Annotated in this window: 111 protein-coding genes, 6 tRNA genes and 1 pseudogene (2 of these 118 cut by a window edge); 60 read left to right on the forward strand and 58 right to left on the reverse strand. The window is 66.8% G+C overall.

Annotated elements, in window-relative coordinates:
- Together ASD77_RS15465 and ASD77_RS15470 are read right to left on the reverse strand one after the other, a co-directional pair.
- Nucleotides 1-638: the 5' portion of a nitronate monooxygenase gene (locus tag ASD77_RS15465; protein WP_055943979.1), read on the reverse strand. 397 nt of this gene lie to the left of the window's left edge; the window shows 638 of its 1035 coding nt (coding positions 1-638); it begins with the start codon at nucleotides 636-638; its stop codon lies beyond the left edge, outside the window.
- 103 nt (nucleotides 639-741) lie between these two features.
- Nucleotides 742-1005, reverse strand: coding sequence for a hypothetical protein (locus ASD77_RS15470; RefSeq protein ID WP_156383684.1), 264 nt, complete (start codon nucleotides 1003-1005; stop codon nucleotides 742-744).
- Between the two features lie 207 nt (nucleotides 1006-1212).
- Between ASD77_RS15470 and ASD77_RS15475 the strand changes: the two genes are divergently transcribed.
- From ASD77_RS15475 to ASD77_RS15485, 3 genes are all read left to right on the forward strand, one after another.
- On the forward strand, nucleotides 1213-1584 hold the full coding sequence (locus ASD77_RS15475) for a YciI family protein (protein WP_055943985.1): 372 nt from the start codon (nucleotides 1213-1215) through the stop codon (nucleotides 1582-1584).
- 19 nt (nucleotides 1585-1603) lie between these two features.
- The gene (locus ASD77_RS15480; protein ID WP_055943988.1) at nucleotides 1604-2113 is read left to right on the forward strand and encodes an HIT family protein; all 510 of its coding nucleotides are present in this window, start codon (nucleotides 1604-1606) and stop codon (nucleotides 2111-2113) included.
- Nucleotides 2114-2319: 206 nt separating this feature from the next.
- Complete coding sequence (locus ASD77_RS15485) at nucleotides 2320-2667, forward strand: response regulator (RefSeq protein ID WP_055943994.1); 348 nt, start codon at nucleotides 2320-2322, stop codon at nucleotides 2665-2667.
- Nucleotides 2668-2706: 39 nt separating this feature from the next.
- Here the strand turns inward: ASD77_RS15485 and ASD77_RS15490 are convergent, their stop codons facing one another.
- Nucleotides 2707-3651, reverse strand: a complete 945-nt coding sequence (locus ASD77_RS15490; protein ID WP_055944000.1) for a LysR family transcriptional regulator — start codon at nucleotides 3649-3651, stop codon at nucleotides 2707-2709.
- Nucleotides 3652-3789: 138 nt separating this feature from the next.
- On the opposite strand from ASD77_RS15490, the gene ASD77_RS15495 reads away from it, so the two are divergent.
- A complete protein-coding gene (locus ASD77_RS15495; RefSeq protein WP_055944003.1) occupies nucleotides 3790-4182 on the forward strand; it encodes a RidA family protein in 393 nt (130 codons plus the stop codon).
- 10 nt (nucleotides 4183-4192) lie between these two features.
- On the opposite strand, the gene ASD77_RS15500 is transcribed toward ASD77_RS15495, so the two are convergent.
- Nucleotides 4193-4888 (reverse strand): aspartate/glutamate racemase family protein, encoded by a 696-nt coding sequence (locus ASD77_RS15500; protein WP_055944005.1) that lies wholly within the window; start codon nucleotides 4886-4888, stop codon nucleotides 4193-4195.
- A gap of 139 nt (nucleotides 4889-5027) precedes the next feature.
- On the opposite strand from ASD77_RS15500, the gene ASD77_RS15505 reads away from it, so the two are divergent.
- The 7 genes from ASD77_RS15505 (at nucleotide 5028) to ASD77_RS15535 (ending at nucleotide 10432) form a co-directional block, all read left to right on the forward strand.
- Nucleotides 5028-5366 carry a YciI family protein gene (locus tag ASD77_RS15505; protein WP_055944008.1) on the forward strand — a complete coding sequence of 113 codons (339 nt, stop codon included), beginning with the start codon at nucleotides 5028-5030 and terminating at the stop codon, nucleotides 5364-5366.
- Between the two features lie 176 nt (nucleotides 5367-5542).
- Complete coding sequence (locus ASD77_RS15510; protein ID WP_235578562.1) at nucleotides 5543-6832, forward strand: amidohydrolase family protein; 1290 nt, start codon at nucleotides 5543-5545, stop codon at nucleotides 6830-6832.
- A gap of 72 nt (nucleotides 6833-6904) precedes the next feature.
- A complete protein-coding gene (locus tag ASD77_RS15515) occupies nucleotides 6905-7264 on the forward strand; it encodes a hypothetical protein (protein WP_055944012.1) in 360 nt (119 codons plus the stop codon).
- Between the two features lie 589 nt (nucleotides 7265-7853).
- Nucleotides 7854-8348, forward strand: a complete 495-nt coding sequence (locus ASD77_RS15520; protein WP_082563363.1) for a hypothetical protein — start codon at nucleotides 7854-7856, stop codon at nucleotides 8346-8348.
- A 285-nt stretch (nucleotides 8349-8633) separates the two neighbouring features.
- Complete coding sequence (locus tag ASD77_RS15525; RefSeq protein WP_156383685.1) at nucleotides 8634-8963, forward strand: hypothetical protein; 330 nt, start codon at nucleotides 8634-8636, stop codon at nucleotides 8961-8963.
- A 335-nt stretch (nucleotides 8964-9298) separates the two neighbouring features.
- Entirely contained in the window at nucleotides 9299-9850 is a 552-nt protein-coding gene (locus ASD77_RS15530) for a superinfection exclusion B family protein (RefSeq protein ID WP_156383686.1), read from the forward strand.
- A gap of 141 nt (nucleotides 9851-9991) precedes the next feature.
- Nucleotides 9992-10432, forward strand: coding sequence for a hypothetical protein (locus tag ASD77_RS15535; protein ID WP_156383687.1), 441 nt, complete (start codon nucleotides 9992-9994; stop codon nucleotides 10430-10432).
- Between the two features lie 160 nt (nucleotides 10433-10592).
- Here ASD77_RS15535 and ASD77_RS15540 read toward each other — a convergent pair.
- The 14 genes from ASD77_RS15540 to ASD77_RS15605 form a co-directional block, all read right to left on the reverse strand.
- Nucleotides 10593-10678, reverse strand: a tRNA-Leu gene (locus tag ASD77_RS15540).
- Between the two features lie 61 nt (nucleotides 10679-10739).
- On the reverse strand, nucleotides 10740-11327 hold the full coding sequence (locus ASD77_RS15545; protein ID WP_055944024.1) for a cysteine dioxygenase family protein: 588 nt from the start codon (nucleotides 11325-11327) through the stop codon (nucleotides 10740-10742).
- 212 nt (nucleotides 11328-11539) lie between these two features.
- Nucleotides 11540-12667, reverse strand: a complete 1128-nt coding sequence (locus ASD77_RS15550; RefSeq protein WP_055944028.1) for a homoserine O-acetyltransferase — start codon at nucleotides 12665-12667, stop codon at nucleotides 11540-11542.
- Between the two features lie 27 nt (nucleotides 12668-12694).
- Entirely contained in the window at nucleotides 12695-13627 is a 933-nt protein-coding gene (locus tag ASD77_RS15555; protein WP_055944031.1) for an endonuclease/exonuclease/phosphatase family protein, read from the reverse strand.
- A 162-nt stretch (nucleotides 13628-13789) separates the two neighbouring features.
- On the reverse strand, nucleotides 13790-14806 hold the full coding sequence (locus ASD77_RS15560) for a tetratricopeptide repeat protein (protein ID WP_156383688.1): 1017 nt from the start codon (nucleotides 14804-14806) through the stop codon (nucleotides 13790-13792).
- Nucleotides 14806-15231: a cytochrome c-type biogenesis protein gene (locus ASD77_RS15565; RefSeq protein ID WP_055944037.1), complete on the reverse strand. Its 426-nt coding sequence runs from the start codon at nucleotides 15229-15231 to the stop codon at nucleotides 14806-14808. Before ASD77_RS15565 ends, ASD77_RS15560 begins: the two co-directional genes overlap by 1 nt.
- A 95-nt stretch (nucleotides 15232-15326) precedes the next feature.
- A complete protein-coding gene (locus ASD77_RS15570) occupies nucleotides 15327-15923 on the reverse strand; it encodes a DsbE family thiol:disulfide interchange protein (protein ID WP_055944040.1) in 597 nt (198 codons plus the stop codon).
- On the reverse strand, nucleotides 15920-17860 hold the full coding sequence (locus ASD77_RS15575) for a heme lyase CcmF/NrfE family subunit (RefSeq protein ID WP_055944043.1): 1941 nt from the start codon (nucleotides 17858-17860) through the stop codon (nucleotides 15920-15922). The genes ASD77_RS15570 and ASD77_RS15575 overlap by 4 nt, the downstream gene beginning before the upstream one ends.
- Nucleotides 17861-18076: 216 nt before the next feature.
- On the reverse strand, nucleotides 18077-18538 hold the full coding sequence (gene ccmE, locus ASD77_RS15580; RefSeq protein ID WP_055944046.1) for a cytochrome c maturation protein CcmE: 462 nt from the start codon (nucleotides 18536-18538) through the stop codon (nucleotides 18077-18079).
- Between the two features lie 3 nt (nucleotides 18539-18541).
- Nucleotides 18542-18709 (reverse strand): heme exporter protein CcmD, encoded by a 168-nt coding sequence (gene ccmD, locus ASD77_RS15585; protein ID WP_055944050.1) that lies wholly within the window; start codon nucleotides 18707-18709, stop codon nucleotides 18542-18544.
- Complete coding sequence (locus tag ASD77_RS15590; RefSeq protein ID WP_055944053.1) at nucleotides 18706-19464, reverse strand: heme ABC transporter permease; 759 nt, start codon at nucleotides 19462-19464, stop codon at nucleotides 18706-18708. The genes ccmD and ASD77_RS15590 overlap by 4 nt, the downstream gene beginning before the upstream one ends.
- Nucleotides 19465-19477: 13 nt before the next feature.
- Nucleotides 19478-20164, reverse strand: a complete 687-nt coding sequence (gene ccmB / locus ASD77_RS15595; RefSeq protein WP_055944056.1) for a heme exporter protein CcmB — start codon at nucleotides 20162-20164, stop codon at nucleotides 19478-19480.
- Nucleotides 20165-20408: 244 nt separating this feature from the next.
- A complete protein-coding gene (gene ccmA / locus ASD77_RS15600; RefSeq protein WP_055944059.1) occupies nucleotides 20409-21059 on the reverse strand; it encodes a heme ABC exporter ATP-binding protein CcmA in 651 nt (216 codons plus the stop codon).
- A 104-nt stretch (nucleotides 21060-21163) separates the two neighbouring features.
- Complete coding sequence (locus tag ASD77_RS15605) at nucleotides 21164-21670, reverse strand: DUF3293 domain-containing protein (RefSeq protein WP_156383689.1); 507 nt, start codon at nucleotides 21668-21670, stop codon at nucleotides 21164-21166.
- Between the two features lie 69 nt (nucleotides 21671-21739).
- Between ASD77_RS15605 and ASD77_RS15610 the strand changes: the two genes are divergently transcribed.
- Both ASD77_RS15610 and ASD77_RS15615 read left to right on the forward strand, forming a co-directional pair.
- Nucleotides 21740-22891 (forward strand): pyridoxal phosphate-dependent aminotransferase, encoded by a 1152-nt coding sequence (locus tag ASD77_RS15610; protein ID WP_055944065.1) that lies wholly within the window; start codon nucleotides 21740-21742, stop codon nucleotides 22889-22891.
- A 151-nt stretch (nucleotides 22892-23042) separates the two neighbouring features.
- Nucleotides 23043-23840, forward strand: a complete 798-nt coding sequence (locus ASD77_RS15615; RefSeq protein WP_055944068.1) for an amidohydrolase — start codon at nucleotides 23043-23045, stop codon at nucleotides 23838-23840.
- A gap of 1082 nt (nucleotides 23841-24922) precedes the next feature.
- Here ASD77_RS15615 and ASD77_RS15620 read toward each other — a convergent pair.
- The 11 genes from ASD77_RS15620 to ASD77_RS15670 form a co-directional block, all read right to left on the reverse strand.
- Nucleotides 24923-25372, reverse strand: coding sequence for a PaaI family thioesterase (locus tag ASD77_RS15620; protein WP_055944070.1), 450 nt, complete (start codon nucleotides 25370-25372; stop codon nucleotides 24923-24925).
- Entirely contained in the window at nucleotides 25369-25746 is a 378-nt protein-coding gene (locus tag ASD77_RS15625; protein ID WP_235578563.1) for a hypothetical protein, read from the reverse strand. The genes ASD77_RS15620 and ASD77_RS15625 overlap by 4 nt, the downstream gene beginning before the upstream one ends.
- A gap of 13 nt (nucleotides 25747-25759) precedes the next feature.
- Nucleotides 25760-26968: a PQQ-dependent sugar dehydrogenase gene (locus ASD77_RS15630; protein WP_200947415.1), complete on the reverse strand. Its 1209-nt coding sequence runs from the start codon at nucleotides 26966-26968 to the stop codon at nucleotides 25760-25762.
- A gap of 23 nt (nucleotides 26969-26991) precedes the next feature.
- Nucleotides 26992-28866 (reverse strand): ABC transporter ATP-binding protein, encoded by a 1875-nt coding sequence (locus tag ASD77_RS15635; RefSeq protein WP_055944076.1) that lies wholly within the window; start codon nucleotides 28864-28866, stop codon nucleotides 26992-26994.
- 77 nt (nucleotides 28867-28943) lie between these two features.
- A complete protein-coding gene (locus ASD77_RS15640; RefSeq protein WP_055944079.1) occupies nucleotides 28944-30059 on the reverse strand; it encodes an efflux RND transporter periplasmic adaptor subunit in 1116 nt (371 codons plus the stop codon).
- 21 nt (nucleotides 30060-30080) lie between these two features.
- Complete coding sequence (locus ASD77_RS15645; RefSeq protein ID WP_055944081.1) at nucleotides 30081-33173, reverse strand: efflux RND transporter permease subunit; 3093 nt, start codon at nucleotides 33171-33173, stop codon at nucleotides 30081-30083.
- Nucleotides 33174-33417: 244 nt separating this feature from the next.
- Entirely contained in the window at nucleotides 33418-34254 is an 837-nt protein-coding gene (locus tag ASD77_RS15650) for a LytTR family DNA-binding domain-containing protein (protein ID WP_055944084.1), read from the reverse strand.
- 3 nt (nucleotides 34255-34257) lie between these two features.
- On the reverse strand, nucleotides 34258-35343 hold the full coding sequence (locus ASD77_RS15655) for a histidine kinase (protein ID WP_055944087.1): 1086 nt from the start codon (nucleotides 35341-35343) through the stop codon (nucleotides 34258-34260).
- A 126-nt stretch (nucleotides 35344-35469) separates the two neighbouring features.
- The gene (locus tag ASD77_RS15660; RefSeq protein WP_055944090.1) at nucleotides 35470-36114 is read right to left on the reverse strand and encodes a trimeric intracellular cation channel family protein; all 645 of its coding nucleotides are present in this window, start codon (nucleotides 36112-36114) and stop codon (nucleotides 35470-35472) included.
- A 46-nt stretch (nucleotides 36115-36160) separates the two neighbouring features.
- The gene (locus ASD77_RS15665) at nucleotides 36161-36601 is read right to left on the reverse strand and encodes a carboxymuconolactone decarboxylase family protein (RefSeq protein ID WP_055945019.1); all 441 of its coding nucleotides are present in this window, start codon (nucleotides 36599-36601) and stop codon (nucleotides 36161-36163) included.
- A 43-nt stretch (nucleotides 36602-36644) separates the two neighbouring features.
- Nucleotides 36645-37532, reverse strand: a complete 888-nt coding sequence (locus ASD77_RS15670) for an RNA polymerase sigma-70 factor (protein WP_055944093.1) — start codon at nucleotides 37530-37532, stop codon at nucleotides 36645-36647.
- Nucleotides 37533-37645: 113 nt separating this feature from the next.
- Between ASD77_RS15670 and ASD77_RS15675 the strand changes: the two genes are divergently transcribed.
- Nucleotides 37646-39163 (forward strand): fumarate hydratase, encoded by a 1518-nt coding sequence (locus ASD77_RS15675; RefSeq protein ID WP_055944096.1) that lies wholly within the window; start codon nucleotides 37646-37648, stop codon nucleotides 39161-39163.
- 238 nt (nucleotides 39164-39401) lie between these two features.
- A complete protein-coding gene (locus ASD77_RS15680; RefSeq protein WP_055944099.1) occupies nucleotides 39402-40037 on the forward strand; it encodes a glutathione S-transferase family protein in 636 nt (211 codons plus the stop codon).
- A gap of 114 nt (nucleotides 40038-40151) precedes the next feature.
- On the opposite strand, the gene ASD77_RS15685 is transcribed toward ASD77_RS15680, so the two are convergent.
- From ASD77_RS15685 to ASD77_RS15700, 4 genes are all read right to left on the reverse strand, one after another.
- Entirely contained in the window at nucleotides 40152-41261 is a 1110-nt protein-coding gene (locus tag ASD77_RS15685) for a sterol desaturase family protein (RefSeq protein ID WP_055944102.1), read from the reverse strand.
- A gap of 46 nt (nucleotides 41262-41307) precedes the next feature.
- The gene (gene arsC / locus ASD77_RS15690) at nucleotides 41308-41727 is read right to left on the reverse strand and encodes an arsenate reductase (glutaredoxin) (protein WP_055944105.1); all 420 of its coding nucleotides are present in this window, start codon (nucleotides 41725-41727) and stop codon (nucleotides 41308-41310) included.
- The gene (locus ASD77_RS15695) at nucleotides 41727-42911 is read right to left on the reverse strand and encodes a phospholipase A (protein WP_156383723.1); all 1185 of its coding nucleotides are present in this window, start codon (nucleotides 42909-42911) and stop codon (nucleotides 41727-41729) included. Before ASD77_RS15695 ends, arsC begins: the two co-directional genes overlap by 1 nt.
- Before the next feature lie 70 nt (nucleotides 42912-42981).
- On the reverse strand, nucleotides 42982-43467 hold the full coding sequence (locus ASD77_RS15700) for a DUF456 domain-containing protein (RefSeq protein WP_055944111.1): 486 nt from the start codon (nucleotides 43465-43467) through the stop codon (nucleotides 42982-42984).
- 229 nt (nucleotides 43468-43696) lie between these two features.
- Here ASD77_RS15700 and ASD77_RS15705 point away from each other — a divergent pair, with 229 nt between their 5' ends.
- Nucleotides 43697-43906 carry a cold-shock protein gene (locus ASD77_RS15705; protein WP_055944114.1) on the forward strand — a complete coding sequence of 70 codons (210 nt, stop codon included), beginning with the start codon at nucleotides 43697-43699 and terminating at the stop codon, nucleotides 43904-43906.
- 92 nt (nucleotides 43907-43998) lie between these two features.
- Here ASD77_RS15705 and ASD77_RS15710 read toward each other — a convergent pair whose 3' ends face one another.
- Nucleotides 43999-44475 carry a glycine zipper 2TM domain-containing protein gene (locus ASD77_RS15710; RefSeq protein WP_055944117.1) on the reverse strand — a complete coding sequence of 159 codons (477 nt, stop codon included), beginning with the start codon at nucleotides 44473-44475 and terminating at the stop codon, nucleotides 43999-44001.
- 141 nt (nucleotides 44476-44616) lie between these two features.
- Nucleotides 44617-45057 (reverse strand): cytochrome c, encoded by a 441-nt coding sequence (locus tag ASD77_RS15715; protein WP_055944120.1) that lies wholly within the window; start codon nucleotides 45055-45057, stop codon nucleotides 44617-44619.
- Between the two features lie 76 nt (nucleotides 45058-45133).
- Here ASD77_RS15715 and ASD77_RS15720 point away from each other — a divergent pair, with 76 nt between their 5' ends.
- The gene (locus ASD77_RS15720) at nucleotides 45134-45943 is read left to right on the forward strand and encodes a tRNA threonylcarbamoyladenosine dehydratase (RefSeq protein WP_055944123.1); all 810 of its coding nucleotides are present in this window, start codon (nucleotides 45134-45136) and stop codon (nucleotides 45941-45943) included.
- A 133-nt stretch (nucleotides 45944-46076) separates the two neighbouring features.
- A complete protein-coding gene (locus ASD77_RS15725; protein WP_162247643.1) occupies nucleotides 46077-47468 on the forward strand; it encodes a nuclear transport factor 2 family protein in 1392 nt (463 codons plus the stop codon).
- Nucleotides 47469-47471: 3 nt separating this feature from the next.
- Here the strand turns inward: ASD77_RS15725 and ASD77_RS15730 are convergent, their stop codons facing one another.
- Nucleotides 47472-48242, reverse strand: a complete 771-nt coding sequence (locus tag ASD77_RS15730; protein WP_055944129.1) for a TatD family hydrolase — start codon at nucleotides 48240-48242, stop codon at nucleotides 47472-47474.
- 3 nt (nucleotides 48243-48245) lie between these two features.
- Nucleotides 48246-48464, reverse strand: coding sequence for a DUF6116 family protein (locus ASD77_RS15735; RefSeq protein WP_055944132.1), 219 nt, complete (start codon nucleotides 48462-48464; stop codon nucleotides 48246-48248).
- A gap of 174 nt (nucleotides 48465-48638) precedes the next feature.
- Between ASD77_RS15735 and ASD77_RS15740 the strand changes: the two genes are divergently transcribed.
- The 7 genes from ASD77_RS15740 (at nucleotide 48639) to ASD77_RS15770 (ending at nucleotide 55383) form a co-directional block, all read left to right on the forward strand.
- Entirely contained in the window at nucleotides 48639-49454 is an 816-nt protein-coding gene (locus ASD77_RS15740; protein WP_055945022.1) for a glycine zipper 2TM domain-containing protein, read from the forward strand.
- A gap of 145 nt (nucleotides 49455-49599) precedes the next feature.
- A complete protein-coding gene (locus tag ASD77_RS15745) occupies nucleotides 49600-50763 on the forward strand; it encodes an acyl-CoA dehydrogenase family protein (protein ID WP_055944135.1) in 1164 nt (387 codons plus the stop codon).
- A gap of 92 nt (nucleotides 50764-50855) precedes the next feature.
- Nucleotides 50856-51407, forward strand: coding sequence for a GNAT family N-acetyltransferase (locus tag ASD77_RS15750; protein ID WP_055945023.1), 552 nt, complete (start codon nucleotides 50856-50858; stop codon nucleotides 51405-51407).
- Nucleotides 51408-51502: 95 nt separating this feature from the next.
- Nucleotides 51503-51889 carry a hypothetical protein gene (locus ASD77_RS15755; RefSeq protein WP_200947416.1) on the forward strand — a complete coding sequence of 129 codons (387 nt, stop codon included), beginning with the start codon at nucleotides 51503-51505 and terminating at the stop codon, nucleotides 51887-51889.
- The gene (locus tag ASD77_RS15760) at nucleotides 51879-52535 is read left to right on the forward strand and encodes a glutathione S-transferase family protein (RefSeq protein ID WP_055944141.1); all 657 of its coding nucleotides are present in this window, start codon (nucleotides 51879-51881) and stop codon (nucleotides 52533-52535) included. Before ASD77_RS15755 ends, ASD77_RS15760 begins: the two co-directional genes overlap by 11 nt.
- Before the next feature lie 8 nt (nucleotides 52536-52543).
- Entirely contained in the window at nucleotides 52544-54808 is a 2265-nt protein-coding gene (locus ASD77_RS15765) for a thiamine pyrophosphate-dependent enzyme (protein ID WP_055944144.1), read from the forward strand.
- A gap of 29 nt (nucleotides 54809-54837) precedes the next feature.
- A complete protein-coding gene (locus ASD77_RS15770; RefSeq protein WP_055944147.1) occupies nucleotides 54838-55383 on the forward strand; it encodes an NADPH-dependent FMN reductase in 546 nt (181 codons plus the stop codon).
- Nucleotides 55384-55446: 63 nt separating this feature from the next.
- On the opposite strand, the gene ubiM is transcribed toward ASD77_RS15770, so the two are convergent.
- Both ubiM and ASD77_RS15780 read right to left on the reverse strand, forming a co-directional pair.
- Nucleotides 55447-56637 (reverse strand): 5-demethoxyubiquinol-8 5-hydroxylase UbiM, encoded by a 1191-nt coding sequence (gene ubiM / locus ASD77_RS15775; RefSeq protein ID WP_055945026.1) that lies wholly within the window; start codon nucleotides 56635-56637, stop codon nucleotides 55447-55449.
- Nucleotides 56638-56725: 88 nt separating this feature from the next.
- Nucleotides 56726-57589: a folate-binding protein gene (locus tag ASD77_RS15780; protein WP_235578564.1), complete on the reverse strand. Its 864-nt coding sequence runs from the start codon at nucleotides 57587-57589 to the stop codon at nucleotides 56726-56728.
- Nucleotides 57590-57628: 39 nt separating this feature from the next.
- Between ASD77_RS15780 and ASD77_RS17860 the strand changes: the two genes are divergently transcribed.
- The 10 genes from ASD77_RS17860 (at nucleotide 57629) to lolD (ending at nucleotide 64371) form a co-directional block, all read left to right on the forward strand.
- Nucleotides 57629-57814: a DUF1674 domain-containing protein gene (locus ASD77_RS17860; protein ID WP_082563366.1), complete on the forward strand. Its 186-nt coding sequence runs from the start codon at nucleotides 57629-57631 to the stop codon at nucleotides 57812-57814.
- A gap of 58 nt (nucleotides 57815-57872) precedes the next feature.
- On the forward strand, nucleotides 57873-58265 hold the full coding sequence (gene sdhC / locus ASD77_RS15785; RefSeq protein ID WP_055944150.1) for a succinate dehydrogenase, cytochrome b556 subunit: 393 nt from the start codon (nucleotides 57873-57875) through the stop codon (nucleotides 58263-58265).
- The gene (gene sdhD / locus ASD77_RS15790) at nucleotides 58262-58645 is read left to right on the forward strand and encodes a succinate dehydrogenase, hydrophobic membrane anchor protein (protein ID WP_055944153.1); all 384 of its coding nucleotides are present in this window, start codon (nucleotides 58262-58264) and stop codon (nucleotides 58643-58645) included. Before sdhC ends, sdhD begins: the two co-directional genes overlap by 4 nt.
- A gap of 5 nt (nucleotides 58646-58650) precedes the next feature.
- Nucleotides 58651-60441 carry a succinate dehydrogenase flavoprotein subunit gene (gene sdhA / locus ASD77_RS15795; protein ID WP_055944156.1) on the forward strand — a complete coding sequence of 597 codons (1791 nt, stop codon included), beginning with the start codon at nucleotides 58651-58653 and terminating at the stop codon, nucleotides 60439-60441.
- A gap of 108 nt (nucleotides 60442-60549) precedes the next feature.
- Nucleotides 60550-61332: a succinate dehydrogenase iron-sulfur subunit gene (locus ASD77_RS15800; protein ID WP_055944159.1), complete on the forward strand. Its 783-nt coding sequence runs from the start codon at nucleotides 60550-60552 to the stop codon at nucleotides 61330-61332.
- 4 nt (nucleotides 61333-61336) lie between these two features.
- Nucleotides 61337-61768, forward strand: a complete 432-nt coding sequence (locus tag ASD77_RS15805; RefSeq protein ID WP_055944162.1) for an MAPEG family protein — start codon at nucleotides 61337-61339, stop codon at nucleotides 61766-61768.
- Nucleotides 61765-62013 (forward strand): succinate dehydrogenase assembly factor 2, encoded by a 249-nt coding sequence (locus ASD77_RS15810; RefSeq protein ID WP_055944165.1) that lies wholly within the window; start codon nucleotides 61765-61767, stop codon nucleotides 62011-62013. The genes ASD77_RS15805 and ASD77_RS15810 overlap by 4 nt, the downstream gene beginning before the upstream one ends.
- Entirely contained in the window at nucleotides 61964-62419 is a 456-nt protein-coding gene (locus ASD77_RS17865; protein ID WP_082563367.1) for a hypothetical protein, read from the forward strand. The genes ASD77_RS15810 and ASD77_RS17865 overlap by 50 nt, the downstream gene beginning before the upstream one ends.
- 4 nt (nucleotides 62420-62423) lie before the next feature.
- The gene (locus ASD77_RS15815) at nucleotides 62424-63671 is read left to right on the forward strand and encodes a lipoprotein-releasing ABC transporter permease subunit (RefSeq protein WP_055944167.1); all 1248 of its coding nucleotides are present in this window, start codon (nucleotides 62424-62426) and stop codon (nucleotides 63669-63671) included.
- Nucleotides 63664-64371: a lipoprotein-releasing ABC transporter ATP-binding protein LolD gene (gene lolD, locus ASD77_RS15820; RefSeq protein ID WP_055944170.1), complete on the forward strand. Its 708-nt coding sequence runs from the start codon at nucleotides 63664-63666 to the stop codon at nucleotides 64369-64371. The genes ASD77_RS15815 and lolD overlap by 8 nt, the downstream gene beginning before the upstream one ends.
- A gap of 27 nt (nucleotides 64372-64398) precedes the next feature.
- Here the strand turns inward: lolD and ASD77_RS15825 are convergent, their stop codons facing one another.
- The 12 genes from ASD77_RS15825 to ASD77_RS15865 form a co-directional block, all read right to left on the reverse strand.
- Nucleotides 64399-64827 (reverse strand): hypothetical protein, encoded by a 429-nt coding sequence (locus ASD77_RS15825; RefSeq protein ID WP_055945032.1) that lies wholly within the window; start codon nucleotides 64825-64827, stop codon nucleotides 64399-64401.
- Between the two features lie 152 nt (nucleotides 64828-64979).
- The gene (locus ASD77_RS15830) at nucleotides 64980-65456 is read right to left on the reverse strand and encodes a DUF6058 family natural product biosynthesis protein (protein ID WP_055944173.1); all 477 of its coding nucleotides are present in this window, start codon (nucleotides 65454-65456) and stop codon (nucleotides 64980-64982) included.
- A 62-nt stretch (nucleotides 65457-65518) separates the two neighbouring features.
- Nucleotides 65519-65953: a hypothetical protein gene (locus ASD77_RS15835; protein ID WP_055944176.1), complete on the reverse strand. Its 435-nt coding sequence runs from the start codon at nucleotides 65951-65953 to the stop codon at nucleotides 65519-65521.
- Between the two features lie 55 nt (nucleotides 65954-66008).
- Nucleotides 66009-66317, reverse strand: coding sequence for a hypothetical protein (locus tag ASD77_RS18210; protein ID WP_156383691.1), 309 nt, complete (start codon nucleotides 66315-66317; stop codon nucleotides 66009-66011).
- 922 nt (nucleotides 66318-67239) lie between these two features.
- The gene (locus ASD77_RS18215; RefSeq protein WP_156383692.1) at nucleotides 67240-67605 is read right to left on the reverse strand and encodes a hypothetical protein; all 366 of its coding nucleotides are present in this window, start codon (nucleotides 67603-67605) and stop codon (nucleotides 67240-67242) included.
- A 486-nt stretch (nucleotides 67606-68091) separates the two neighbouring features.
- Nucleotides 68092-68502: an ankyrin repeat domain-containing protein gene (locus tag ASD77_RS15840; protein WP_082563368.1), complete on the reverse strand. Its 411-nt coding sequence runs from the start codon at nucleotides 68500-68502 to the stop codon at nucleotides 68092-68094.
- A gap of 82 nt (nucleotides 68503-68584) precedes the next feature.
- Nucleotides 68585-68866: a hypothetical protein gene (locus ASD77_RS18220; RefSeq protein ID WP_156383693.1), complete on the reverse strand. Its 282-nt coding sequence runs from the start codon at nucleotides 68864-68866 to the stop codon at nucleotides 68585-68587.
- Between the two features lie 57 nt (nucleotides 68867-68923).
- Complete coding sequence (locus tag ASD77_RS15845) at nucleotides 68924-69253, reverse strand: hypothetical protein (RefSeq protein ID WP_082563369.1); 330 nt, start codon at nucleotides 69251-69253, stop codon at nucleotides 68924-68926.
- A 922-nt stretch (nucleotides 69254-70175) separates the two neighbouring features.
- The gene (locus ASD77_RS18225) at nucleotides 70176-70856 is read right to left on the reverse strand and encodes a hypothetical protein (RefSeq protein ID WP_156383694.1); all 681 of its coding nucleotides are present in this window, start codon (nucleotides 70854-70856) and stop codon (nucleotides 70176-70178) included.
- A gap of 1484 nt (nucleotides 70857-72340) precedes the next feature.
- Nucleotides 72341-72907, reverse strand: coding sequence for a hypothetical protein (locus ASD77_RS18230; RefSeq protein WP_156383695.1), 567 nt, complete (start codon nucleotides 72905-72907; stop codon nucleotides 72341-72343).
- A gap of 882 nt (nucleotides 72908-73789) precedes the next feature.
- Nucleotides 73790-74080 carry a hypothetical protein gene (locus ASD77_RS15860; protein WP_055944188.1) on the reverse strand — a complete coding sequence of 97 codons (291 nt, stop codon included), beginning with the start codon at nucleotides 74078-74080 and terminating at the stop codon, nucleotides 73790-73792.
- An 88-nt stretch (nucleotides 74081-74168) separates the two neighbouring features.
- Nucleotides 74169-74480: a hypothetical protein gene (locus ASD77_RS15865; RefSeq protein WP_055944189.1), complete on the reverse strand. Its 312-nt coding sequence runs from the start codon at nucleotides 74478-74480 to the stop codon at nucleotides 74169-74171.
- A gap of 530 nt (nucleotides 74481-75010) precedes the next feature.
- Between ASD77_RS15865 and ASD77_RS15870 the strand changes: the two genes are divergently transcribed.
- From ASD77_RS15870 to ASD77_RS15940, 15 genes and pseudogenes are all read left to right on the forward strand, one after another.
- On the forward strand, nucleotides 75011-76018 hold the full coding sequence (locus tag ASD77_RS15870) for an integron integrase (RefSeq protein ID WP_082563411.1): 1008 nt from the start codon (nucleotides 75011-75013) through the stop codon (nucleotides 76016-76018).
- A gap of 70 nt (nucleotides 76019-76088) precedes the next feature.
- A pseudogene (locus ASD77_RS15875) lies at nucleotides 76089-78444 on the forward strand (DNA internalization-related competence protein ComEC/Rec2); the annotation flags it as partial.
- Complete coding sequence (locus tag ASD77_RS15880) at nucleotides 78410-79075, forward strand: MotA/TolQ/ExbB proton channel family protein (protein ID WP_055944198.1); 666 nt, start codon at nucleotides 78410-78412, stop codon at nucleotides 79073-79075. The pseudogene ASD77_RS15875 and the gene ASD77_RS15880, both read left to right, overlap by 35 nt.
- A gap of 9 nt (nucleotides 79076-79084) precedes the next feature.
- Nucleotides 79085-79507 (forward strand): biopolymer transporter ExbD, encoded by a 423-nt coding sequence (locus ASD77_RS15885; RefSeq protein ID WP_055944201.1) that lies wholly within the window; start codon nucleotides 79085-79087, stop codon nucleotides 79505-79507.
- Between the two features lie 5 nt (nucleotides 79508-79512).
- Nucleotides 79513-81258 carry a lipid A export permease/ATP-binding protein MsbA gene (msbA, locus tag ASD77_RS15890; RefSeq protein WP_156383696.1) on the forward strand — a complete coding sequence of 582 codons (1746 nt, stop codon included), beginning with the start codon at nucleotides 79513-79515 and terminating at the stop codon, nucleotides 81256-81258.
- On the forward strand, nucleotides 81255-82271 hold the full coding sequence (lpxK, locus tag ASD77_RS15895; RefSeq protein ID WP_055944204.1) for a tetraacyldisaccharide 4'-kinase: 1017 nt from the start codon (nucleotides 81255-81257) through the stop codon (nucleotides 82269-82271). The genes msbA and lpxK overlap by 4 nt, the downstream gene beginning before the upstream one ends.
- Before the next feature lie 30 nt (nucleotides 82272-82301).
- Nucleotides 82302-83063: a 3-deoxy-manno-octulosonate cytidylyltransferase gene (gene kdsB / locus ASD77_RS15900; RefSeq protein WP_055944207.1), complete on the forward strand. Its 762-nt coding sequence runs from the start codon at nucleotides 82302-82304 to the stop codon at nucleotides 83061-83063.
- Complete coding sequence (locus ASD77_RS15905) at nucleotides 83060-83524, forward strand: low molecular weight protein-tyrosine-phosphatase (RefSeq protein WP_055944210.1); 465 nt, start codon at nucleotides 83060-83062, stop codon at nucleotides 83522-83524. The genes kdsB and ASD77_RS15905 overlap by 4 nt, the downstream gene beginning before the upstream one ends.
- A 31-nt stretch (nucleotides 83525-83555) precedes the next feature.
- On the forward strand, nucleotides 83556-84971 hold the full coding sequence (locus tag ASD77_RS15910) for a redoxin domain-containing protein (protein ID WP_055944213.1): 1416 nt from the start codon (nucleotides 83556-83558) through the stop codon (nucleotides 84969-84971).
- Nucleotides 84968-86815 carry an excinuclease ABC subunit UvrC gene (uvrC, locus tag ASD77_RS15915; protein WP_055944216.1) on the forward strand — a complete coding sequence of 616 codons (1848 nt, stop codon included), beginning with the start codon at nucleotides 84968-84970 and terminating at the stop codon, nucleotides 86813-86815. Before ASD77_RS15910 ends, uvrC begins: the two co-directional genes overlap by 4 nt.
- Before the next feature lie 7 nt (nucleotides 86816-86822).
- Nucleotides 86823-87470 (forward strand): CDP-diacylglycerol--glycerol-3-phosphate 3-phosphatidyltransferase, encoded by a 648-nt coding sequence (gene pgsA / locus ASD77_RS17875; protein ID WP_082563371.1) that lies wholly within the window; start codon nucleotides 86823-86825, stop codon nucleotides 87468-87470.
- Nucleotides 87461-87536 (forward strand) — tRNA-Gly (locus tag ASD77_RS15925). The genes pgsA and ASD77_RS15925 overlap by 10 nt, the downstream gene beginning before the upstream one ends.
- Nucleotides 87537-87674: 138 nt before the next feature.
- Nucleotides 87675-87748: transfer RNA gene (locus tag ASD77_RS15930), tRNA-Cys, on the forward strand.
- A gap of 31 nt (nucleotides 87749-87779) precedes the next feature.
- A tRNA-Gly gene (locus tag ASD77_RS15935) sits at nucleotides 87780-87855 on the forward strand.
- A 114-nt stretch (nucleotides 87856-87969) separates the two neighbouring features.
- Nucleotides 87970-88056 (forward strand) — tRNA-Leu (locus ASD77_RS15940).
- Between the two features lie 16 nt (nucleotides 88057-88072).
- Here ASD77_RS15940 and ASD77_RS18330 read toward each other — a convergent pair.
- Entirely contained in the window at nucleotides 88073-88219 is a 147-nt protein-coding gene (locus tag ASD77_RS18330; protein ID WP_162247644.1) for a DUF3149 domain-containing protein, read from the reverse strand.
- 156 nt (nucleotides 88220-88375) lie between these two features.
- Between ASD77_RS18330 and ASD77_RS15945 the strand changes: the two genes are divergently transcribed.
- From ASD77_RS15945 to pbpC, 5 genes are all read left to right on the forward strand, one after another.
- A complete protein-coding gene (locus ASD77_RS15945; RefSeq protein WP_055944222.1) occupies nucleotides 88376-89998 on the forward strand; it encodes an FMN-binding glutamate synthase family protein in 1623 nt (540 codons plus the stop codon).
- A gap of 60 nt (nucleotides 89999-90058) precedes the next feature.
- Nucleotides 90059-90133 (forward strand) — tRNA-Val (locus ASD77_RS15950).
- 279 nt (nucleotides 90134-90412) lie between these two features.
- A complete protein-coding gene (gene gyrA / locus ASD77_RS15955) occupies nucleotides 90413-93103 on the forward strand; it encodes a DNA gyrase subunit A (RefSeq protein ID WP_055944225.1) in 2691 nt (896 codons plus the stop codon).
- A gap of 138 nt (nucleotides 93104-93241) precedes the next feature.
- A complete protein-coding gene (locus ASD77_RS15960; RefSeq protein ID WP_055945039.1) occupies nucleotides 93242-98137 on the forward strand; it encodes an alpha-2-macroglobulin in 4896 nt (1631 codons plus the stop codon).
- Nucleotides 98138-98306: 169 nt separating this feature from the next.
- Nucleotides 98307-100622, forward strand: a complete 2316-nt coding sequence (gene pbpC / locus ASD77_RS15965; RefSeq protein ID WP_235578580.1) for a penicillin-binding protein 1C — start codon at nucleotides 98307-98309, stop codon at nucleotides 100620-100622.
- 114 nt (nucleotides 100623-100736) lie between these two features.
- Here the strand turns inward: pbpC and ASD77_RS15970 are convergent, their stop codons facing one another.
- Complete coding sequence (locus tag ASD77_RS15970; RefSeq protein WP_055944228.1) at nucleotides 100737-101216, reverse strand: peroxiredoxin; 480 nt, start codon at nucleotides 101214-101216, stop codon at nucleotides 100737-100739.
- A gap of 149 nt (nucleotides 101217-101365) precedes the next feature.
- Between ASD77_RS15970 and ASD77_RS15975 the strand changes: the two genes are divergently transcribed.
- On the forward strand, nucleotides 101366-101809 hold the full coding sequence (locus tag ASD77_RS15975) for an Hsp20/alpha crystallin family protein (RefSeq protein WP_055944230.1): 444 nt from the start codon (nucleotides 101366-101368) through the stop codon (nucleotides 101807-101809).
- Nucleotides 101810-101947: 138 nt separating this feature from the next.
- The gene (locus ASD77_RS15980) at nucleotides 101948-102835 is read left to right on the forward strand and encodes a DnaJ C-terminal domain-containing protein (protein ID WP_055944233.1); all 888 of its coding nucleotides are present in this window, start codon (nucleotides 101948-101950) and stop codon (nucleotides 102833-102835) included.
- Nucleotides 102836-103128: 293 nt separating this feature from the next.
- Here the strand turns inward: ASD77_RS15980 and ASD77_RS15985 are convergent, their stop codons facing one another.
- Nucleotides 103129-105315, reverse strand: a complete 2187-nt coding sequence (locus ASD77_RS15985; protein ID WP_055944236.1) for a M3 family metallopeptidase — start codon at nucleotides 105313-105315, stop codon at nucleotides 103129-103131.
- 144 nt (nucleotides 105316-105459) lie between these two features.
- Between ASD77_RS15985 and ASD77_RS15990 the strand changes: the two genes are divergently transcribed.
- Nucleotides 105460-107493, forward strand: coding sequence for an amidohydrolase family protein (locus ASD77_RS15990; protein ID WP_235578565.1), 2034 nt, complete (start codon nucleotides 105460-105462; stop codon nucleotides 107491-107493).
- Between the two features lie 96 nt (nucleotides 107494-107589).
- Here the strand turns inward: ASD77_RS15990 and ASD77_RS15995 are convergent, their stop codons facing one another.
- Nucleotides 107590-108189 (reverse strand): hypothetical protein, encoded by a 600-nt coding sequence (locus tag ASD77_RS15995; RefSeq protein WP_055944242.1) that lies wholly within the window; start codon nucleotides 108187-108189, stop codon nucleotides 107590-107592.
- A gap of 126 nt (nucleotides 108190-108315) precedes the next feature.
- Between ASD77_RS15995 and ASD77_RS16000 the strand changes: the two genes are divergently transcribed.
- On the forward strand, nucleotides 108316-108798 hold the full coding sequence (locus tag ASD77_RS16000) for a glutathione peroxidase (protein WP_055944245.1): 483 nt from the start codon (nucleotides 108316-108318) through the stop codon (nucleotides 108796-108798).
- Between the two features lie 7 nt (nucleotides 108799-108805).
- The gene (locus ASD77_RS16005; RefSeq protein WP_055944249.1) at nucleotides 108806-109201 is read left to right on the forward strand and encodes a hypothetical protein; all 396 of its coding nucleotides are present in this window, start codon (nucleotides 108806-108808) and stop codon (nucleotides 109199-109201) included.
- Here ASD77_RS16005 and ASD77_RS16010 read toward each other — a convergent pair.
- The 3 genes from ASD77_RS16010 to ASD77_RS16020 all read right to left on the reverse strand — a co-directional run.
- Complete coding sequence (locus ASD77_RS16010) at nucleotides 109186-109959, reverse strand: alpha/beta hydrolase (protein ID WP_156383697.1); 774 nt, start codon at nucleotides 109957-109959, stop codon at nucleotides 109186-109188. The genes ASD77_RS16005 and ASD77_RS16010 overlap by 16 nt on opposite strands.
- Before the next feature lie 78 nt (nucleotides 109960-110037).
- On the reverse strand, nucleotides 110038-110583 hold the full coding sequence (locus ASD77_RS16015; RefSeq protein WP_055944255.1) for a TlpA disulfide reductase family protein: 546 nt from the start codon (nucleotides 110581-110583) through the stop codon (nucleotides 110038-110040).
- Between the two features lie 67 nt (nucleotides 110584-110650).
- On the reverse strand, nucleotides 110651-111037 hold the final stretch of the coding sequence (locus ASD77_RS16020) for a ferredoxin--NADP reductase (RefSeq protein WP_055944257.1). It continues 393 nt past the right edge of the window; 387 of the gene's 780 nt are visible here — the last part of the coding sequence; the start codon falls outside the window, past its right edge; the stop codon is at nucleotides 110651-110653.

The raw sequence follows: 111037 nt of genomic DNA on the forward strand, positions 1-111037 counted from the left end.
GCCGCGATCACCGGCACGGTCAATGCCTTCGACAGCGACGCCACCAGCTCGCGCGTGCCGGGCTGCCGGCCCAGGTCATCGGACAGGAAATACCCGCGATGCCCGCCGGCCTCGATGCCCTGCGCGATCACCGCATCCACGCCCTGGCGTTGCAGCCACACGCCTTCTTCCAGCGTCGTCGCCGACGACAGGACCGCGGCGCCCCAGCCCTTGATGCGCGCCAGCAGCGCGGAGTCAGGCAGGCCGAAGTGGAAGCTCACGATCCGCGGCTGGAACGCCTCCAGCAGATCGACGGTGGCGGCATCGAGCGGACGCCGCGCGCCCGCCGTGGAAGGTGCGGGCGGCGCGATGCCGTACTCGGCGTAGTACGGCGTCAGCGCATCGCGCCAGCGCCGTGCTTCGCCGGCATCGGGTTCCGCCATCGCATGGCAGAAGAAGTTGAGGTTGACCGGCTGCGGCAGCGTGGCGAAGGTCTGCAGCGCGGCTTCAAGCTGCGTCGAGTCCAGCATCGCGCAGGGCATCGAGCCCAGGCCACCCGCGGCGGTGACGGCGATGGCCAGCGCTTCGTCCTGCACGCCGGCCATCGGCGCCTGGATCAGCGGCAGGTCGGTACCGAGCAACGAGGCGAGCGTGGTCATGCCGACAGCTTACGGGCTGCGGACATGCCTGGCAGGAATCTGGAGGCGGAAACCCGCGACGTCCGGCATCGCGTGTGTTCGAGCCTTACGGGGGCGCCTGTCCTCACTCCGGCGTCGCGAAGTCGGCCAAGGCGGTACCGTCGACGTCGAGCAGCCGGTCCAGGCGCACCCGCTCGCCGGTCGCCAGTTCGGCGTATTCAATGCCATCGCGGGCGGACAGGGTGACGATGCGGGTGTCGCGCTGCTGCGGCAGGCCGGCGTCATCCAGGAACCGGATGACGACCGTGGCACGCCGGGTGGCGGTGGCTTCCAGCACGTCGTGGAATTCGCAGTTGATGGGCACGTAGGGCACCGGCGTGTCGGGCATGGCAGGCATTCCGTGCAGGGGATGGACAGGCAGCATGGTGCGTATCGCGGTGCATGTCCTGCAGCATCGTGCGGTCCATCGCAGGGCGGCAGCGGCAGGCGCGGTCGCGCCATCGTCGCAGTAAGCTGCCGGCAGACGCCCGTGGATGCCTGTCGATTCCAGGCGGACCGCTTCGTCGCTTGGACATCACCCTGCAAGGACATCCTGATGAAATACCTCGGTCTGGCCTATTTCACCCCCGAAAAATTCGCCGCCCTGCGTCCGGACGAGATCGAGGCGCTGGTCAGCCAGTGCCCGGCGCGGGACGAGCAGATGCGCGCCACCGGCAAGGTGATGATGGCCGCATCGCTGGGCGACCTGGACGGCTGGAAGACGCTGCGTCCGCGCAACGGCCGCACGCAGGTCAGCGATGGCCCGTATACCGAGGCGAAGGAAGTGGTGGGCGGCTTGTTCATCATCGACGCGGACAGCCCCGAAGAGGCGGTGCGCATCGCCTCGCTGCATCCGGCGGCCACGCTCGGAGAGGAGGGCGGTTGGGCCGTCGAACTGATTCCGATGGAGTTCCATGTCGGGGGATGAGCAGGACAGGAGACGACACATGATCCAGCTTCCGGTAAGAGACCCCTGCGACCTCTGCATCGCCGCGCGCGACGAACCGTGGAAGATCATCGATGAAGGCGAGCACACGCTGACGGTGATCAACCCGTGGCAATTCGAGGCCGGCCAGTGCTGCGTCATCACGCGCCGGCATGTCGCCACGCTGCTCGATCTTTCCGCGCCGGAGTGCTCAGCCATCCTGCAGGCCGCCAAGCGCGTGGCCGAAGCCCTCGTCGGCGCCTACCGGCCGCTGGGCATCCTCACGTTCCAGAACAACGGCGTGTACAGCGGGCAGGAAACGCCGCACTTCCATTTCCATGTCGTTCCCCGCCAGCCGGGTAGCGACTGGGGTATCGGTCCGCCGCAACTCGCCACGTTCGATGGCGCCGGACGTGCGCGCGGTACCCCGCACGATCCCGCCGGCGATACGGAGCGCATGGCGCGCGTCCGCGTGTCGACCGACACGCTGGCCGAACGCGTGGAACGGATCCGCGCACATCTCCCGCCGTAGTGCGCAGGACAGACCGGCATCGCGTCTACGCGCGACAAGAGCGATCCACGTAACCCGGGTAGAGCCGCAGGCGAAACCCGGGGATGCGAGATCGCCCGGTCATCGCGATGCGTCGACGGGCAGGGCCCCGGTTTTCCGTGCGCTGCGCAACACCCGCACCATCGGGTTCACGCCGGCTTCGCGCGTTCCTGCGGCACAGTTTGCTCATGGCCCAACTGAACATCCTGTACGTCGACGACGACGACACGCACCGCGCCATGATCGCGGAGGCCATCGCGGTGGCCGGACATACTGTGACCCAGGCCGCCACCGCCACGGCGGCGCTCGAGCTGCTGCGGCAGGGCCGCTACGACTGCATCGTGACGGATTACTGGATGCCCGACATCACCGGCGCTGCGGTGGCGCAGGAGGCGCGCGCACTGCACCCGTGGGCCACGGTCTGCGTGGTGTCGGGGCACGACAAGAGCGATATGGAAGGATTGCCGCCCGGCACCCTGCTGATGACCAAGCCCTTCAGCCTGCCGCTGCTGCTGGACGTGCTGACGCCGCGGTAGACGGATCGTGGCCGCTTCGCCGGGAAACGGACGCGCGCGTCATGCCGGCCGATCGTCCCGCGACCGTGGCGGCTGGATCGCTGGCGCATGCTGCGCCATCAGGTCCACGATCCAGTCGATGAACACGCGCAGCTTGCGGCTGACATGGCGGTTGGGCGGGAAGGCCAGGTACATCGGCATCGGGGCCAGCTGCCAGTCCGCGAACAGCGGGACCAGTTCGCCGCGCTCGACCGGGGCGCGTGCCATGTACTGCGGAAGCCACAGCACGCCCAGTCCCGCAATGCCGGCGGCGAGATAGGCGTTGCCATCGTCCACCGACAGCACATGCCGGCCCTGCACGCGCAGCTGTTCGTCGCCGCGCTGCAGGTCGTAGGCCGGCGGCACGCCGGTGCGCGAGCCGCGGTAGCCGACGATGCGGTGGGGATCGTCTTCCAGCGCCTGCGGATGTGCCGGCGTGCCCACCCGCGCCAGGTAGGCAGGCGCGGCGTACATGCCCAGCAGCAGGTCGCCGACATGCCGCGCACGCAGCGAGGGGTCGGTAAGCTCGCCGCCGCGCACCACGCAGTCCACGTTCTCGTCGATCAGGTCCACCTGGCGATCGCTCGCGCCCAGGTCCAGTTGGATGTCCGGGTAGCGCGCATGGAAGGCGGGCAGGGCGGGCACCACGATCAGGTTGGCCAGCGGTGCGGGCACGTCCACGCGCAGCCGCCCGCGCGGGGCGTCCGATGCGGCCGACAGGCTGGTCTCGGCGTCGTCCAGGTCGGCCAGCAGGCGCACCACGCGCTCGTAGTACGCGGCACCGTCGGCGGTGACGTTGAGCTTGCGCGTGGTGCGGTGGAGCAGCTTCACCCGCAGATGGGTCTCCAGGTGCTGCACCAGCTGCGTCACCCGCGTGCGGCTGGTCTGCAGTGTGTCGGCCGCTCGGGTAAAGCTGCCGGTCTCGACCACGCGGACGAAGGCCTGCATCGCGTCGATGCGGTCCATGCGGGCTCCTGGGGGGGAAGGGGATTGTCCTGATTCTACAAACAGTGATCCCCGGATCGCCGTCTATATCTCCCCTGCGGTGCTGCCTACAGTGGCCGCCACGTAGCGGGGCCGCCGGCCCCTCAAGGAGATTCCCCCATGAACACCCGTGACGTCGTCTTTCCTGCGGGCCGCCAGGCCCTGTATGAGCACTATCGCTATTCACCCGCCGTGCGCGCCGATGGCTTCCTGTTCGTGTCCGGACAGGTGGGCAGTCGCGAGGACGGCTCGCCCGAGCCGGACTTCGAAGCCCAGGTGCGGCTGGCCTTCGCCAATCTCCAGGCGACCCTGCAGGCCGCCGGATGCGGGCTGGACGATATCGTCGACGTGACCACCTTCCATACCGATCCGGCGCGCCAGTTCGACACCGTGCTGGCGGTCAAGAACGAGATCTTTCCGCAGGCGCCGTATCCCACCTGGACCGCCCTCGGCGTGACCTGGCTGGCCGGCTTCGATTTCGAGATCAAGGTCATCGCCCGCCTGCCGCGCTGAGCCCGCTTCCTCACGCTGCCAGTGCCGCCTCCACGGCGGCGCTGGCGTGCAGGGCGGTGGTGTCGAACAGCGGCACGCGTGCGTCCTGCGCGCCCACCAGCAGGCCGATCTCGGTGCAGCCCAGGATGATGGCGTCCGCGCCGCGGGCCACCAGGTCGTCCATGATGCGGCGGTAGGCGGCGCGCGCGTCATCGCGGATCACGCCCCGGCACAGTTCCTCGTAGATCACGTCGTGCACCACCGTGCGGTCGTCCGCCTCCGGCACGATCACCTGCAGGCCATGCGCCTGCTGCAGGCGCTGGCGGTAGAAGTCCTGTTCCATGGTGAAGCGGGTGCCCAGCAGGCCGACCGTGCGGTGCCCGGCGGCGGTGATCGCCGCGCCGGTGGCGTCGGCGATGTGCAGCAGCGGAATGGACACCGCCGCCTCGATCTGCGGCGCCACCTTGTGCATGGTGTTGGTGCACAGCACCAGCAGGTCGGCACCGGCCGCCTGCACGCGGCGCGCCGCATCGGCCATCATGTCGCCGGCCGCGGCCCAGTCGCCTGCGTGCTGCAGCTGTTCGACCTGGTGGAAGTCCACGCTGTACAGCACCACGCGCGCCGAATGCAGGCCACCGAGACGCGCCTTGATGCCTTCGTTGACCTGGCGGTAATAGGGCACCGTCGATTCCCAGCTCATCCCGCCGATCAGCCCGATCGTCTTCATGCGTGTTCCGCCGCCTGTGTGGTCACGGGCCCATTATGCGTGGCCGTGTGCGGCCGAGGGTTGAGCGCTCTTGCCGGTGAGGGTAGGTTGCGTTGCACACGGCGGTCCGATCCCGCCACCGCTCCGCAGAGGACGCCCGATGAAATACCTGATCTCCTTTCCCAGCGCCGCCATGGAGGTGTCGGGGAGTGAGCTTGACGCCGCCGGGCGCGATTCGCGCGCGGTGATCGCAGCGGCGAAAGCCGCAGGCGTGTACGTCTTCGGCGGCGGCATCGACGAGCGCGTGCCCCCGGTGTTGGTCTCCGGTGACGCGACGGTCACCGAAGGGGGCTACCCGTGGGCACCGCCGCTCAACGGCGGCTTCTGCGTGCTCGAGCTGCCGACGCGCGACGACGCTATCGCCTGGGCCGCGCGCATCGCCAAGGCCTGCCGCTGCGATCAGGAGCTGCGGGTCTTCATGTTCGATCCGGCGTCGTGAGGCAGAGGATGCCGTCGCGGCATGGACTGGGCCGAGCCTGCGAAGCCCACCCTCGCAATGTCGGAAGATACCGATGTCGCGCATCACACCGTTCGGCCCAACCCCTGGCGCTTTCCATCGCCGCCGCACTGCAGGAACACTACCCCATGCCACGACTCCAGCCGGGAACGAACACCATGCCGAACAGATCGCTCCATGCGCGCGCGACGATGGGTGCACTCATCGCGCTCCTCTTCTCGACCGCCGTCGCCGCCCAGGATCTGGCCGTGGTCGGCGCCCGCGTGTATCCCGCGCCCGACGCGGCGCCCATCGACGACGCCACCGTGGTGATCCGCGAGGGCCGGCTCACGGCCGTGGGCGCGCGCGGCAGCGTGGTCGTGCCATCGGGGATACGCGTGGTGGACGGGCGGGGCACGAGCGTGACGGCGGGCTTCTGGAACAGCCACATCCACCTGATCAAGCCGCCCTTCCTGACGCCCGACGCGCAGCCGGCGGCGGCGTTGGACGAAGCCCTGCGCGAGCGCTTCACCCGCTGGGGTTTCACCACCCTGTTCGATATCGCCTCGCTGCCGGGCGATGCGCGCGGCCTGCGCGCGCGCATCGAGGGCGGCGAGGTGGTCGGTCCGCAGCTGCTGACGGTGGACATGCCGTTCTTTCCCGAACACGGCACGCCGATCTATGTGCGCGAGCTGTGGGAGCAGACCAAGGCGCCGAGTGCGGAAGTGGCCACCGCCGAACAGGCGCGCTCGCGTGTGCGTGCGCAGATCCAGGCGGGGGCGGATGGCGTGAAGCTGTTCACCGGCGCCATCCTCGGCGGACCCGGCAAGGTGTTGCCCATGCCGCAGGACATCGCCAAGGCGGCCGTGGACGAGGCACACGCCCACCGCAGGCCGGTGTTCGCCCATCCCACCGACCGCGCCGGGCTGGACGTGGCGGTGGACAGCGGCGTGGATGTCTTGGCCCATGCGGCCCCGGATGCGGGCGACTGGTCGCCGGACTTCGTGGCGCGGCTGAAGGCCGGCAACGTGGCCTTCGTGCCCACGCTGACCCTGTTCGATTCAGAGCTGCGCCGCGAAGCCGTGCCCGAGCCGGTGCTGGCGAAGTTCCTCGGCGCGGCGCAGCAGCAGCTCGGTGCGATGGCGCAGGGCGGGGGACGGGTGCTGTTCGGGACCGACGCCGGCTACATCGATATCTACGACACGCGGCTGGAGTACCGGCTGATGGCGGCGTCCGGTCTGGACTGGCGGCAGATCCTCGCCAGCCTCACCACCGCACCGGCGCAGCACTTCGGCCAGGCGGCGGTGCGTGGCCGGGTGGCGGAAGGACTGGCGGGCGATCTGGTGCTGCTGGGCTCCGATCCCCAGGTCACGCCGGAGGCGTATGCCGACGTGCGCATGACGGTGCGCGGTGGGCGGGTGATTTACGAGGAGGCGGTGAAGGCGGATGCTGTTCCCGACGGCGACTGATTCACTACTTGCCGGGCCGTCGATGTCATCCGTCGTTATCCATCTCGCTCAGCCTCCAGAGGTTGGTCCCGCATGACAGACATCCATGACGCTCCTGGCTTCGGTGACACGGTCAGGATCAGGCACACGACGGAGACGTTCCAGGCGGGCATCGCCGGACATGAAGGGACGGTCTATGGCTTCACGACGCCCTCCGTCACCGGCGTGGAGACGGTCGGCGCACTGGCGGACGACTTCGCGCTAAACGTGCATGTCGAGGCTTTGAACGCGGCCTTCTGGCTCGATCCGAGCAATATCGAGCTGGTATCGCGTCCCGACACGCTGACGCTCACGGTCGGTAACAAGCGCATCGTCCTCACGCGGACGGAGGACGGCTGTCAGGAGGAAATCGAGAACATCGTGCCCTCCCGTCCATGGTGGAGATTCTGGTAGCCGATGAGCGTGGGCCGCGGGTGAGAACGCGGTAGCGGGAAACGGGAAGATCGAGCAGGCGGCGCTTGCCTTCGTTCGATCCAGCGTGAGACACCGTGGCGCCGGTGGGCGCATGTCGATGACATAGCGCATGACGTCCGGCGGCATGGCCGACGATACCAATCCCTATCGCGCGACATACGGCGCGATATGTCGCGCCATAGGCGCGCGTATGTCGCGTGATACCGACCGGTATGGCGCGTGATACCGGTTGGTATCTCGCGACACACTCCTCGATATCGACGGCCATATGCGGCGACATGTCGCGAGATGCTGGCGCGCATGTCGGGAGACACTGCGCCGTATGGCGCGCGATACGCATCGATATGTCGCGAGATACCGATCGGTATCTCAAGTGATACCGGTTGGTATCTCCGTTCATAACCACGCATGTGCCGCGACACACTGCGGTATATGTCGCGACACTCGCTGAGTGTGTCGCGCGTGCAGGACGGATGAAATGTTAGAGGTTTTTTCCTGCACGGCGTCCTACAGTGGTCGTGCTCACCAGAGGGTGGGCTATCCCAACGACAAGGAAACAAGGACGACCATGAGTCAGAACATCGTAGACATCACGTTTGAAGAAACCGCACTGGCCGACGTCGACGCCGCCCTGAGGACGCTCGACGCGGGACTGACCGGGTTGATCGCGCTGGACCCGGTCAAGCGGCGCCGGCTGCACAAGATGGGCGACAAGTCGGAGGCGTTCTGCCGGCTGGCCGTGGATGTGTTGACGGCCAACCCGCAGATCCTGCCGCCGACGTTCGACCTGGCCGCGCTGCAGCGCGATGTCGCGGCGCTGGACGCGTTGCGGTCCCGCACGGTGGTGGTGATGCGCCTGTACCAGAAGATGCTGGACACCGAGATGGCCCTGGGCAGCGACATCATGTCCAACAGCGTGGAGGGCTATCAGCTGCTCAAGCTGGCCGGCAAGAGCGGCGGCCTGGATACGCTGCGCAAGCAGATGTCGGTGCGGTTCAAGTACAGGCGGATGAGGGATGAAGAGGAAGGGGAGCCGGAGGCAGAGGGTGAGGTGCCGGCGTAGCGGATCCCGATCGTGGTGTTTCGAGGGTAGAAAGCAAAGGGGGCCGTATGGCCCCCTTTTTCATTTCTGCACGATTACCGCGATACGTTAAGACGAGCCAGCGAAGCCTAGGATGGGAATGTCAGAAGCGTGCAGTGTTTGTCTTCAGCACGTAGAGATGATGGGTTAGCGGACCGACACCCTAGAGGTGGCCGCTCGCACGTGCGGTTGGGTTGGGATCTGGATATGGTCCAGAATTCACACCACGATGGTTGCACCGGGCAGTCCCAAGCCAATGAGATTGACATGAGTACGTTACCGCTCCGCGCTAGCTATGTTTTCGAGAGAGATTCAGATCTTGGGGGTAAGCAGCACGAGGAAGCATATGTGCACGCTTTCGCCCGGGTGCTGGCCTCCGTCAGTGCGCTATTGGGATATCAAGTAACAGTGGGGTACAAAGGGCGCTTCCTGAGCGCCGACGATGGCATTGAGCGGATGTCGGAATTTTCCCGCTCTGTGTACTGGGATCAGGAAGATGCTGTGAGGTTGCCTCTGACGGGCAGCGAGCTAGAGCTGCTGTGCAACGCGGATCCCATCGCGTTTGCGCTACTGTCGAGAGGCGAACGGTTTCCCTAAGAGCGTCGAGGGATAGCGCAGTGTGGGCTGAGCGCAGCGACACCCATTGTCGTGACACCGGCTGACCATCATTGATGGGTATCGCCTGCGGCACAACCCATCCTACGAGTTACGCAGGTCGGAAACGGCGAAACCCCGGAGGTCTGGGATTTGATCGCGGTGCGCGGTGGGACTCAAATCAACGCATTTTTCAGGGACAGCGGATTTTGAGTCCCATGAGCCGGCTGCTGGCTCTTGTTGGACCCAATGGCATCAATGGGTTAGCTATTGGGATTGACTGACTGCCGGGGGCGGATATTGTCGGCGGTGACCCACCAGTGTCCCAAGGCCGCAGCGTGTCCGACCCGATTACAGATGTCTTAAAATCTCTGGCGAGCCCTAAAGTTATGGGGTCTCTGTTCGTTGCCACGGCGACGATTCTTTTGCTGAGTTGGGGAGGGTTTCTACCGTCTCCGTTGCACTCACAGCTTACGTGGATATGGCTGGCGCTATTTCTTTCTGGCGGCGCTTTGATTGTGCATCTCATTACCTCTATTGCCGACTGGTGGAAGGTCAGGCGGAATAAGGCAAGCGACAAACGAACGTCCGATCTTTTTAGGTTCGGGAAGTACCAGCATTTCAGCCCGCAAGAAAAGGCTGTGCTTAGGGCGTTCGTTGATAAGCACTCAAGTGTCCTGCTGCTGAGAGAGCTTGCCAAAAGTGACGATGAGGTTTTGGTTGTCAGGCAATTATGCCAGCGCAAGTTCTTGCATGCTCCTAGAGCGGAGTATGGCTGGGTCGATGATAAGGGCCAGAAAATTATCATGTATGCGGATCACTACGAAGCCCTCATGTATCGTCCGAAGCTCGTCGATTCTGTTTCAAAGCCGAGAACATTCGGCGGGTAGCTTGTAGGATGGGTTGAACGGAGCGATACCCATCGCCATGATGCTGGCACTCTACGATTGATGGATGGTAGACCCGCTTCACCGTTGAGAGCCGCCCGCGGCTCGACCCATCCAACGAGGCTGCGCGACGGACAGAAAATGATGAGTTACGGTCCTCCAGAAACCGTGCACGTGGAGAACGAGTGGTACGACGGTCCGCGCGCCGGGGTTGCCGACATTGGTGGCGTGCCACATCGGTTCAAATCGCTTTTCGACGAAAAGGACGATGAGTACCTGGGGACGTTCCTGGTCTGGCCCTTGGAGGAGGACTTGGTCGATCTCGAGCGGGAACAGTGGCAGATATTCGTCGCCTGGGATGCACGCTACGAATTAGGCGAGGTGAGCAACGATTCCCATCCCGGATATGGCGGCAAGAACGCGAGATGGGATGAGATCGAGGCCATTCTCAAGCCCAGCAGGGACGAGATTCCCACATTAGCCAAGCGAGCCGTGGCCGAGATCACTTACCTGGATCGCGAGGTGCGCTATGCGAGTTCCGGGCCCAAGTACATGTTGGGCTGGAAACTTCTGGAGAGCGTGTAGGTTGGGGCTTGGCTGCAAGCGACGTTCAACGGCGGAGACCGTCTACCCATCGCTCGCGGCCTGCCGGCATCATGGCGATGGGTATCGCTTCGCTCAACCCATCCTACGAAATGCGCGGGCGCCGGAAACGAAAAAACCCCGGAGGTCCGGGGTTTGATCTTGGTGCCGAAGGTGGGACTCGAACCCACACGCTTTTAAGGGCGGCGGATTTTGAGTCCGCTGCGTCTACCATTCCGCCACTTCGGCGCGGACGCGGAGTATAGCCGAGCCCGGCCTCCCACCGACAGGGGCGCGGCCCCGCACTGCCTCAGTTGACCTGGTCCGTCCCCAGCAACCGCTCACCGCGGCGCTGCCAGCCCTCCGCGCCGGCCTCTTCCTCCGGCGTGAAGATCCCGCAGCGGACCATCGTGCGCTGGTACACATGCAGACTGACCGCAATCGCCTTGTCGCTGGGATTGCGGATGGTGTGGTACTCGTGCGGCGGAATCAGGCTGCCCGCGGAGCCCGTGCCGGCCTCGATGGTGCCCGCCTGGATGAACCGGTAGCGCACGTCATCGTGCTCGGCCAGCTCGTACTGCGTGATCTCCAACCGCCCGCGCCACACCCCTTCCACGCACCACATCCCCGAATGATCGTGGATCTTGGTGCCCTGGCCCGGGCCCCACGTCATCGCGATGACGCTGTAGCCATGCTCCGGACTGGTGTACAGCTCGCGCCGCGCGTAATGGTCCGAGATCGGCTCCAGCACACAGGCCGGCAGATGCACGTCCTCGTCGCAGATCAGTTCGCACAGCGACTTGCGCAGCGCATCGGTTACGGCACGGTCGTCGCCCAGGGCGACGGCGGCGTCCAGCGACGCGACCAGTTTGTCGGCGCCGGGAAAATCGAGGGTCATAGGGCGGCCCCGGTAAGAATGTGCGCCCAGTTTACCGGGTGGGGCGGGGACTGGGTTCTGCGGTGCGGGAATCTGGGGTGGGATAAGCCCCTCTCCCGCCGGGATAGGGGTTGGGGTGAGGGTTGGCGGAGTGGCCTGGTTTCGGCGGCCCGCACACCCTCATCCGGCGCTGCGCGCCACCTTCTCCCGGGGGGAGAAGGGAAGAGCCGGCATCACAGGCTACCCAGGAACCCCGCCACCGCCGGGCCGAACCGTTCGAAATCCACCAGGAACGCGTCGTGCCCCTGCGGCGACTCCAGCGGCAGGAACTCCGCCTGCGCGCCGCCGGCGGCCAGGCCCTCGGCGATCTGCTGTTGCTGTTGCAGCGGGAACAGGATGTCGGTGGTGGCGCCGATCGCCAGCGCGCGCTGCACGCGGATCTTCGCCAGCCCCTTCATCACGTCGCCGTCGGCGCGCTCGTCGCCGGCGTATTCGGCCAGATCGAACCAGTCCATCGAGCGGCTGAGGTACAGATAGCAGTTGGGATCGAAGCGGCGCACGAAGCGGCGCGCATGGCCTTCCAGGTAACTCTCCACCTGGAACTCCAGCCCGAACGGTTCCTCGTCGGGACGGTCCGATTCCAGCCGCACACGACCGAAGCGGCCATCCCATTCCAGCGCCGAGCGATAGGTGATCACGCCCAGCTTGCGCGCCATGCGCATGCCGGATTCGGGATACGTGTCGTCGTCGTACTGGCCCCCGTTCCAGTTCGGATCCAGGCGGATCGCCTCGCGTTGCAGCGAGCGGATGGCGATGGAGAACGGCAGCGCCTGCGCGCTGCCGGAGATGTTGATGTGCGTGCGTGCGGCACCCGGATGCAGCAGCAGGTAGGCCAGTGCGGTCATCCCGCCCATCGAGTTGCCGATGATGCAGGCCAGTTGCTCGATGCCCAGCCCGCGCACCACGTCGAAGGCCGCATTGGCGCCGTCTTCCACCGACAGCTCGGGAAAGTCGAGGCGGTACAGCGCGCCGGTATCCGGATTGACCGAGGCCGGCCCGGTCGAACCCTTGCAGCTGCCCAGCGAATTCACGCACACCACGAACCAGCGCTCGGTATCGATCGGCTTGCCCGGCCCGAGCATCGCCTCCCACCAGCCCTCGGCGTCGTTGCCGGGATTGCGCGCGGCATGCGCGTCAGGCGACAGCCCGGTGACGATGAGCACCGCATTGTCGCGGCGTTCGTTGAGCGTGCCCCAGGTTTCGTATGCCATCCGCGCACCATGCAGCGCACCGCCGCGCTTCATGCGGAACGGCGAGGGCAGGGGATGGAAGCGGGTGCCGGGGGGGATGAATTCGGTCATCCCTTAAGTGTAGCGATCCGGGCGGCGCTATTCGCCCTGCCAGCGCAAGCCGACTCGCACCGGCAGGTGGTCCGAACCGATGTCGGGCCCCCGTTCCGCGTGCGTGCCGGCAAACCCCGACGAGACCAGCACATGGTCGATGCCGATACCGAATACGCCTCTCGCCTCGCTGGGATACGTGGGTGCCCATCCGGAAACGCGACGCAGGGAACGCATGTCGCTGCCAAGCAATGCACTGGACCACGGCGTGGCATTGAGGTCGCCGGCGACAATGGTCGGTTGGGTGATCGCCGCCGAGGCGAGTTCGCGCAGCAGGCCGTCGCGTGCGCGGTACTTGCGGGTGGCCATGGGGGGTTTCGGATGCGCGGCGATGAGATGGACGGTACGGCCGCCGATGGCGAGATCGGCCTCCATCCGCAGCGCGCCCAGTCCATCGGCCAGCACGCGCACGTTGGACAGGGGGCGATCGGAGAGTACGCCCAGACCGGGCGGAGACGCGAGCGGATGCAGCGCGCGGTGTACGAAACCGCCGTACTGCCGTTCGGCCAGCGCGGCCGCGTAGTCCGGCGACAGTTCTGTCAGCACCACCAGATTGGCCGGCTTCTGCTGCAACCAGTCGAGCAGTGCGTCGGGGTCGTGCTGGCGGATGTTGACGTTGGCGACCGCCACCACGAGATCCGGCACTGCCTCCGAGCGTGGTGCAACGGCACTGGCGGTGAGCCATGGCAGGGCCAGCAGTGGCAGGCCCAGCACCCAGCGCCTGTCGCGCAGGGCGCCCAGCAGGCAGACGATCAGCCAGACCGCGCCGTAGAGCGGCTGCCAGTGCGCGAACAGGTCCAGTGCCCAGCCGACGGATCCTTGGCCGGGCATCCATGCGCGCTGCAGTGGCAGCAGCAGTCCGAGCAGCGCAGGTGCCGAGAGCCATAGAACAGGCCGTGACACGACGCGTGCGCGCTTCATGCAGTGGGCCGGAGGTGGATCATCGCCGGAGTGTAGGGAAGGCGGTGGAACGATGCCATGTCATGCAGGCAAGGCGGTGATGCATCGAAGCGCAGCGTCCTTGTCCCTCTCCCCGCTTCGCAGGGAGAAGGAACATCGCCGCGCGCAGGAGGAAATGCCGTGCTACGGCACCACGCGATCGATCGTCAGCGTGTAGGTGTTGCCGGCCTTGACGTCGGCGGTGACGGCGGCGGCTTCCAGGTCGCCGGTCTGCGCGGCGGGGCCGTTGCCCTTGGCGATGCGGGCGACCAGTTGCACCTGCGGAAGCTGCGACAGCTTCATCGTAGGCATCGGACTGTCGCCGTCGCCTAGGGGCACGGTCACGGGGAACGCGGACACCGGCAGGCGCTTGGCGGCGACCGGCATCGGCGGGCCACCGATCTGGCGGGCGAACACGAACAGCGTGTCGCCCGGCGCGAGCTTGTCCTTCAATGCCGGTGCCAGGTCCACGGTGACCGTGAGCAGTGCGGGCGCGGTGTCGGCCGAGGCGGCCGATGCGGTGTCCGCGAGCGGCGGCAGGCCGGCGTCGGCGCGGGCTTCGTTGATCTGCGTGCGCAGGGTGGCGGCGGTGTTGGGATCGACCTTGGCCAGCAGCGGTTCCCAGGTCTTCGCCGCTTCGGCGTGCTTGCCTTCCTGCCGCTGTGCGAGGCCGACGAACCACAGCGCGCGCTGGTGGTCGGGATTGATCGCCACGGCCTTGTCCAGCAATGCGATGGCCTGCGTGTCGAGCTTGCGCTCGGGGTTGTTGAACAGGCGTGCCTGCGCGGCTTCGACCAGCAGGTCGGCATCGGTGGGCAGCAGCTGTACGGCGCGCTCGAAGGCCTTCTGCGCGTCGCCGAAGCGTTGCAGGGCGGCGTAGGACTTGCCCAGCAGGCGCCAGCCCTCGGGCTCGTTAGGCTGCTTCGCCAGTTCGGCTTCGAGTTGCGCGACGGCGTCGTCCAGCGTGGCCGGCATGGCGGCCGCGGCCTGCGGTTCCAGCGCGGCGGGCGTGCCGACCACGCGGTACAGCGCGAACGTGGCGATGCCCAGCGTCGCCACGCCGGCCAGTACCAGCCCGCGTGCATCGCGCCACAACGGCCACAGCACCGCCAGCAGCACGGCCAGCGACAGCACGATGGCGAGGATCACGAAGACGGTCATCACCACTCCTGCTCGGTGTCGTCGGTGGCGGGCGCCGGTTGCTTCGCGCGCTTGGCCACGATGCGGCCGACCCACACGCCACCGGCCAGCAGCAGCAACAGCGGACCGAACCACAGGATGTAGGTCGCGGGTGCGACGTCGGGCTTGTACAGCACGAACTCGCCGTAGCGCTCGACCAGGAACTGCTTCACCTGGGCGTCGTCCTTGCCCTGGCGCATCAGGTCCAGCACTTCGCGACGCAGGTCGTGCGCGATCTGCGCGTTGGAGTCGGCCAGCGACTGGTTCTGGCACATCACGCAGCGCAGTTCGGCGGTGAGCCGGTGGAAGCGCGCTTCCTCGGTCGCGTCGGTGAACTGCAGCGGGGTGGGGTCGCTGGCCTGCGCGAAGGCGGCGAAACTGCAAGCGGCCAGGCACAGCGCGAGCACCCACCGTAGAGCCGAGCCTGCTCGGCTGCGCGAGGTCGGAACGGAGAGCGGCCGAGCAGGCTCGGCTCTACGCTCGGAGGTGACAGACATCCTGCTCATCGGCCGGCTTCGATCTTTTCCAGCGCCGGTATCAGCTGGTGGTCGATGATGGCCTGGTCGATGGCGCCGACATGCTTCCAGCGGACGATGCCGTTGCCGTCGACGAGGAAGGTTTCCGGCGCGCCGTAGATGCCCCAGTCGATGGCCGCGCGGCCTTCGAGGTCGGCGATGACCATCATGTAGGGATTGCCGAACTGCTCCAGCCAGCGCAGCGCGTCCTCGCGTTCGTCCTTGAGGTTGTAGCCGATGAAGCGCACGCGCTTGGTCAGCGCGAACTGGGTCAGTACGGGATGCTCGACGCGACACTCCGGGCACCAGCTGCCCCACACGTTCATCACGTAAGGCTGGCCGGCGAGGTCGGCGTTGGTGACGCGCCTGGCCGGGTCGTGCAGCAGCGGCAGGTCGAACGCGGGTGCCGGCTTGCCGATCAGCGGCGAGGGCAATGCATCACGGCCGGCGCGGTCGGACTGGGACACGCCGTAGTACAGCAGACCCATCAGGCCGACGAAGAACAGGCCGATGATGACCAGCGCGAAGGTCAGCGCACCGCGCGAGCGCTGCGGCGAGGGCGGGAGTTCGGATGCGTTGTTCATGCGGGACGCGCCTCGGCGTTCTTGTGGTTCCGGAACCGGCGGTCGGCGGCGGTGACGAAGCCGCCCAGCGCCATCAGCGCGGCGCCGAGCCAGATCCAGCGGACGAAGGGTTTGATGTGCACGCGCAATGCCCAGGCGTCGTTGCCCAGCGGTTCGCCGATGGCGACGTAGACGTCGCCCAGCACGCCGGGCTTGATGCCGGCTTCGGTCATCACCTGGCCGCCGCTGGCGTAGGCGCGCTTTTCCGGATGCAGCAGCACCACGGGCTTGCCGTCGCGCAGCACCTGCACGTGGCCGCGGTCGGACAGATAGTTGGGCCCCTGGGTTTCATCGACGCCCTGGAAGTGGAAGCCCCAGCGCCCGACCTCGACCGTCTGGCCCGGCTTGACCGCCAGTTCGCGCTGCACGTTCAACCCTTCCACCAGCAGCGCGCCGACCAGGAACACGGCGACACCGGTATGCGCCAGCGTCATGCCGAGCATCTCGGGCGTGAAGCGGCCGTTGGCGCGCAGGCGTTGCCAGACGAAGCGCAGCGTGCCCAGCCCGACCCAGGCCGCGCCGAGGATGCCGGCGGCGACCTTCAGCTTGCCCTGCGGCGCCATGAAGTACGCGATGGCGGCCAGTATGAGCGCCAGCCCGGCCCACGGCAGCAGCATGGCGAACGGCTTGGCCAGGTTGTCGCGCTGCCATTTGGTGATCGGCCCGAACGGGACCAGCGCCACGAGCGGCGCCATCAGCACGATGAACAGCAGGCTGAAGTACGGCGGACCGACCGAGATCTTGCCGAGGTTCAGCGCATCGGCGATCAGCGGATACAGCGTGCCCAGCAGCACCATGGCGCAGGCGGCGGTCAGCAGCAGGTTGTTGGCCAGCAGCAGGGTCTCGCGCGAACTGGCGGCGAAGTACGATTTTTCCGATTCGCCGTCGGCCAGCTGCGGCGCGCGCAACGCGTACAGCAGCAGCGAGCTGCCGATCACGATGCCGAGGAAGATCAGGATGAACACGCCGCGGGTGGGATCGGCGGCGAACGCGTGCACGCTGGTGATCACGCCGGAGCGCACCAGGAACGTACCCAGCAGCGACAGCGAGAACGCGGCGATGGCCAACAGCAGGGTCCAGCCGCGGAACGCGCCGCGCTTCTCGGTGACCGCCTGCGAATGGATCAGCGCCGCGCCGACCAGCCACGGCATGAAACTGGCGTTCTCGACCGGATCCCAGAACCACCAGCCGCCCCAGCCCAGTTCGTAGTACGCCCACCAGCTGCCCAGTGCGATGCCCAGCGTCAGGAAGCCCCAGGCGATGTTGGTCCACGGCCGCGTCCAGCGCAGCCAGCGCGCATCCACGTGGCCGTCGAGCAGCGCGGCGATGGCGAACGCGAACGGCACCACGAAACCCACGTAGCCCACGTACAGCAGCGGCGGATGGATGATCATCCCCGGGTCCTGCAGCAGCGGGTTGAGGTCGCGCCCTTCGCCGGGCGAGGGCAGCAGCCGCACGAACGGATTGGAGGTGAAGATCAGGAAGGCGAGGAAACCGATCGCCACCACGCCCATCACGCCCAGCACGCGCGCCATCACCACGTCCGGCAGGCGGCGCGAGAACAGCGCCACCGCACCGGTCCACAGCGCCAGCACCAGCGCCCACAGCAGCAGCGAACCTTCGTGCGAGCCCCACACCGCGGTGTAGCGGTAGACCATCGGCAGCAGCGAGTTGGAGTTGTCGGCCACGTACTTGACCGAGAAGTCCTGCGTCACGAACGCCACGGTCAGCGCGATGAAGGCCAGCATCACCAGCCACAGCTGCGCGTAGGCGGCCGGGCGCGCGACCGCCATCCACGCGGCCTTGTTGCGTTGCGCGCCGGCCAGCGGCAGCACCGACTGCAGGATGGCCACCAGCAGCGCCAGGATCAGCGCGATTTGTCCGAGTTCAGGAAGCATGCGTATTCCATCCCCTCTCCCTGCATAGCGGGGAGAGGGTGCCGAAGGCGGGTGAGGGGCGAGCGGAGTCGCTGACGTTCAAACGAGGGTAGTGCGTCCGCGGGCGCTGGTCGGGATTCGTGCGCATGCGCTGGGAAGCGAAAGCGCCCCTCATCCGGCCTCCGGCCACCTTCTCCCCGCAGGCGGGGAGAAGGGAAAACCCCGAGCGTGACTGGCTCAATTCGCCGACCCCGCGGGTGTCGCGGGCACGTCGTGCTTCTGGTGCGCCTTGCCCATCTTGTCGGCGACTTCCTTCGGCATGTAAGCCTCGTCGTGCTTGGCCAGCACGTCTTCGGCGACGAACACGCCGTCCTGCATGGTGCCGGTGGCGACCACGGCCTGGCCCTCGCGGAACAGGTCCGGCAGGATCTTGCCGTAGCGCACGGTCAGCTGCGCATCGCCGTCGGTGACGCGGAAGTGCGAGGTCAGCGAGCCGGCCTCGCGGGCGAACGAACCCTTCTCCACCATGCCGCCGAGCCGGAAGCGTGCCTGCTTGGCGTCGCCGCGCAGGACTTCGGCGGGGGTGTAGAGGTAGGCCACGTTGCGTTCCAGCGCCATCGCGATGAGCGTGGTGGCGATGCCGGCCACCACGACGGCGAGCAGCACGAACAGCAGGCGACGGCGGCGTACGGGGTTCATCGGTCAGCGTTCCAGATCGGCGGGGGCGGCGTGGCGGCGGGCGTCGCGCGCCACGCGCAGGCGGGCGGCGCGCAGTTCGCGGCGCACCTGCAGGCGCGGTGCCAGGAAGTCCCAGCCCAGCACCACGGCGAACACGGCATAGGCGCCGATGACGTATTCCAGATAGGTCATGGCGCGGTCTCCCGGGTGGCGGCGAGTTTGGCCACCCAGTCCTTGCCGGCTTCGCGGCGCAGGTTGTCGGCGCGGGCGCGCGCCAGCAGCGAGCCGAGGAACCAGAACTTGGTGGCGATGACCATCAGCACCAGCGGCAGCAGCATGCTGTCGTCCATGCTGGATTCACCGAACACGCGGATGGTCTGGCCCTGGTGCAGCGAGTTCCACCACACCACCGAGTAGCGGATCACCGGCAGCAGCGCCACGCCGACGATGGCCAGCAGGCCGGCCGCGCGCGCGGCGCTGCGGCGGTCGTCGATGGCGCCGTACAGGCCCATCACGCCCAGGTAGAGGAACAGCAGGATCAGTTCGGTGGTCAGGCGCGGGTCCCAGTCCCACCAAGTGCCCCACATCGGCTTGCCCCAGATGCTGCCGGTGGCCAGGGTGATGACGGTGAACGCGGCGCCGGTGGGCGCGCAGGCCATCGCCAGGATCTCGCACAGCTTGATGCGCCAGATCAGTGCGATGGCGGCGTAGAACGCCATCAGGCCGAACACGAACATGCTCATCCACGCGCTGGGCACGTGGATATAGAGGATGCGGAAGCTGTCGCCCTGCTGGTAGTCGGCCGGCACCACGAACAGCGCCTGCCACAGGCCGACGCCGAGCAGCACGAGGGCGGCCAGGTAGCACCACGGCGTCCAGCGCGCCGCGAAGCGGTCGAAGTAGGGCGGTGAACCGAGTTGGTGGAACCAGCGGACGAGGGGATTCATGCGGCGGCGGTCTTCAGGTCAGGGCGATGCGGATCGCCGCGGCGGCCGCCAGCGGCGCCAGCAGCAGCGAGAGCAGCAGGCCGGCGCCCAGCCAGAGGAGGGCGCCGGAGGCATCCAGCCCTTGTGCGCTGGCGGCGACGGCACCGGCGCCGAACACCAGCACGGGCACGTACAGCGGCAGCGCCAGCAGGGCCACAAGGATACCAGAGCGCCTCATGCCCACCGTCAGCGCGGCGACCACCGCGCCCAGCAGGCTCAGCAGCGGCGTGCCCAGTGCGAGCGTGGCCAGCAGCATCGGCAGTTCGCTGCGCGGCAGGTGCAGCATCTCGCCGAGCAGTGGCGCCGCGATCACCAGCGGCAGCGCGGTGGTCGCCCAGTGGGTCAGCACCCGCACCAGCACCAGCCATGCCAGCGGCACCGGCGCCAGGATCCACTGTTCCAGCGAGCCGTCTTCGGCATCGCCACGGAACAGCGTGTCCAGCGACAGCAGGCCGGCCAGCAGCACGGCCACCCACAGCACCGCTGGCGCGACCTTCGACAGCGCTTGCGGCGACGTGCCCAGACCGAGCGCGAACAGCACCACCACCAGCAGCGCGAACAGCGCCGGCTGCAGCGCGTCGCCGCGACGGCGCCAGAGTAGCTGCACGTCGCGGGTGATCAGCGCGCGGGCGGTCTGGAGGAGGGAGGGTGCGGTGGTCATGCGTGGGGGGCCATGGAGCAGCCCCTTCCCCCGCGCGAGGGGGAAGGTTGGGATGGGGGCGGAGCGGAGTCGTTTGCAGTGATGGCTGCAAGGGAATTCCACAGGCGACGTCCCTGCATACGCGAGACTCGATGCAGCGCCGTACCGGCGAATCCATGAGCGCCGGTTTGCCCCCACCCCAGCCCTCCCCCGTGAACGGGGGCGGGTGCGGTGTGCGGCGAATCCGGGAACACAGGCGCCGCCTTCATGCCGCGTCTCCCCGTTCCAGCACCAGCATCCGCGTCTGTACCGGCGGCGCGGCGTAGGCGCCGTGGGTGGTCACCAGGGCGGCGCCGCCATCGCGCAGGTGCGCGGAGATCATGCGGTTCACCAGGTTGATGCCGTCCAGGTCGAGGTTGGCGTAGGGCTCGTCGAGCAGCCACAGCGGCGAGGGCGACAGCCACAGGCGGGCCAGCGACAGGCGCTTCTTCTGGCCGGCGGAGAGCTGGCGGGCCAGGGCGTCCTCGTAACCGGCCAGGCCCACCATCGCCAGCGCATTGCCGGGCATCTGGCGCGCGCGGCGACCGTGCAGGCCGCAGAGGAAGTTGAGGTTTTCCAGCGTGTTGAGGTCGGCCTTCAGCGCGGGCAAGTGGCCGAGGTAGGCCATCGCATGCGCCCGGCGCGACGGGCCGGCGGGTTGTCCGTCGATGTCGATCTGGCCGGCATCGGCACGCAGCAGGCCGGCCAGCACCCGCAGCAGGGTGGTCTTGCCGACCCCGTTGCCGCCCTGCACCAACAGTGCCTCGCCCGCGTCCACGTGGAAATCCAGCGGCCCGAACACCGGCTCGTCATTGCGCGAGAACGCCAGGGCGCGGGCAGCCAGCAACGGCGGGTGGCGGGGAGCGGCATCGGTCATCGGATCGGGCGTTCCCGGGCGGGAGGCGGGGGTGTCCTGGAGGCTCAGCCGCCCATTCTAAACGGACGCGCCGGTCCGGCCGCCTGCGACAGACGGTCGCGGTGTCAGCCCACCCAGTCGGTGTACGGATCGCCATCGGCCTGCGGTGGGCGCGGCCACATCATCCGCAGCCGCACCGGCGCGTCGGCGTGCCAGAACAGGGTGCCGCCCTGGCCGAACTCGCGCGCCAGGGCGTCGGCCTGTTCCCGCGTGGCGTCCAGCACCAGGCAGCCGTGTTCGACCATGCCGCCCTGGTTGTTGCAGCCGAGCGCGGGGTGGAAGGCCAGGCCCAGCGTGTGCAGACGGGCATGCAGGCGCTCCTGCGCCGCGTCGTTGACGTGCCGTGGGGCATCGCCGGGCGGGGGATTCCACGCGGTGATGAACAGATAGCGGGAGGCCATGACCTGCCGCTCGACGTCCGGGGCGGTCATGCCGGTACGGAACAGCCATTCCTGCCGGCCGACGGTGACGAAGTAGTGCGCGGCGGCCCAAGCGGTTGCCAGCCGCGCGCGTTCCGCCTCGGGAACCTCTCCGAGGCCGGTGCCGTCGGCGGGAGCGCGGTGGTCGGCCATGGCCGCATCATCGCGCGTAACGCCCGGCGCGTACACTCTGCGCTCCCCACGACGAGTCCCCGAACCAGGATGTCCCAGCCGCAGACCAAGCTGCCCAAGGTGGGCACCACCATCTTCACCGTGATGTCGCAGCTCGCCGCCGAGCACGGCGCGGTCAACCTGGGACAGGGTTTCCCGGACTTCGCCGTGCCGCAGCGGCTGGTGGACGAACTGGACCGCGCGATGCGCGACGGCCACAACCAGTACGCGCCGATGACCGGCGTGGCCCCGCTGCGCCAAGCCATCGCCGAGAAGGTGTTGCGCTGCTATGGGCGCGAGGTGAACCCGGACACCGAGATCACCGTCACCAGCGGCGCCACCGAGGCGCTGTTCAATGCGATCCACGCGGTGGTGCGGTCGGGCGAAGAGGTCATCGTGCTGGACCCGGCCTACGACAGCTACGAGCCGGCGATCGACCTGGCCGGCGCGCGCGCCGTGCACGTGCCGCTGGACCCGCAGACCTTCGCCGTGGACTGGGATCGCGTGCGCGCGGCCGTCACGCCTAAGACCCGGCTCCTGATCATCAACAGCCCGCACAATCCGTCCGGCGCGATGTTCGACGAAGCCGACATCCGCGCGCTGTCGGCGTTGCTGGAAGGCACCGGCATCTACCTGATCTCGGACGAGGTGTACGAGCACATCGTGTTCGATGGCCGTCGCCACGAGTCGATCCTGCGCTATCCGGAACTGGCGGCACGTGCGTTCGTCGTGTCCAGCTTCGGCAAGACCTACCACTGCACCGGCTGGAAGATCGGCTACGCCATCGCACCGCCGGCGCTGAGTGCCGAGTTCCGCAAGGTGCACCAGTACAACGTGTTCTGCACCTTCGCGCCGGCGCAGCACGCCTTCGCCGCGATGATCCGCGACGAGCCCGAGCACTACGAGCAGTTGGGCGCGTTCTATCAGGACAAGCGCGACCGCTTCCGCGAGCAGTTGCTGGGTACCAAGTTCAAGCCGCTGCCGGTGCCGGGCGGCTACTTCCAGCTGGTCGATTATTCGGCGGTCAGCGACCTGTCGGATGCGGAATTCGTGAAGTGGCTGACCATCGAGCACGGTGTCACCGCGATCCCGCTGTCGCCGTTCTACGAAACGCCGCCGGCCGGCCAGCGGTTGGCGCGTCTGTGCTTCGCCAAGAACGAAGCGACGCTGGATGCGGCGATCGCGCGGTTGAAAGCGCTGTAATGATTCGTCATTCCGGCGAACGCCGGAATCCATCTGGCTTTTGCTCCAGGTTCCGAGAAACGGCAAAGCCAATGGATCCCAGCGTTCGCTGGGATGACGTGGGAACCATTGCGATCGTCGTCATTCCGATGGCGATCTGGAGACAGAACCCATGCAAGACCTCCGCATTTCCCTCGTGCAAGGCGAAACACGCTGGCACGACCCGGCAGGCAACCGCGACTATTACGGTGGCTTGATCGCGCCGCTGGCGGGGCAGACCGATCTGGTGATCCTGCCGGAGACGTTCACCAGTGGTTTCAGCAACGACGCCATCGACCAGGCCGAGGGCATGGACGGACCCACGATCACCTGGATCCGAGAACAGGCGGCGACGCTCGATGCCGCGGTGACGGGCAGCGTGCAGTTGCGGACCGAGGCTGGCGTGTTCAACCGTTTGTTGTTCGCCACGCCCGACGGCGGCCTGCAGCACTACGACAAGCGTCATCTGTTCCGCTACGCGAACGAGCACAAGCGCTACGCGGCCGGGCGCGACCGGCTGACGGTGGAGTGGAAAGGCTGGCGGATCAATCCGCTGGTCTGCTACGACCTGCGCTTCCCCGTGTTCGCACGCAACCGCCATGACGTCGAACGTCCGGGGCAGCTGGATTTCGATCTGCAACTGTTCGTGGCCAACTGGCCGGCGGCGCGCGCGTATCCGTGGAAGACGCTGCTGCGGGCGCGGGCGATCGAAAACCTGTGCTACGTGGCAGCGGTGAATCGTGCGGGGACGGATGGCAACGGTCTCGAGTACGCGGGCGACAGTGCGGTCATCGACATGCTGGGGCAGCCGGTGGTGGAGTTGCCGGCAGGCGAGGGTGTGGTGACGACGACGATCTCGGCGCAGGCGCTGGCGGCGCATCGGGAGCGGTTCCCGGCGATGCTGGATGCGGATCGGTTCGAGTTGCGCTGAGTATTTGAGCCCCTTTTCCTGCGGGAGGCGTGGGTGAGTCGTCCGCTTCATGCCCCTCTCCCTGCGGCGACCGAAGGAAGTCCCCGTGGGAGAGAGGGGTTGGGGTGAGGGCCAACGAAGTCAGCGCGTTCAGGCTTCCCGTGTTGCGACCACATCCACGATGGCTTTTGGTTTTGATGGCCTTGCGGCAGGGGTTTTCTTCTCGGGCACATGGCGCCGCTCGCCGCGGGGGCAGACGCTCAAAGCCCCTCTCCCTGCGGGAGAGGGGTTGGGGTGAGGGCTAACGAAGTTAGCGCGCTCAGGCTTCCGTGCTGCGACCACATCCACGATGGCTTTTGGTTTTGATGGCCTTGCAGCAGGGGTTCTCTTCTCGGACACATGGCGCCGCTCGCCGCGGGGGCATTCCTTTCTTTGCTTGTGCAAAGAAAGGAATCAAAGAAACACGCCCCAGGCGGCACGCCCTGCGCGCTGCGCGCTCCGGGTCCGCGAGCGGGCCGGGAATTTTCGTAAGGCACATCCGTGTGCCATACGAAAACGCCGTCATCCATGACGGCGCCCTTCGGGTTTTACCCGACCCACTCGCCGTGCCTCATGGGGGCCCCGAAAAGCAGGAGCGACGGCACAGCAGGTCGTGTGCGCGGATGCGTCGGCTTTGGCTCTCGGGCCCCCTGAGGTCCCGCCGTGACAGCGCACCCGCTGCGCAGCAGCGGGCGGACCGCCGGGGTGTGCTTTCTTTGCCTACTTTCTTTGCACAAGCAAAGAAAGGAATGCCCCCGCGGCGAGCGGCGCCATGTGTCGGCGACAGAATGCCTCGCCCGCAAGGCCATCAAAGGCAAAAGCCCACGGCGGATGTGGCAACCGCCAGAGCGGGCAGAACACATGGGCTCCGTCGGCCCTCACCCCAACCCCTCTCCCGCAGGGAGAGGGGCTCAACGGAGTCGTCTGCGTTCTGAGCAGAGGGCCATCGCGGATACGGTGGCCGCACAGTAAGCCTGAGGTAAGGGCTTCGTTGGCCCTCACCCCAACCCCTCTCTCCCACGGGGACTTCCTTCGGTCGCCGCAGGGAGAGGGGCTCAACGGCGTCAGCCTGCCTTCTGCGGCAGGATCTGGCACACCGCTTGGCACATCACCAGCACGCGGCCTGCGTCGTCACGCACCTCGCCGGCGAGGAACAGCTGCGTGCGCGTGCGCTCCACCAACCGTGCGTGGCACACGATGTGCGGCATCTCCTGCGTCACCGGGCGCAGGTATTGCGTATTGAGCGACGTCGTCACGCTGGGGGGCGCGATCAGGTACGAGAAAGGGCCCAGCGTATTGTCCAGTGCCGCCACGATGAAACCGCCCTGCATGTGCCCGATCGGGTTCTGGTAGCGCGGCAGCACCGGGAAGCGCATCGCCAGCGACTGGCCTTCCACGTAGTCGACCGGTTCGCCCTGCATGTCGAGCAGGCAGGGCGGCGGGATCTGCAGCGGGGCGCCGGCCGGCAGGCGGGCGCGCAGCAGGGCGTTGATGTCGTTGGTGGTGTCACTCATGGCGTGAAGCTCAGCTCGAACGAGGTGAAGAAGGGCGCGCGCGGTGGGGCGGACAGCGTGCTGCCGCGGATCTGCTTCTGCACGCAGATCGCCAGGGGCGTGCCGCCTTCCCGCCAGGTGCGGACCACCTGGCCGCTCGCATCCAGTTCGGCCACCACCACGAACGGTGAGGTGTCGGCAGTCGGCGTGGCGCAGCCGGCGATCGCGGCATCCAGCGCGAGCCGCTGCGCGTCGCGCAGTGCGCCGGCCTCGCTGGCGGGCAGCGAGGCTTCGTCGCGGTCCGCCTGCTGTTTGGCCGCGGCGTAGTCGGTGGGTGACTGCGCCTGCGCCGCCGAGGCAACGCACAGGGCGCAGGCGAGCAGGAGCGTGCGCATCACCGGGCCGTCCTCACGGGGCCTTCGGCGGCTCGATGCGCCAGACCTTGCCGTCGTCCTCGTCGGTCACGACGTAGACGCTGCCGTCCGCCGCCACGCGCACGTCGCGCACGCGTTCGCCGATCTCGTTGAGCAGGCGCTCCTCGCCGACGATCTTGTCGCCGTCCAGGGTGAGGCGGATCAGGTTGCGCTCCGCCAGCGCGCCCACGAACACGCTGTCGTTCCACGGGCTGTCGGGCTTGCCGGTAAGGAAGGCCATGCCGGAGACGCCGGGCGACTTCTCCCACAGGTGGAACGGTTGCTCCATGCCGTCCTTCGCCTTGCCTTCGGCTTCCGGAATGGGTTGGCCGGAATAGTTGATGCCGTAGGTGATGACCGGCCAGCCGTAGTTCTTGCCGGCCTCCGGCAGGTTGATCTCGTCGCCGCCGCGCGGGCCGTGCTCGTTCTGCCAGAGCTTGCCGGTGCGCGGATCGCGGGCCATGCCCTGCATGTTGCGGTGGCCGTAGCTGTAGATCTCCGGGCGTACGTCGGCGCGACCGACGAAGGGGTTGTCCTGCGGCACGCTGCCGTCCAGGTTCAGGCGCACCAGCTTGCCCTGCAGCTTGTCCAGTTCCTGCGCGGTGGGGCGGTTGTTGCGGTCGCCCTGGCTGATGAAGAGGTGGCCGGCGTCGTCGAACACGATGCGCGAGCCGAAATGGTTGGGGCCTTCCAGCTTCGGCTCCTGGCGGTAGATGACCTTGACGTCCGCCAGCGTGTCGCCGGACAGCGTCCCGTACGCGACCGCGGTACCGGCGGTGCCGTTTTCACCCGCTTCGGCGTAACTCAGGTAGATGCGCTGGCTGCTGGCGAAGTCCGGCGCAGGCACCACGTCGAGCAGGCCGCCCTGGCCGGTGGCCCACACCTTGGGCACGCCGGCGATCGGCGCGGATACCGCACCGTCCGCACCGACGCGGCGCAGCTGGCCGCTGCGTTCGGTCACCAGCATGGCGCCATCGGGCAGGAAGGCCAGGCTCCACGGATGATCCAGTCCGCTGGCCACGCGGGTCACGCGGATCTGGCCACGTGCACTGGCCAGTGTCTGCGCGGGCTGTTCCGCCGGTGCCGCCTGGGCGGTCGCGGGCGTGGCGTCCTTGGCGGCATCGCCATTGGCGGAGGAGTTGCACGCGGCCAGCGGCAGCGCGAGGAGGAGGGCGGTGGCGAGTCGATGAGGGGCGTTGCGCAACGTCGTGTCTCCTGTGGGGAAAGTCAGCGGTAACCGGCGGCCTGCAGCTCGAACAATTCGGCGTAACGGCCGCCGGCGGCCATGAGGTGTTCGTGCGTGCCGCTCGCTTCCAGGCGTCCCTGGTCGAGGACCAGGATGCGGTCGGCCATGCGGACGCTGGAGAAGCGGTGCGAGATCAGCACCGCGGTACGATTGTCCGACAATTCCTTGAAGCGTTGGAAGACTTCGAACTCCGAGCGCGCATCCAGCGCGGCAGTCGGTTCATCGAGGATCATCACCTGGGCGTCACGCATGTAGGCGCGGGCGATGGCGATCTTCTGCCATTGTCCGCCGGACAGGTCCACGCTGTTCTTGAAGCGGCGTCCCACCAGCTGGTCGTAGCCGCGCGGCAGGCCCGCGATCACCTCGTCGGCCATCGCGCGTGCGGCGGCGGCGCGGATGCGCGCCTGGTCGTCCATCGCTTCGATCCGGCCCACGCCGATGTTCTCGCCCGCGGTCAGGTGGTAGCGCACGAAGTCCTGGAAGATCACGCCGGTGTTGGCGCGCAGGTCGTCGATGTCGTACTCGCGCAGGTCGCGCCCGTCCAGCAGGATGCGGCCTTCATCCGGGTCGTACAGCCGCGCGAGCAGCTTGACCAGCGTGGTCTTGCCGGCGCCGTTCTCGCCGACCAGCGCCAGCACTTCACCGGCCTGCAGCTCGAAATCCAGATGCCGTACCGCCCAGCGTTCGGCATCGGGATAGCGGAAGCCGACGTTCTCGAACACGAAGCCGCGGGTGATCGGACGCGGGATCGGCACCGCGTCGGCGGGCGAGGTGATCTCCGGTTCGATCTCGAAGAACGAGAACAGGTCGTCCAGGTACAGCGCCTGGCCGGCGACCTGCGAGAAACCGATCAGCAGGCCTTCCAGCAACTGGCGCAGGCGCAGGAAGCTGCCGGCCAGAAAGGTCAGGTCGCCGATGCTGAAGTCGCCGCGCACCGTGCGCCAGGCGATGTAGCCGTAGGCGACGTAGTAGCCCAGCGTGCCCAGTGCCGCGAGCACCGTGCCCCAGACCGCGCGCCGTCGCGCCAGTGCGCGGTTGGCCAGGAAGAACTTCTCGGCCAGTCCGCGGTAGCGCTCGATCAGGAAGCGGTGGAGGTTGAAGATCTTCACCTCCTTCGCGGTTTCCACGCTGGCGCCCATCTGGCGCAGATACTCCAGCTGGCGACGCTCCGGCGTCCACTGGAAGTTGAGCGAATAGCCCAGTGCGTTGAAGTGCGCCTCGCCGACGAAGGCCGGGATCAGCGCCAGTGCCAGCAGCGCGATCAGCCATGGCGCGTACACCAGCAGGCCGGCGGCGAAGGCGACCACAGTGATCGCATCCTGCACCTGGCCGAACAGCTGGCTCATCAGGTTCATGCGGCCCATCGTCTGGCGGCGCGCACGGTCCAGCTTGTCCTGCAGGTCGGGGTCTTCGAAGTCCTCCAGGTCGAGCGTGGCGGCGTGTTCCATCAGCCGCACGCTGGTCGCATTGGTGAACAGCTCCGACAGCAGCGCGTCGGCGTAGCTGACCAGCCGGCCCAGCAGGTCGGAGCCGATGGCCAGCGCGAACTCCAGCGCCAGCAGCGAGGCCAGTGTGTCGAGCTGCCCGCTGCGCCAGGCATCGCCCAGCGAGCCGAAATCCAGGCCCAGGCCGACCAGGCGGATCGCCTCGTCGATGATCAGCTTGGCGATGTACAGCGTGACCACCGGCATGAAGGCCCGCACCAGCCGCAGACCCAGGCTGGCCAGCGTCAGCACGCGGCTGGTCTGCCAGATCTGGCGCAGGAACGGGCCGAGATTGCGCATCGCGTCGAAGCGCTCGCGCAGGTTGGGGGTGGGGCTGCGTGCGGGCGCGCTGTGCGGGGAGGACGACGGCATGCCCGGATTGTGCCCGTTCGTGGCGTCGCCGTCAGTGAAGGGGCGGCGCGCGGCCCGCGGCCATCGTGGCTGTGGCGTCAGTGCATCGCCACCGCCGGGCCGGACGGCCCCATCTCGAGCGGCTGGATGTCGAGTCGCTGGCCGGGCTCGACGCGTTCGCCGCCGCGGATCACCAGGCGGTCGCCGACGCGGACGCTGCCGGTCACTTCGACCATGCCGTCCATGTCGGCGCCGGTCTTCACCGGCACGCGCTCGGCCTTGCCGGACGCATCCACGCGCACGACGAAATCGCCTTCCCGGCGCAGCATCACCGCGTCGCGCGGCACCGCCACCACCGTGCGCGTCGCGGCGCTCGGCAGGCCCACGTCCACGGCGGTGCCGACGGGAATGTCCAGGCCCTGCACCGCGATGCGCAGTTCCAGCTGCCGCGAGGTTTCGTCGCCGACCGGCACCAGGGCGCTGACCCGGTAGGTGCCTTCTTCGCCCGCGCTGCGCACGCGCACCTCGGTGCCGGCTGCCAGGTGACGGGCCAGGTCCACCGGGGCACGCACGCGCACTTCCTGCGCGCCGGTGTCCACCACCCGTGCCACCGAACCGCCGGTGACCAGGTATTCGCCGAGTTGCGTATGCCGCTCGGCGACGATGCCGTCGAACGGCGCGCGCACCACCATCTGCGTGCGCTGATGGCGCGTCTGCGCCAGTTGCGCCAGCACGCCGGCGCGCTCCTGCGCCAGCACGTCGCGGTCAGCACGCAATTGATCGTACTGCGCGCGGGCGATGTTCTGCTGCGCGGCGAGCTGCGCGTAGCGCTGCTCCTGCCGGTTGGCCAGCGCCAGTTGCGCCTGGATGCGCGCGAGGTCGGCCTGGCCTTCCTGTTCGCGCAGGCGCAGCGCGGTGTCGTCGAGTACCGCCAGTGCCTGGCCTTTACGCACGCGCTGGCCTACCTCGACCACCTCGACCACGCGCCCCTCCTGCTCGCTTGCCACGCGGGCATCGCGGCGGCTGATGATGCTGCCCGGCGACCAGTGGCGCGGGGAGAACGGCGCGTTGATCGCGGGCGCCACACTGACGATGGCAGCGGGCGCGTCGGCGGTGTCGGCAGGTGCGCTGGCGTCGGCGTCCCGTTTCAGCAGGGGGAGGGCGAGGACGCCGGCCAGCGCGAGGGCGATCAGCAGCTTGTGCAGGGAACGCATGGGGATTCTCCGGAGCGGGGGTCAGGAAGCAGGGTGGGAAAGCGATGCGTCGAGCGCGTCGCGTGCCGGCTGCGGCGTGCGTTCGCCCGCCAGCCGCAACAGCGCGGGCACCAGCACCACGGTGAACAGCAGGCTCAGGGCGACACCGCCGACCGACACGGCGGCCAGTCCGCGGTAGATCACCGCGCCGGGGCCGGGGTTGATCGCCATCGGCAGCGCGCCGAGTACACCGGTGAGCGCGGCGATCAGGATCGGCCGCAGGCGCTGGTCCAGTGCCTGCTTCAGCGCGTCGTCCAGCGAGGCACCGGCGGCCTGCGCGTCGCGTGCCTGCGCCACCAGCAGGATGGCGTTGTTGATCACCATGCCCAGCAGCATGATGAAGCCGATCATCGACAGCAGGTCCAGTGTCTGTCCGGCGGCGAGATCCAGCACGCGCAGTCCGGCCACGCCACCCAGCACGGCCATCGGCAGCGTCGCCATGACGAAGGCGCTGTCGCGCAGCGACTTGAACATCGCCGCCATCAGCATGAACAGCACCACCAGCGCCAGGGCGAAGTTGGCGCCCATGCTGCGCACCACTTCGCCCAGCCGGTCGGCGCTGCCGGAGATGCGGATGGCCGCGTCCGGCGGCAGGGCGGCGCGCAGCGACGGCACGATCTCGCCGTTGACGATGTCCAGCGCTTCTTCCAGCGACATCGCCGCGGGCGGATCCACGGTCAGCGTCACCGTGCGGCGACGGTCGATCCGGCGCAGCTGGTTGGGCGCCAGCACCGTATCCACCTGCGCCAGGTCGGCCAGGCTCAGCACGCCGCCCTGCGGCGTGGCGAGCGGCGCGGCACCGAGGCGCTCGACATCGTCGTCGCGATTGCTGCGCAGGATGATCGCCAGGCGGCGGTCGCCGTCGAAGTACTCGCCCAGCCACTGGCCATCGCCCAGTGCACGCACCACCGTGCCCAGCTCCGGACGGCGCCAGCCGACTTCGGCCAGCCGGCGGTCGTCGGGGTTGATGCGCAGTTCCGGCGTGCCGGCATCCGCATTCGGCCAGGCCTGCACGTTGGCCCCGGCGAAGCGGTCCGACAGCAGCTTGCGGCCCGCTTCGGCCGCCCGCGCCAGGGCATCGCCGTCGCCATGCTGCAGATGGATGGCGATGGCGCGCGCCGAGCCGCCGAAGCTGCCGAACAGCTCGCCCTCGCTGGCGAAGGCGCGGGTGTCGGGGAAGCCGACGACGATCTCGTCGCGGACGATACGCTCCAGTTCGCCGATGTCGTCCGGATCCACCACGCGCGCACCCAGCGAGCCGCCGCCGGGCCACAGGTTGAGGTACCAGTTGCTCAGCTGCGGGCCCTTCTCGCCCTCCATGTACGGGCGCATCCGCTCAAGCACGAGGGGCGCGATCTCGCGGTTGACGCGCTCCGGACTCATGCCCGGCGGGAAGTTGAAGAAGGCATCCACGGCCGCGCGCTTGACCGGCGGCAGGTAGTCGATCTGCGGCATCAGCAGCGCCGCCAGCAGTGCAGGGGCGAGCACCAGCGCACCGACCCAGGTCCACTGGCGCCTGCGACCCCGGGTGACGCGCAGCGCCCAGTCGCTGATGTGCGACCAGGCACGGTGCCGCGCGCCATCGCCCGGCCGCGTGCGCAACCAGGTGCCGGCCGCCGCGGGCAGCACGGTGACCGCCACCAGCAGCGAGATGCCCACGGCGATGGAGATGGTCAGTGCGAGGTCGGCGAACAGCTGGCCTTCCACGTCGTCCATGAAGATCACCGGCAGGAACACCGCCACCGTGGTCAGCGTGGACGCGACCAGCGCGCCGCCCACCTGGCGCGTGCCTTCCAGGGCGGCGCGGCCGGCCGGCAGGCCCTGCTCGCGCAGGCGCACGATGTTCTCGGCCACCACGACGGCCGCATCCATCACCATGCCCACCGCGAATGCGAGGCCCGCCAGCGAGATGACGTTGAGGCTGCGGCCGGTCAGCTGCAACACGATGAAGGTCGCCAGCAGCGAAATGGGAATCGCGCAGGCGATCAGCGCGGTGGCGCGCACGTCGCGCAGGAACCACCACAGGCAGCCGATGGCCAGCAGCACGCCGGCGGTGAGGCTGCCGGACAGCAGGCCGAGCGCACGGTTGATGAAGACCGAGGCGTCGAAACTCTGCGCAATGTCCAGGCCGAGCGGCTTCAGTTCCTGTTCGCGCACGTCGGCGACGACGCGCTTCACCTCGTCCAGCGTGTCCAGTACATTGGCGCCGCTCTCGCGCAGGATGCGCAGCCCGATCGCCGGATTGCCGTTCTGGTAGGCGAAGAATCGCTGCTCGGGCCGCTTCACTTCCACCGCGGCGACATCGCGCAGCCGCACGGGCCGGCCGTCGCGCCAGGCGAGGATCAGGTCGCCCATCGTCTCGGGCGAATAGCGGCCGGCGAAGCGCAGCACGTATTCGCGGCGACCGGCTTCGACCACGCCACCGGAGACGTCGGTCGCACGGGCGGCAACGGCGGCGACATCGGGAATCTGGATGCCGAGCGCCGCGGCGCGTTCCAGGTCGAGCGTGATGGTCAGCTCGTCCTCGGCGCCGCCATTGATCTCCACGCCCGCTACGCCGTCCACCGACGTCAGCCGCGGCACGATGCGGTCCTCGATCATCTGCCGGTAATCGAGGATGTCGCCGCTCGTGCCCGGCAGCTTCTGCACGAAGAAATAGGTCAGCGAATTATTGGCGTTGTCGGCGCCGGCCTGCACGACCGGTGGTGTGGCATCGCGCGGCAGCGGCTGCAGGCGGTTCATCCGCGACAGCACTTCCACCAGCATCGCATCCATGTCGCTGCCGACGGCGAAGGTCAGGTTGATGAAGCTGTTGCCGGCATTGACGTTGGAGGCAATCTCCTCCAGCCCCGGCAGGCCCTGCATCACCGCCTCGATGGGCTCGACGATCTCCGACTCCATCTCCTGCGGCGAGGCCGCGCGCCACGCGGTCTGGATCGACATCTGCGGCCGTTCGATGTCGGGGAACAACTGCAGCGGCAGCTTCAACAGGCTCATCAGGCCCAAGGCGCAGACCATCGCCACCACTACCGCGACGGCGGCGGGATTGCGCAGGGAAGCGTCGGTGAGTTTCATCGTGCAGGTCCGCGTGGTGGTCGGCGGAGCGCACGATGCGCGTGTCCTGCGGTGGGGTTATGGCCCGGAAGTCATGCGATGCGCGGCGTTGCGGCGAGCGGTGGAGCGCGTGCGATGAACCGAGCGTTGGAAATCCACGTTACGCCGGCTTGGCGTAGCCGATGTGGGAGCGACGTAAGTCGCGATGGCCGCATCAAGGTCCGTCATCGCGACTTACGTCGCTCCCACAGCAAGCAGGCAACGCTCAGAGCAACACCGACAGCTTGTCGCGATGGCTGCGCGACAGCTTGAGTTCCTGTCCGCAATCCAGTCGCAGGAAGCTCTCGCCGTTGGTGTGGGGGCGCATTTCCACCACGCGGCGCGCATTGACGATGGTGGAACGGTGGATGCGCGGGAAGCGCTGCGGGTCCAGCTGCTTTTCCAGGTCGCGCATGGTGGCGCGCAGGATCAGGGTGTTGCCGTTCGGGCCGTCGCCGTCGGTGTGGATGCACATGTAGTCGCCGGCCGCATCGATCCAGCGGATGCTGTGTAGGTCCACGCGCACGGTGCGGCCGCCGTCGCGCACGGCGAGCTTTTCCTCGCGGCGCAGCAGGTCCAGCGCATCCGGCTTGAGCGCATCGTCCAGGTCCAGCGGCGGACGGCCGCTGAGTTCGCCCAGCAGACCGAGCAGGTGCGCGCAATGGCCGCTGGCCTCGCGCTGCGCGCGGGCCTGGCGCACGCGCGACAGGGCCTGCGCCAGGCGCGATTCCTCCACCGGCTTGAGCAGGTAGTCGGTGGCCGATGCCTCGAAGGCGCGGATGGCGTAGTGGTCGTAGGCGGTCACGAACACCACCAGCGGCATCTCGCTGGCGGGAATCGCACGCAGCGCCTGGAACCCATCCATGCCCGGCATCTGCACGTCGAGGAACATCAGGTCTGGGCGATGCTCGCGCAGGCCGGCGATGGCCGACGCGCCGTCGCCGTAGTGGCCGACGATCTCCACGTCCGGGTGCGCGGCGAGACGGATCTCCAAGCCGCGGCGGGCGAGCGGTTCGTCGTCCACGATGAGCGCGCGCAGCGGGGTGGAAGCGGCGGTGTCCATGCCTCAGTCTCCGCGCGTCTGCGAGGTTTCGAAGGGCAACCGCAGCGTCACCTCGATGCCGCGCTCGCGGTTGTGCACGGCAAAGCCGCTGGCTTCGCCATACAGCACCTGCAGCCGTTCGCGCGTGTTGCGCAGGCCCACGCCCTTGCCGGGCGGCAGCTGGTCGCCTTCGAGCGCGCTGCAGCCGGGGCCGTCATCGATCACCCGCAGCACCAGCCGGTCGCCATCGCGCTCGGCCTCGATCCGCAACAGGCCGCCGGCGACCTGCTTGGCCACCGCGTACTTGATGGCGTTCTCCACCAGCGGCTGCAGCAACAGGCTGGGCAGCAGCGCGCGCCAGCAGTCCTCGTCGATGGCGGTCTCGATGCGCAGGCGGTCGGCGAAGCGGATCTTCTCGATGTCCAGGTACAGGGTCAGCGCGTCCAGCTCCTGCCGCAGCGTGACGCGCTGCATCGGATCGTTGTCCAGCGAGTGGCGCAGGAACGACGACAGGCTCTGCACCATGCGGTTGGCGGTGGCGTTGTCGCGGTCCAGGATCAGGGTGGAGATGGCGTTGAGCGTGTTGAACAGGAAGTGCGGGTTCAACTGGTAGCGCAGCATCTTCAGCTGCGCCTGGTGGGCCATGCTGCGAGCGGCCAGCGTGCGCTGGGTCTGGTCCTGCAGTTGCCGGTAGTACTTCAGGCCGAGATACAGGCCCACCCAGGCCAGCACCACGTAGATGTAGCTGAGCGAATGCGCCACGAACTCCAGCCGGTTGGCCGGGGCGCATTCTTCGCAGAACCGCAGCATCACCGCGCGACTGGTCAGGTTCATCACGGTCGACGCCGCCAGCATCGGCAACACCATGATCGCCGTCAGCACGGGCGGCGGCAGCGACCAGCAGGCACGCAGCAGCTGGCGCAGTCCCAGGGTCGCGACGAAGCCGGTGCAGGCGGCGGTAAACGGCACGATCCAGTAGCCGGACGGCTTGCCGTAGGCGAGCGCCTGCAGCGAGCCGAGCGTGAAGTAGGCGATCCAGCCGCCCACCTGCAGCATCCAGAACGGTTGCTTGCGGGTCAGGTCGAGCGGATGCGAGGACGCGATGGCCATGAGGGAGGAAGTGGACGCAGGTGCCGCCATGCTAACGCCGTCGGTCCGCGCGGGCGGCTCGGCTCGACGGGCGGCAGGCACGCTTTGGCGCAGCCGCGGCCTGTCCGACCGAGCAGCGCTGCCCGGTCACTGCAATGGCCCGGGCGGCTCGCCTTCGCCGCCGGACTGCAGGGCGACCGGCAGGTGCCAGCCGTAGGTCACCGCCATCATCCGCAGGCCGAAGCACAGCCCGGCGCCGACCAGAGCGCAGGGCAGCGCTGGCAACGACAGCCAGTGGCCCAGCGCCACCACCAGCGCACCGGCCAGCGCCGCGACCGCATACAGTTCGGCCCGCAGCACCAGCGGCACCTGCGCCAGCAGCAGATCGCGGGCGATCCCGCCGCCGATGCCGGTCAGCATGCCCATGCCGGCGGCCATCGGCGGCCAGATGCCGTATTCCAGTGCCTTCTGCGTGCCGGCCACGGCGAACAGCGCCAGCCCCATCGCATCGAACATGCGCACGGGGTGGTGCAGCTTCTCGATCAACGGGGCACGGAAGAACGTCACGATGCCGGCGGCCAGCGAGGTCACCGGATAGCGCCAGTCGCTGAGAGCGGCCGGCGGCGTCGCCCCGATCAGCAGGTCGCGGGTGATGCCGCCGGCGGTCGCGGCGATGAACGACAGCACCAGCACGCCGAAGATGTCCAGGCGGCGGCGCACGCCCAGCGTGGCGCCGCTGAGGGCGAACACGAAGGTGCCCACCAGGTCGAGGATGAGGACGAGGGTATCCATGCCGGCATTGTGCCGCCGGCATGGCGGGCCTGCGAGGGCTGGGCGATCAGGGCAGGATGGGCTGCATGCCCACGCCCAGGCGGTTCCAGGCATTGATCGTGGCCACGGCCATGGTCAGTTCGGCAATGCCGGCCTCGTCGAAGTGGTCTTTCAGTGCCTCGTAGGTGGCATCGGCCGGTGCGCCCGCCGGCAAGGTGGTCAGCTGTTCGGCCCAGGCCAGCGCAACGCCTTCGCGGGCATCGAAAAATCGGCTGTCGCGCCAGCCGGCCAGCGTATCCAGCTTGCGCGGCTCCACCCCGGCCTTGCGCAACGCGCCGCCGTGCATGTCCATGCAGTAGGCGCAGCCGTTGATCTGCGAGACGCGCAGGAAGATCAGCTCGAGGAACTCCTTGCCCAGTGCACCGTTGTGTAGGGCGGTGCTGGTGGCATACAGGCCGCGGAAGGCTTCAGGGACGTGCTTCGGATAGTCGACGCGATGGAACTTCATGCTCATGGCAGTGCCTCAATGGCGACCACGATGGCCACCTTCACTACCAGGACGCACCACCGTCCTTCGCCGTGACAGCCGTACCCAACTTGTCGGGGTTGGCGACGGTGAACAGCTCGCTGATGCGCTCGCCATCGCTCACCGCCACCATCACCGCCACCAGCACGCCGTCGCGGTAACGCAGGATCGCCGGCTCGCCATTGACCGCGCCCATGCGCCACGCAATGGCGGGGTCATGCCGGCGGTAGGCGGCCCAGAACAGGCGGGCGATGCGCACCGCACCCAGCAGCGGTCGCGTCACCGCCAGCGCCTTGCCGCCGCCATCGGACACCAGTCGCGCGTCTTCGCTCAGCAGGGCCGTGATCGCCGGCTGGTCGCCGCGCTGCGCCGCACGCATGAAGCGCTCGAGCAGCTGGCGATGGTGTTCCGGCGCCACCTCGAAGCGCGGGCGGCCCGCCTGCACGCGTTCGCGGGCGCGATGCACCATCTGCCGGCAGTTCGCTTCGCTCTGTCCCAGCAGCGGGGCGATCTGTGCGTAGTCGTAGTCGAAGGCTTCCTTCAGCAGGAAGGCCGCGCGCTCTTCCGGGCCCAGTCGCTCCAGCACGGCAAGGAAAGCCAGCGACACCTGCTCGGCGACTTCTGCGGACCGTTCCGGCGTGGGGGATTCGTCGATCTCCGACGGCGCCGGCAGCCATGGGCCGGTGTAGTGCTCGCGCTGCACGCGGGCGGCACGCAGGCGGTCGATGCCCAGGCGCGTGACGGCGGTGACCAGCCAGGCTTCCGGGTCGCGGATGCCGGTCGTGTCGGCCTGCTGCCAGCGCAGCCAGGTGTCCTGCACCACGTCTTCGGCGTCGCTGCGGCTGCCGAGCAGCCGGTAGGACAGTCCGAACAGGCGGCCACGATGGGTCTCGAAGGTGGTTTCGGCGTTCATGCGACCAAAGACGGGGCAGGGTGACGTGGCGTGACAGCCGGGCGAGGGGCCACTTTGGCCTAAAATGGCGGCTTCCGCCCGCGACCCCACCGGCAGCCCCGGCTTTTCGTCCCATGACCTCGATCAAGCAGGAAGACCTCATCCAGTCCATCGCCGATGGCCTGCAGTACATCAGCTACTACCATCCCGTCGATTACATCAAGAGCCTCGCCGCCGCCTACGAGCGCGAGGAGTCCCCGGCGGCGAAGGACGCCATCGCCCAGATCCTGATCAATTCGCGCATGTGCGCCGAGGGCCATCGCCCGATCTGCCAGGACACCGGCATCGTCACCGTTTTCCTCGAGATCGGCATGGACGTGCGCTGGGATGACGCCACGATGGGCGTGGAGGACATGGTCCACGAAGGCGTGCGCCGTGCCTACAACCACCCGGACAACAAGCTGCGCGCCAGCGTGCTGGCCGATCCTGCCGGCAAGCGCACCAACACGAAGGACAACACGCCGGGCGTGGTCAACGTCAAGGTCGTCCCGGGCAACACGGTCGAGGTGATCGTCGCCGCGAAGGGCGGCGGCTCCGAGGCGAAGTCGAAGTTCGCCATGCTCAACCCCTCCGATTCCATCGTCGACTGGGTGCTGAAGACCGTGCCGACCATGGGCGCCGGCTGGTGCCCGCCGGGCATGCTCGGCATCGGCATCGGCGGCACCGCCGAGAAGGCGATGCTGCTGGCCAAGGAATCGCTGATGGAGCCGATCGACATCACCGAGCTGCAGGCCCGCGGCGCCAGCAACCGTGCCGAAGAACTGCGGCTGGAACTGTACGAGAAGGTCAACGCGCTCGGCATCGGCGCGCAGGGGCTGGGCGGCCTGACCACCGTGCTCGACATCAAGGTCAGGGATTACCCGACCCACGCGGCCAACCTGCCCGTGGCGATGATCCCGAACTGCGCCGCCACCCGCCATGCGCACTTCACCCTCGACGGCAGCGGCCCGGTGATGCTGGATCCGCCGTCGCTGGAAGACTGGCCGGAACTGACCTACGACGCCTCCAAGGGCCGTCGCGTCGATCTCGACACGCTGACCCGCGAGGACGTGGCCAGCTGGAAGCCCGGCGAAGTACTGCTGCTCAACGGCAAGCTGCTGACCGGCCGCGATGCCGCGCACAAGCGCATGGTCGACATGCTCAACAAGGGCGAGCCGCTGCCAGTCGATCTGAAAGGCCGCTTCATCTACTACGTCGGCCCGGTCGATCCGGTGCGCGACGAAGTCGTCGGCCCCGCCGGCCCGACCACCGCCACGCGCATGGACAAGTTCACCGAGCAGGTGCTGGCGCAGACCGGCCTGCTGGGCATGGTCGGCAAGGCTGAGCGCGGCCCGGCCGCCATCGAGGCGATCCGCAAGCACCAGTCGGCCTACCTGATGGCGGTCGGTGGCGCGGCGTACCTGGTGTCGAAGGCGATCAAGGCGGCGAAGGTCGTCGGTTTCGCCGACCTGGGCATGGAAGCCATCTACGAGTTCACCGTGCAGGACATGCCGGTGACAGTAGCCGTCGATTCGCAGGGCACCTCGGTGCACAACACCGGTCCGAAGGAGTGGCAGGCGCGGATCGGGAAGATCCCGGTGGTGGTGGCGTAACGCTGTTCCCTTCTCCCTGCGGGAGAAGGTGCCCGTAGGGCGGATGAGGGTGTGCCACGCCGGCGTTCCCGAGCCGGGGTTAAGAACGAGCCACAGCGAGCAGATTGAGTTGAACAGCCGATAGTTCGCCGTCACGACGCGCTGCGGCTCGTTCCTGGAGGTCGGGTTCGATACGCTACGGTGGCGCCCCCAACCCCTCTCCCGCAGGGAGAGGGGCTTTGACTCCAGGAGCCACTGCATGTCGACAACGCTCTACTACTCCCGCAGCACCGCCAGCCTGGTCGTCCACTGGCTGCTCATCGAGCTGGGCATCCCCCATGAGCTGCACGAGCTGGACTTCGACAAGCGCGACCAGAAATCCGACGACTACCTGAAACTCAATCCCGCCGGCGTGGTGCCCACGCTGATGATGGACGGGCAGGTGATCACCGAAACCGCCGCGATCCTGATGCATCTGGCCGATACGCATCCGCGCGCGGAACTGGCACCGGCCGTGGCCACCACCCAGCGCGCCCAGTACTACCGCTGGATGCTGTTCTGCGCCAACACGCTGATGCCGGCGTACCGCGCCTGGTTCTATTCGGACGAGATCGCCGGCGAGCCCAACGTTCAAGCCACACGGGAGCATGCCCGGGCGAAGCTGGAGAAGGCGTGGGGCCAGGTCGCCGACCATCTGGAGGCGCACGGCCCCTACCTGCTGGGCGCGCAGCGCAGTGCCGCGGACTTCCTGCTGACCATGCTGATGCGCTGGTCGCGCAACATGCCGAAGCCGACCGATACCTGGCCGGCGCTGCACGCCCATGCCCAGCGCATGAAGGCGCTGCCGAGCTTCAGGGAAGTCTATGCCCGCGAGGGGCTGACGGACTGGACTTGACCGGGGTGTGTCTTGTGGGAGCGACGTAAGTCGCGAAGTCCCGAGATTGAATCCACGCGCGCCGATGGAAAAGCTCGCGACTTACGTCGCTCCCACATCGGTCAACGCACTCGCTCAGTCCACGTATTCGTCGAACTTCCGGCCACCCTGGAACGGCATCAGGTGCTGGCGCACGATGCCGCGCGGCACGGTCTCCAGCTTCATCACGCCGTATTCCTCCGGCCAGTCTTCCTGCTTCGGCGGCAGCTTGAACGTGCCCATCAGCATGTCCACCAGCGGCAGGTGGATGGCGTAGTTCACGTCCAGGTAGTCCTTGTGGCGTGCGTGGTGCCAGTGGTGGTAGCGTGGCAGCACCAGCAGGTACTCCAGCCAGCCGAAGCGGATGCCCAGATTGGCGTGCGCCAGCACGGCCTGCAGGCCGACCAGGATCACGTACGCGTTCACCGCCGGCGTCGAGAAGCCCAGCACCAGCAGCGGCAGCAGCACCGCGCTGCGGGTCAGCACGATCTCCACGATATGGATGCGCGAGCCGGCCAGCCAGTCCATCTCGCGGCTGGAGTGGTGCACGGCATGGAAGCGCCAGAGCCACGGAATGTTGTGGTACGCGCGGTGCAGCAGTGCCTGCGCCAGGTCGGCCACGAACACCGCGATCAGGAACTGCGCCCACACCGGCAGCGACTGGATCGCATTCTTCAACGCGGGGAACGCCGCCAGCCCTGCGATGGTCGAGGTCGATGCGGTCACCAGGATCAGGATGAACTGCACCAGCATGTGGCTCATGAAGAAGTAGCTGACGTCGGTGCGCCAGCCGGGCCGCAGCGGCGAGATGCGGCGCTTGCCCAGGTAGTGTTCCAGCGGCACGAACACCAGCGCCGAGAAGAACAGCGAGATGACGAACCAGTCCAGCCCGAGCGAGTACGGCGTCTTGCCGATCGCGTCGAACTGCACGTTGGTGCCGCCGAACAACACGGCCAGCGTGGCACTGCCTACGCCGACCAGCGCGATGCGCTTGTTGCGGTCGCGCAGGATCGCCCAGGTACCCATCGCGAACGCGGCGGCCAGTCCGACCAGCAGCAGGTGGCGGGCGAACTGCTCGTTGTAGGCCGCGCGGAACTCCTTGCTGGTGAGCAGTTCCGGGAAATGGAAGCAGGCCACGGCCATCAGGCTCAGCAGCCCGAGCAGGGCGGATGAGTACGCGAAGAACGAGCGGCGCTGGCGTGACATGGTGCTTCCCTGGCAGGCGATGGGGATTCCTGCGCGGGATATTACGTCAGCGGATGCGGTTTCCGGCCGCATCGATGACCGCTTCGCCATCTTCCTTGTTGAAGGCTCCGCGTTGCGGCTGCGGCAGGATGTCCAGGACAGCTTCGGAAGGACGGCACAGTTTCGTGCCCAGGGCGGTCACCACGATCGGCCGGTTGATCAGCACCGGATGCGCCAGCATCGCGTCGACCAGTGCGTCGTCACCAGCATCGGCCAGGCGGAGTTCGGCGTAGAGGGGTTCCTTCGCCCGGACGACATCGCGCACGGGCACCTGCATGGCATCGATCAGCGACCGCAACGTGGCGCGGTCCGGCGGCCACTGCAGATACTCGATCACCTGCGGCTCGATACCGGCGTTGCGGATCAGTCCCAGCGTATTTCGCGAGGTGCCGCAGGCGGGGTTGTGGTAGATCGTCACCTCGTCCATTAGTACCAGTCCAGCAGCGAGATACCCAAGCCGACGTAGGTAGCCTTGTGGTTGTAGTCGATCAGGCTCTCGCCGTAGCCATGGAATACCTGCACATGGCCGCGGAACGCGCGGTTGATCGGGAAGCCGTAGTCCAGTTGCAGCGCGCCATGCGATTCATCGCCGCCCCGCAGCGAATGCCGGCCGAGCACGGTGAAGATGTGGCCGTCGCGCGCGTAGGTCAGCATCGCGTCGCCGCGGCCGATGTAGTTCTCGATATCGGGGTTGTCGTCGTCGTTGCCGTCCGGCACGCGGTACCAGGGGCGCACCACGAAGGCCCAGTTGTCGCGGTCCAGGCCGATGGTGGCGATGACGCGGTTCCAGCTGCGCGACAGCGGGTCGCTGCGGCCGTTGGACTGGTGGTTGATGCCGATGCCGGCCATCCGTCCCTTCCAGCCGGCGATGCTGTAGTTGTTGCGGAACACCAGCATCACTTCCGGTTCGTAGTTGGTCTCGCGGAACGGACGCGATTCCTCGCCGTTGTAGACCTGCCAGCGCGAGCTCTGGGTGTAGGCGCCCCAGATGTCGCCGTTGTCGCCGAACACGTTCTCCGCGAACTTGGTCTTGAAGCTCAGCTGGAACTTGGCTTCGATGTCCTGCAGTTCCTGCGCTTCGGTGACCGTATTGTCCGGATTGGGAGACGAGGGGGTCTCGTTGACCTGGCTGGTCCAGAACGCCGGCAACAGGTACATCGGCTTGTACGCACGCAACTGGAACACGCCCAGCTTGGAGTCCTTGGCCAGCTCCCAGCGGCTGTCGAGCAGCGAACCGCGGCCGGCGTTGGCGATCAGGTCGGCCTCGGCCGCGTCATCGACACGGAACCAGACCCCCATGCGTCGGCGCGCACGTTCGCTCAACGGCAGGTCGGCCGCCTTGGCCGCTTCGGCTTCGGCGCGGGCGTCGGCGCGCGCCTTGGCCCGGGCTTCGGCTTCGGCCTCCTTCGCCGCCAGTGCCTCCTGGTCGGCACGACGGGTGTCGGCGGCCGTTCGCCCCAGCGCGCTGTCGTAGCAGGCCAGGCGCGCGGCATCGTTTTCCAGCAGCAAGCAGGCTTCGGCCGATGCCGCAGCGGGCGGGCTTTCCTGCGCCTGGCTGGCGAAGGAAACAGTGACGCCGATGACCAGCGGCAGCAGTCGGGTGCGTTGCATCATGCGGGGACTCGGTCGGGGGAGGGCGACATTCTGCCAGTCGGGCGGGACGGCGCGCGTGCAGGCACGCTCAGAAGATCCAGGCGAACACGAACAGGCCGACCATCGCGAAGGTCAGGCCCAGCTTCAGCACCACGCCCAGCACGATGCCCAGCCAGGTACCCAGGCCCACCTTGGTCGCCTGCCGCAGTTCACGCCCGTGCCACAGCTCGCCGAGCAGCGCACCGACGAAGGGGCCCGCCAGCAGGCCGATCGGCATGAAGAACAGGCCGGCGAACGTACCGATCACCGTGCCCCACAGCGCCTTGCGGCTGGCGCCGACGCGCTGCGCCCCGATGGCCGTGGAAAAGATGTCCGCGGCGAACGACAGCGCGGTCAGCAGGCCCAGCACCACCAACGTCACCCAGCCGATCTGCTGGAAGTCGCCGGCCCAGGCGGCCAGCAGCATGCCCGCGAACACCAGCGGCAGGCCGGGCAGGGCCGGCAGCACCACCCCGGCGATGCCCACCAGGATCAACACCACCGCCAGGGCGTAATAGAGCATCTGGATGTCCAATCAAATCTCCTAGGGAATCAAGGGGTTGCCGGGGGCTTGACTTTTCCGTTCAAGCGTTTGCATTTTGCAAAATGCCGGGTTACTGTGCGGCCGCTGCCGTTGCCAAGGTCACCGTGAATCGTGGCCTGATGGGGTAGATCCATGATCCGCTGCATCCTTGTACCTCGCTTCCTCCTTGCAACCAGCCGCCCAGCAGGCGTATCCACCACCCGTTTCAAGGAGCAAGTAGATGTCTGATCGTGAAACCGGAACCGTCAAATGGTTCAACGATGCCAAGGGCTTCGGCTTCATCAGCCGCGAGAATGGTGAAGACGTGTTCGTGCATTTCCGCGCCATCCAGACCCAGGGCTTCAAGAGCCTGAAGGAAGGCCAGAAGGTCAGCTTCACCGTCGTGCAGGGCCAGAAGGGCCTGCAGGCCGATGCGGTGCAGCCGGTCTGAGTCTAAATCGCCGAACCGCGCCCCGGCGCGTGCTCCCATGAAAAAGCCCGGCTGACGCCGGGCTTTTTCTTTGCGCTGGGAAATGGATGCAATCAGCGGATCACCACGCGCCCGTTCTGGACGCGGACGTACGTGTTCTCGCGTACGCCACCCAAGTCGCGCTGGCTGATCGTCACCCGCCGACCATCGTCCATGCGGACGGTGACGTTGTAGGTGTCGCCGGTGGTTCGGTTCTGGATGGCGTTGCCTGCCGCCGCGCCAGCGACTGCACCGGCCACGGTGGAGACATTCTTGTTGCCTTCGCTGCCGCCGGTGCGATCCGAGATCTGGCGGCCGGCGACGGCACCGACGATGCCGCCCAGCACCGCGCCGGTGGCCGACGGCGCCGTGCGACCGGACGGCACCACGTCGATGCGCTCGACGATGCCGCAGTCGGCGCAATAGCGGTTGGCCGGTGCGCTGTTGTAGCCGCCGCCGTAGCCGCTGTTGCCGTAGCCGGGAGAAGTGCTGGCGCAGCCGGCGAGGGCGACGGTGGCGGTCAGGCCGATGGCGAGCAGACGCATGTTCATGGGTGCCTCCTGTGGGTGGTGGGGCTGCCGATACCGGCCAGCGCTTCGTCGCGCATGCTCCACAGGCGGGCGTGAACATGATGACAATCGGGCCGCTTGCGCGGCCCGGATGTCAGGTGCGATTCAGTCGCGCGCCGCGTCCTATCCGCGGAAGTCCTGATGACAGGCCTTGCAGTCCGCCCCCACTTTTTCGACCAGCGCACCGGCGGCGGCGCAGTCGGTCGGCGGTGCGCTCAGGGCGGCATCGAGATCCGCACGGAACTGGCTGGTGTGGGTCTTGAACCGCTGGTCGTCCGCGATCCCGGGAAACGCCATCTCCAGATCGTTCGCCATCGCCCGCAACGTGCGCACATGCGGAATGGTGTCGGTGGCGGCGCAGCGGTTCTGCTTCACCTTGTCGGCCAACAGCCCGGAGTGCTTGGCCATCACCTGCATCACGCTGCCGGGGAACCGGTCCTGCTTCGCCTGGATGGCACGCAGTGCCATCACCGTGCAGATGGCGCCCACCACCAGGCCGATCAGGAACAGGAACAGGTAACGCGAAGCGGCGGAAGGCTTCTTGGTCTCGGGCTGGCTGGCCATGCGGCGGGCTCCTTGTGGATGACGCAGTGATGGTACGACGGCCGTCACGGTTTGCGCCACGGCTTACACTGGTGCGATGAAGAAAGAACTCAGGGACCGGTTCGCCGGCATCGATCGTCTGTATGGCGTAGGCACGGTGGAGCGCCATGCGGCTGCGCGCGTGGCGGTAGTAGGCATGGGCGGCGTCGGATCGTGGGTGGTGGAAGCACTGGCGCGTTCGGGCGTCGGCCATCTGACCCTGATCGATGCCGACGACATCTGCGTGTCCAACACCAACCGCCAGTTGCCTGCCCTGGAAGGCCTCTACGGACGCAACAAGGCCGAGGCGATGGCCGAGCGCTGCCGCGCGATCAATCCGCTGATGGACGTCGACGTCGTACCTCAGTTCCTCACTCCCGCCAACATGCCGGACCTGCTGGATCGTGGGTTCGATCTGGTGCTGGATGCCTGCGACAGTTTCCGAGTCAAGGTCGAGATGATCGCCTGGTGCCGGCGCCGCAAGCTGCCGATCGTGGTGTCGGGATCGGCCGGCGGCCGCACCGACCCCACCCAGATCCGTCTGCGCGACCTGTCCCGCACCGAGCACGACGCGCTGCTGGCGCTGGTGCGTAAGAAGTTGCGCGCCGAGTTCAACTTCCCGAAGAACAAGGAACGCTACTTCGGCGTGCAGGCCGTCTATTCGCTGGAAAACGTCAAGTATCCGCAAGCCGATGGCACTGTCTGCGGCCTGCGCCCGCAGCTTGGCGCAGACGCGGCCCTGAAGCTGGATTGCGGCGTCGGGCTGGGGGCCGCCACCCATATCACCGGCGCATTCGCATTCGCGATGGTGGGCAAGGCGTTGGAACTGCTGTCGAAACCGCGCAGGTCGCTCGCCGCCGACGCGTGACCGGCCGAGCCGGCTCGCCCCGGCGCGCGGGAGGGACGTTCCGGCGCAAGCCATCTGTGCAGGGCCACCGCGCGGCGGGATAGTGCGCGCCCGTTCCCAGCGTCCGCCCCGCATGTATACCCGTTTTCTGCTGATGTTCGCCGGCCTGCTGCCCGTCGTCGCCGCAGCCCAGGCGTGTCCCGTCGTTCCCGATACCATGCTTGCCGCCCGCATCCACGCCGCCGGAGGCCCTGAAGCATTGCGCGTGGAGCGCGTGCCGGTGCCGGTCGCGGCCGCAGACGACGTGGTGGTGCGCGTGCACTATGCGAGCGTCAACCCCGTCGACTGGAAGCTGCAGGAGGCCGGCCGCCTGCCGTTTCCCGCGACACCGGGCGGCGATTTCGCCGGCGAGGTCGTGGCGGTGGCACCGGGCGTGACAGCGTTCGCCTGCGGTGATCTCGTCGCCGGAATCGTCGATCCGCGGGAACGTTCCGGCAGCTATGCGGAATACGTGGCGGCGCCGGTCGCCGCCCTCGCGCCTGCGCCCGTCACGTTCACGCTACAGGAAGCCGCGGCCTATCCGACGGTGGCGGTCGCGGCGTGGCGCTACGTGGTCGGTGCGGCCGATGTCCGGCCCGGAGACCGGGTGCTGGTGCACGGGGGCGCGGGCGGCGTCGGATCCATGGTGGTGCAACTGGCGAAAGCGCGCGGTGCGCACGTGACCGCCACTGCGTCAGCGCGAAACCACGACTACCTGCGGGGGCTGGGCGCCGAAGCAGTGATCGACTACCGCAGCGTCCGCTTCGAGGAGGTGGTGCGCGACATGGACGTCGTCGTCGACACGGTGGGAGGCGACACGCTGATGCGTTCGCCGGGCGTGCTCCGCGATGGGGGACGGCTCGTCACGCTGGTCGGCCAGGTGCCCGCGGCGTTGTGCACCTCCGGTCGCATCGTCTGCCCTGCGGTGCCTGCATGGGACGTGCAGGCCGGGCTGGCCGGCATGGTGCCGCTGATCGCGGCGGGGCAGCTGCGTCTCCACGTCGACGGACTCTATCCGCTCTCGCAGATCGTGCAGGCGCAACAGCACAATCGCGCCGGTACGACCCGCGGCAAGGTGGTCGTGGCCGTCGCAGCGGACAATGTCGCCAGCGCCAGCGGCGATGATGTGGCTGGCGTGCGCGTGCCGTTGCAGGCGTACCTGGATGGGCATGCGACCGGCCAGCGCCGGCACTTCGAGCGGGCCTTCGCCGAGGATGCGGTGCTGGTGGGAGTGAAGGACGGGCGCTACCGTCACTGGCCCGCGCGCGACTACATCTTGGCCTCGTCGAGCGGCCGCGTGCCAGCGGACGAGGCGCAGCGTACGCGCCGCATCCGGCAGATCACCGTGACCGGCGACGTCGCGACCGCCGTGATCGAACTGGACTATCCGGACATGAAGGCGCTGGATCACATGACTCTGCTACGTCGTGGCGGCGCATGGCACATCGTGGTCAAGGCCTACCACGCGTGGACTCCCGGGCTGGCCGACGGCGCGGTGGCGCGCTGAGTTTCAGCTGGTGGCGGGCAGCGCGAAAAGACGTTCGGCGTTGCGCGTCGTGGCGCGGGCCAGTTCGTCGGCGGGGATGCCACGCAGCGCTGCGATGACGTCAAGGACCCGTGGCAGTCGTGCGGGCTCGTTGCGTTGGCCACGGATGCCTGCATCCGGCTGGTCAGGCGCATCGGTTTCCAGCAGCAGGAATTCGAGCGGCATCGTGCGCGCGAGCATGCGCAAGCGGTTCGCGCGTTCGTAGGTGACGGGCCCGCCGAGGCCTATCAGGAAGCCCAGGTCCCACAACTGGCGCGCCTGCTCCGGACTGCCGGAAAAACTGTGCACCACGCCGCGCAGGCCGGCTGTGCGCCTGATGGCGCCGATCACGGCATCCACCGCGCGTCGCGCGTGCACGATCAGCGGCAGCTCGAACTCGCGCGCCAACCGCAGCTGGCCATCGAAGTAGGCGTGCTGTCGGTCGCGGTCCAAGCCGTCGACGAAATAGTCCAGCCCGCATTCACCAACCGCCACCGGCCGTTCCCGTTCGATCCAAGCGTTCAGCTCATCCAGGTGCTCCGGTCGGTGGTCTGCCAGGAACATGGGATGCAGTCCGTAGGCGGGAAACAGGCCGGAGTCCTGGGCGCAGACATCGCGGAGCTTCGGCCAACTCGCAGCCGACACCGCGGGCACGACTTGCCGGGTGACGCCTGCCGCCCGCGCGCGCGCCAGCGCGGCCGCGCGGTCGCTGTCGAACTCCGGCGCATCGAAATGGCTGTGGCTGTCGACCAGCATGTGTCAGCGCTGGGACGGTTCGATGGCCGGCGGCGGGTCCTTGCGACGCTTCCAGTTGGCCAGCAGCAACGTGCCGAGGCCGAACAGGATTTCATCCACGAAAGGAAACGGATCAGGCAGGAACAGCGTGACCGCAAACAAGGCGGCGGTGATCTTGAACAACGTGGGGTAACGCAGCTTTCGCGCCCAGTCGAGCAATGGCAGCAACAAGGGGTTTGGCATGACGGCGCTCGCTCTCCGCAGAGTGGAATATCGGCACGCTAGCATGATCGACATGTCACCGAAGCGTTCATTTTTTGTTCGCTTTCGCGCGTCTTCGCGGGTGCTTTGTTCAGGTTGGCAATGGTGCAATGATGACCAAGATGAATCGGGGACCGCCCCGACATGGAGGCAGCGATGAAGAGCAATACCACTACGATCCTGGTCGCCGTCGGCGCGCTGCTGGTGGGCGGTGTCGCCACGGCCGCCTTCCTCAAGGGCGGCGACAAGAGCCCGGCCGACCAGAACGGCCTGGTCACGACGGCAGATGGCGCGCTGGTCGGGGATGATGCGGCGGCGACCGACAACGAAATACCGATGGGTACGTTGCAGTACGCCACGGTGGTGAAGGCCGATCCGGTCACCAGCTCCGAGAAGCTGTATGCCACGGTGATCGGCACCGAACCGGTCCGCGAGACCACCACCACCAGCACGCCGCGCGAAGTCTGCGAGGACGTGGTGGTGCAGGAGCGCCTGCCGGAACGCGACGGCAACGTCGGTGGTACGGTCGCCGGTGCCGTGATCGGCGGCCTGCTCGGCAACCAGGTGGGCGGCGGCAGCGGCAAGAAGGCCGCCACTGTCGCCGGTGCGGTGGCCGGCGGCGCCATCGGCAACACGGTGGACAAGCGCCATGTGGGCGGCCGAGTTGTCAACCGTACCGAGCGCCAGTGCCATACCGAGAACGCCACGTCCGAGTCCTCGCGCGTCACCGGTTACAACGTGACCTACCGCAACCCGGACGGCAGCACCGGCACCATGCGTATGGACAGCAAGCCGGGCACCCGCATCGCGCTGGGCACCACCGACAAGGTGATCGGTTACGACGTGACCTATCGCTTCGAAGGCCAGGACAAGACCATCCGCCTGGACCAGAAGCCGGGTGAGCGCCTGCCGGTGATCGATGGCCAGGTGGTGACGCAGACCGCCAGCGTGGACGCCCCCGACCAGGGCTGATGGCCGGCCGGCAACGGCCTGCGTTTCAACGTGGCACCCCGCAAAGGCCGGCATTTCGCCGGCCTTTGCTTTGCGGACTGGCGCTTACCGGCGCCGAGGGCCACCGCATACAATGCGGTGAATGACTCCTGCCGGTTGAAGCGCAATGGCCCTGAACCCGTATGACCTGTTCGATGTACGTTCCCTCCTGAGCGAAGAGGAGCGCGCCGTGCAGGATGCGGTGGCCCGCTTCACCGACGAACGCGTGCGCCCCATCATCGGCGACGCCTTCGACCAGGCCCGCTTTCCGAAGGAGCTGGTGCCGGAGATCGCCGAACTCGGCCTGCTGGGTTCCTCGCTGCCCGAGAAGTACGGCTGCGCCGGCCTCAATGCGGTCAGCTACGGCCTGATCTGCCAGGAACTCGAGCGCGGCGACAGCGGCATCCGCAGCTTCGTCAGCGTGCAGTCCTCGCTGTGCATGTATCCCATCTATGCCTACGGCAGCGAGGAACAGCGCCAGCGCTGGTTGCCCGACATGGCCGCGGGCAAGGTCATAGGCTGCTTCGGCCTGACCGAACCGCACGGCGGTTCCGACCCGGCAAACATGAAGACCACCGCGCGCCGCGACGGCGACGACTGGGTCATCAATGGTTCCAAGATGTGGATCACCAACGGCAACCTGGCCGACATCGCCATCGTCTGGGCACAGACCGACGACGGCATCCAGGGTTTCCTGATCGAGAAGGGCACGCCGGGTTTCACTGCGCAGGAGATCAAGCACAAGATGAGCCTGCGTGCGTCAGTGACCAGCGCGCTGTTCTTCGACAACGTACGCCTGCCCGACAGCAGCCGCCTGCCCAACGTAAAGGGCCTGAAGGGTCCGCTGGGCTGCCTGACGCAGGCGCGTTACGGCATCACCTGGGGCCCCATCGGCGCCGCGATCGCCTGCCTCGATGAGGTGTTGGGCTACACCAAGGAACGCATCCTGTTCGACCGTCCCGTCGCCGCCACCCAGAGTGCGCAGATCAAAATGGCCGAGATGGCGCGCCGCATCACCCTGGCGCAGCTGCTGTCGCTGCAGCTGGGCCGCCTGAAGGACGCCGGCACCATGGCGCCCGCGCAGGTGTCGCTGGCGAAGTGGAACAACTGCCGCATGGCCATCGACATCGCGCGCGAATGCCGCGACCTGCTGGGCGGTGCCGGCATCACCACCGAACACGCCGCCATCCGCCACGCACTCAACCTGGAATCGGTGATCACCTACGAAGGCACGGAGACCGTGCACCAGCTGGTGATCGGCCGCGAACTGACGGGCATCAACGCGTTCTGAGGCTGACGGCTTCCGTGGCGGGAGCGAAGGTGCAGGGGAGTCGAGCGTCATCGCTCGTCGTGTCCGGTTTCTGGTGGGATGGTGTGACGTCGATGGACCTTTCCAATTTCCAGCTCGAAACTCCACGTCTCCTGCTGCGCCTGCCGCGAAGGGACGACTACGAATCCTGGGCGACGTTTGGCGCCGATGAGGAAGCCACGCGCTACATCGGTGGCATGCAGGCGCGCTCGCCGGCGTGGCGCAGCCTCGCGGCGACGCTGGGAAGCTGGCATCTGCAGGGCTTCGGGATGTTCTCGGTGATCGAGAAGGCGAGTGGTCGCTGGGTGGGTCGGGTCGGGCCATGGCAGCCGGAAGGCTGGCCGGGCACCGAGGTCGGCTGGAGCATCGCGCGGGAGGCGTGGGGCAGGGGCTATGCGCCCGAAGCCGCGGCGGCCAGCGTCGAATGGGCGTTCGACCATCTGTGCTGGAGCGAGGTGATCCACACCATCGATCCGCAGAACGCCAACTCGAAGTCGGTGGCCGCCAAGCTCGGCTCCACCTACCTGCGCATGGATCGCCTGCCCGAACCGCACCACGAGAAACCGGTCGAGGTCTGGGGCCAGACGCGCGCGCAATGGCACACACGCAGGGCCGGGCAAGCGTGACCCCGACGTCCGCGCTGCATGCAGGCTTGCACGAGGCCCTGCCGCAGATGGCGCGGACATTCCGCGATCCCTGGTGGATCATCGGCAGTGCCGCGATGACGCTGGCCGGCGTTGCCGGCGTCGTGCCGCAGGACATCGACGTGCTGTGCAGCCGTCAGGATGCGCTGCGCCTGGGCGAGGCATGGAGCGACCATGTCGATACGGACTACCGTCCCGCCGATGAAGCCCGCTTCCGTTCCGCTTTCGCGCGTTTCGTCCATCTGCCGATGCCGCTGGAAGTCATGGGCGGCTTGGAACTGATGACAGAAGCGGGATGGCAGCCCGTGCGGGTGCACGACGACATGCGTGTCGATATCGCAGGCGTCGCCGTTCGCATTCCGACGCGGCGGGAGCAACGTCGCATCCTGCTCGCGTTCGGTCGCGGTAAAGATCTCGCCAAGGCCGCCCGCCTGTCCGTTCCAGAGCATCCGCATGTCGCCTGATCCCGTCACCGTCCACGGCATGTCCAGCTCGGGCAACTGCCACAAGGTACGCTTGCTGCTGGAGCAGCTCGGCCGTCCCTACGCGTGGGTCGAAGTCGACAGCGCCCATGGCGACACGCGCACGCCCGCTTATCTGGCGAAGAACCCGAACGGCAAGGTGCCGATGCTGGAACGCGCCGACGGCTCCATCCTCGTCGAGTCGAATGCCATCCTCTGCTGGCTGGCCGAAGGCAGTCCGTATCTGCCAGCCGATGCCTGGCAGCGTGCACAGGCGCTCAGCTGGCTCTTCTTCGAGCAGTACAGCCACGAGCCGTACGTCGCCGTGGCGCGCTTCATCCGCGGCTGGACGCCGCTGGATTCGCCGCGCCGCGCCGAGCTGCCGCGCCTGCAGGAGCGGGGCGAGCAGGCGCTGGCCGTCATGGAAAAGCATCTCGAACATGCGGCCTGGTTCACCGGCCCCGCCTATGGCGTGGCCGACATTGCGCTGTTCGCCTACACCCACTGCGCGGAGGATGGCGGCTTCGATCTTTCCGCCTGTCCGCGCATCACCGACTGGCTGGTGCGCGTGCGCGCCACGCCGGGTTTCGTTCCCATGCCGGGCGTGAGCGATGAAGTTGCCGCGCGCCTGGCGGCTTCCCGATCCTGAGCGAGCACATGACTGCACATCATCCGATTCCCGCCCGCATGAAGGGCCTCAACCGTGCCGAGATCTGCGACCAGAACTTCATCGAATTCGTGAAGGCGTGGAGCGGGCGTGTCGGCGCGAAGCCTGCGGCTGGTGATGCGGTACTACCGGGCAGCAGGCTGGACGCGGAGGGTTTCATCGAATTGCTGGAATCCCAGCTGATCTCGCGGCATCTCGATCTGATGGCGCGGGTGCTGCGCGTGCAGAACAAGGTCTTCTACACCATCGGCAGCTCGGGGCACGAGGGCAATGCGATGGTCGCGCGGCTGACGCGGCATACCGACCCCGCCTTCCTGCATTACCGCAGCGGCGGCTTCATGGCCGAGCGGTTCCGCAAGCTGCCGGGGATGGATCCGGTGATGGACTCGGCGCTGAGCTTTGCCGCGAGCGCGGACGATCCCGCCTCCGGTGGTCGCCACAAGGTGTGGGGCAGCAAGCCGTTGTGGGTGTTGCCGCAGACCTCGACCATCGCCTCGCACCTGCCGAAGGCGCTGGGCACCGCCGTGGCGATCGAACAGGCGCGCCGCATCGGCCACGCACTGCCGATCCCGGACGACAGCATCGCGATCTGCTCGTTCGGCGACGCCTCCAGCAACCACGCCTCCGCGCAGACCGCGTTCAATGCGGCGGCATGGACCGCGTACCAGAAGCTGCCGGCCCCCGTGCTGTTCGTCTGCGAGGACAACGGCATCGGTATTTCGGTGAAGACGCCGGAGGGATGGATCGGACGGAACTTCCGCGACCGCAAGGACCTGGACTACTTCCATGCCGACGGCCTGGACCTGGCGACCGGCTACGGCCAAGTGCAGGCGGCCGTCGAGCATTGCCGCCGCACGCGTCGCCCGACCTTCCTGCACCTGCGCACCACGCGGATCATGGGTCACGCCGGTACCGACTTCGAGATCGAATGGCGTCCGCTTGAGGAACTCTGCGCGGTGGAAGCCACCGACCCGCTGCTGCGTTCGGCGGCGATCGCGCTGGAGTCCGGGCTGCTGTCGAAGGACGCGCTGCTGGACCTGTACGAAGCCACGCGCAGGCGTTGCTTCGCCGCCGCCGAGGACGCCGACCGCCGACCGCGCATCACCACGCTCGAACACGTGATGGCACCCGTGGCGCCCTACACGCCGGATGCCGTGGCGAAGGAAGCGGCGCGCACCGCACCACACGAGAAGCGCGTCGCCGCGTTCGGCAGCGAGGACAAGCTGCCGGAGAAGCTGCCGCCGCGTCACCTCGCCATCCAGATCAACAATGCGCTGCACGACCTGCTCTGCAAGTACCCGGAAACCCTGCTGTTCGGCGAAGACGTGGCGCAGAAGGGCGGCGTGTACACGGTGACCAAGGGCCTGCAGAAGGCGTTCAAGGGCACGCGTGTGTTCAACACGCTGCTCGACGAAACCATGATCCTCGGCCTGGCGCAGGGCTATGCCAACCTGGGCATGCTGCCGATCCCGGAGATCCAGTACCTCGCGTACTTCCACAACGCCTGCGACCAGATCCGTGGCGAGGCTGCCAGCCTGCAGTTCTTCAGCAACAACCAGTACCGCAACCCGATGGTGGTGCGCATCGCCGGTCTGGGCTACCAGCGCGGCTTCGGTGGCCATTTCCACAACGACAATTCGATCACTGCGCTACGCGACATCCCGGGCCTGGTCGTCGGTTGTCCGTCGCGTGGCGACGATGCGGCGATGATGCTGCGCACGCTGGCCGCGCTGGCCAAGGTCGATGGCCGCGTGTCGATCTTCCTGGAGCCGATCGCGCTGTACATGACCAAGGATCTGCACGAGGCCGGCGACGGCCAGTGGCTGTTCCCGTATCCCGCGCAGGACGCAGCGATGCCGCTGGGCGAAGGCCGGCTGTACAACGAGGATGCGGACGACCTGGTCATCTTCACCTACGGCAACGGCGTACCTATGAGCCTGCGTGCGGCGCGCGGCATCGAGAACAAGCATGGCTGGAAGGTTCGCGTGGTGGACCTGCGCTGGCTGGTGCCGCTCAATGCGACCTTCATTGCGGCGCAGGCGAAGACCGCCAGGCGCATCCTGGTCGTCGATGAGGGGCGCCATGCCGCCGGCGTCGGCGAGGGCGTCATCACCGCCATCGCCGAAGCCGGTTATGCGGCCCGGCCGTTCCAGCGCGTGGTCGGCGCGGACACGTACACGCCGTTAGCGAGCGCGGCCTTCCTGGTGCTGCCCGGTGACGAGGACATCGTCGCGGCGGCCGACCGGCTGGCATGATGGCGGTCCCCACCCGCTGAGGAACGGACATGGCCACGCGTCGTATCGGCGTCATCATCGGCAGCCTGCGCGCCGGTTCCTTCAATCGCCAGCTCGCGGGTGCCGTGCAGGCACTGGCGGGCGACCGCTTCGTGTTCGAGCACATCGGCATCGGCGACCTGCCGCTCTACAACCAGGACAACGATGCCGATTTCCCCGCCGCTGGCCTGCGCTTCAAGCACCAGGTGGAAGCCTGCGATGCCCTGCTGTTCGTCACCCCGGAGTACAACCGCTCCATTCCGGGCGTGCTGAAGAACGCCATCGACCTCGGTACTCGCCCCGGCGGCAGCAATTCGTTCGCTGGCAAGCGTGCGGCGGTGATCGGCACCTCGCCGGGCGCGCATGGCACGGTCTCGGCCCAGCAGCATTTGCGCAACGTGCTGGCCGCCGTGGATGTCGCGGTGCTGCCGCAGCCAGAGATCGCCATCCAGTACCGCGAAGGCCAGATCGACGCTGAGGGCACCATCACCGATGAACGCCTGCGCAAGCGGCTGCAGCTGTTCCTCGACCGGTTCGAGGCCTGGCTGTCCCCGTAGCGTGCGCCGTGCGCACGTCGCGGGATAGGTCAATCGTTCATGAGGTCGTGCGCGCAGCGCACGCTACGGCCGGCGGTCCCGCGGGCGCTCGTCCGCCAGGGTGCGTGCCAGCATGCGCCGGAACGGCGTGGCCCGCTGGCCGACACGCAGGACGGTTTCGCGCAGCAGGCGGACGGGCGCGCGATCGTCGGTGTACATCGCCACGATGGCGCGCGTGGCGAGGTAGAGCGGCCGCGCTCCGCGACGGTGGCGGCGCTCGTAGCGGATCAATCCTTCGGCGCCGCCCAGATCGCCGTCGCCTTGCAATGCTTCGCGCGCCACGACGGCCAGCCGTTCCACGCTGGCGAGTCCCAGATTGAAGCCATGCGCCGTCACCGGATGCATGCCTACGGCGGCATCGCCGACCAGCGCGAAACGGCGCCCGACGAAGCGGCGCGCAAACACGCCGACCAAGGGATACACGTGACGGCTGCTCGCGAGCCGCATGCATCCCAGGCGATGCGCGTACTGCTGTTCGATCTCGTCGGCGAACGCATCCACGTGGAGCGTCGCGAGGCGCTTCGCCGCGCTGTCGGGCAGGGTGACGACGACGGATGACAGATGGTCCCGCAGCGGCAACAGCGCCAGCGTCTGGCCGTGGCCGAACCATTCCCACGCAATGCGGTGGTTCGGTTGCTCGTGATGCATCCGGCAGACCAGCATGCTCTTGCCGAAGTCGTACTGGTTCGCCGCGATGCCCATTGCGCGGCGTGTCTCGGAGAAGCGGCTGTCGGCCGCGACCAGCAGCGAAGCCTGCAGCCTCAGGCCGCCACCCAGGATGGCCTCGGCATGGTCGTCGGTCGTGCGGACCGCATGGATGCGGGCGTCGTCGAACAGATCCAGGCCGGGCTGCTCGCAGACCGTCTTCCAGGCAGCCTCGCGGATGCGGTGGTTCGGCACCAGCATGCCGAGTTCCGGCTTGTCGGCCAAGCTCGCGTCGATACGCATGTCGTGCAGGCCGTCGCCGTCCATCACCCGGGCCGTGCGCAGCGGCGAGCAGGCAGCCTCCGGCAGGTGTTGCCAGATGCCGAGGTCGTGCAGCAAGCGCATCGATGCGTGCGTCAACGCGATCTCGCGGCCATCGAAGGCGGGCTCGGCGATGGCGGCGCGCGGCTCACGCTCCACCAGTGCCACCTTCAGGTCGAGGTCGCACAGCGCCTTGGCCAGGCACAGCCCGACGGGGCCGGCGCCGATGATGATGACGTCATGCTGCATGCGCAGGCTCCTGTCCGGATCGGGCAGCAGTCTCGGGTTGCGGCGCCAGCACGTCATTGACGTGGATCAATCGACGCGCTCAAAAACCTCAGCGGCGCAGGCCGTCCTGCAGCGGATGCCGGACGAGCCGGTGGCCATCGGCAACCAGGCCGGCACCGGCATGCTCCAGCGGCATCACCGCCAGCAACACGCTGCCGCTGCGTTCCTGTGCCACGCAGACCACTTCGCCGACATCGCGTTCGTCTTCGCGCACCGGCATGCCGTCGGCAACGGTGCCCCCGGCGGTGAAGCACTGCAACGAACGCTTGGCCTTGCCGAGGAAGTGCGTGCGCGCGACGATTTCCTGGCCCGGGTAGCAGCCCTTCTTGACGCTGTAGGCGGAAAGGCGATCCAGCGCGAGTTGTTGCGGGGTCCACTGTTCGCGCTGCGCGGACGACAGGCGGGGCAGGCCGTGGCGCAGGTCGGCGACCTGCCAGGCGGCTTGCGCTGCCGGATCTTCCTTGGCGGGAGGGCCGATGCGCCACGTGCGCGGCCCGCCGTCGCCTCCCACATCCAGTTCGAGCACGCCGTCGGCGTCGTCCAGCGCGGCGCCCTTCGCACGGACCGGCGCGGCGAACGCCCCGCCAACCGCGAGGTCGCCCGGCACGTCAATCTTCAACTTTCGTCTAAAGACGAACCTGCGCAGCGCTTCGGCGAACGCCTCGGCGGGATGGTCGGGCAACACCAGCCACAGGCGATCGGCGGAAAGCCTTGCCAACGCGAACACCGCAATCACACGCCCCTTGGGCGTCAGCCACGCATTCCACTGCCAGTGTCCCGGGGCCAGCGCGACCACATCGTTGGCGAACTGGGCGTGGGCGAAAGCCACGGCGTCCGGGCCTTCCAGCGTCACCAGCGCGTGGTCGGGCAGGCTGAAAACCGGTGCGGTGGTAGGAGAAAGGTTGTAAGCCACGGGGGCGAGGATTAAAATTTTGTGCGTTGCGAGACCGCCATGATAGGTCAAACTCCCCCGGTTCCCGACCCCGATCCCAGAACACAGCCGTCCGATACCCCACCGCCGACACCTGGCGAAGGGGCAGCAGACACGGCCGTGCAGAAGGAGATCGGTGGCCGCGACGGGCCCGAGCCCACGCGTTACGGGGATTGGGAAAAGAACGGGCGCTGCATCGATTTCTGAGCAACGCACGTAAAGCCAACGCGGTCCAACCGCCCAGCCGAGACAACGAGCGCAACGAATGGCGACTCCACAACGTCCGCTTTCTCCCCATCTGCAGGTCTACCGTTGGCAGATCCAGATGGTGACCTCCATCCTCCATCGCGCCACCGGCGTCGTGCTTGCCGCCGGTGCCTTGCTGATCACGGCGGGCCTGGTCACGCTGATGGTCGGCCCTGATGCCTGGAACTGCTTCACCGTTCATGCCGGCGCCTGGTACGGACAGGTCTTCCTGTTCGGCTGGACTTGGGCCTTTGCCTATCACCTGTGCAACGGCATCCGCCACATCGTGCAGGACTTCGCCATCGGCTATCGCATCGCCACGTTCGTGCGCAGCAGCTGGCTGTCGGTGATCGGCAGCCTGGTCATCACCGCCCTGGTGTGGGCCTATGTGCTGCTGGGAGGTGGCGCGTGAGCAACTTCCGTACGCCTATCAAGAATGCGCGCGGCCTGGGCTCGGCGAAGACCGGTACCGAACACTTCGTTCACCAGCGCCTGACCGCCACTGCGCTGGTCGCGCTGACGATCTGGTTCCTGGTGTTCGTGCTGGGCCTGGCCGGCGCCGACTACGTCACCGCCACCGCCGCCATCGCCAAGCCGTGGAATGCGATGCTGCTGGTCGGCTTTCTGGTCGCCATGTTCTGGCATGCGCAACTGGGCCTTCAGGTCATCCTGGAGGACTACATCCACAACTCGCTGCTCGCCCTCGCCGTGCAGACCACCGTCAAGTTCATCGCCGTGCTGGGCGCCATCGTGAGCGTCTTCGCCGTGGCCCGCATCGCGCTGGGGAATTGAGCCACATGTCCGCTTACAAGATCACCGAACACAAGTACGACATGGTCGTGGTGGGCGCCGGCGGCGCCGGCCTGCGCGCGACCTTCGGCCTGGCCGCCAAGGGCCTGCAGACCGTCTGCCTGACCAAGGTCTTCCCGACCCGCTCGCACACCGTGGCGGCGCAGGGCGGCATTTCCGCCGCGCTGGGCAACATGGGCGAGGACGACTGGCGCTACCACTTCTACGACACCATCAAGGGCTCGGACTGGCTGGGCGACCAGGACGCCATCGAGTACATGTGCCGCGAGGCCATCCCCGCGATCATCGAGTTGGAGCACTACGGCGTGCCCTTCTCGCGCACCGAGGAGGGCAAGATCTACCAGCGCCCGTTCGGTGGCATGACCACCAAGTACGGTGAGGGCCCGCCGGCGCAGCGCACCTGCGCCGCCGCCGACCGCACCGGCCACGCCATGCTGCACACGCTGTACCAGCAGTCCCTGGCGCACGATGCGCGCTTCATGGTCGAGTACTTCGCGCTGGACCTGATCTTCGACGAGGAAGGCGCCTGCCGTGGCGTGCTCGCCCTGGACATGGCCACCGGCACGCTGCATCTGTTCCGCGCCCATGGCGTGGTGCTGGCGACCGGCGGCTACGGCCGCGCGTATTTCTCGGCCACCTCGGCCCATACCTGCACCGGCGACGGCGGCGGCATGGTGATGCGCGCCGGCCTGCCGATGCAGGACATGGAGTTCGTGCAGTTCCATCCCACCGGCATCTACGGCGCCGGCTGCCTGATCACCGAAGGCGTACGCGGTGAAGGCGGCATCCTGCGCAACAGCAACGGCGAGCGCTTCATGGAGCGCTACGCGCCGCATTACAAGGATCTGGCCTCGCGCGACGTGGTCAGCCGCTCGATGACCATCGAGATCCGCGAAGGCCGCGGCGTGGGCGAGCACAAGGACCACATCCTGCTCGACCTGACCCACCTGGGTCCCGAAGTCATCAACGAGAAGCTGCCCGGCATCGCCGAGAGCGCCCACATCTTCGCCGGCGTGGACGTGGCCAAGCAGCCGATCCCGGTCATCCCGACCGTGCACTACAACATGGGCGGCATCCCGACCAACTACCACGGCGAAGTGGTGCGCAAGGTCGGCGACAACCCGGATGCCGTGGTGCCCGGCCTGTACGCGATCGGCGAAGCCGCCTGCGTGTCGGTGCACGGCGCCAACCGCCTGGGCTCCAACTCGCTGCTCGACCTGGTGGTGTTCGGTCGCGCGGTGGCCAATCGCTGCGCCGAGACCATCAAGAGCGGCTCGTCGCACAAGCCGCTCGCCGGCGACGCCTGCGACAAGGCGCTGTCGCACCTGGACAAGCTGCGCAACGCGAACGGCGACACGCCCACCTCCGTGATCCGCGACAACATGCAGCGCACGATGCAGTCCGACGCTGCCGTGTTCCGCACCAGCAAGACGCTGAAGGAAGGCTGCGACAAGATGGCCGACATCTTCTCCAGCTTCCAGGACGTCAAGGTCAGCGACCGCTCGCTGATCTGGAACTCGGACCTGATCGAGACCTACGAGCTGCACAACCTGCTGCTCAGTGCCGTCGCCACGATCAACTCGGCCGAACAGCGCCACGAAAGCCGCGGTGCGCATGCGCACGAGGACTTCCCCGAGCGCGACGACGTCAACTGGCAGAAGCACACGCTGGTCAACGTCGCCGACGACGGCACGTGCAGCTTCGACTTCCGCCCCGTGCACATGTACACGCTCAGCAGCGACGTGGACGTGGTGCCGCCCAAGCCGCGCGTTTACTGATGAAGCCGGGATTCGGGATTCGTGAGTCGGGATTCGCCAACGCCAACGGCGTAGCGCCCGATATGGACGAATCCCGATTCCCCAATCCCGAATCCCGGATCTAAAGCCATGGCCGAATTTTCACTCCCGAAGAACTCGCGCGTCACCAAGGGCAAGCACTTCCCCGCGAAGGGCGCCAAGAACGTGCGCACCTTCAAGGTGTATCGCTGGAACCCGGACGACGGCGCCAACCCGCGCACGGATACCTACGAGATCGATCTCGACAAGTGCGGCCCGATGGTCCTGGACGCGCTGATCAAGATCAAGAACGAGATCGACCCCACGCTGACGTTCCGCCGCTCCTGCCGCGAAGGCATCTGCGGATCGTGCGCGATGAACATCGATGGCACCAACACGCTGGCCTGCACCAAGGCCATCGGCGATTGCGGCAAGGCCGAAGTGCCGATCTATCCGCTGCCGCACATGGACGTGGTGAAGGACCTGGTGCCGGACCTGACCCACTTCTACGCGCAGTACGCCTCGATCAAGCCGTGGATCCGCACGCAGACCCCGGCACCGCCGGACCGCGAGCGCCTGCAGTCGCCGGAAGACCGCAAGAAGCTCGACGGACTGTACGAGTGCATCCTGTGCGCCTGCTGCTCGACCAGCTGCCCGAGCTACTGGTGGAATGGCGAGCGTTATCTGGGTCCGGCGATCCTGCTGCAGGCCTACCGCTGGATCATCGATTCGCGCGACGAGGACACCGGTGCGCGCCTGGACGATCTGGAAGATCCGTTCAAGCTCTATCGCTGCCACACCATCATGAACTGCGCCCGGACCTGCCCGAAGGGCCTGAACCCGGCGCTGGCGATCGCCGAGATCAAGAAGCTGATGATGGCGCGACGCGCCTGATCCCATGAGCGACTCAACTGCCACGGCGATCCTCTGGCCCGCGGTGGCGATGGCCGGCCTGACCTTCCTGGTTTGGGTCCGGCTCTACCAGCTGCGACTGGGTGAAATGGCGCGCAAGCGCATCGATGCGCAGGCGCTCGCCAGTGTGGCGGATTCGGTGCGACTGCTGGTCGATACGCGGGCGTCGGACAACTTCCGCAACATGTTCGAGCTGCCGGTCCTGTTCTACGCCGGCGTGTTGCTGGCGGCGCAGCTCGGCGTCTCCGACGGCGTCTCGCTCGCCTTGGCCTGGGCTTTCGTCGCCTTGCGTGCCGTGCACAGTCTGGTCCACTGCACGTTCAATCACGTCATGACCCGCTTCGTGGCCTATGCGCTGGCCACACTGGTGCTGATCGCTTTCTGGGTGCGGCTGGCGCTGGCCATGGTGGCGGCATGAGCGACGATCCCGAACTCAAGCGCATCCGCTGGCGCTGCCGGCGCGGCATGCGCGAACTGGACCAGTTGTTCGGCCGCTATCTGGACCGCTGCTGGGCGACCGAATCCGAGCCGCAGCGGGTGGTTTTCCTACGCCTGCTCGATTGCGAGGACGATAAGCTCTGGCGCTGGTTCATGGGCTACGAGGACTGTCCCGATGCGGAACTCGCCGCGCTGGTGGAACGGATCCGTCAACTGCCGGCTTGAGTGGCGGCCGTCGCGTCTGCTGCAGGCGTTACTGATCCTGCTGGGAGCGCTGGCGGCGGTCTCGGTGCTGGCGAGCGAAATGCCGCGCCCGTTCGCGTGGCCCGTCGCCATCGCCGCACTCGCGTTTGGCGTGTGGCGCGCACGCAGGGAAGGGCGGAAGCCCCGTCTGGCGTTCTGGTTTCCCGGCGACGACCGCATGCCCACCGTCGATGGCGAACCGATGCGCGAGGCGTCCCTGCAATGGCGGGGCCCGTTGGCGTTCCTGCGCTGGCGTCAGCGCCCTGGCGGCCCTTGGCGCCACGCGGCGTGGTGGCCCGACACGCTGCCGGCCCTGCAGCGGCGTGAACTCCGGCTTGCTGCGGGCGAGGGGGATGCTGGGCGGCATCGGAGGGATCGGGCACCATAGGCGGATGTTCAAACCCATCCCTGTCGCCATCGGCCTGCGCTATCTCCGCGCCAAGCGCCGCAACGGTTTCATTTCCTTCATCTCGCTCGCCTCCGTGCTCGGCATCGCGCTGGGCGTGATGATCCTGATCACCACCCTGTCGGTGATGAGCGGCTTCCAGCGCGAGATCCGTGACCGCCTGCTGCAGGCCACCGCGCATGCCACCGTCATGGGCGCAGGCGAGGCGATGCAGGATTGGCCCCAGGCCACCAGGACCGCCATGGCCGACCCCCGGGTGTCGGGGGCCGCACCCTTCATCCACGTGCAGGCCATGCTGACGGGCAACGCCGACCCTCAGGGCGCGCTGGTCACCGGCATCCTGCCGGGCGAGGAGCCCAAGGTCTCGGTGATCGGCGACAAGATGAAATCCGGCACGCTGGATTCGCTGCAACCGGGCGGGTTCCACATTCTGCTCGGGCAGGAACTGGCGGCCTGGCTGCGGGTCGGCGTCGGCGACAGCGTCGTGGTGACCGCCGGCGATTTCCAGGGTACGCCGATGGGCGCGATGCCCAAGATCAAGCGCTTCACCGTCAGCGGCATCTTCTCGGTCGGCCACAACGACGTGGACCGGAATCTCGCACTGGTCCACATGGGCGACCTGCAGCGCGTGCTGCGGATGGGCGACGGCGTCACCGGCGTGCGCCTGAAACTGCACGACATGTACCAGTCCTGGGACGTCGCGCGCGACCTGGCGCTGCGGTTGCAGGGCCCGTACCGCATCAGCGACTGGACCAGCGAGAACGCCAACCTCTACCACTCGCTGAAGATGGAAAAGACGGTGATGGGCATCCTGCTGTCCTTCATCATCCTGATGGGTGCGTTCTCGCTGGTGAACTCGCAGGTGATGCTGGTGACCGACAAGCAGGCCGACATCGCCATTCTGCGCACGCTGGGCCTGACGCCGCGCGGGGTGATGCAGGTGTTCATGGTGCAGGGCGTGCTGATCGGCGTGATGGGCACGGTGCTGGGCGTGGTCGGCGGCATCCTGCTGACCATCAACCTAGAATACATCCTGGCCGCCATCGAGGCGGTGTTCAAGGTGACGCTGCTCCCGCCCGACGTGTACTACATCACCGGCCTGCCGTACGAACTGAGCGGCAGCGAAGTCGTGACGATCGCGGCCGTGGCCCTGACGATGAGTTTCCTGGCCACGCTGTATCCGGCGTGGCGCGCCGCCCGCACCCAGCCCGCGGAGGCGCTGCGCTATGAATGAGGTCATCCGTTCCGCCGTGGTCCATGCCGAAGCGCTGGGCAAGACCTACGCCGAAGGCTCGCTGCGTACGCCGGTGTTCGATGGCCTGGAACTCAACGTGCAGCCCGGCGAGACCGTCGCCATCGTCGGTGCCTCCGGCGCGGGCAAGAGTACGCTGCTGCACCTGCTCGGTGGCCTGGACACGCCGACGGCCGGCGAGGTGTATGTCGCCGGCAAGAAAATGTCGTCGCTCTCCGATGCCGCGCGCGGCCAACTGCGCAACCAGGCCCTCGGTTTCGTCTACCAGTTCCACCACCTGCTGCCGGAGTTCACCGCGCTGGAGAACGTCATGATGCCGGTGATGCTCGGTGGTGCCGGGGTGGAAGCCGCGTCGGGCAAGGCAAGGCTGTTGCTGGAATCGGTCGGTCTCGGCCACCGTCTGGCGCACAAGCCGGGCGAGCTGTCAGGTGGCGAGCGCCAGCGTGCGGCGGTGGCACGCGCGCTGGTCAACCAGCCGGCCTGCGTGCTGGGCGACGAGCCGACCGGCAACCTGGATGAAAAGACGGCGGCGACGGTGTTCGAGCTGATGCTCGACCTCAACCGGGCGCACAAGACGAGCCTGGTGCTGGTGACCCACGACCGTCGCCTGGCGCGCCGGCTGGACCGCGTGCTGGAGCTGCACGAAGGCAAGCTGCGCGAACTGGCCCACGACGCCGTCTGAGCGTCGCCGGGCAGCCCGCCTCGGGCATCAATTGATGCGGGAACGGCGCATACGGGCGCCGATCCAGGCGGCCAGCCACGCCATCGGCAGGTAGGCGAGCAGCAGGTCGATGGCCTTGAACCACGTGGGCGCCGGGATCATCAAGCTCGTGGCAATCCCGCCGCACAGGAACAGCACGCCGATCACCCAGGCGAACAGCGTCTTGCGGCTGCCGGCGATCCCGTAGGCCAGCAGCGCCCCGACCAGCGTGCCCAATGCGTGGGCGAGGAAGGGCGCGATGAAGTGCTTCGGCTGCAGCAGGGGCATGGCCTGTTGCAGGCCTTCGGCAGTGGTCATGTCGACGCCAGGCGGCGGCGAAACCAGCGCGGGCCCGAGCATGACGATCGCCATGTTCACCACGCTGCCCAAGACCAGGCCGATGGCGACGGCCGCGATGTTGCGCAGGATGTTGGGCATGGTGGCGCTCCCGGTCATGTGGCCCGCATCTTACGCTTGCGGATGGGCGGGAGAGGGGTGGCGGGTATCGTTTGGGCGGAAGGCGTTGCTGCTGACTGGCGTAGCGCAGGCACGAGCCCGATGCCACGAAGCAGGGTGGCTTGAACGACGTGTCAGGCCTTGGCCACGACGGGCCGAAAATCATCCACCAACCGTTTCCTGCTGCTCCGCTCGTACTCGGCAGGCGAAAAGGGCATGGCCGAATCAGCGTAGTCGTCGATGAGTGCCAGGAGTTCTTCTTTCGAGATGTTGGCAGGAAAAGAAATGCTGCAGTTCGCCGTGATGTCTATCAGCCTTTCTTGAAGAATCTCCTTTCTTGCTATCCCAACTCCCGTTGAAGGATCAGCGACGCAGAGTCCGAAGGTGCCATTGAAGAAGTAGGGGAGATAGCCCTGGATCTTTGCTTCTATGGCTTCCTTGGTACCGCAATGAGCTGCCAGGGAAGATCTGAGCTCTTCGACCAGTTCCGCCAGCACGGCTGCCCGCTCCGATCCTGCTGGAGCCTGATCGGCAATCCTGACCCACCGGATGCATTCAGGCCTGTAGTACTCGCCTGTCAACGAGTCCTCGATCGGTGTTTCTCCGAACACGGCGGAAGAAATCGAAGCTCCGTCACAGGTGTAGGTGGCGCCTGGAATTGCGTTGGCTACGGTCAGTTGGTCAAGACGTTCAATCGAGACGCCGGCGACCGAGCTCCCGTCAGTGACTCTCCAGCGTTTAGGGCCTTGTTGACGGCATCCACAACGGAACTTTGTGCTGCCAGACCACTAAAGAGATGCTTTGGGCCATTGTGGTAGGTGAGCGAAGCAAACTCCAACGCGTCGCCGAAGACCAGCTCTTTGGAGAAAGGGATCTCCATCCATTCTCCGGAGCGATCTTTAGCCACAAAGGTCTTGGGCAAAGTGATGTCTGCCATGTGGCCAATAAGAATCAAGCCGAACGCCTCAGGGAGCCAGTCAATGATGCGGCGAGCTAAGTCAGGGTCGCCAGCTAGATCGGCAACAGCGCTCTCGTACTTCTCGGTTGTGAGTCCAGAAACAGCGAGCTCACCGATCTTGGATAGAGTTTCGATGGAAACCTGTCGCATGGCCTAACACCGGAATTAAGCCGACCCGCGAAGCGGGTTCGGCTTGAATTAATTGTTAGGCCGCGCCACCACGATCCCGAGCACGTTTGACCAGGAAATTCGTAGCAACTAGACCAATCACAAAAAAGAGCGCAAGGATAGCCAGCGCTGCGATCACGTAAGTAGTGTCTCCCATTGAGGCTCGGCGCTGTCGAAGTGGCCAGGACACGATAAAAATAGAAGCGAACCATAGCGCAGTACGAATGCCATAGGTTTGACGCTCTACTGATGGCGCTTGAGCACTGAAAAATCCGCGCCGCCACAGGCCATAGCCCCAAAGAGCTAATGCAACCGCAAGCATCCCCAAAACTGCATATGCACTCATGAGCGGCCTAACACCTGAGTTAAGTCGCGCCGCGAAGCGGCGTCGACTTGAATGAATTGTTAGGTGGCACCTCGCGGAATAGATCGCCCAACGTGAGCTGATCGTGCCAAACCTCCGCTAATGCGATGCCATGTCTGTCGTGGAGATCCTGCTCGAGTGCTTCGAACTCAAGCGCATCTGGGAGCAATCGAGATGGATACCGCGCGCGGTATATCGCAAGCAACTCATCATCTGGACTGAATTTGAGAGCGTGTCGTGATTTTATGGCGAAAGATGACGCGAATAGGTCCAAGAATTGGCGAATGGATTGCTTTGAGGAGTCTGGGAAGCGGCGTCGCCACTCACGACCTTGGCAATGGCGCTTACGATACACGCGCGGCATACCTGTATCGAATAACCCTGCTGCAACGAGCGCGACTGCGCCTAGAGCGAGTAGTAAGGTGTCAGTTTGCATGAACCCTCCAGTGCCGCCTAACACCTGAATTAAGCCGCGCCACGAAGTGGCGTCGGCTTGAATGAATTGTTAGAGCTCATACTCGTATCCGCACAGACCATAGCCCTTATAAAAAAAGTGAAACAAATCTTGGGCCTGAGCTCTTGTGGCTAGCGTGACGTCCTCTAGGCTAAGAAGGACTTGGGCAGATAGCTCGCTCAAGTTGTATGTGACGTTGTTAACCCTTTGAATGCCCGAAAATTCGGGTACCACCAGTGGCATTACGCCATTGTCAGGAAAGAGGAATGAAATGTTCTCTCCAACACGAGGGACAAATGGTAGCTCCATCGTTCCCGCGACGTTGCCGTACGCCGTGCCGTCAGCTAAGAAGACAGAGAAATCGATGTGACAGGGAATGGGCATGTTGGAAATGAGCTCTAACACCGGAATTAAGCCGACCCGCGAAGCGGGTTCGGCTTGAATTAATTGTTAGGTGCCACCCACATGACCGTTACGGCACCGTGCTTTTTTGGTGCCTGCCCGCGTAACTGCTAGGACGAGCGAACAAACTCCCACCACGCTAGAAAAGTACAGCCATCCCCCGGCAGCGTCCATGTAGCCCACGTCAAAGGCCCACCACATCAATGGAGCATGAGCGATCAGGAAAGTAAGGATGAATGCCAGGGCGCCCTTTGGGAAAAAGTAGGCAAGCCCCGCCAGGAGGATGGAGATCGCGGCTGCTGGAGCGCCAATGAAGAGTACAAAGAGAGGCGTTGGGTCCGATGCCAGAGCAATGCCCGGCACGGCAGCGAGGCCGAAAGTGGCAAACAATCTTTGAAATGCAAGGGCGCTCATGTGGCACCTAACACCTGAATTAAGCCGACCCGCGAAGCGGGTTCGGCTTGAATGAATTGTTAGGTGGCGTACCGCGATATGCCAGCACTACGAAAGAAATGCCTGTCGCTGCGGAGATTAGTATCGGCACCCACATGAGTCCCTGATATAGCCCGCCGACAAGAAGTAGGAAAACACTGGGAAGCATTGCAATGAAAAGGGCGACAGCCGGCCCAGCAACGCGTATCCGCAGGCAGTACCACATGAGGGGAAGGGCATAAACCAGGAGTACCAATGCCGCGAACATGTATGCAATCAACGACGTAAACAACGAGTCCACGACAAGATTCGCCGCCTGCGACCAAGACGATGAATGAAATGCCGCGAGAAGGATGGAGTACAGGAGGCTCCCCGCGAACACGCCAATCAGCGTGGAAATGAACAGGTTGCGGTACGGACGATTGGGTTGCCGGGTTACAAGACTCACATAGCCCCCTAACACCTGAATTAAGCCGACCCGCGAAGCGGGTTCGGCTTGAATGAATTGTTAGGTGCCGCCCGCCCTAGCAACCCGGCAACCGCACCACCTTTTGCAGCGGCCATTTCTCGTGGGGTCTCGCCAAACTCCGACCGGATGTCAGGGTTTGCACCCGCCTCCAGAAGCGCCTCGACGAGCCCGAGATTCTCCTGGCGAACGGCGATATGCAGAGGGGTCTCACCCATGTCGCTGATGACATTTGGTGCGGCACCTGCCGCGACCAGAAACTTCGCCCCCGCAGAGTCCCCTCGCCTGACCAAGACATGCAAGGCCGTATCTCCGTCGCAGTCTTGGCTGTCGAGGGAGACCTTGCGCTCCCCCAGCTCTGCAGGGAACAAGGCGTCTGAAGTGGACTGGAGGATTTCCTGCAGGGTTCGCATATCCGCTTGCGGCACCTAACACCTGAATTAAGCCGACCCGCGAAGCGGGTTCGGCTTGAATGAATTGTTAGGCCGCGGCCGACTATGCAGCATGTGCGGCCAGTACTATCAGCAGCACAGAAATGGCAACGACTGCCGCCAGCAGCAGCCACTCTCGCAGGTTGAAGTCAGTGATCGGAAAGCTGGCTGGGTTGATGAGTGACCTAAAGATTGGCTTACCAACGCGGCGGTAATGAAGTGCAAACACGCCATTACCCGCAAGAATTGTGAAGGCAAAGAAAAGCACGACCAACGCTGTTTGTGATGCGGGCATGAAACGCAGACTATCTAGAATCATTTGCCAGGGTTGTGAATTTGTATCCATGCGGTCTAACACCGGAATTAAGCCGACTCGCGAAGCGGGTTCGGCTTGAATGAATTGTTAGGCCGCGTCGCCATCTGCCGCGTCCTTGTGTGGATAGTAGACCAGAGCGGCCCCCGAACTCAGAGCTTCTTCATAGAAGCCAGCGAATCCCCGATAGAGGTCCGTGTTTAGGACGTCAATCTGGAGCTTGCCGCCGCGCATGTTTTCAATATTTGTAAAGCCGTATCGGCCACACTCGTCTAGCGCTGCCTCGAAGTCGTAGGCCTCAGATTGCTGCCTGAGGAAGAGCATGCATTTGTGAGTGGCACCAACGTCGGGGTGGCTCCAGGTGTACTTGGAATCACCGGAAAAGCGACCTTGGAACCCGTAGAGCATTACAACTGTCATCAGCGGCCTAACACCGGAATTAAGCCGACCCGCGAAGCGGGTTCGGCTTGAATGAATTGTTAGGGCCCGCCCATGCAAGCTTACGGACCGTGGCAGCGATTGGAACTGAGAACCCGATGACGAATAGCGCCAGCGGCGGAAGGATGGCCGCGGCAATTGCGGCTGGCAAGGCTGCAGCTCCAAGTACGTTGAGCCATGTTGCCTTTCCGCGACGAGCCAGCGCAACAGATACGGGCACGCCGTAGAGCAAGACGACCGGCGCTCCTATAACTAGACTCCAAGTAAGCACTAGGTTGCCAGAAGCGGTCAGCCCAAACGCACTTACCGGCTGGAACCGCGAGTCAAAGAGGGAGACGCCATAGGCGAGAGCCAGTGCGCAGATCACCAAGGATGCGGTGGCGATAAGCGCAACTTGCATCAGATGGCGGATGAGTGTCATGCGGGCCCTAACACCTGAGTTAAGCCGACCCGCGAAGCGGGTTCGGCTTGAATGAACTGTTAGCTGGCAGCCGTTGCTCACTGGCCATCTTGAGTCGAAGGCTCGCATTTGAACCAAATGCGACGCTCCATGGTGCAGAAGGCGGGGTGCTGGTCCTCCTCTCGGACAATGGAGTATGCGCCACCGCATTGAGCATGCATTTTTTTATAGGCGTCATCTCGGCGCGCATCTCGAACACTTTTTGCTCCTGCATTGCAGTAGCTAATCTCTCCAGTTACCCCGCGCTCATTGACTGGCGCATATGCGCTATTGGATGGCCCTCGAACATTGACGTTGCTCGCGCTACAGGAGGTAAGCAAGAGAGTAAGCAATGTGATTAGGTATTTCATGAGTCCCCCAGACCCGTCGCTATTGCTGTTGCCAGCTAACACCTGAATTAAGCCGACCCGCGAAGCGGGTTCGGCTTGAATGAATTGTTAGGTCTCACCACGGACGCCACCACCGACGCTCGCCTTTGAAGGTGGGCTCATCACGAACGTACGAGGTCCAGACGTCAGCGCCAAGCACGCTGGAAAGCTGCGCAATAATTGTCCTCGTGCGATGTCTGAGCTCCTGGACCTGGTGGACCAGTGCATCCCTAGGAACGGAAATTGCCAAGTGAGTTTCGTCAGAGTCTGGATCGCCCTCCAAGAAGTGAAGGTAGCCATCCTGAGCGTAGGTTTGAAGCTCCCAGCCTTGCTCCATGTCGTGATAAATGAGGCCAGAATCAGTCTCGACGATCGTCGCCAAGTACCTCTCTATTTCCGAGAAGCTGTCGTACCAAGGAAATGAAATGTGAACCTCGTGCTCTGAGTTCCAGAGCCAGAGTCTTAGCCAAAAGTACTGCCGTATAGATTTAAACGGACGCTTGTGGCGGCGCGCCATCCGAACAATTTGCTCATAGTATGCTGCCAATTCTAGCTCCTGCCCTACAGCCTCAGAGGTTCTAACCAGCGACGGGACCGCCAATTGAATCTTCGGAGGGGTGAGCTTATCCGCTAGCCTTTCACGGTCAGAGATGTCGGAGAATCTATCAGGACCATAGTAGAACGTTTCTTGGAGTTGGAAGCAGACCTCGGCCTGTAACGAGGGAACTGTTCTTGTTTCTGAGAGCCAGGATTGCATGCTGTGAGACCTAACGCCTGAATTAAGCCGCGCCACGAAGTGGCGTCGGCTTGAATGAATTGTTAGGCGCGCTACCCATGTCGTGCACGCCAGCCGATCCTGACAAGGAAAGCTCCGATTGCTGCCCATGCGGCGATGTAAACCCAGTAGAGAAATGGACTGTCTGCTGCTGAAACGGAAAACGATCTTCGCTTGCTAGGGAACTCAACGGCTCCGTTTACTACGCCGTCAATGGCGAAGTAGAAGCCGACAAATCCCAAGGCAATGATAGCGACTGCGGCCAGCCACCAGACAAAATTGCTTGACAGTTGCCTTGTTCTTGCCGTGCGCGCCTAACACCAGAATTAAGCCGACCCGCGAAGCGGGTTCGGCTTGAATGAATTGTTAGGCCGATGGTAGCTCAATAGTGCTCCAGCGTACCTCTAGCCCGGTATCAGGACTGTCCTGCCGCCGACGGAACTCTGCCGCTGCCAAGATCTTGGGAGACGCGTCTGCATCTCCAAGCCGACTAAGCTCAAAAATATCCGCAGACTCGAAGTCGTCCCAATACTCCGTGACGTCAAGCATCCGAGAGCGAAATGCGTGCGGGACGCCGCGATAAAGGGCGATACCAGCCCGAGGGCCGTCGTACCAGTCGTCTAGTTGCAAGACTTCTTCGAACTCTCGCATCGTAGGCCTAACACCAGAATTAAGCCGACCCGCGAAGCGGGTTCGGCTTGAATGAATTGTTAGGCGGCATCCCAGTCCGCCTCACCAGAAGATCACCACTAGAACGAACGTCACCAACAGGAAGCACCCGGCGAAAAGCAGCGACAGAAATGTTCTGCCCCCGGCGCAGTCTTTGCAGTAGCGACCGGACGCGCCGGCACTCCCGAGCAGGAAGAACGCAAAAATGGAGTACCAATGAGGTGCGGTAGTAACAGCAGGGCGTTCGTTGCATTGGCTACAGAGCTCGCTCATATCGCCTCATCGAAGTATCTCAAGCCATACAGAACTCCACATGCCGCCTAACACCAGAATTAAGCCGACCCGCGAAGCGGGTTCGGCTTGAATGAATTGTTAGCGCCCAGCCGCGGCCTTACGAGCGCGAAGATGAGCGAGGTTACCTGCTTTGAGTGACTTGTACTGCGGCAGGAACCCTTCTGCCGCGTCCCACTGAGATGCTATCGCATCTAGATCCGCCAGCGTCTTGGACGCCAGAAAACTTTCTAGCGGCTCTAAGCCAAGATCCATGCCCTCGCTGGAGCAATCCGGACACATAGGCCAGTCTGCCGACATGGTGCCGGCAGGGAACTGAGTGAAGCACACAGGGCAGACTGTCTCTACTGCCAGTGCATTCTCGATCACCCCCTGTGCGGCCGGGACGTAAGTCCGACGAAACTCCTGAAACGGCATTCTGGGTTGCTTCTTGCGGAATGGCCACATATAGGCGCTAACGCCAGAATTAAGCCGACCCGCGAAGCGGGTTCGGCTTGAATGAATTGTTAGGCATCACTTGCGCGGCTGTCCTTGCCGCGAGGAATGCCCGCGAAACCACGAACGATCCAGCCTATGCAGCAGACCAAAACCCAGAATACGACAAGCCCAATTGCCAAGTAACCAAGTGATTGCAGCCAGTTCTTGCGGTAGCGCTTAGAAATCTCCTGGTCAGCCCACTGAGCATCAGAGCTTGAGAGTGCAAAGCGCTTTTCAATCTCGCGCTCATAAACATCTACTTCACTGCTGTAAGAAGCGGCGCCCCAGACCATTCCGGCCTGATCAATTTTGTAAGGGACGAGTTGCTCGGAATCCTTGCCAAATGGCATGGTCAAGAGGCAAAGATCAATGCCGACAGAATGATCATTTGGTGTATTTGTAGAGAAGTAGTGCCGCCCGGCGCTTGTAGGGCACGGCTCATCCGTTCTGACCGGCGGTAAGTCAGGGCGAGACACGTGGTAGTCAACAGATAAGTACGGATCGCTCGTGCCCGTAACGAGCAGAACAACAATTGTTGTGAGCGCGGCAAGAATCAGTGCAATCCGACGAGCGCCCTCAAAAACATTGATCCGCATGATTGCCTCGTTGGTCGGTGTGATGCCTAACACCTGAATTAAGCCGACCCGCGAAGCGGGTTCGGCTTGAATGAATTGTTAGGCGCCGCCACTCGTAGTGGGTGCGCCGGATTGTCCCGGATGAACGCCTCAACGTCCGCTAGCCTATCAGGCAGTGACGGGCCGGAAGTGCTGCGATAGCTAAAGAACCGGAAGCCGGCTGCGAAGAGAGCCTGGACCTTTGACCATTGCTCAAGATCTTTGGCGGGAGGCGCTTTGAACGAGCGACCCATCTCATAGACTGTCCCGCCGCAGCTTGGGCAGACGGCAACTGAGTCTGGGCGGGGCACAACCTTGAAGCTCTTGCGACAGTCGAAGCAGGCATGGGCAATCAAGTATTGTGGACTTGGCATGCGATTGACCTGCATAGGCGCCTAACACCGGAATTAAGCCGACCCGCGAAGCGGGTTCGGCTTGAATGAACTGTTAGGCCTACAAGCCCGGGATCGTGCGGACATACGCTCCGTCCATCGAGTACACCTGAATCTCATGGTTCCCGGGCGCGAAGCCACATTTAGGAGGATCGCCGTGTACCCGAGCGAAGACGACCATAACAGTAATGTCTTTATTGACAGTGTTGCGAGCGGTAAATTCGCACTGTGTGTCGGCGCGATGGCACCGTGCTTGCAGCCGTTGCCTTGCCGCAGCCACGGCTTTCCGCTCGCTGGGCGAGCGAGTCCCTTCCGGCTCGCCAGTTGGAAAGCAAGCCGGCGCTACCGCTGGCGGTGCTTTACCGCATCCCGCCAACATGATCAGTGCGAATGCCGTTGTGATGACTCTTTCCATGTGGCCTAACACCGGAATTAAGCCGACCCGCGAAGCGGGTTCGGCTTGAATGAATTGTTAGGTTGCAACGCCGCCAAGCCTGCGCGCAACCGCTAGAACAATGATGGAGACAAGATTAAGGCAGCGGAATACGCCGGCTATTTGCGGGATGCCAAATGCAATGGCCGCGATGGCAGCGGCACCTACAAGAATGAGAGCGGCCTTGCCAATGAAGGACGAACGCCACAGAAAGGCATTGCGCCTCAGGGCAAGTGTCGCGCGGATTGGAAGTAGCGAAATGCCGAACAACCCAATAAATCCCAGGGCGTAGATGGACGAGGCAAACAGCAGATAGGGCCAATCTGTCATCGCAACCTAACACCTGAATTAAGCCGACCCGCGAAGCGGGTTCGGCTTGAATGAATTGTTAGGCGCCAACACCGTCATGATGAATCGCCTAGTCCTCGAAGTACGGCTCGCCGGACCGGAAGTAGAAATCATACTTGTCTCGCAATGCAGCGAGTACTCCGTCAATGTTGGCCGCCAGCTGCAGTGCTTGAACAGAATCAGCGCCATAAGTGGTGTCTGAGACTTTTTCCGGCAGCCCCTCAAGCTCCCAGCGGCATCCGGCCACGACGCCATCAACCTCGAAGTTGACGCTACCGACGGGGACAATGAAGGGCGAAAAGATGCGGATCACCAAATCTTTGCGCTGACCACCGCCTCGAACGGCGTACTGGAGCGATCGCTCTGCAATTCTTTCCGTCATTAAGCAGTCTCTATTGGCGCCTAACACCGGAATTAAGCCGACCCGCGAAGCGGGTTCGGCTTGAATGAATTGTTAGGCCGCAACCGACAAAACGCGACCTGTCCCTTTGTTGCCATTCTCCCAGACTGTGAAATCAGAACCCACAGAAAAGTACCTAAGTGCATCTGGAACTAGTAGCTGCGCCGTGGCATGAAAGGTATCGCCGGGTCCAGGACTGTCCGCAAAAGTAAGGCGGGCTGACCAGTGCTCGTTGCCGATGCCTAGAATGGTGCGCCACTCACCAGATGCCAACGGAGTTGATCGACTGCCGGTCTCAATCGGTAGAAGATGGATCTCGGCAACAAAGTGAGCTTTCATTGCGGCCTAACTACTTTGTAGACCCCACTAAGGGGGTGATAACGCCGAGTATTCAGCCAGTACCGGCATGCGTCAATCGGGATTTTCTTATGTGAGAACAATGCCTTGCCTGATGGCTCGCAGTCATCCCCCATGCGACGTTGTCGGCATTATTCGCATGGAACGCGATGGCCATGGATTATCAGCCGGAGGACGGGGCGGTATCGGGTGGGGATGCGGGGGTAGGGGAAGAACGCTTGCTGGAGGCCGTGGTCCGCAAGTTGCGGGTCGGTCACTACAGCTTGCGGACGGAGCGGGCGTATCTGGGGTGGATTCGGCGGTTCATCCTGGTCAACGGGAGACGTCATCCGCGTGAGTTGGGCGCGCCGCGGGTCGAGGCGTTCCTGACCGGACTGGCGGTGGAAGGCAAGGTTGCGGCCAGTACGCAGAACCAGGCGTTGTCGGCGCTGCTGTTCCTCTATCGCGAAGTGCTGGGACTGAAGTTGCCGTGGATGGACGACGTGGTGCGTGCCAAGCGGCCGCTGCGCGTGCCGACCGTGCTGTCGCAAACCGAAGTGCGGACCCTGCTGGCCCACATGGACGGCCGCATGGCCCTGCTGGCGCGGCTGCTCTACGGCACCGGCATGCGCTTGATGGAAGGCGTGCGCCTGCGGGTGAAGGACGTGGACTTTGCCCGCAACGAGATCACCGTGCGCGAAGGCAAGGGCGGCAAGGACCGGCGGACGGTGTTGCCTGCATCGCTGGTGCCGGCGCTGCAGGCGGAAGTGGAACGCGTGCACGTGCTGCACCGCCAGGACCTGGCGCGCGGCGCCGGCGAGGTGTGGTTGCCGCATGCACTGTCGCGCAAGTATCCCTCGGCGGCGCGCGAGCTGGGATGGCAGTACGTGTTTCCCGCGCGGACCATCAGCCTGGACCCGCGCGATGGACGATGGCGGCGCCATCACCTGGACGAAGCGATGCTGTCGCGGGCGCTGAAGCGCGCCCAGGGCGAGGCGGGCATCGTCAAGCCGGTGACCGCGCATACGCTGCGGCATTCGTTCGCCACCCACCTGATCGAGAGCGGCTACGACATCCGTACCGTGCAGGAACTGCTGGGGCACAAGGATGTCGCCACCACGCAGATCTATACGCACGTCCTGAACCGCGGCGCCGGCGCCGTGCTCAGTCCGCTGGATCGCTGACGTGGGCCCGGTGCAGCAGAACGTACCGGCGCCATTGGGGCTGGCGTGCGTGGCGGCCCTGCTGTTCGGCATGGTCGCCATGCTGTGGCAACCGGCGTTGCCGGCAGCGATCGTGCTGTGGCTGTTGTTGGTGGCCGGGATGGCGGGGTGGTGGGCCTCGTCCCGCTGGCGCTGGATGGGTGCGTTGCTCGCGGGGGCGGCATGGGCAGGACTGCATGCCAGCTGGAGCTTGGGCGCGCAGTTGCCGGTGCCGTGGGAAGGTCGCGAGGTCGTGGTCAGCGGGCAGGTGGTGGCCTTGCCGGAGCCGCAGGCGCGGCGGACGCGGTTCCTGTTCCGGGTCGATGATGCGGCGGAACAGCCGGCGCCCTTGCGGGGACGCTTGCTGCGGCTGGCGTGGTACGACGATTTCGGCGCCACCGAGCCCGGGCCGCGCGTGCAGGTGGGCGCGGGCGAACGCTGGCAGTTCCAGATCCGCGTGCGCGCGCCGCGTGGCCTGGCCAATCCCGGCGGCGTGCCCACCGAGCGCTACGCCGCGGCGCAGCGGATCAGTGCCACCGGCTATGTGCGTGAGGCGACGCGTGCGCGCCGGCTGTCGGCAGGGCAGGGCGTGGATGCGTGGCGCAGTCGCATGGCGGCGCGGATCGCGCAGGAGGTGCCGGATCGTCATGCGCGCTTCGTGCAGGCGCTGGCCCTGGGCGACACGCGCGGCCTCGACGACGTGGACTGGCAGGTGCTCCGGGCCACGGGACTCACGCACCTGATCGCGATTTCCGGGTTCCACGTCGGCATAGTGGCCGGCGCATGCGCGCTGCTGGCCGCCGCGTTGTGGTGGCTGTTCCCGGCGCTGGCGCGCCGCGTGCCGCGTCCGCAGGCGGCGGGCGCCGCGGCCTTGCTGGGCGCGGTGGCGTATGCGGCGGTGGCGGGATTCGCGCTGCCGACGGTGCGCACCGTGCTGATGATCGCGGTGGTGGTGGCGGCGCGCCTGTCGCGACGCCATGTCCGGGTCGTGGACACGCTGGCGCTGGCAATGCTGGCCGTGATGGTGTTCGATCCGCTGTCGCTGCTGGCCGCCGGCTTCTGGCTGAGCTTCGGCGGCGTGGCCTGGCTGGCCTGGTGCCTGCCGGCATCGCTGCACTGGGCGAAGGCGTTCCTGCCGGCGCAGGCCGTCGCGACTATCGGGCTGCTGCCGTTCACCGCGGTGCTGTTCGGGCAGGCCTCGCTGGCCGGTCCGGTGGCGAACCTGCTCGCGATCCCGTGGTGGAGCCTGGTGATCGTGCCGCTGTCGCTGCTGGGTACCGGCATGGAAGCGGTCCATGCCGGCGCCGGTGCCTGGGCGTGGCGGGTGGCGTCGGCCTGCTTCGCGCCTAGCTGGCAGCTGTTCGAGCACGTCGCGGCGCACCCGTACGCGCTGTGGTGGCTGCCGGAGAGTCCGGCGTGGGCATTGTGGCTGGCGCTGGCCGGTGGCTTCTGGCTGCTGCTGCCGCGCGGCGTGCCCGGCAAGTCGCTGGCCTTGCTGCTGTGGTTGCCGCTGCTGTGGCCGGACCGAGAACGGCCCCGCGTCGGCGAAGTGGAGCTGGTGGTGATCGACGTGGGGCAGGGGCTGTCCGCGCTGGTGCGCACGGTGAACCACACCCTGCTGTTCGATGCAGGACCCGCCGTCGAAGAGGGATTCGATGCCGGCGAGCGTGCCGTGGTGCCGGCGCTGCGCGCGCTTGGCGTGCCCCGCCTCGACGCGCTGGTGGTCAGCCATGGCGACAACGACCACGTTGGTGGCGTCGATGCGGTGCGCGGCAGCCTGCCGGTGCGCACCGTACTGGCGCCGCCCGGCAGTCCGGTGGACGCGCACGCGGCCTGCCTCACCGGCGCCACCTGGACATGGGACGGCGTGCGTTTCCGTTTCCTGCATCCCGGCCTGTACTTCCCCTACCTGGGCAACGAAGCCAGCTGCGTGTTGAAGGTGGAGACCGCCCACGGCGGCCTGATGCTGCCCGGGGACATCGGCGCCATCGTCGAGCGCGGGCTGGTCCATCGCGATGCGGCGGCCCTGCGCGCCGACGTGGTCGTGCTGCCGCACCACGGCAGTGCCGGGTCTTCCGATCCTGCGTTCGTGGCCGCGACCTCGCCGCGGCTGGTGCTGAACGCCAGCGGCGCCGGCAACCGCTTCGGCCATCCGCGCGCCGAGGTGGTGGCGCGCTGGCGAAGGCAGGGTGCCGAGGTCCTGGACACCCAGTCCGGCGGCGCGCTGCGCGTGTGGCTGGGCGCCGAGGGCCTGCAGGTGCGTGAGCGGCGTCACGACCGGGCGCACTGGTGGGACGCCGTGCGGCGCCAGCGGGCCGGTGGGCTATCCTATCGGCTGGAAGACGAACGGCCCGATGCGCCGGAGGACTGAACGTGCTGGAACTGGTGAAGGCCGGCGGTTGGCCGATGATCCCGCTGCTGCTGCTCGGCGTGCTGGCCCTGGCCCTCGTGGTGGAACGGTTCTGGTCGTTGCGGCGCAAGGAGATCCTGCCGCCCGGACTGGGCGAGGAAGTCCGTGCCTGGGCCGGCCGCGGCCAGCTGGAGCCGGCCCACATCGAGTCCCTGCGCCGCAATTCGCCCTTGGGTGAAGTCCTGGCGGCGGCGCTGGACGTGCGCAACAAGCCGCGCGACCAGATCCGCGAGCGCATCGAGGACACCGGGCGCCACGTGGTGCACCGCATGGAGAAGTTCCTCAATGCGCTGGGCAGCATCGCCTCGGCCGGTCCGCTGCTGGGCCTACTGGGCACCGTGGTCGGCATGATCCAGATGTTCCTGGGCATCCAGGACAGCGGCCTCGGCGACGTCAATGCGCTGGCCGGCGGCATCGGCAAGGCGCTCGTGTGCGCGGCGGCCGGCATGATCGTGGCGATCCCGGCGCTGCTGTTCCACCGCTATTTCCGCGGCCGGGTCACCGGCTACGTGATGGAGATGGAGAAGGAAGCCACGGCGCTGGTCGACGCGCTGGAAGCCCGCCATCCGCGTCCTGCCGCACGCCCTGCCGGCACGGTCGCGCCGGTCGCGGCGCCGACCAGCGCCTGAGGCCGGCGCATGCGCATCCGCGACGACCGTTCGCAGGAAGAACCCGAGATCAACCTGGTGCCGTTGATCGACGTGATCCTGGTGCTGATCATCTTCTTCGTCATCACCACCACCTTCGACACCCGTTCGATGCTGCAGCTGCAGCTGCCCAGCGCGACCGGCGAACCGGTCGCCGCGCAGGTCAAGGCGCTCAGCGTGCTGGTCAATGCCGACGGGCGCTACTTCGTCGACGAACAGGAAGTGCTGCGCCCGGACATCGACGCCCTGAAGCAGACCCTGCAGCAGGTCGCCGGCAGCGACCGCAGCCGGCCAGTGCTGCTGCGCGCCGACGCCCGCACGCCGCACCAGGCGGTGGTGACCGCGCTGGATGCGCTGGGCCAGCTGGGCTTCCGCAAGATCAACATCGCCACCGCGCCGGAGGCGCAGAAGTGAGCGGAATGGAATCGCCGTGGCAGGTCTACAAGCGGCTGATGGGTTTCGCGCGTCCTTACCGTGGCCTGCTGGTGCTGGCCGCCCTGGGCATGCTGATCGAAGCGGCGGCAGGCGGCGCCTTCAGCAAGCTGATGGAGCCGGTGGTCAACGAGACCTTCATCGACCGCGACAAGTCCAAGAGCCTGCTGCTGCCGCTGGCGATCGTCGGCCTGTTCGTGATCCGCGGCATTGCCGGCTACGTCACCGACATGGGCATGGGCAAGGCGGCGCGCAGCATCGCCCGCGACGTCCGGGTCAACGTGCTGGGCAAGTACCTGCGCCTGCCGGGTCTGCGCTTCGACACCGAGCCGGTGCCGGCGATGCTGGTGCGGCTGGGGTCCGATGCCGACCAGATGGCGCAGGCCGCCGTCGATGCGATGAAGGTGATGCTGCAGCAGGTGCTGCAGATCATCGCCGCGCTGGTGGTGATGTTCTGGACCAGCTGGCAGGTCACGCTGGCGATCCTGATCATGGCACCGCCGCTGGCATGGATCATGGACAAGGTGGCCAAGCGCTACCGGCGCATCAGCCATCGCATCCAGGAGAGCGGCGCCGAGATGATGCAGGCCGCCGACCAGACGCTGTCCAACCAGCAGGAAGTAAAGGTCTACGGCGCGCAGGGCAGCGAACTGGCGCGCTACGAAAGCCTGGCGAACGCCAACCTGAGGCTGGCGATGAAGGTCGAAGCCACGCGCAGCGTGTCCTCGGCGATGGTGCAGCTGATGGGCGCCATCGGCCTGGCGCTGCTGCTGTTCTTCGCCGGCCGCGAGGCGATAGCGGGCCGGCTGACGGCGGGCGGTTTCGTCACGCTGATGATATCGATGATGGCGATCATCCCGGCGCTCAAGCAGCTGACCAACGTGCAGAACATGCTGCAGCGGGGCGTCGCCTCGGCGCAGCGCCTGTTCTCGGTGCTGGATGCCGACGACGAGAAGGACACCGGCACGCGTCCGCTCGACCGCGCGCGGGGCCTGCTGGAGTTCCGCGACATCACCACCCGCTATCCCGGCCAGAGCCGGCCCGCGCTGGAAGGCATCAGCTTCACCGCGCGCCCGGGGACCGTCACCGCGATCGTCGGCCGCTCCGGCAGCGGCAAGTCGACGCTGATCAAGCTGATACCCCGGTTCTACGAATACGAATCCGGCCAGATCCTGCTCGACGGCCATCCGCTGCAGGACTACCGCCTGGCCGACCTGCGCCGGCAGGTCGCGCTGGTGGGCCAGCAGGTGATGCTGTTCGACGGCACCGTTGCGGCCAACGTGGCCTACGGTGAACTGCAGGGCGCCGAAGCGGTGGCGATGGAAGAGGCCGTGCGCGGGGCCAACGCCATGGAATTCGTGAACGAGATGCCGGACGGCCTGCAGGCGCCGATCGGCAACAAGGGCGGTCGCCTGTCCGGTGGCCAGCGCCAGCGCCTGGCGATCGCGCGCGCGATGCTGAAGGACGCGCCGATCCTGATCCTCGACGAAGCGACCGCCGCGCTCGACAACGAATCCGAACGGCTGGTGCAGAACGCGCTGCAGAAGCTGATGCCCGACCGCACCACGCTGGTCATCGCGCATCGCCTGTCCACCATCGAACACGCTGATCAGGTGCTGGTGCTGGACCAGGGGCGCCTGGTCGAGCAGGGCACGCATGCCGAGTTGCTCGCACGCGGCGGACTGTACGCCCACCTGTACCAGATGCAGTTCCGCGAGGGCGAGGCCGGGTGAGCAAGCGCGCGATGCCGCAGCCTCCCGAGTACTGGTTCGGCGAGGGCGCCGTGCCGGCGTGGGCGCGCGTGCTGTCCGGCGTGTACGGCACGCTGGTGGCACTGCGGAGGCGCCTGTATCGCGTTGGCCTGCTGCGCGCGTACCGCGTAGGCGTGCCGGTCATCGTGGTGGGCAACATCACCGCCGGCGGTACCGGCAAGACACCGCTGACTATCGCGCTGATGGAGCGGCTGCGTGCGGCCGGCTTCAAGCCGGGCGTCGCCAGCCGCGGTTACGGGCGCCGCGACGGAGGCCAGGCGCGCTGGGTGGATGCGGCCACGCCGCCCGCCGAGGGTGGCGACGAACCCGTCCTGATCGCGCGCCAGACCGGCACCCGCGTGCGCGTGGATCGCGACCGTGTCGCCGCGGCGAAAGCGCTGGTCGCGGCGGGCTGCGACGTGGTCATCTGCGACGACGGCCTGCAGCACTACCGTCTGCAGCGCGATGTGGAAATCGAAGTGATCGACGGCGCGCGCCGCTACGGCAATGGCCGCCTGATGCCGGCCGGCCCGTTGCGCGAACCGGCGGCGCGCGCAGCCGAGTGTGGGTTCCGCGTGGTCAACCTGCCCGATACCGAGGCGGCGGCCGCGTTCGGCGAATGGCCGATGCACCTTCAGGCGGACGACGCGCTGCCGTTGCGCGGCGGCCGGCCGAAACCGCTGTCTGCATTCGCAGGCCAGCGCGTGCATGCGGTGGCCGGCATCGGCAACCCTGGCCGCTTCTTCGCCATGCTGCGTGCCAAGGGGCTGGGGGTGGTACCGCACGCGTTCGCCGACCATCACGATTACCAGGCCGACGATTTCGCGTTCGGCAGCGAACTGCCGGTGCTGATGACCGAGAAGGACGCAGTGAAGTGCGTCGCCTTCGCCAACGCCTGGTTCTACAGCGTGCCGGTTGCGGCGAAGCTACCCGAGGCGTTCTGGATCGCCTTGCTGGAGAAGCTCGGACCCGCTGCGGGCGCCGGTGCGAAGTAGCGCATTCCTTTCCTGGAGTTCCGGATCCCGATGACCGATTTCATCGTCGCCATTCCCGCCCGTTACGCCGCTTCCCGCCTGCCGGGAAAGCCGCTGCGCCTGCTCGGCGGCACCCCGCTGGTGGTGCACGTGGCGCGCCGGGCCCTGGCTGCCGGTGCGCGCGAGGTGTGGGTCGCCACCGACGATACGCGCATCCGCGATGCCTTGCAGGACACCGGGGTGCAGGTAGCGATGACCTCCGAACGGCACGCCTCCGGCAGCGACCGTCTGGCCGAATGCGCCGATATCGCCGGCTGGGCCGATGACACGCTGGTGGTGAACCTGCAGGGTGATGAACCGTTCGCGCCGCCGGCGGGCATCCGTGCCGTCGCCGACACACTGGCGGCCAGCGGCGCGGAGATGGCGACGCTGGCCGTGCCGGTGGACGACGCGGCCACGCTGTTCGATCCGAACGCGGTCAAGCTGGTACGGGCGGCCAACGGCGATGCGCTGTACTTCAGCCGTGCGCCCATCCCGTGGCACCGCGATGCGTTCGCGCAGTCGCGCGACGTGCTGCCGCCGGGGCAGTGGCTGCGGCATATTGGCATCTACGCGTATCGCGCTGGGTTCCTGCGGCAGTTCTCCGCGCTGCCGCCGGGCGTACTGGAGCAGGTCGAATCGCTGGAACAGCTGCGGGTGCTGGAAGCCGGCCATCGCATCGCCGTGGCGCTGACCCCCGAGCCGTTTCCGCCGGGCGTCGATACGCCGGAAGACCTGGCCCGTGCCGAGGCCATCCTGCGGGCGCAGGCATGAAGCTGCTGGTCGTCTGCCTGGGCAACATCTGCCGTTCGCCGATGGCGGAAGGTGCGCTGCGGGCGCGGCTGGCGTCTTCGCCGCTGGCCGGGCGCGTGCAGGTCGATTCCGCGGGCACCGGCGGCTGGCATGCCGGCGAGCCGCCGGACCGGCGCGCCATCGCGTGCGCACGTGGCCACGGCGTCGACATCGGCGGGCAGCGCGCGCGCCAACTGTCGGAGGACGATTTCGAAGCGTTCGACTGGATCCTGTGCGCCGACCGCGCCAATGTGCGCGATGTTCTGCGCATCGCACCGGCGACCCGTCGCGATCGGGTGGCGCTGCTGCTGGACTGGGCGGGCGTGGAGGCGGAAGGCGAAGTTCCCGACCCTTATACCGGCGGGCCGGAGGATTTCCGGCAGGTCTGGCGACTGGTCGATTCGGCGGCACAGGCGGTCGTGGCGCGGCTCGCCGCTGGTTGAGACTGGGGCATAATCAGGGAGGATGACGGACATGACCTTGGCACCCGAACTGCCGCGTGGCCTGCAATGGCTCAACGCACCCGCCACCACGCTGCACGAGCAGCGGGGGCGCATCGTCGCGCTGGCCTTCGTCAACAGCGCCTCCGCCTGGTGTGCGCAGCGGATCAACGACCTGGCAGTGCTGCAGGCCCGCTACGTGGGCCGGCTGCAGGCGCTGGTCATCCACGTGCCGCGTTTCGACAGCGAGCGCGATCCGCAGGCCGCGTTGAAGCGCTTGCGCCGCCACGGACTGTCGTTGCCGCTGGCGCACGACGCGGACTGGGTGGCCTGGCAGCGTTTCGGGGTGGCGTCGTGGCCGACGGTGCTGCTGATCGACGGCGAGGGCAACGTTCAGCACCGCGCGGTCGGCGCCGAGGGGCTGGCCGATCTCGAACGGCAGATCGCCCGCCTCTGCGACGGCCTGCACGAACCCCCGGATGACGACCTGCGCGCCTTCCGCGAAGCCCATCCCGAGCCGCGCCTGCCGCTGTGCTTCCCGACCGGGCTGGTGGCCACGCCCGACCGCCTGTTCGTGGCCGACAGCGGCCACCATCGCGTGCTGGAGTGCAACCACCACGGGCGGGTGATCCGGCAGTTCGGCATGGGCACGCCCGACTTCGCCGACGGTGAACTGAACCACGCCGCCTTCCGCCGGCCGCAGGGCCTGGCGCTGGTGCGGGAGTCGCTCTACGTGGCGGATACCGGCAACCATGCCCTGCGACGCGTCAACCTGCCGACCAGCACGGTCGACACCCTGTGCGGCAACGGCCGCGCGGGCGAGCCGACCGAGGGCGTGGTCACCGCTCCGCGCGACGTGGCGCTCAACCAGCCGCAGGCGCTGGTGGTCAACAACAACCAGATCTTCCTGGCGATGGCCGGCGACAACCGGGTGTGGAGCTACGACCTGGGCACTCGCGAGATCCGTGCGCGTGCCGGCTCGGGCCAGCTCGACGTGCGCGATGGCAGCGGACCGATGGCCGCCTTCGCGCAGCCGGCCAGCCTGGCCACCACGCTGCAGATCCTGTACGTCTGCGATGCCGTCGGTTCGGCCGTGCGTTCGCTGCAGGTGCGCGGCGACACCGTGCAGACACTGGTCGGGCAGGGTACCTGGAGTTTCGGTGACGATGACGGTCCGCGTGACCGCGCCCGGCTGCAGCATCCGCAGGCGGTGGCGCTGAGTCCGGATTCGCCGGTCATGTGGATCGCCGACAGCGGCAATGGCACCCTGCGCACGCTGCGCCTGGGCGGTGGCGAACTGACCACCGTCGCGTTGCCGCGGCGGCTGCACGGCCCCGCGGGCCTGTCGGTGGCCGCGGGTGCGGTGTGGATCGCCGAGACCGATGCCCACGCGGTGCTGCGTTACGATATCGCCACCGGCGAATTGAGCCACGTTCCGATCGACGAATGAGCGGCAGTCCCCAGGCGGAATTCGACGGCAAGGCCTTCGCGGCCGGGCTGAGCACCGCGCCAGGCGTGTACCGCATGTACGCCGCCGACGACGCCCTGCTGTACGTCGGCAAGGCCGGCGCGCTGCGCAAGCGCGTGGGCAGTTACTTCACCAGCTCGCCGAAGTCGCCACGCATCCTGTCGATGCTCTCGCAGGTCGCGCGGATGGACGTGACCGTCACCCGCACCGAAGCCGAAGCGCTGCTGCTGGAAAACCAGCTGATCAAGTCGCTGACGCCGCGCTACAACGTGCTGCTGCGCGACGACAAGAGCTACCCCTACGTGCTGCTCACCCGAGAGGAATGGCCGCGGATCGCGTTCCATCGCGGCGCGCGCGCCGTGCCTGGCCGGTACTTCGGCCCGTATCCCGGTGCCGGCGCCGTGCGCGAGACGCTGAACCTGATGCAGAAGCTCTTCCGCATCCGCAACTGCGAAGACAGCGTGTTCCGCAACCGCTCGCGGCCGTGCCTGCAGTATCAGATCGGTCGCTGCAGCGCGCCGTGCGTGGGGTTGGTGCCGGAAGCCGACTATGCGGAAGCGGCGCGCCGCGCGACGCTGTTCCTGGATGGCCGCAGCGACGAACTGACGCGTGAGCTCGGCAGCGCGATGGAGCAGGCCGCCTCGAACCTGGAGTTCGAGCAGGCTGCGCGCTTGCGCGATCTGGTGGCGTCGATCCGGACCTTGCAGGCGCGCCAGTACGTGGACGGCCACGCGGCCGACCTGGACGTGCTGGCCTGCGCGATGCAGGGCAGTCAGGCCTGCGTGCTGCTGCTCGCGTTCCGCGACGGTCGCAACCTGGGTACGCGGACGTTTTTCCCCAAGACCAACGGCGAGGATTCGGCGGAAGAAGTGCTCGGCGCCTTCGTGTCGCAGTACTACGCCGAGCAGCCGGCGCCGCAGGAAATCGTGCTGGATCGCGAGATCCCCGACGCGGAACTGATCGAACATGCCCTGACCGCTGCCGCTGGGCGCAAGGTGCAGCTGAAGTGGAGCGTCCGCAGCGAGCGCGCGGGCTACCTGGATCTGGCCCGGCGCAACGCCGAGATCGCGCTGGTCACCGAACTGGGCAGCCGCAACGCGCAGACCGCGCGCAGCGAAGCGCTAAAGGAACTGCTAGGCCTGCCCGAGGTGGCCAAGCGCATCGAATGCTTCGACATCAGCCACACGATGGGCGAGGCGACCGTCGCGTCGTGCGTGGTGTTCGACGCCAACGGCGCCGTGCGGTCGCAGTACCGCCGCTACAACATCACCGGCATCACCCCGGGCGACGACTTCGCCGCCATGCACCAGGCCATCGAGCGGCGTTTCCGGCGCGCGGTGGAGGAGGGGGGAGTGCTGCCCGACGTGCTGCTGATCGACGGCGGCGCCGGCCAACTGGCGCAGGCGCAGACCGCGCTGGCGGACCTGGGCGTGGATGGCGTGACGCTGGTGGGCGTGGCCAAGGGCGCCGAGCGCCGGGCCGGGCACGAGGCCCTGGTGCTGCCCGACGGCCGCGAACTGCGGCCGGGCGCGGCGTCGCCGGCGCTGCAGCTGATCCAGCAGGTGCGTGACGAGGCGCACCGGTTCGCCATCACCGGCCATCGTGGCAAACGGCAGAAGGCGCGCATGACCAGCAAGCTGGAAGACATCCCCGGCATCGGTCCGCGCCGGCGCGCAAGCCTGCTCAAGCACTTCGGCGGACTGGCCGGCCTGAAGGCCGCCGGCGCCGACGAGATCGCCCGCGTCGAGGGCGTGAACGCCGCACTGGCCGAGCGAATCTACGCTAACCTGCACGGACTGCCGTCCCCCGCGGCAGGAAACGAGTAAGCCTGCGATGACGTTGACCGTTCCCACCTGGCTCACGCTGCTGCGGATCGTGCTGATCCCGGTGCTGGTGCTGGTGTTCTACCTGCCGTATTCGTGGACCAATTTCGCCGCGGCCTTCATCTTCGTGCTGGCGGCGGTCACCGACTGGCTGGACGGCTGGATCGCGCGCCGCTACCACCTGTATTCCGCGTTCGGCGCGTTCCTCGATCCGGTGGCCGACAAGCTGATGGTGGCGGTGTCGCTGTTCCTGATCGTGCAGGACAACCCCACCATGTGGATGGCGATCTGGGCCGCGGTCATCGTGGGACGGGAAATCGCGGTGTCCGCGCTGCGCGAGTGGATGGCGGAACTGGGTCAGCGCGCCACGGTGAAGGTCGCCTCGCTCGGCAAGATCAAGACCATCGTGCAGATGGTGGCGCTGTCCTGCCTGCTGTATGCCTCCACGCCGGGGAAGCAGTCGTTGGCCGACATCTGGATGGGACGCTGGGTATTCGTGCTGGGCGACTGGCTGCTGGCCATCGCGGCACTGCTGACGTTGTGGTCCGGCATCCAGTACCTGCTCGCGGCGTGGCCGATCCTGCGCGACGGTGAAAAGAAGCCTGTTGACATGCCGGAACAAGACGCTACAATTTCGTCTCTCTCGACGCGGGAATAGCTCAGTTGGTAGAGCACGACCTTGCCAAGGTCGGGGTCGAGGGTTCGAGTCCCTTTTCCCGCTCCAGATTTTCGTCCTGAGAGGGACGGTCCACAAAACCCCGTTCGCGGGGTTTTGTGTTGTAGGGCGCCTTGAAAACGCGTTCCGATTGCGCCAGTCTGGCGCAGTGGCCACCCGGGTGGTGGCACGTGTCCGTACAGTTTTGGCCTCGTGGCAGAGTGGTTATGCACCGGATTGCAAATCCGTTTACAGCGGTTCGATTCCGCTCGAGGCCTCCAGAGTAAGACCGGCGATGCGTGCATCGCCTTTGCGGGAATAGCTCAGTTGGTAGAGCACGACCTTGCCAAGGTCGGGGTCGAGGGTTCGAGTCCCTTTTCCCGCTCCATACATGCTCCTCGTGGAGCACGCACGAAGCCCCGTCCGCGGGGCTTCGTCGTTTCCGGCGCCAAGCGGCTTCGCGGCTTTCCAACGCCGCGGGAGTGAGGCAGGCTATCCCCGGGCCCGGATGGCGAAACTGGTAGACGCATCGGACTTAAAATCCGCCGGCCGCAAGGCCATGCCGGTTCGATTCCGGCTCCGGGCACCACGGCCGCGTTGTCGCCTCAACGCTTTGGCTTCTTCTCGTCCTCGCGCATCTTGCGGCGGACGAACAGCGCCACGAAGGCGCCGATCCCCACCATCACGATGCTGCCACCGATGGCCAGCCAGCCGACGGGTTCCATCAGGATCTCGCGCAGGATCGGATGCATGTCGGTTGTCTCCCCCGGTTGTGGTGCATCAACGTCGCATCGCGCGCGTTGGCGGGCATTGATCCGGATCAACCCCGTGCCGTGTTGCCGTCGGAGGTGCGGCATGCCGTCGCAGGGCATGGCATAGAATCATCGCTGGCCCTCGGGAGACTGCCGATGCAGCGTTACCTCGCCTATGCCGGCAGCATCGCGCTGGCGCTTGCTTCGTTCTGGCTGGCATTGACGTGGCCGGCGGCGTGGTGGGGCGTGGCCGCGTTCGGCGCGCTGGCGCTGCTGGGCACGTGGGACGTGCTGCAGACGCGCAGCACCTTGCGCCGCAATTACCCGGTGCTGGCGCATTTCCGCTATGGACTGGAATCGGTCGGTCCGGAGATCCGTCAGTACTTCATCGAGGGCGATACCGCCGAAGTGCCGTTCTCGCGGCAGCAGCGGGCACTGGTCTACCAGCGAGCGAAGGGCGTCAGCGACGTGGTGCCGTTCGGCAGCCAGCAGGACGTCTACGGCGTGGACTACGAGTGGATCAACCATTCGATGGCGCCGGCGCACGTAGACTCGCACGATTTCCGCGTGGTGATCGGTGCCGGCACGGCGCAGCCGTATTCGGCCAGTGTGTTCAACATCTCGGCGATGAGCTTCGGCTCGCTGTCGGCCAATGCGGTGCGCGCGCTGAACGAGGGTGCGCGGCGCGGCAACTTCTACCACGACACCGGCGAGGGCTCGATCTCGGCCTACCACCGCGAGAAGGGCGGCGACCTGGTCTGGGAGATCGGCTCGGGCTACTTCGGCTGCCGCGACGAACAGGGCCGCTTCAGTGAGGAGCGCTTCGTCCAGAACGCGCAGTCGCCGCAGGTGAAGATGATCGAGCTGAAGCTGTCGCAGGGCGCCAAGCCCGGTCACGGTGGCGTGCTGCCGGCGGCGAAGGTCAGTGCCGAGATCGCCGCCACTCGCGGCGTACCGATGGGGCACGACTGCGTCTCGCCAGCGAAGCACTCGGCGTTCTCCACGCCGGTCGAGCTACTGCAGTTCGTCGCACGCCTGCGCGAACTGTCGGGCGGCAAGCCGACCGGCTTCAAGCTGGCGATCGGGCACCCCTGGGAATGGTTTGGCATCGCCAAGGCGATGCATGAGACCGGGCTGCTGCCCGATTTCATCGTGGTGGACGGTGCCGAGGGCGGCACGGGCGCGGCGCCGGCCGAGTTCATCGACCACGTCGGCGTGCCGATGCACGAGGCGCTGCTGCTGGTCCACAACACGCTGGTCGGCCTGAACCTGCGCGACCGCATCCGGATCGGCGCGGCCGGCCGGATCATCAGCGGCTTCGATATCGCCCGCACCATGGCGATGGGTGCCGACTGGTGCAATGCCGCGCGTGGCTTCATGTTCGCCCTGGGCTGCATCCAGGCGCAGAGCTGCCACAACGACCGCTGCCCGACCGGCGTGGCCACCCAGGACCCGAAGCGCTGGAAACACCTGGACGTGGCGGACAAGTCGGTGCGCGTGCAGCAGTTCCACGACAACACGCTCAAGGCCCTGCGCGACATGCTGTGCGCGGCGGGGCTGGAGCATCCGCAGCAACTGGGGCCGGAGCACATCCTGCGGCGCGTCTCGCCGATCGAGGTGCGTTCGCTGGCCGCGCTCTACAAGTTCCTGGAACCTGGCGAACTGCTGGATGGGGTGCCCAGCCATGCGGTGTTCCGCGACTTCTGGCCGGATGCACGCAGCGACTGTTTCGCGCCACCGCGCCGGGTCAGTTCGCTGTGCGACACCAAGGACCGTTGACGGGCCGATGCGTTGACCGGGCCCCCGGTCCGCGCTTATCATTCGCGCCCCGATGATTTCGGGCGGTTAGCTCAGCGGTAGAGCACTGCTTTCACACGGCAGGGGTCACAAGTTCGAAACTTGTACCGCCCACCAGTTCCAGCGAAAAGCCCGGCCTTGGCCGGGCTTTTTCGTGTCTGTCCGGCAGGCGCGCGCGCAGACGTCCCGCCGGGCCGCGCGGCGCAGCCGATGCGCGGCCTTAAGTGCTTGTTTCGCGGGGTGAAACGGCCCGTCGGATGGGGTGTCTGTGGTACACTCGGCGCGCTGCAGAACCCGCCGGAATCCCCGCCCGATCCTGCCCCGCCGGACTTGTCCCGGCCAGGCATGCTTTGGCCCGGAGCCAGGCCCGAAACACTCTGAGAACACGGAACCCGAATGGCCGATACCGCCAAGGAAATCATCCCCGTCAACCTTGAAGACGAGATGCGCCGCAGCTATCTCGATTACGCGATGAGCGTGATCGTGGGGCGCGCGCTTCCGGATGTCCGCGACGGCCTGAAGCCTGTCCACCGGCGCGTCCTGTTCGCCATGAACGAACTGGGCAACCACGCCAACAAGCCGCACGTGAAGTCCGCCCGCATCGTCGGTGACGTGATCGGCAAGTACCACCCGCACGGCGACCAGTCGGTGTACGACACGCTGGTGCGCATGGCGCAGCCGTTCTCGCTGCGTTACATGCTGGTCGACGGCCAGGGCAACTTCGGTTCGGTCGACGGCGACTCCGCCGCCGCCATGCGTTACACCGAAGCCCGCATGGCCAAGCTCACCCACGAGCTGCTGGCCGACATCGACAAGGAAACCGTCGACTTCCAGCCCAACTACGACGAGAAGGAACAGGAGCCGACGGTCCTGCCGACGCGCTTCCCGAACCTGCTGGTCAACGGTTCGGCCGGCATCGCGGTGGGCATGGCCACCAACATCCCGCCGCACAACCTGTCGGAAGTGGTCAACGGCCTGATCGCGCTGATCGATAATCCGGAACTGGATGTCGACGGCCTGATGCAGTACATCCCGGGCCCGGATTTCCCCACCGGCGGCATCATCAACGGTACCGCCGGCATCATCGCCGGCTACCGCACCGGCCGTGGCCGCGTGCGCATGCGTGCCAAGGCCGACATCGAGATCAACGACGACAACGGCCGCGAGTCGATCATCGTCACCGAGATCCCGTACCAGGTGAACAAGGCGCGGCTGATCGAGAAGATCGCCGAGCTGGTGAAGGAAAAGAAGCTCGAGGGCATCAGCGAGCTGCGCGACGAGTCCGACAAGGACGGCATGCGCATCTACATCGAGGTCAAGCGCGGCGAATCGGCCGAGGTCGTCCTCAACAACCTGTACCTGCAGACGCCGATGGAATCGGTGTTCGGCATCAACATGGTGGCGCTGGTCGACGGCCGTCCGCAGCTGCTCAACCTGAAGCAGATGCTGGAAGCCTTCGTGCGCCACCGCCGCGAAGTGGTGACCCGCCGCACCATCTTCGAACTGCGCAAGGCGCGCAACCGCGCCCACATCCTGGAAGGCCTGACCGTCGCGCTCGCCAACATCGACGAGATGATCGAGCTGATCAAGACCTCGGCCAACCCGCAGGAAGCGCGCGAGCGCATGCTGGCCAAGACCTGGGAGCCGGGCCTGGTCGGTTCGCTGCTCGCCGCCGCGGGCGCCGAGGCCTCGCGTCCGGAAGACCTGCCGGCCGCGATCGGTTTCGTCGATGGCCGCTACCAGCTCAGCGAGGCCCAGGCCACGCAGATCCTGGAAATGCGCCTGCACCGCCTGACCGGCCTGGAGCAGGAAAAGCTCACCGAGGAATACCGCCAGCTGCTGGAAACCATCGCCGGCCTGATCCGCATCCTCGAGAACCCGGACGTGCTGCTGCAGGTGATCCGCGACGAGCTGCTGAACGTCAAGGCCGAGTTCGGCGACGAGCGCCGCAGCGAGATCCGCCACAGCGAGGAAGACCTCGACATCCTCGACCTGATCGCGCCGGAAGACATGGTGGTCACGCTGTCGCACGCCGGTTACGCCAAGCGCCAGCCGGCCAGCGCCTACCGCGCGCAGAAGCGTGGCGGCCGCGGTCGCAGTGCGGCGTCCACGAAGGAAGAGGATTTCATCGACCAGCTGTGGCTGGTCAACACGCACGACACACTGCTGACGTTCACCAGCAGCGGCAAGGTGTTCTGGCTGCCGGTGTACCAGCTGCCGGAGGCCGGTTCCAATGCGCGCGGCCGCCCGATCATCAACTGGATCCCGCTGGAGCCCGGCGAGAAGGTGCAGGCCGTAGTGCCGGTGCGCGCCTATGAAGAAGGTCGCTACGTCTTCTTCGCCACGAGGAACGGCACGGTCAAGAAGACGCCGCTCACCGAGTTCGCCTTCAAGCTGGCGCGCGGCAAGATCGCGATCAACCTGGACGAGGGCGATGCCCTCGTCGGCGTGGCGCTGACCGATGGCGAGCGCGACATCATGCTGTTCGCCTCCAACGGCCGTGCCGTGCGCTTCTCCGAAGCGCTGGTGCGCGCGATGGGCCGTACCGCCACCGGCGTGCGCGGCATGCGCCTGGTCGAGGGCGCCGATGCGGACGCCGACGGCGAGCATGACGAGGGCGAGGCAGCCGACGGCGAGAGCGCGGCACCGATCCTGGAATCGGGCTCGGAGGTGGTCAGCCTGGTGGTCGTCGACGGCGATGGCGACATCCTGACCGCCAGCGAGCGTGGCTACGGCAAGCGCACTCCGGTGGCCGACTACCCGCGCAAGGGCCGTGGCACCCGCGGCGTCATCGCGCTGAAGACCACCGAGCGCAATGGTCGCCTGGTCGGTGCGATCCAGCTGTCCGACCACCACGAGGTGCTGCTGATCTCCGATGGTGGCACGCTGGTACGCACCCGCGCGGCGGAAATCTCGCAGGTCGGCCGCAACACCCAGGGCGTGACCCTGATCCGGCTCTCCGAGGGCGAGACGCTGCAGGCGGTGGAACGCCTGGACGCGTCGCTGGACGACGAAGAAGGCATCGAGGGCGTGCCCGGCGTGGTCGCCACCACGCCCGAGGCGACCGACATGCCGCCGGAGGCCTGATCGGCGATTGATCGAAGGCGTGCGGGAGAATGACCCCGCCGCCTTCATCGCTGCGTTCTATACTGCCGGTACGACCACGGCAGGGAATGGCAGATGGGATCGGTAGACGGGAACAGCAACAACGCGCGCAGCCGCTGGATGCGCGCGTTTTTTATTGGCCTGCTCGCAGCGGCGGCACTGGCCGGCTGCAAGCGCAACGAGTCCGGGCAACTGCCCGAGGCCAGCGGCGAGCCGATCAAGGCGCAGGCCGCCCAGGTGGACGGCTTCGCGCTGGTCGGTGCCTATCCCGACCAGCATGACGGCGACCTCGCCATCGCGCTGGAATTCAGCCGGCCCCTGGTGAGCTCGCAGGACTTCGACGCGTTGCTGGTGGTGAAGGACGCCAACGGCGCCGCGGTGAAAGGCAGCTGGGTGCTGGACGACAAGGGCCTGGTGCTGCGCTTCCCGTCGGTGGAGGCGGCCAAGGACTACGAGGTCACGCTGAAGGCCGGCCTGTCCGCCGCCGACGGCACGCGCCTGGGCAAGGACGACACGCGCAAGGTGCACACCGGCGAACTCGATCCGGCCGTGGGCTTCGCCTCGCAGGGCAGCGTGCTGCCGGCGCGCGAGAGCCGCGGCCTGCCGGTGGTGTCGATCAACGTGCCGGAAGTGGATGTGGAATTCCTGCGCATCACCGAGAAGCAGTTGCCCAAGTTCTTCGCCGAGTACCAGCGCGGCGGCCGCCGCGGCAGCTGGGACCTGGACAGCGACTACGGCGACAGCACGCCGCTGGGCAAGCTGGCCGAACCCGTCTACCTCAACCGCTTCGTGCTGGGCGGCAAGCCCAACGAGCGCGTGCTGACCTACCTGCCGATCCAGGACATCCGCGAGTTGCAGGATCCGGGCCTGTACTTTGCGGTAATGAAGCGGACCGGCAAGTTCGCCGGCGAGTTCGAGACCGCCTTCTTCACCGTCAGCGACATAGGCCTGCACACGCGTGCGTACAAGGACAAGCTGTTCGTCCATACCGCCTCGCTGCAGGACGGCTCGGCCACCGGCGGCGTCGAGCTGAAAGTGCTGGACGCCCGCGGCGAAGCCATCCTGGCCGGTAAGACCGACGGCAACGGCAATGCGCTGCTGAACTACACGCTGGACGCCGGCCACGTACTGGTCGCCACGCGCGGCAAGGACGTGTCGATGCTGCCGTTCAACCAGCCGGCGCTCGATCTGTCCGAGTTCGCCGTGGCGGGCCGCGAGCAGGCGTGGTTCGATGTGTTCGCGTGGTCCGGTCGCGATCTGTACCGCCCGGGCGAGACCGTGCGCATCTCCGCGCTGCTGCGCGACAACGACGGCAAACCGGTGCCGGCCCCCAAGCAGGGCGGCGGCCAACCCGTCTTCCTGCGCCTGAAGCAACCCGACGGCAAGGTCTTCCGCGAGACGCGCCTGCAGCCGGGCGCGCAGGGCTATTTCAGTTTCGAGCAGGCGATACCGGTCGAAGCGCCGACAGGGCGCTGGCAGGTGGAGTTCCGTACCGACCCGGCCAGCAAGGAGGCCGTGCAGGGCATGACGCTGCGCATCGAGGAGTTCCTGCCCGAGCGCATGAAGCTGGACCTGGACGCGGCGCCGGTGCTCAAGCCGGGCCAGCCGTTGAAGCTCAAGGCGACGGCCGCCTACCTGTATGGCGCGCCGGCCAGCGGCAACCGCTTCACCGCCAAGCTGGCGGTGGCGGTGGAACAGCATCCGCTGGAGCAATTGCCGGGCTATTTCTTCGGCGATCCGACCATGGAACTGCCGAAGGAAGCCAAGGACGTCATCGACACCACGCTGCCCGAGAGCGGCGTGCTGGAAGAGGACATCGCGTTGCCGGCGGAAGCCAAGCCGCGCAGTCCGATCGCCGCCATCGTGTCCGGCAGCGTCTACGAGACCGGCGGCCGCACGGTCAACCGCACGCTCAAGCGCGTGCTGTGGCCGGCCGACGCGCTGGTGGGCATCCGTCCCCTGTTCGACGACAAGGACGGCGCCGATGCCAACGCCAACGCCGGCTTCGAGGTGGTGCGCATGGATGCCGCCGGCAAGCCGCAGCCCGGCAAGGGGCTGAAAGCCACGCTGGTGCGCGAGCTGCGCGACTACCACTGGAACCATTCCGACGACGGCGGATGGGATTACGACTTCACCCGCCGTTTCGAGAACAAGGAGACGCGTACGCTCGATGTCGGCGCGGGCGCATCGAAGATCGACTTCCCGGTGGAGTGGGGCGAGTACCGGCTGGACGTGTTCGATCCGGCCACCGGCCTGACCACACGCTATCCGTTCCGCGCCGGCTGGAGCTGGGACGACCAGAACCGCGGCCTCGACGCGCGCCCCGACAAGGTCAAGCTGGCGCTGGACCGGACCGGCTACAAGGCCGGCGACACGCTGAAGGTCACGGTCACGCCGCCGCATGCCGGCAAGGGCCTGTTGATGGTCGAGAGCGACCGCATGCTGTACGTGCAGGCGATCGACGCCAAGCCGGGCAGCACGTTCTCCATTCCGGTGACCAAGGACTGGGAACGGCACGACGTCTATGTCACCGCCCTGGTGTTCCGTGGCGGCTCGGCGCCCAGCAAGATCACGCCGGCGCGCGCGGTCGGCGTGGCGCACGTGCCGATGGACCGTCGCGATCGCCGCGTCGCGGTCGGCCTGTCGGTACCGAAACAGATGCGTCCCGAGCAGAACCTGTCGGTCACTGTCAGCGTGCCCGAACTCGCGGGCCAGACCGCGCATGTCACGGTCTCCGCGGTGGACGTGGGCATCCTCAACATCACCCGCTTCCCGGTGCCGGATGCCAAGGCGCAGTTCTTCGCGCAGCGCCGGCTGGGCGTGGATGCGTACGACATCTACGGCCGCGTGATCGAGAGCTTCGAGGGCGGCAGCGCGCGGATGCGTTTCGGCGGCGACATGGCGTTGGCCGCCTTGCCGCAGGCCAAGCGGCCGACCTCGCGCGTGCAGACGGTGGACCTGTTCTCCGGGCCGGTGAAGCTGGACGGCAAGGGCAATGCGCGCATCGCGCTGAAGGTGCCGGACTTCAACGGCACCCTGCGCGTCTCGGCGCTGGTCTATTCGGACACGCGCTATGGCAACCGCGATCGCGAGACCGTGGTGCGCGCGCCGATCGTGGCCGAAGCCAGCCTGCCGCGCGTGCTGGCGCCGGGCGACAGGAGTACGGTGACGCTGGACGTGCAGAACTTCACCGGCAAGGCCGGCGTGTTCAAGGTGCTGGTGAACGGCGAAGGCCCGCTCAATATCGGGGAAGGTAGCAAGACCGCGGATCTGTCGGTCGACGCCAAGCGCACGCTGACGTTCCCGATCACCGCGGGCGAGGGCTACACCACCGCGCAGGTGCGTGTGCGCGTGGAGGGCAACGGCTTCAAGGTGGACCGCCGCTACGACGTGCCGGTGCGCGCGGGCTGGCCGGCGGTGCTGCGTTCGCGCACGCAGGTGCTGGACAGCCTGGTGCCGGTCGAGATGGGCGCGGGCTTCGCCGATGGCCTGACGCCCGGCTCGGTGACCGCGCGCATGACGGTCAGTGCGCTGCCGCCGATTCCATTCGCCAGCGCGCTGAAGGGCGCGCTGGAGTATCCGTACGGCTGCGCTGAGCAGACCACCAGCAAGGGCTATGCGGCGCTGGAACTGGACGATGCTACGGCCAAGTTGCTGGGCATCGACGGACTGGAAGCGAAGAAGCGTCGCGAACGCATGGAGGGCGCGTTTGGCCGGCTGGCGTCGATGCAGGTGGCCAACGGCCACTTCTCGATGTGGGGCAACGACGATTACGTCAATCCGGGCCTGACGCCGTACATCGCCGAATTCCTGCTGGATGCGCGCGAAGGCGGCTTCGCCGTGCCGGACGCGGTGCTGCAGAAGGCGCTGACCCGTCTCAACGAAGACCTGCTGGCCGGCGGCGCGCAGTTCTACGGCTACGATCGGCGCGATCACCTCAAGTTCGCCAACCAGGCCTATGCCGGCTACGTGCTCGCACGCGTCAACCGCGCGCCGCTGGGCACGCTGCGCGCGCTGTACGACAACGAGCGCGGCAAGACGCTCACCGGCCTGCCGCTGGTGCACCTGGGTATCGCGCTGACGCTGCAGGGCGACAAGAACCGCGGCGCGAAGGCGATCGCCGAAGGCTTCGCCAAGACCGGTGATCGCCCTGAGTACCTCGGCGATTACGGGACCAAGCTGCGCGACGACGCGCTGATGATCGCGCTGGTGCACGAGCGCAAGCTCGCCAAGCCGGAGTACGACCGCCGCGCGATCTCGCTGGGTCGCGAACTGGATGCGCGCCGCAACAGCGGCTGGATGTGGCTCAGCACGCAGGAACAGGTGGCGCTGGCGCGGCTGGGCAAGGCGCTGATGGTGGACCAGAAGAAGCTGGTCTCTGGCCAGTGGAGCATCGGCGGCGATGCCGAAGCCGTCGCACCGGTGCGGCTGTTCGGCCGCAGCGTCGACTACGCGACGCTGGCCCTCGGCGCGCGCTTCACCCCGGAAGGCTCGCCGCCGCTGTACGCCTCGCTGGACGTGGCCGGCATCCCGCGCACCGCGCCGGCACCGGACGACCGCCAGATCGGCATCGAGCGCCGCTACTACACCACGGACGGAAAGGAGTGGAAGGGCGGCACGCTGAAGGAAGGCGAGGCGCTGATCGTGCGCGTGGGCATCACCGCCAATGTCGCGATGCCCGACGCGCTGTTCACCGACCTGCTGCCGGCAGGGCTGGAGATCGAGAACTTCAACCTCGGCGACGCCAGGCAGTGGGCGGACGTGGTGGTCGATGGCATCTCGATCAGCGATCGCGGCGGCGCGGCGGACGTCAAGCACGAGGAGTTCCGCGACGACCGCTATGTGGCGGCGCTGAAGCTGGAACGGGGCAGCACCGCCAAGGTGTTCTACCTGGTACGCGCGGTCACGCCGGGCACCTACAGCGTGCCGCCATCGCTGGTGGAGGACATGTACCGTCCTGACATCCGGGGTGTCGGCAGGGCGTCGCCGGCGACGATCACGGTGGTGCAGCCCTGAGGAGCAGGAGTGAGGAACAAGGAGTGAGTGGAGAGTACAGACCCATGCGTCTGCCGAATGTCGGATCGGGGCAGGAACCCTGCCGCTAGTGGACCTGGAAAAAGACAGGGCGGAGCGAAGGCACGGCTTTCGCTCACTCCTCACTTCTCGCCGCTCGCTCCTTGCGTCCCTGCGCTGGAGTACCGTGGGCCTGCTAATCGGCTTGCTGGCGCTCGATCTCGCTTTCCCACCCCCGCTGCCGAAGACCCGCGACACCAGCACGCTGGTCGTCGCGCGCGACGGCACACCGCTGCGGGCCTTCGCCGACCGCGAGGGCGTGTGGCGTTACCCCGCGTCGCCCGGCACGGTCTCGCCGCTTTACCTGCAGGCGTTGCTGAACTACGAAGACCGCTGGTTCTGGCAACATCCCGGCATCAACCCGTGGGCGCTCGTGCGGGCGGCCGCGCAGTTCGTGCAGCATGGACGCGTGGTCTCCGGCGGCTCCACGCTGACCATGCAGGTGGCGCGCATGCTGGACCGGCATTCGCGCACGCCATGGGGCAAGGCCAAGCAGATGCTGCGCGCGGTGCAACTGGAAGCGCACCTGTCCAAGCGCGAGATCCTGACCCTGTATCTGGAACGTGCGCCGTTCGGTGGCACCATCGAAGGCGTGGACGCCGCGAGCTGGGCCTATCTCGGCAAGCCGGCTTCGCGGTTGTCGCATGCCGAGGCCGCGCTGCTCGCCGTCTTGCCGCAGTCGCCCAGTCGGCTGCGTCCTGACCGCCATCCGGACGCCGCGCGCAACGCACGTGACAAGGTGCTGCAGCGCATGGCCGAGCTCGGCGTCTGGTCGAAGGCCGAGGTCGACGATGCCCGCATCGAACCCGTCGTCGCCCGCAGCCTGCAGGCACCCTTGACCGCCGCGCTGCTGGCCGAACGCCTGCGTCGCCAGCAGCCGCGCGCACCGCGCATTACCTCCACGCTCGACGCCGGTCTGCAGCGCACGCTGGAGGAACGGGTGCAGGGTTACTTTTCCACGCTGCCCGCCCGTACCTCCGCCGCACTGCTGGTGGTCGACAATGCCACGATGGAGGCACGTGCCTATGTCGGCTCGGTGGCGTTCGGCGATCGCGAGCGGCTCGGGCACGTGGACATGGTGCAGGCATGGCGCTCGCCCGGCTCGACGCTGAAGCCGTTCCTGTACGGGCTGGCCTTGGACGATGGACTGATCCACTCGGAAAGCCTGCTGATCGACGCGCCGCAGTCGTTCGGCGGCTACCGCCCCGGCAACTTCGATGCCGCCTTCAACGGCCCGGTCAGCGCAGCCGATGCGCTGCGGCTGTCGCTCAACGTGCCGGCGGTGGACCTGCTGGACCGGGTCGGGCCGGCGCGCTTCTCCGCGCGACTGGCGAACAACGGTCTGGTCCTGCGCTATCCGCGCGGTGCGCAACCGAACCTGTCGCTGATCCTCGGCGGCACCGGTGCACGGCTGGAGGATCTGGTAGGGGCGTACGCCGGACTGAACCGCGGCGGGCTGTCGGGCCGTGTGCGCTACACCGCGCAGGATCCGGCGTCCGACCGGCGCCTGCTGTCGCCCGGCGCGGCGTGGATCATCCGCGAGGTGCTGGAAGCGAATCCGCGTCCCGGCTACGGCAGTGGCGTGCTGGATATCGGCCACCGCCCGCGCGTGGCCTGGAAGACCGGCACCAGTTACGGTTTCCGCGATGCCTGGGCGCTCGGCAGCACGCGGCGCTACACGGTGGGCGTGTGGGTCGGGCGGCCCGACGGCACGCCTTTGCCCGGCCAATACGGCGCCGTCACGGCGCTGCCGTTGATGTTCGAAGTGATCGACAGCCTGCCGCGCGCGCAGGGCGATGCCGGTCCGACGCCGCCGCCTGCCGATGTGGCGGAGCAGGCGATCTGCTGGCCGCTGGGCACACAGGCAGACGCCGACTCGCCACAGCTCTGCCAGCGCAGGCGCGATGCATGGACGCTGGGCGGCAACGTGCCGCCGACCTTCGCCGAGCGCGACGCGCGCCTGTGGAATGCCGGGCGCGAACGCTTCGAGGTGGATGCCCGCACCGGCCTGCGCCTGTCGGGCGAGTGCGCACGCGCGCATGAAGCGCGCAGCACCGAAATCGCGCGCTGGCCCGCACTGGCTTCGCCGTGGCTGCCGGCGCGTGAGCGGATGGCGTCGCGGCTGCCGCCGCTGTCGCCGGATTGCCAGCCCGATGGCCGCGACGCGGCCGAGGAGCTGCGTATCGACGGTCTCAACGACCTCGCCACACTGGCCCGCGCACCCGGCAGCGAGCATGGCGTGCGCCTGCAACTGCGCGCGCTGGGCACCGACGCACGCGTGCAGTGGCTGCTGGACGGCCGCTGGATCGCCGAGACGCGCGGCGCGCAGGCGTTCCAGCAGGATTTCACCGAGCCGGGCGAGCACCAGCTCACTGCGTTGGCCGACAGCGGCGCCTGGGCGCGGGTGCGGTTCAACGTGTTGCGGTAGGGCGGATGCCCTCCGTGTAACGTGGTAGGAGCGGGCCATGCCCGCGATGCTTGTTCGTGGGATAGAAAGGCATCGCGCCCGAGGGCGCTCCTGCAGCAAGCCGGATGCGTGAACTCAGCCGATCTGTTCCAGCACGTGCTCGGCGCCGGAGACCTTGTATTCGCCCGGGGCTTCGACGAACACGTTCTTCACCACGCCGTCTTCCACATACAGTGCGAAACGCTTGGCGCGGATACCCATGCCGTAGGCGCTGGCGTCCATCTCCAGGCCCAGCGCTTTCGCGAAGTCGGCGTTGCCGTCGGCCAGCATCTGCAAGCCGTCCGGCACGTGCTGGGTCTTGCCCCAGGCCTGCATGACGAACGGGTCGTTGACCGACACGCAGAACACCTCGATGCCGCGGCTGCGGAAGTCGTCGAAGTGCTGCACGTAGCTGGGCAGGTGCTTCTCCGAGCAGGTCGGGGTGAAGGCGCCCGGCACGGCGAACAGCACCGCCTTGCGGCCGTCGAACAGGGTGGTGGTATCGACCGTCTCGACGCCTTCGCGGATACGCTTGAGAGTGACTTCGGGGACGCGCTCGCCAACCTGGATGCTCATGGGATTGCCTTGTGTGGACGGAAACTGAATGCAGTGTAGCGCGCACCCGTGGCGGGGCCGTGACGGCCTTGAAAGCCCGGGCGTCGCGCCTACTTTCCCGGGCACAGGCGGCCGGCGTGGCCGGCGCCACTTCCCGAGGAGACATCGACATGAGCATCGTGCAGTACAACCCCTGGGGCAACGCCCGTGGCCTGCAGGACGAGATCAAGCAGGTCTTCGACCGCTTCCTGGGCGAAGCCGACGCCGACCAGTCCAACGTGGTGACCAGCCAGTGGGCGCCGCGCGTGGACATCCGCGAAGACGGCGACCGCTTCGTGATCCTGGCCGACATTCCGGGCGTGGACCCCAAGGACATCGAGATCCACATGGACAAGGGCATCCTGACCCTGCGCGGCGAGCGTGCCGCGGAGAAGAAGGACGAAGGCACGCGCTTCTCCCGCGTCGAGCGCGTCTACGGCACGTTCTACCGCCGCTTCTCGCTGCCGGACAGCGCCAATCCCGACGGCATCACCGCCAGCGGCAGGCACGGCGTGCTGCAGATCGACATTCCCAAGAAGCCCGAAACCACGCCGCGGCGCATCCAGGTGCAGTGACCCGCGCGTCCCGCCGTCGCTGCACGGCGGGGCCACGGGCGTAGCGATAGAATCGGCCCGTGGCGCCCGCGTCGCGGGCCGTTCTTTTTTCAGGATGTCGTGCGTCTGCGCGCATCCGCGTGATCCTGCGGAGATCCCATGCAGTTCAAGGACTATTACGCGGTACTGGGCGTGGAGCCCACCGCTGGCGATGCCGAGATCAAGACGGCATACCGGCGGCTGGCCCGCAAGTACCACCCGGACGTCAGCAAGGAAGCCGGCGCCGAGGACCAGTTCAAGGCCGTCAACGAGGCCTATGAGGCGCTGCGCGACCCGCAGAAGCGGGCGGCCTACGACCAGTTGCGCGCGCGCGGCTACCGGCCGGGCGAGGAATTCCGGCCGCCGCCGGATTTCGGCCGCGGCGGACCCGGTGCGCAGGAGTTCGATTACGACGAGATCTTCGGCGGCGCAGGTGGCGGCAGCGGCGGCTTCAGCGATTTCTTCGAAGGCCTGTTCGGCCGTCGGGCACGTGCGGAGCAGGGCGGCCCACGGGGGCCGCAGCCCACGCGCGATTCGCGCGCCAAGCTCGCTGTGCCGCTCCAGGCCGTGCATGACGGCGGCAGCGTGCGCGTGAACGTCAACGACAGGCAGCTGGACGTGAAGGTGCCGAAGGGCGTCAAGCCCGGCCAGGTGATCCGGCTGACCGGGCAGGGCGTGCAGGGCGGCAACCTCTTGCTCGAAGTGGAGTACGCGCCGCATCCGCAGTTCGAGGTCGACGGCCGCAACATCATCCATGTGCTGTCCCTGACGCCGTGGCAGGCCGCGTTGGGCGCGACGCTCAGCGTGCCCACCCTGGGCGGCGAGGTCGAACTGAAGATCCCCGCCGATTCCGACACGGGCCGCAAGCTGCGGTTGCGGGGCCGCGGCCTGCCCGGCACGCCGCCGGGCGACCAGATCGTGGAACTGGAAGTCACCGCGCCGCGCGCCGAAACCGAAGAACAGCGCAAGGCGTACACCAAGCTGGCCAAGGCTTTCGGTAACGCCTGAGGCAACCCGCTATCCGCTCGCAGGAGCGGGCCTGGCCCGCACCTACCGGTCTAGCGGTCGGGACGGTTGCAGCACAGTCCACCGTCACGGGGGCAAGAGCATGGCGAAAATTTCGCCATCGATCTTGACAGTCCCGCCGTGCAAGGCGGCTACGCGGTTATACACAGATTGGTGCACGCGTCATCCACATGCCCTGTGGAAAACCCGGCGGCGGGCGACGGCTTTCCGTGGCCCGGAAAGCACCACGCCACCCGAAGGTGGCGTGGTGGAAACCGTCGGGAAGCGTCAGGCGCTTACTTGACCGGCTTGCCCGCCGGCGCGCTTTCCGGTGCGGTCAGGCCACGCTTCTCCAGCAGCGGCTCGATCTTCGGATCATGCCCGGCGAAGTCGCGGAACAGCTTCATCGCATCCTGGCTGCCGCCCTGCGACAGCAGCGTCTTGCGGAAGTGGTCGCCGTTCTTGCGGGTCAGGCCGCCGTTGTTCTTGAACCATTCCACGCTGTTGGCATCCAGCACTTCGGACCAGATGTAGGCGTAGTAGCCGGCCGAGTAGCCGCCCATGATGTGGCTGAAGTACGGCGTCTTGTAGCGCGGCGGCACCGGCGCGTAGTTGATGCCGTCGGCGGTCAGTGCGGCGGCTTCGAACTTCATCACGCCGGCGGCGTCGGGCACCTGGTCGGCGGTGATCTGGTGCCAGCGCTGGTCCAGCATCGCGGCGCCGAGATACTCGGTGGTGGCGAAGCCCTGGTTGAACTTGGACGCGGCGATCACCTTGTCCAGCAGCGCCTGCGGCATGGCTTCGCCGGTCTTGTGATGCTTGGCGTAGTTGGCCAGGATCGACGGCCAGTCGGCCCACATCTCGTTGACCTGCGACGGATATTCCACGAAGTCGCGCGGCACGCTGGTGCCGCTGAAGTACGGGTACTTCACGTCCGAGAACATGCCGTGCAGCGCATGGCCGAACTCGTGGAACGTGGTGGTCACTTCGTCCCACGTCATCAGCGTGGGCTCGCCGGCCGGCGGCTTCGGCACGTTCAGGTGGTTGGCGACCACCGGCTTGTCGCCGCTCAGGCCGGACTGCGACACGTACGAGTTCATCCACGCACCGCCGCGCTTGGAGTCGCGCGCGTACGGGTCGAAGATGAAGATCGCCAGCTGAGAACCGTCGGCGTTGAACACGTCGTAGGTCCACGTGTCGGCGTGGTACTTCGGCAGGTCGGTGCGTTCCTTGAAGGTCAGCCCGTACAGCTGGGTGGCGGCGAAGAACACGCCGTTCTCCAGCACGTTCTTCATCTCGAAGTACGGCTTGAGCTGGGATTCATCGAAGTTGTACTTCGCCGCGCGCACCTTCTCGGTGTAGAACGCCCAGTCCCACGGCTCCAGCGCGAAGGTCGGCTGGCCCTTGGCCTTCTGCTCCTGGTCGATCATCGCCTGCAGGTCGGCGGCTTCGCGCTTGGCGTTGGCCACGGCGGCCGGCGCCAGCTTGCCGAGCATCGCGTTGACCGCTTCCGGCGTGCGCGCGGTCTGGTCTTCCAGGCCGTAGGCAGCGTGGTTGGGGTAGCCGAGCAGCTTCGCGCGGTCGGCACGCAGCTTCATGATGCGCGAGACCAGCGCGGTGGTATCGAACTCGCCGCCACGGCTGCCGCGCGCGACCGAGGCTTCGTGCAGGCGCTGGCGCAAGGCGCGATTGGTCAGCTGCGACTCCGGCGGCTGGCCGGTGGTGTTGAGCAGGGTCAGCACGTACTTGCCTTCGTGGCCGCGCTTCTTGGCGGCTTCGGCGGCGGTGGCGATCTGGCCCTCGGTCAGGCCATCGAGCTGCTTGACGTCATCGACCACGATGGCCGAGGCATTGACTTCCTTCAGCACGAAATCGCTGAACTTCGTGCCCAGCGAGGCGAGCTCGGCATTCATCGCCTTCAGCGTGGCCTTGTCGGCATCGTTGAGGTTGGCGCCGGAGCGGACGAAGCTGGTGTGGTAACGCTCGATCAGGCGCACGCCCTGCGCGTCCAGGCCCAACGTGTTGCGCTGGTCGTACAGCGCCTTGATGCGGGCGAACAGCTTCGGATTCAGGCTGATGGCATCGCCATGGGCGGCGAACTTGGCCGAGTAGTCGGCACGCAGTTTGTTGCGCGCGTCATTGGTGTCGGTGCCAACGAGGTTGAAGAACACGGTGGTGGCACGATCCAGCACCTGGCCGGACTTCTCCAGCGCGATGATGGTGTTGTCGAAGGTCGGCGCGGCCGGGTTGTTGGCGATGGCGTCGATTTCCTTCAGCTGCTCGGCCATGCCGGCGTCGAAGGCGGGGGCGAAGTCGCTGTCCTTGATCTTGTCGAACTGCGGGTAGTGCAGCGGCAGCGGGCTTTCGGCGAAGAAGGGATTGGCCGCCTGGGCGGTCTGGGTGGCCGGCGTGGCGGCCTGGCTGTAGGCGGGCATGGCGAGTCCGAGGGTCGCGGCAAGCGCGATGGCGAGGCGGGTGGTCATGAAGCGCTACGTCCTTACAAAGGTGGATTCCCAAGGGTAACCCAAGGGGGAAAGGCCGGACCCATGACGAAAGGCATGGGCGGCTGGCCCGGCGGCGGCCCAAGCTCCGGCAGAATGGCGCCTACGCCTTTGTCGGAGAGACCTGTGAAGCCTGTCCTTGCCTTCTGCTGCGCCTTGTTGCTGAACCCCGCCGCGCTGGCAGCCGAAACGCTGAAGTACGTCGCCCTGGTGGACGGCGGCAAGCAGGCCGGCGAACAGACGGTCACGGCGAGCGACGACGGCACGACCCGCGTCGATTTCATCTTCAAGGACAACGGGCGCGGGCCGGATTTGAAGGAGGAATTCCGGCTGCGCGCAGACGGTACCTACGACCGCTACCAGGTGAAGGGCGCCTCGACGTTCGGCGCGCCGGTGGACGAAACGTTCACGCGCAACGGCGATACCGGCACCTGGAAAAGCACCTCCGACAGCGGCACGCATGCGTTTTCCGGCACGGCGCTGTATACCCCGCTGGGTGGCACCCCGGCCGCGATGTCGGTGGCAGTGGCCGCATTGGCCAAACGCCCCGACGGCAAGCTGCCACTGGTTCCCAGCGGCACGCTGACGCAGCGCAAGGTCGCGTCGATGGACGTCGCCAGCGGTGGAAAGGCGCAGACCGTCGATCTGCTGGCGCTGACCGGCATCGGCTTCACGCCCAGCTTCGTCTGGGTCACGCGCGGTGCCGAGCCTCGCCTGTTCGCCTACATCTATCCCGGCTTCCTGCAGTTGATCGAGGACGGCTGGCAGGGCAGCGCAAACGCACTCGAGGCGCGCCAGAAGACCGCCGAGCGCGAAGCGCTGGTGGCGTTGCAGCAACGCTTGGCGCATCCGCTGTCGGGCACCACGCTGATCCGCAACGCGCGCGTGTTCGACAGCGAGAAGGCGGTGCTGGGTCCGGCGTCGGACGTCGTCGTGCGCGATGGCAAGATTCTTTCCGTATCGCCTGCGGGGCAGTCGAACGTCGCTGCGGACCACGTCGTGGAAGCGGGCAACCGCGTACTGCTGCCGGGCCTGTACGACATGCATGTGCATGCCGGCAGCTGGGAGGGCGGGCTGCACCTGGCCGCGGGCATCACCAGCGCCCGCGACATGGGCAACGACAATGCCACGCTGCAACAGCTGATGGCGGAGGAGAGGGACGGCACGTTGATGCACCCGCGGGTGATCCCGGCGGGTTACATCGAGGGCAAGAGTCCGCACTCGTCGCAGGGCGGCTTCGTGGTGGAGGATCTGGCCGGTGCAAAGCGGGCCATCGACTGGTATGTCGATCACGGCTATCCGCAGATCAAGATCTACAACTCGTTCCCGAAGGAGATCCTGCGCGACACCACCGCCTACGCCCATCAGCGCGGCATCCGCGTCAGCGGCCATGTGCCGGCGTTCCTGCGCGCGCAGGACGTGGTGGAGCAGGGTTACGACGAGATCCAGCACATCAACCAGGTGATGCTGAACTTCTTCGTCACGCCGGATACCGACACCCGCACGCTGGCGCGCTTCTACCTGGTCGCCGACAAGACCGACGCACTGGATTTCGACAGCAAGCCGGTGCAGGACTTCATCGCTGAACTGGCGAAGAAGCAGATCGTCATCGATCCGACGCTGGCCACGTTCGAGTTCCTGCACCAGCGCGAGGGCCAGCTGTCGCCGATCGTGGCGAATGTCGCCGACCACCTGCCGCCGGACGTGCAGCGCAGCCGGCGCGCCGCGGAAATGGATATTCCGGACGATGCCACCGGCGCGCGCTACAAGCGCAGCTTTGACAAGCTGGTGGAGTTCACCGGGCGGATGTACCGAGCGGGCGTGCCGCTGGTGGCAGGCACCGACGAACTTCCGGGCTTCACCCTGCAGCGCGAGCTGGAACTGTACGTGCAGGCGGGACTGACGCCCTCGCAGGTGCTGAAGGTGGCGACATGGAACGGCGCGAAGTACAGCCGCACGCTCGACGACGCGGGCTCGATCACTCCCGGCAAGCGCGCCGATCTGCTGCTGGTGGACGGCGACCCGACCACCAATATCGCCGACATCCGCAAGCTCGCGCTGGTCATCAAGGACGGTCGCGCGTACTACCCGGCCGAGATCCATGAGGCGCTCGGGATAAAGCCGTTCGTGCCGGCGCTGAAGGTGCAGTCGGCACGCTGACGCAGCTGTTGTAGGAGCGACGGCAGTCGCGACAGCAGATCGGGAGTGCGCACGGTGCGTGGTCGCGACTGACGTCGCTCCTACAGAAGGGCAGGGCTACGTCAGGATGTCGTAGCGCCGCCAGATCCACGACAGCTCGTAGAGCAGCGCCATCACCGCGAACGCACCATGGAAGCGCGGACTGCGCGTGGCGATGGCCACCAGGCTCCCGACGATGTACAGCGCATTGCGCACCCAGTACTCCAGCCCCAACTGCTGGGCATACGCCTGGCCTTTGATCAGGGTGTCGCCGATGTCCACCAAGAACATCAGCGCCAACAAGCCAAAGAACCAGTGCTTTCGCCCGTAGTAGTACTCGCGGTAACCCCCGCCTTCCGGTAACGATTCAGGGAAAACCAGCGCGCACAGCAGGTACAGCAGCAGTGCGTACAGCGTGACGTACAGGTAGAGGCTGAAGTTCCAGTGCGCCTGGTGGGAGAGGCTGAATTCCCACCACCAGAAGTGCAGGAGGTAGGTGAACATGAAGGCGGCCCAGACCAGATGGACGCTGTAGATGCGATGTGTGTTGGGTCGCTCCACCAGGCGCGCGACGTGGCGCAGCAGGTGGGTCAGGCCCAGGCCGACGATCATGCCCAGCAGGATGCGGACATGGATGTAGAGGCTGGCGTGGCTGGCGGGATCGGCAGCTTGTTGCATGGGCGGCCTCCAGGATCCGGTGCGCGGCCACGTTAGCCGATCATCGGAGGCTTGGACAGCCGCCGGGTGCATGCCTTGCCCTGCGCGCGTGCGCGGTGTCTGATAGCGGCTTCCACGGAGCCCACCATGACCACCGCCTACGACTTCTCCGCCCAGGACCTCAACGGTCGCGAGCGATCGCTGTCCGAGTACCAGGGCAAGGCCCTGTTGATCGTCAACGTCGCATCCAAGTGCGGCTTCACCCCGCAGTACACCGGTCTGGAAGCGCTGTGGCGCGAGTTCGGCCCGCAGGGTCTGGTCGTGCTGGGGTTTCCCTGCGACCAGTTCGGGCACCAGGAGCCCGGCGATGAGGCTGAGATCCGGAATTTCTGCTCGCTGAACTACGACGTGACCTTCCCGATGTTCGCCAAGGTGGAAGTGAACGGCAACGGAGCGCATCCGCTGTGGACGTGGCTGAAGCAGGAGAAGAGCGGGCTGCTCGGCATCGGTGCGATCAAGTGGAACTTCAGCAAGTTCCTCGTCGGCCGCGACGGCAAGGTGATCAAGCGCTATGCGCCCACCGACACGCCCGAGTCGCTGGCGGGCGACATCCGCGCCGCGCTGGGCTGAGCACGCCATGAGCGGTGCCGACGCGCGCGCGTTCCATATCGAGTTCGGCAGCACCGACTACGGACTGCGCGCGTGGGTGACCGGCACCAACGGCACGCTGGAAACGACACTGGCCTGCTGGCGTGCCATCGCCGACGAGGTACGCCGGCTGTCGCCCTCCGGCCTGCTGGTGGTCGACGACATGGAAGGCCTGCCGCCTCCGCCGGAGCAGTTGCTGGTGTTCGTGCAGTCGATGCGCGGGCAGGGCATGGAGGCGGTCCGCATCGCGTATGTCGAGAAGCACGCCGAACAGATCCCGGAAGTCGAGTTCGCCGGGCTGCTGGCCAACGAGCATGGGTTCGTCGCCCGCGTGTTCGCCGACGAAACCGATGCCGTCCGGTGGCTGCGCTACGGTGAGCGCTGAGCGTCCAGCCGCGCCGGACCCGCGGCGGCCAGCAGGCGCCGGGCAAGGGGCGACCACACCTTCCATGCGTGGCCGCCTTCCACCACCACCGTCTGGTCCTCCGGCAGCAGCGCGGCGAGCGGCGGCATCGCTCCCGCCAGCCGGTCGTCGGCCCCGTAGCCCAGCCAGACCGAGCGCGTGCGCGCAGGATCGTTGCGCCAGCCCTGCAGATGCCGCCACAACTCGCGCTGGTAGTTGCCGGCGTTCACCTCGGCGGGCACGGGACCCGCATCCCACTGCATCAGTCCGCGGGTACGGATGTCCTCCACCAGCGTGCGATCGCCCAGGTAGGGCGCCAGCAGCACCAGTCCGTCGGCGTCGCCGGGATACGCGCGGTCGTACATCAACGTGCCCATGCCGCCCATGGACGCACCCATCAGCCACACCTCGCGGTAGCCGCGGGTGCGCGCCGGCACGATCACTTCGTCATGCAGCCGTTGTGGTGCGCGTCCCTGCATGTAGTAGCCGAAGCCGAGCCCGGTGAGCACGACATCGGCGTCGGGCCATGCGGACTGGATGGCCGCCGCGATTCCGCTGTCGCGCAGCGCTTGCACATCGTCGCCGCGGCCGGGCAGTACCACCACCAGTCGTGTCGGTGCGACGTCCGACGGTACGAGCGCCTGCGGCACCGGTGCCTGCGGGTTGACCGCCGGCAGACAGCCCGCCAGGGCAAGAGAGACTGCCAACCCTACCCAGGACCACCGCCAGCCTGCCGTCATCGCATCGTCTCCCTGCATCGAGGCGGCGAGACTAGCATCGCCCGGACGAGGGCGGCGTGGACGCGCGCGGCGGGCGTGTCAGCGACTGCGCGGTGGCGCGCGGCCCTGCAGCGCCTCTTCCGGCAGCAGCGCCATCAGTTCCCGCGCGAAGGACTCCAGCACCGCCTCCGAGTAACCACGGTGCGTCTGCACGATCAGGCCATCCTGGCCGATGATGAACATGTTGGGCAGCGCGGTGACGCCGTAGCGATCCGTCACCACGCCACGCACGTCGTGCACGAAGGTCAGGTCCAGGTCCTTGTTCGCACGCAGCACGTCGAGGTAATCGCTGCGCGGCTCCTTCATGTTGATGGCGATGACTTCCAGGTACTCGCGCCCGACCAGCTTCTGCACGTGGCCGAGCATCGGCAGTTCGCGCCGGCAGGGGCCGCACCACGACGCCCAGAACGTCACCACCACGACCTTGCCCTTGAGCGCATCGAGGTCGACCGGATCGCCTTCGCGATCCTTCAGCGTGATCGGCGGCGGCAGCTCGCCGATCCCTGGTTGCTTGACGGCGTCGGCCGCCTGCACGCAAGGAGACGCGGCCAGCAAAGCGGCCAGCAGGAACAGGTTGCGGATCACGGCAGGTCCTCCCCAGGACGTCGTGGGCGCAGCCTAGCACCCGTCGCGGCCATGGGGCGAGCGCGCGCTACTTCTCGACGAACGCGCGCTCGAACACGTACTGGCCGGCGGTGCCGATGCGGGGTGCGGCAGCGAAGCCGCGGCCGTCGAGCAGGGCGCGGAAGTCAGCCAGCATCTGCGGGCTGCCGCAGATCATCGCGCGGTCGTGTTCGGCATCCAGCGGCTCGATACCGAGGCTGTCCATCATCGCGCCGCTCGCCATCAGGTCGGTCAGGCGGCCCTGGTGGACGAAGTCCTCGCGGGTGACGGCCGGGTAGTACAGCAGCTTCTCGCGGATGGTCTCGCCGAGGAACTCGTGCTGCGGCAGTTCCTTCTCGAAATAGTCGCGGTAGGCCAGGTCTTCGGCATGGCGCACGCCATGGGTCAGGACGACCTTGTCGAAGCGCTCGTACGT

Source organism: Pseudoxanthomonas sp. Root65, from assembly GCF_001427635.1.
In the GTDB taxonomy this organism is placed as follows: domain Bacteria; phylum Pseudomonadota; class Gammaproteobacteria; order Xanthomonadales; family Xanthomonadaceae; genus Pseudoxanthomonas_A.

What these genes read in the sequence shown, in the direction of transcription:
- ASD77_RS15470 (WP_156383684.1), bottom strand. Translation starts at nt 1,005, where the DNA reads ATGCCCGACACGCCGGTGCCCTACGTGCCCATCAACTGCGAATTCCAC.
- ASD77_RS15475 (WP_055943985.1), top strand. Translation starts at nt 1,213, where the DNA reads ATGAAATACCTCGGTCTGGCCTATTTCACCCCCGAAAAATTCGCCGCC.
- ASD77_RS15480 (WP_055943988.1), top strand. Translation starts at nt 1,604, where the DNA reads ATGATCCAGCTTCCGGTAAGAGACCCCTGCGACCTCTGCATCGCCGCG.
- ASD77_RS15485 (WP_055943994.1), top strand. Translation starts at nt 2,320, where the DNA reads ATGGCCCAACTGAACATCCTGTACGTCGACGACGACGACACGCACCGC.
- ASD77_RS15490 (WP_055944000.1), bottom strand. Translation starts at nt 3,651, where the DNA reads ATGGACCGCATCGACGCGATGCAGGCCTTCGTCCGCGTGGTCGAGACC.
- ASD77_RS15495 (WP_055944003.1), top strand. Translation starts at nt 3,790, where the DNA reads ATGAACACCCGTGACGTCGTCTTTCCTGCGGGCCGCCAGGCCCTGTAT.
- ASD77_RS15500 (WP_055944005.1), bottom strand. Translation starts at nt 4,888, where the DNA reads ATGAAGACGATCGGGCTGATCGGCGGGATGAGCTGGGAATCGACGGTG.
- ASD77_RS15505 (WP_055944008.1), top strand. Translation starts at nt 5,028, where the DNA reads ATGAAATACCTGATCTCCTTTCCCAGCGCCGCCATGGAGGTGTCGGGG.
- ASD77_RS15510 (WP_235578562.1), top strand. Translation starts at nt 5,543, where the DNA reads ATGCCGAACAGATCGCTCCATGCGCGCGCGACGATGGGTGCACTCATC.
- ASD77_RS15515 (WP_055944012.1), top strand. Translation starts at nt 6,905, where the DNA reads ATGACAGACATCCATGACGCTCCTGGCTTCGGTGACACGGTCAGGATC.
- ASD77_RS15520 (WP_082563363.1), top strand. Translation starts at nt 7,854, where the DNA reads ATGAGTCAGAACATCGTAGACATCACGTTTGAAGAAACCGCACTGGCC.
- ASD77_RS15525 (WP_156383685.1), top strand. Translation starts at nt 8,634, where the DNA reads ATGAGTACGTTACCGCTCCGCGCTAGCTATGTTTTCGAGAGAGATTCA.
- ASD77_RS15535 (WP_156383687.1), top strand. Translation starts at nt 9,992, where the DNA reads ATGAGTTACGGTCCTCCAGAAACCGTGCACGTGGAGAACGAGTGGTAC.
- ASD77_RS15545 (WP_055944024.1), bottom strand. Translation starts at nt 11,327, where the DNA reads ATGACCCTCGATTTTCCCGGCGCCGACAAACTGGTCGCGTCGCTGGAC.
- ASD77_RS15550 (WP_055944028.1), bottom strand. Translation starts at nt 12,667, where the DNA reads ATGACCGAATTCATCCCCCCCGGCACCCGCTTCCATCCCCTGCCCTCG.
- ASD77_RS15555 (WP_055944031.1), bottom strand. Translation starts at nt 13,627, where the DNA reads ATGAAGCGCGCACGCGTCGTGTCACGGCCTGTTCTATGGCTCTCGGCA.
- ASD77_RS15560 (WP_156383688.1), bottom strand. Translation starts at nt 14,806, where the DNA reads ATGACCGTCTTCGTGATCCTCGCCATCGTGCTGTCGCTGGCCGTGCTG.
- ASD77_RS15570 (WP_055944040.1), bottom strand. Translation starts at nt 15,923, where the DNA reads ATGAACAACGCATCCGAACTCCCGCCCTCGCCGCAGCGCTCGCGCGGT.
- ASD77_RS15575 (WP_055944043.1), bottom strand. Translation starts at nt 17,860, where the DNA reads ATGCTTCCTGAACTCGGACAAATCGCGCTGATCCTGGCGCTGCTGGTG.
- ccmE (WP_055944046.1), bottom strand. Translation starts at nt 18,538, where the DNA reads ATGAACCCCGTACGCCGCCGTCGCCTGCTGTTCGTGCTGCTCGCCGTC.
- ccmD (WP_055944050.1), bottom strand. Translation starts at nt 18,709, where the DNA reads ATGACCTATCTGGAATACGTCATCGGCGCCTATGCCGTGTTCGCCGTG.
- ASD77_RS15590 (WP_055944053.1), bottom strand. Translation starts at nt 19,464, where the DNA reads ATGAATCCCCTCGTCCGCTGGTTCCACCAACTCGGTTCACCGCCCTAC.
- ccmB (WP_055944056.1), bottom strand. Translation starts at nt 20,164, where the DNA reads ATGACCACCGCACCCTCCCTCCTCCAGACCGCCCGCGCGCTGATCACC.
- ccmA (WP_055944059.1), bottom strand. Translation starts at nt 21,059, where the DNA reads ATGACCGATGCCGCTCCCCGCCACCCGCCGTTGCTGGCTGCCCGCGCC.
- ASD77_RS15605 (WP_156383689.1), bottom strand. Translation starts at nt 21,670, where the DNA reads ATGGCCGACCACCGCGCTCCCGCCGACGGCACCGGCCTCGGAGAGGTT.
- ASD77_RS15610 (WP_055944065.1), top strand. Translation starts at nt 21,740, where the DNA reads ATGTCCCAGCCGCAGACCAAGCTGCCCAAGGTGGGCACCACCATCTTC.
- ASD77_RS15615 (WP_055944068.1), top strand. Translation starts at nt 23,043, where the DNA reads ATGCAAGACCTCCGCATTTCCCTCGTGCAAGGCGAAACACGCTGGCAC.
- ASD77_RS15620 (WP_055944070.1), bottom strand. Translation starts at nt 25,372, where the DNA reads ATGAGTGACACCACCAACGACATCAACGCCCTGCTGCGCGCCCGCCTG.
- ASD77_RS15625 (WP_235578563.1), bottom strand. Translation starts at nt 25,746, where the DNA reads ATGCGCACGCTCCTGCTCGCCTGCGCCCTGTGCGTTGCCTCGGCGGCG.
- ASD77_RS15635 (WP_055944076.1), bottom strand. Translation starts at nt 28,866, where the DNA reads ATGCCGTCGTCCTCCCCGCACAGCGCGCCCGCACGCAGCCCCACCCCC.
- ASD77_RS15640 (WP_055944079.1), bottom strand. Translation starts at nt 30,059, where the DNA reads ATGCGTTCCCTGCACAAGCTGCTGATCGCCCTCGCGCTGGCCGGCGTC.
- ASD77_RS15645 (WP_055944081.1), bottom strand. Translation starts at nt 33,173, where the DNA reads ATGAAACTCACCGACGCTTCCCTGCGCAATCCCGCCGCCGTCGCGGTA.
- ASD77_RS15650 (WP_055944084.1), bottom strand. Translation starts at nt 34,254, where the DNA reads ATGGACACCGCCGCTTCCACCCCGCTGCGCGCGCTCATCGTGGACGAC.
- ASD77_RS15655 (WP_055944087.1), bottom strand. Translation starts at nt 35,343, where the DNA reads ATGGCCATCGCGTCCTCGCATCCGCTCGACCTGACCCGCAAGCAACCG.
- ASD77_RS15660 (WP_055944090.1), bottom strand. Translation starts at nt 36,114, where the DNA reads ATGGATACCCTCGTCCTCATCCTCGACCTGGTGGGCACCTTCGTGTTC.
- ASD77_RS15665 (WP_055945019.1), bottom strand. Translation starts at nt 36,601, where the DNA reads ATGAAGTTCCATCGCGTCGACTATCCGAAGCACGTCCCTGAAGCCTTC.
- ASD77_RS15670 (WP_055944093.1), bottom strand. Translation starts at nt 37,532, where the DNA reads ATGAACGCCGAAACCACCTTCGAGACCCATCGTGGCCGCCTGTTCGGA.
- ASD77_RS15675 (WP_055944096.1), top strand. Translation starts at nt 37,646, where the DNA reads ATGACCTCGATCAAGCAGGAAGACCTCATCCAGTCCATCGCCGATGGC.
- ASD77_RS15680 (WP_055944099.1), top strand. Translation starts at nt 39,402, where the DNA reads ATGTCGACAACGCTCTACTACTCCCGCAGCACCGCCAGCCTGGTCGTC.
- ASD77_RS15685 (WP_055944102.1), bottom strand. Translation starts at nt 41,261, where the DNA reads ATGTCACGCCAGCGCCGCTCGTTCTTCGCGTACTCATCCGCCCTGCTC.
- arsC (WP_055944105.1), bottom strand. Translation starts at nt 41,727, where the DNA reads ATGGACGAGGTGACGATCTACCACAACCCCGCCTGCGGCACCTCGCGA.
- ASD77_RS15695 (WP_156383723.1), bottom strand. Translation starts at nt 42,911, where the DNA reads ATGCAACGCACCCGACTGCTGCCGCTGGTCATCGGCGTCACTGTTTCC.
- ASD77_RS15705 (WP_055944114.1), top strand. Translation starts at nt 43,697, where the DNA reads ATGTCTGATCGTGAAACCGGAACCGTCAAATGGTTCAACGATGCCAAG.
- ASD77_RS15710 (WP_055944117.1), bottom strand. Translation starts at nt 44,475, where the DNA reads ATGAACATGCGTCTGCTCGCCATCGGCCTGACCGCCACCGTCGCCCTC.
- ASD77_RS15715 (WP_055944120.1), bottom strand. Translation starts at nt 45,057, where the DNA reads ATGGCCAGCCAGCCCGAGACCAAGAAGCCTTCCGCCGCTTCGCGTTAC.
- ASD77_RS15720 (WP_055944123.1), top strand. Translation starts at nt 45,134, where the DNA reads ATGAAGAAAGAACTCAGGGACCGGTTCGCCGGCATCGATCGTCTGTAT.
- ASD77_RS15725 (WP_162247643.1), top strand. Translation starts at nt 46,077, where the DNA reads ATGTTCGCCGGCCTGCTGCCCGTCGTCGCCGCAGCCCAGGCGTGTCCC.
- ASD77_RS15730 (WP_055944129.1), bottom strand. Translation starts at nt 48,242, where the DNA reads ATGCTGGTCGACAGCCACAGCCATTTCGATGCGCCGGAGTTCGACAGC.
- ASD77_RS15735 (WP_055944132.1), bottom strand. Translation starts at nt 48,464, where the DNA reads ATGCCAAACCCCTTGTTGCTGCCATTGCTCGACTGGGCGCGAAAGCTG.
- ASD77_RS15740 (WP_055945022.1), top strand. Translation starts at nt 48,639, where the DNA reads ATGAAGAGCAATACCACTACGATCCTGGTCGCCGTCGGCGCGCTGCTG.
- ASD77_RS15745 (WP_055944135.1), top strand. Translation starts at nt 49,600, where the DNA reads ATGGCCCTGAACCCGTATGACCTGTTCGATGTACGTTCCCTCCTGAGC.
- ASD77_RS15750 (WP_055945023.1), top strand. Translation starts at nt 50,856, where the DNA reads ATGGACCTTTCCAATTTCCAGCTCGAAACTCCACGTCTCCTGCTGCGC.
- ASD77_RS15755 (WP_200947416.1), top strand. Translation starts at nt 51,503, where the DNA reads ATGACGCTGGCCGGCGTTGCCGGCGTCGTGCCGCAGGACATCGACGTG.
- ASD77_RS15760 (WP_055944141.1), top strand. Translation starts at nt 51,879, where the DNA reads ATGTCGCCTGATCCCGTCACCGTCCACGGCATGTCCAGCTCGGGCAAC.
- ASD77_RS15765 (WP_055944144.1), top strand. Translation starts at nt 52,544, where the DNA reads ATGACTGCACATCATCCGATTCCCGCCCGCATGAAGGGCCTCAACCGT.
- ASD77_RS15770 (WP_055944147.1), top strand. Translation starts at nt 54,838, where the DNA reads ATGGCCACGCGTCGTATCGGCGTCATCATCGGCAGCCTGCGCGCCGGT.
- ubiM (WP_055945026.1), bottom strand. Translation starts at nt 56,637, where the DNA reads ATGCAGCATGACGTCATCATCATCGGCGCCGGCCCCGTCGGGCTGTGC.
- ASD77_RS17860 (WP_082563366.1), top strand. Translation starts at nt 57,629, where the DNA reads ATGATAGGTCAAACTCCCCCGGTTCCCGACCCCGATCCCAGAACACAG.
- sdhC (WP_055944150.1), top strand. Translation starts at nt 57,873, where the DNA reads ATGGCGACTCCACAACGTCCGCTTTCTCCCCATCTGCAGGTCTACCGT.
- sdhA (WP_055944156.1), top strand. Translation starts at nt 58,651, where the DNA reads ATGTCCGCTTACAAGATCACCGAACACAAGTACGACATGGTCGTGGTG.
- ASD77_RS15800 (WP_055944159.1), top strand. Translation starts at nt 60,550, where the DNA reads ATGGCCGAATTTTCACTCCCGAAGAACTCGCGCGTCACCAAGGGCAAG.
- ASD77_RS15805 (WP_055944162.1), top strand. Translation starts at nt 61,337, where the DNA reads ATGAGCGACTCAACTGCCACGGCGATCCTCTGGCCCGCGGTGGCGATG.
- ASD77_RS15810 (WP_055944165.1), top strand. Translation starts at nt 61,765, where the DNA reads ATGAGCGACGATCCCGAACTCAAGCGCATCCGCTGGCGCTGCCGGCGC.
- ASD77_RS17865 (WP_082563367.1), top strand. Translation starts at nt 61,964, where the DNA reads ATGCGGAACTCGCCGCGCTGGTGGAACGGATCCGTCAACTGCCGGCTT.
- ASD77_RS15815 (WP_055944167.1), top strand. Translation starts at nt 62,424, where the DNA reads ATGTTCAAACCCATCCCTGTCGCCATCGGCCTGCGCTATCTCCGCGCC.
- lolD (WP_055944170.1), top strand. Translation starts at nt 63,664, where the DNA reads ATGAATGAGGTCATCCGTTCCGCCGTGGTCCATGCCGAAGCGCTGGGC.
- ASD77_RS15825 (WP_055945032.1), bottom strand. Translation starts at nt 64,827, where the DNA reads ATGCCCAACATCCTGCGCAACATCGCGGCCGTCGCCATCGGCCTGGTC.
- ASD77_RS15835 (WP_055944176.1), bottom strand. Translation starts at nt 65,953, where the DNA reads ATGCGACAGGTTTCCATCGAAACTCTATCCAAGATCGGTGAGCTCGCT.
- ASD77_RS18210 (WP_156383691.1), bottom strand. Translation starts at nt 66,317, where the DNA reads ATGAGTGCATATGCAGTTTTGGGGATGCTTGCGGTTGCATTAGCTCTT.
- ASD77_RS18215 (WP_156383692.1), bottom strand. Translation starts at nt 67,605, where the DNA reads ATGAGCGCCCTTGCATTTCAAAGATTGTTTGCCACTTTCGGCCTCGCT.
- ASD77_RS15840 (WP_082563368.1), bottom strand. Translation starts at nt 68,502, where the DNA reads ATGCGAACCCTGCAGGAAATCCTCCAGTCCACTTCAGACGCCTTGTTC.
- ASD77_RS18220 (WP_156383693.1), bottom strand. Translation starts at nt 68,866, where the DNA reads ATGGATACAAATTCACAACCCTGGCAAATGATTCTAGATAGTCTGCGT.
- ASD77_RS15845 (WP_082563369.1), bottom strand. Translation starts at nt 69,253, where the DNA reads ATGACAGTTGTAATGCTCTACGGGTTCCAAGGTCGCTTTTCCGGTGAT.
- ASD77_RS18225 (WP_156383694.1), bottom strand. Translation starts at nt 70,856, where the DNA reads ATGCAATCCTGGCTCTCAGAAACAAGAACAGTTCCCTCGTTACAGGCC.
- ASD77_RS18230 (WP_156383695.1), bottom strand. Translation starts at nt 72,907, where the DNA reads ATGCGGATCAATGTTTTTGAGGGCGCTCGTCGGATTGCACTGATTCTT.
- ASD77_RS15860 (WP_055944188.1), bottom strand. Translation starts at nt 74,080, where the DNA reads ATGACAGATTGGCCCTATCTGCTGTTTGCCTCGTCCATCTACGCCCTG.
- ASD77_RS15865 (WP_055944189.1), bottom strand. Translation starts at nt 74,480, where the DNA reads ATGACGGAAAGAATTGCAGAGCGATCGCTCCAGTACGCCGTTCGAGGC.
- ASD77_RS15870 (WP_082563411.1), top strand. Translation starts at nt 75,011, where the DNA reads ATGGATTATCAGCCGGAGGACGGGGCGGTATCGGGTGGGGATGCGGGG.
- ASD77_RS15885 (WP_055944201.1), top strand. Translation starts at nt 79,085, where the DNA reads ATGCGCATCCGCGACGACCGTTCGCAGGAAGAACCCGAGATCAACCTG.
- msbA (WP_156383696.1), top strand. Translation starts at nt 79,513, where the DNA reads ATGGAATCGCCGTGGCAGGTCTACAAGCGGCTGATGGGTTTCGCGCGT.
- kdsB (WP_055944207.1), top strand. Translation starts at nt 82,302, where the DNA reads ATGACCGATTTCATCGTCGCCATTCCCGCCCGTTACGCCGCTTCCCGC.
- ASD77_RS15905 (WP_055944210.1), top strand. Translation starts at nt 83,060, where the DNA reads ATGAAGCTGCTGGTCGTCTGCCTGGGCAACATCTGCCGTTCGCCGATG.
- ASD77_RS15910 (WP_055944213.1), top strand. Translation starts at nt 83,556, where the DNA reads ATGACCTTGGCACCCGAACTGCCGCGTGGCCTGCAATGGCTCAACGCA.
- uvrC (WP_055944216.1), top strand. Translation starts at nt 84,968, where the DNA reads ATGAGCGGCAGTCCCCAGGCGGAATTCGACGGCAAGGCCTTCGCGGCC.
- pgsA (WP_082563371.1), top strand. Translation starts at nt 86,823, where the DNA reads ATGACGTTGACCGTTCCCACCTGGCTCACGCTGCTGCGGATCGTGCTG.
- ASD77_RS18330 (WP_162247644.1), bottom strand. Translation starts at nt 88,219, where the DNA reads ATGCATCCGATCCTGCGCGAGATCCTGATGGAACCCGTCGGCTGGCTG.
- ASD77_RS15945 (WP_055944222.1), top strand. Translation starts at nt 88,376, where the DNA reads ATGCAGCGTTACCTCGCCTATGCCGGCAGCATCGCGCTGGCGCTTGCT.
- gyrA (WP_055944225.1), top strand. Translation starts at nt 90,413, where the DNA reads ATGGCCGATACCGCCAAGGAAATCATCCCCGTCAACCTTGAAGACGAG.
- ASD77_RS15960 (WP_055945039.1), top strand. Translation starts at nt 93,242, where the DNA reads ATGCGCGCGTTTTTTATTGGCCTGCTCGCAGCGGCGGCACTGGCCGGC.
- ASD77_RS15970 (WP_055944228.1), bottom strand. Translation starts at nt 101,216, where the DNA reads ATGAGCATCCAGGTTGGCGAGCGCGTCCCCGAAGTCACTCTCAAGCGT.
- ASD77_RS15975 (WP_055944230.1), top strand. Translation starts at nt 101,366, where the DNA reads ATGAGCATCGTGCAGTACAACCCCTGGGGCAACGCCCGTGGCCTGCAG.
- ASD77_RS15980 (WP_055944233.1), top strand. Translation starts at nt 101,948, where the DNA reads ATGCAGTTCAAGGACTATTACGCGGTACTGGGCGTGGAGCCCACCGCT.
- ASD77_RS15985 (WP_055944236.1), bottom strand. Translation starts at nt 105,315, where the DNA reads ATGACCACCCGCCTCGCCATCGCGCTTGCCGCGACCCTCGGACTCGCC.
- ASD77_RS15995 (WP_055944242.1), bottom strand. Translation starts at nt 108,189, where the DNA reads ATGCAACAAGCTGCCGATCCCGCCAGCCACGCCAGCCTCTACATCCAT.
- ASD77_RS16000 (WP_055944245.1), top strand. Translation starts at nt 108,316, where the DNA reads ATGACCACCGCCTACGACTTCTCCGCCCAGGACCTCAACGGTCGCGAG.
- ASD77_RS16005 (WP_055944249.1), top strand. Translation starts at nt 108,806, where the DNA reads ATGAGCGGTGCCGACGCGCGCGCGTTCCATATCGAGTTCGGCAGCACC.
- ASD77_RS16010 (WP_156383697.1), bottom strand. Translation starts at nt 109,959, where the DNA reads ATGACGGCAGGCTGGCGGTGGTCCTGGGTAGGGTTGGCAGTCTCTCTT.